Annotated in this window: 102 protein-coding genes, 4 pseudogenes and 1 other annotated feature (2 of these 107 only partly in view); of the genes and pseudogenes, 45 read left to right on the plus strand and 61 right to left on the minus strand. The window is 64.4% G+C overall.

Annotation, left to right across the window (positions count from 1 at the left end; translation table 11 throughout):
• Both IG171_RS15300 and IG171_RS15305 read left to right on the plus strand, forming a co-directional pair.
• Positions 1-203 carry the 3' portion of a phosphotriesterase gene (locus IG171_RS15300; RefSeq protein WP_212128217.1) on the plus strand. Its footprint begins 850 nt before the window's first position, so 203 of the gene's 1,053 nt are visible here — the last part of the coding sequence; the start codon falls outside the window, past its left edge; the stop codon is at positions 201-203.
• Positions 203-1,165 carry a ribokinase gene (locus IG171_RS15305; protein WP_212128218.1) on the plus strand — a complete coding sequence of 321 codons (963 nt, stop codon included), beginning with the start codon at positions 203-205 and terminating at the stop codon, positions 1,163-1,165. The genes IG171_RS15300 and IG171_RS15305 overlap by 1 nt, the downstream gene beginning before the upstream one ends.
• Positions 1,166-1,421: 256 nt before the next feature.
• On the opposite strand, the gene IG171_RS15310 is transcribed toward IG171_RS15305, so the two are convergent.
• From IG171_RS15310 to IG171_RS15320, 3 genes are all read right to left on the minus strand, one after another.
• Positions 1,422-2,288 (minus strand): MaoC family dehydratase N-terminal domain-containing protein, encoded by an 867-nt coding sequence (locus tag IG171_RS15310; protein ID WP_212128219.1) that lies wholly within the window; start codon positions 2,286-2,288, stop codon positions 1,422-1,424.
• Between the two features lie 48 nt (positions 2,289-2,336).
• On the minus strand, positions 2,337-3,530 hold the full coding sequence (locus IG171_RS15315) for an acyl-CoA dehydrogenase family protein (RefSeq protein ID WP_249203738.1): 1,194 nt from the start codon (positions 3,528-3,530) through the stop codon (positions 2,337-2,339).
• 142 nt (positions 3,531-3,672) lie between these two features.
• Positions 3,673-4,122 carry a hypothetical protein gene (locus tag IG171_RS15320; RefSeq protein WP_212128220.1) on the minus strand — a complete coding sequence of 150 codons (450 nt, stop codon included), beginning with the start codon at positions 4,120-4,122 and terminating at the stop codon, positions 3,673-3,675.
• 243 nt (positions 4,123-4,365) lie between these two features.
• Between IG171_RS15320 and IG171_RS15325 the strand changes: the two are divergent.
• The 6 genes and pseudogenes from IG171_RS15325 to IG171_RS15350 all read left to right on the plus strand — a co-directional run bounded on the left by IG171_RS15325 (position 4,366) and on the right by IG171_RS15350 (position 9,204).
• Positions 4,366-5,551 (plus strand): annotated as a pseudogene (locus IG171_RS15325) (IS3 family transposase).
• 49 nt (positions 5,552-5,600) lie between these two features.
• Positions 5,601-5,819: pseudogene (locus IG171_RS15330) on the plus strand (transposase); the annotation flags it as partial.
• Between the two features lie 189 nt (positions 5,820-6,008).
• Positions 6,009-6,848, plus strand: coding sequence for an SAM-dependent methyltransferase (locus IG171_RS15335; protein WP_212128221.1), 840 nt, complete (start codon positions 6,009-6,011; stop codon positions 6,846-6,848).
• Positions 6,849-7,334: 486 nt separating this feature from the next.
• A pseudogene (locus tag IG171_RS15340) lies at positions 7,335-7,901 on the plus strand (transposase family protein); the annotation flags it as partial.
• A gap of 92 nt (positions 7,902-7,993) precedes the next feature.
• On the plus strand, positions 7,994-8,263 hold the full coding sequence (locus IG171_RS15345; RefSeq protein WP_212128223.1) for a transposase: 270 nt from the start codon (positions 7,994-7,996) through the stop codon (positions 8,261-8,263).
• Positions 8,224-8,352, plus strand: a sequence feature (AL1L pseudoknot). It overlaps the preceding gene by 40 nt.
• Positions 8,311-9,204 carry an IS3 family transposase gene (locus tag IG171_RS15350; protein WP_249204359.1) on the plus strand — a complete coding sequence of 298 codons (894 nt, stop codon included), beginning with the start codon at positions 8,311-8,313 and terminating at the stop codon, positions 9,202-9,204. (Overlaps the previous feature by 42 nt.)
• Here IG171_RS15350 and IG171_RS15355 read toward each other — a convergent pair.
• From IG171_RS15355 to IG171_RS15370, 4 genes are all read right to left on the minus strand, one after another.
• Positions 9,201-10,187 (minus strand): IS481 family transposase, encoded by a 987-nt coding sequence (locus tag IG171_RS15355; RefSeq protein WP_212128224.1) that lies wholly within the window; start codon positions 10,185-10,187, stop codon positions 9,201-9,203. The genes IG171_RS15350 and IG171_RS15355 overlap by 4 nt on opposite strands.
• Positions 10,188-10,365: 178 nt before the next feature.
• The gene (locus tag IG171_RS15360) at positions 10,366-11,103 is read right to left on the minus strand and encodes an ABC transporter permease (RefSeq protein WP_212128225.1); all 738 of its coding nucleotides are present in this window, start codon (positions 11,101-11,103) and stop codon (positions 10,366-10,368) included.
• A complete protein-coding gene (locus IG171_RS15365) occupies positions 11,103-11,783 on the minus strand; it encodes an ABC transporter ATP-binding protein (RefSeq protein ID WP_212128226.1) in 681 nt (226 codons plus the stop codon). The genes IG171_RS15360 and IG171_RS15365 overlap by 1 nt, the downstream gene beginning before the upstream one ends.
• Positions 11,780-11,953, minus strand: a complete 174-nt coding sequence (locus IG171_RS15370) for a hypothetical protein (protein ID WP_212128227.1) — start codon at positions 11,951-11,953, stop codon at positions 11,780-11,782. Before IG171_RS15370 ends, IG171_RS15365 begins: the two co-directional genes overlap by 4 nt.
• A 211-nt stretch (positions 11,954-12,164) precedes the next feature.
• Here IG171_RS15370 and IG171_RS15375 point away from each other — a divergent pair, with 211 nt between their 5' ends.
• From IG171_RS15375 to IG171_RS15385, 3 genes and pseudogenes are all read left to right on the plus strand, one after another.
• The gene (locus IG171_RS15375) at positions 12,165-13,247 is read left to right on the plus strand and encodes a histidine kinase (protein WP_212128228.1); all 1,083 of its coding nucleotides are present in this window, start codon (positions 12,165-12,167) and stop codon (positions 13,245-13,247) included.
• Positions 13,248-13,258: 11 nt separating this feature from the next.
• Positions 13,259-13,903, plus strand: a complete 645-nt coding sequence (locus tag IG171_RS15380) for a response regulator transcription factor (RefSeq protein ID WP_249203739.1) — start codon at positions 13,259-13,261, stop codon at positions 13,901-13,903.
• A gap of 199 nt (positions 13,904-14,102) precedes the next feature.
• Positions 14,103-15,125, plus strand: a pseudogene (locus tag IG171_RS15385) (IS1634 family transposase); the annotation flags it as partial.
• A 126-nt stretch (positions 15,126-15,251) separates the two neighbouring features.
• On the opposite strand, the gene IG171_RS15390 reads toward IG171_RS15385, so the two are convergent.
• The 6 genes from IG171_RS15390 to IG171_RS15415 all read right to left on the minus strand — a co-directional run bounded on the left by IG171_RS15390 (position 15,252) and on the right by IG171_RS15415 (position 22,515).
• The gene (locus IG171_RS15390; protein WP_212128230.1) at positions 15,252-16,511 is read right to left on the minus strand and encodes a serine/threonine-protein kinase; all 1,260 of its coding nucleotides are present in this window, start codon (positions 16,509-16,511) and stop codon (positions 15,252-15,254) included.
• Complete coding sequence (locus IG171_RS15395; protein WP_212128231.1) at positions 16,508-17,176, minus strand: RNA polymerase sigma factor; 669 nt, start codon at positions 17,174-17,176, stop codon at positions 16,508-16,510. The genes IG171_RS15390 and IG171_RS15395 overlap by 4 nt, the downstream gene beginning before the upstream one ends.
• Positions 17,177-17,572: 396 nt before the next feature.
• Positions 17,573-18,883, minus strand: a complete 1,311-nt coding sequence (locus tag IG171_RS15400; RefSeq protein ID WP_212128232.1) for an Nramp family divalent metal transporter — start codon at positions 18,881-18,883, stop codon at positions 17,573-17,575.
• A gap of 156 nt (positions 18,884-19,039) precedes the next feature.
• Complete coding sequence (locus IG171_RS15405; protein WP_212128233.1) at positions 19,040-21,046, minus strand: TRAP transporter permease; 2,007 nt, start codon at positions 21,044-21,046, stop codon at positions 19,040-19,042.
• On the minus strand, positions 21,043-21,498 hold the full coding sequence (locus IG171_RS15410) for a DUF1850 domain-containing protein (RefSeq protein WP_212128234.1): 456 nt from the start codon (positions 21,496-21,498) through the stop codon (positions 21,043-21,045). Before IG171_RS15410 ends, IG171_RS15405 begins: the two co-directional genes overlap by 4 nt.
• A gap of 30 nt (positions 21,499-21,528) precedes the next feature.
• Positions 21,529-22,515: a TAXI family TRAP transporter solute-binding subunit gene (locus IG171_RS15415; RefSeq protein WP_212128235.1), complete on the minus strand. Its 987-nt coding sequence runs from the start codon at positions 22,513-22,515 to the stop codon at positions 21,529-21,531.
• A gap of 227 nt (positions 22,516-22,742) precedes the next feature.
• Between IG171_RS15415 and arr the strand changes: the two genes are divergently transcribed.
• Positions 22,743-23,174, plus strand: coding sequence for an NAD(+)--rifampin ADP-ribosyltransferase (gene arr / locus IG171_RS15420; protein WP_212128236.1), 432 nt, complete (start codon positions 22,743-22,745; stop codon positions 23,172-23,174).
• 68 nt (positions 23,175-23,242) lie between these two features.
• Here the strand turns inward: arr and IG171_RS15425 are convergent, their stop codons facing one another.
• The 6 genes from IG171_RS15425 to IG171_RS15450 all read right to left on the minus strand — a co-directional run bounded on the left by IG171_RS15425 (position 23,243) and on the right by IG171_RS15450 (position 28,917).
• A complete protein-coding gene (locus IG171_RS15425; RefSeq protein WP_212128237.1) occupies positions 23,243-23,617 on the minus strand; it encodes a GNAT family N-acetyltransferase in 375 nt (124 codons plus the stop codon).
• 43 nt (positions 23,618-23,660) lie between these two features.
• A complete protein-coding gene (locus tag IG171_RS15430) occupies positions 23,661-24,722 on the minus strand; it encodes a pirin family protein (protein ID WP_212128238.1) in 1,062 nt (353 codons plus the stop codon).
• A 1-nt stretch (position 24,723) separates the two neighbouring features.
• Positions 24,724-25,164: a MarR family transcriptional regulator gene (locus tag IG171_RS15435; protein WP_212128239.1), complete on the minus strand. Its 441-nt coding sequence runs from the start codon at positions 25,162-25,164 to the stop codon at positions 24,724-24,726.
• Positions 25,161-25,802, minus strand: a complete 642-nt coding sequence (locus IG171_RS15440) for an isochorismatase family protein (protein ID WP_212128240.1) — start codon at positions 25,800-25,802, stop codon at positions 25,161-25,163. The genes IG171_RS15435 and IG171_RS15440 overlap by 4 nt, the downstream gene beginning before the upstream one ends.
• 122 nt (positions 25,803-25,924) lie before the next feature.
• A complete protein-coding gene (locus tag IG171_RS15445) occupies positions 25,925-26,410 on the minus strand; it encodes a MarR family winged helix-turn-helix transcriptional regulator (RefSeq protein ID WP_212128241.1) in 486 nt (161 codons plus the stop codon).
• 233 nt (positions 26,411-26,643) lie between these two features.
• Positions 26,644-28,917 (minus strand): MMPL family transporter, encoded by a 2,274-nt coding sequence (locus tag IG171_RS15450; RefSeq protein ID WP_212128242.1) that lies wholly within the window; start codon positions 28,915-28,917, stop codon positions 26,644-26,646.
• 115 nt (positions 28,918-29,032) lie between these two features.
• Between IG171_RS15450 and IG171_RS15455 the strand changes: the two genes are divergently transcribed.
• Entirely contained in the window at positions 29,033-29,953 is a 921-nt protein-coding gene (locus IG171_RS15455; protein ID WP_212128243.1) for a carbon-nitrogen hydrolase family protein, read from the plus strand.
• Between the two features lie 74 nt (positions 29,954-30,027).
• Here the strand turns inward: IG171_RS15455 and IG171_RS15460 are convergent, their stop codons facing one another.
• A complete protein-coding gene (locus IG171_RS15460; protein ID WP_212128244.1) occupies positions 30,028-31,260 on the minus strand; it encodes a PucR family transcriptional regulator in 1,233 nt (410 codons plus the stop codon).
• 213 nt (positions 31,261-31,473) lie between these two features.
• Here IG171_RS15460 and IG171_RS15465 point away from each other — a divergent pair, with 213 nt between their 5' ends.
• Complete coding sequence (locus tag IG171_RS15465) at positions 31,474-33,561, plus strand: hydantoinase/oxoprolinase family protein (RefSeq protein ID WP_212128245.1); 2,088 nt, start codon at positions 31,474-31,476, stop codon at positions 33,559-33,561.
• A 10-nt stretch (positions 33,562-33,571) separates the two neighbouring features.
• Positions 33,572-35,548, plus strand: coding sequence for a hydantoinase B/oxoprolinase family protein (locus tag IG171_RS15470; protein ID WP_212128246.1), 1,977 nt, complete (start codon positions 33,572-33,574; stop codon positions 35,546-35,548).
• A 52-nt stretch (positions 35,549-35,600) separates the two neighbouring features.
• On the opposite strand, the gene IG171_RS15475 is transcribed toward IG171_RS15470, so the two are convergent.
• Positions 35,601-36,068, minus strand: coding sequence for an Lrp/AsnC family transcriptional regulator (locus tag IG171_RS15475; RefSeq protein ID WP_212128247.1), 468 nt, complete (start codon positions 36,066-36,068; stop codon positions 35,601-35,603).
• A 119-nt stretch (positions 36,069-36,187) separates the two neighbouring features.
• Between IG171_RS15475 and IG171_RS15480 the strand changes: the two genes are divergently transcribed.
• The gene (locus IG171_RS15480; protein ID WP_212128248.1) at positions 36,188-37,357 is read left to right on the plus strand and encodes an amidohydrolase; all 1,170 of its coding nucleotides are present in this window, start codon (positions 36,188-36,190) and stop codon (positions 37,355-37,357) included.
• Positions 37,354-38,466 (plus strand): pyridoxal-phosphate dependent enzyme, encoded by a 1,113-nt coding sequence (locus IG171_RS15485; protein ID WP_212128249.1) that lies wholly within the window; start codon positions 37,354-37,356, stop codon positions 38,464-38,466. The genes IG171_RS15480 and IG171_RS15485 overlap by 4 nt, the downstream gene beginning before the upstream one ends.
• Before the next feature lie 40 nt (positions 38,467-38,506).
• Here the strand turns inward: IG171_RS15485 and IG171_RS15490 are convergent, their stop codons facing one another.
• Positions 38,507-39,406, minus strand: coding sequence for a helix-turn-helix transcriptional regulator (locus IG171_RS15490; RefSeq protein ID WP_212128250.1), 900 nt, complete (start codon positions 39,404-39,406; stop codon positions 38,507-38,509).
• A 132-nt stretch (positions 39,407-39,538) separates the two neighbouring features.
• Here IG171_RS15490 and IG171_RS15495 point away from each other — a divergent pair, with 132 nt between their 5' ends.
• The 8 genes from IG171_RS15495 to IG171_RS15530 all read left to right on the plus strand — a co-directional run bounded on the left by IG171_RS15495 (position 39,539) and on the right by IG171_RS15530 (position 47,667).
• Positions 39,539-40,564, plus strand: coding sequence for a zinc-dependent alcohol dehydrogenase family protein (locus IG171_RS15495; RefSeq protein ID WP_212128251.1), 1,026 nt, complete (start codon positions 39,539-39,541; stop codon positions 40,562-40,564).
• A 757-nt stretch (positions 40,565-41,321) separates the two neighbouring features.
• Positions 41,322-42,242, plus strand: coding sequence for a reverse transcriptase domain-containing protein (locus IG171_RS15500; RefSeq protein ID WP_212128252.1), 921 nt, complete (start codon positions 41,322-41,324; stop codon positions 42,240-42,242).
• Positions 42,243-42,292: 50 nt separating this feature from the next.
• A protein-coding gene (locus IG171_RS15505; protein WP_212131495.1) for an IS3 family transposase occupies positions 42,293-43,704 on the plus strand; the annotation gives its coding sequence in 2 pieces (ribosomal slippage) (positions 42,293-42,641 and positions 42,641-43,704; 1,413 coding nt in all).
• Positions 43,705-43,754: 50 nt separating this feature from the next.
• Positions 43,755-44,702, plus strand: coding sequence for a group II intron maturase-specific domain-containing protein (locus IG171_RS15510; RefSeq protein WP_212128253.1), 948 nt, complete (start codon positions 43,755-43,757; stop codon positions 44,700-44,702).
• A gap of 184 nt (positions 44,703-44,886) precedes the next feature.
• Entirely contained in the window at positions 44,887-45,657 is a 771-nt protein-coding gene (locus IG171_RS15515) for a glucose 1-dehydrogenase (protein WP_212128254.1), read from the plus strand.
• A 68-nt stretch (positions 45,658-45,725) separates the two neighbouring features.
• On the plus strand, positions 45,726-46,802 hold the full coding sequence (locus IG171_RS15520; RefSeq protein ID WP_212128255.1) for a VanZ family protein: 1,077 nt from the start codon (positions 45,726-45,728) through the stop codon (positions 46,800-46,802).
• Between the two features lie 54 nt (positions 46,803-46,856).
• On the plus strand, positions 46,857-47,306 hold the full coding sequence (locus IG171_RS15525; RefSeq protein WP_212128256.1) for a hypothetical protein: 450 nt from the start codon (positions 46,857-46,859) through the stop codon (positions 47,304-47,306).
• 1 nt (position 47,307) lies between these two features.
• Positions 47,308-47,667, plus strand: a complete 360-nt coding sequence (locus tag IG171_RS15530) for a helix-turn-helix transcriptional regulator (RefSeq protein WP_249203740.1) — start codon at positions 47,308-47,310, stop codon at positions 47,665-47,667.
• Between the two features lie 77 nt (positions 47,668-47,744).
• On the opposite strand, the gene IG171_RS15535 is transcribed toward IG171_RS15530, so the two are convergent.
• The 4 genes from IG171_RS15535 to IG171_RS15550 form a co-directional block, all read right to left on the minus strand.
• Positions 47,745-49,172 carry a PepSY-associated TM helix domain-containing protein gene (locus IG171_RS15535; protein WP_212128257.1) on the minus strand — a complete coding sequence of 476 codons (1,428 nt, stop codon included), beginning with the start codon at positions 49,170-49,172 and terminating at the stop codon, positions 47,745-47,747.
• A gap of 76 nt (positions 49,173-49,248) precedes the next feature.
• A complete protein-coding gene (locus IG171_RS15540) occupies positions 49,249-49,905 on the minus strand; it encodes a hypothetical protein (protein WP_249203741.1) in 657 nt (218 codons plus the stop codon).
• A gap of 84 nt (positions 49,906-49,989) precedes the next feature.
• Entirely contained in the window at positions 49,990-53,490 is a 3,501-nt protein-coding gene (locus IG171_RS15545) for a DEAD/DEAH box helicase (protein WP_212128259.1), read from the minus strand.
• Between the two features lie 170 nt (positions 53,491-53,660).
• Entirely contained in the window at positions 53,661-54,608 is a 948-nt protein-coding gene (locus tag IG171_RS15550) for a ketopantoate reductase (protein WP_212128260.1), read from the minus strand.
• Between the two features lie 135 nt (positions 54,609-54,743).
• Here IG171_RS15550 and IG171_RS15555 point away from each other — a divergent pair, with 135 nt between their 5' ends.
• Positions 54,744-55,406 (plus strand): TetR/AcrR family transcriptional regulator, encoded by a 663-nt coding sequence (locus IG171_RS15555; protein WP_212128261.1) that lies wholly within the window; start codon positions 54,744-54,746, stop codon positions 55,404-55,406.
• Positions 55,407-55,445: 39 nt separating this feature from the next.
• Here IG171_RS15555 and IG171_RS15560 read toward each other — a convergent pair whose 3' ends face one another.
• Positions 55,446-56,300, minus strand: coding sequence for an aldo/keto reductase (locus IG171_RS15560; RefSeq protein WP_212128262.1), 855 nt, complete (start codon positions 56,298-56,300; stop codon positions 55,446-55,448).
• A gap of 159 nt (positions 56,301-56,459) precedes the next feature.
• Between IG171_RS15560 and IG171_RS15565 the strand changes: the two genes are divergently transcribed.
• Both IG171_RS15565 and IG171_RS15570 read left to right on the plus strand, forming a co-directional pair.
• A complete protein-coding gene (locus IG171_RS15565; RefSeq protein ID WP_212128263.1) occupies positions 56,460-56,855 on the plus strand; it encodes a hypothetical protein in 396 nt (131 codons plus the stop codon).
• A gap of 67 nt (positions 56,856-56,922) precedes the next feature.
• On the plus strand, positions 56,923-58,104 hold the full coding sequence (locus IG171_RS15570; RefSeq protein WP_249203742.1) for an SLC13 family permease: 1,182 nt from the start codon (positions 56,923-56,925) through the stop codon (positions 58,102-58,104).
• A 273-nt stretch (positions 58,105-58,377) separates the two neighbouring features.
• Here IG171_RS15570 and IG171_RS15575 read toward each other — a convergent pair whose 3' ends face one another.
• The 6 genes from IG171_RS15575 to IG171_RS15600 form a co-directional block, all read right to left on the minus strand.
• Entirely contained in the window at positions 58,378-59,388 is a 1,011-nt protein-coding gene (locus tag IG171_RS15575; protein ID WP_212128264.1) for a TRC40/GET3/ArsA family transport-energizing ATPase, read from the minus strand.
• Positions 59,379-59,681: a cory-CC-star protein gene (locus IG171_RS15580; RefSeq protein ID WP_212128265.1), complete on the minus strand. Its 303-nt coding sequence runs from the start codon at positions 59,679-59,681 to the stop codon at positions 59,379-59,381. The genes IG171_RS15575 and IG171_RS15580 overlap by 10 nt, the downstream gene beginning before the upstream one ends.
• Positions 59,682-59,688: 7 nt before the next feature.
• Positions 59,689-61,416 (minus strand): carbon starvation protein A, encoded by a 1,728-nt coding sequence (locus IG171_RS15585; RefSeq protein WP_212128266.1) that lies wholly within the window; start codon positions 61,414-61,416, stop codon positions 59,689-59,691.
• 222 nt (positions 61,417-61,638) lie between these two features.
• A complete protein-coding gene (locus IG171_RS15590; RefSeq protein ID WP_212131730.1) occupies positions 61,639-62,904 on the minus strand; it encodes an enolase C-terminal domain-like protein in 1,266 nt (421 codons plus the stop codon).
• A 53-nt stretch (positions 62,905-62,957) separates the two neighbouring features.
• Entirely contained in the window at positions 62,958-64,541 is a 1,584-nt protein-coding gene (locus IG171_RS15595) for an aldehyde dehydrogenase (NADP(+)) (protein ID WP_212128267.1), read from the minus strand.
• Positions 64,542-64,554: 13 nt separating this feature from the next.
• Positions 64,555-65,487, minus strand: coding sequence for a 5-dehydro-4-deoxyglucarate dehydratase (locus tag IG171_RS15600; RefSeq protein ID WP_212128268.1), 933 nt, complete (start codon positions 65,485-65,487; stop codon positions 64,555-64,557).
• A gap of 315 nt (positions 65,488-65,802) precedes the next feature.
• Here IG171_RS15600 and IG171_RS15605 point away from each other — a divergent pair, with 315 nt between their 5' ends.
• From IG171_RS15605 to IG171_RS15620, 4 genes are all read left to right on the plus strand, one after another.
• Positions 65,803-67,164, plus strand: coding sequence for a gluconate:H+ symporter (locus IG171_RS15605; protein WP_212128269.1), 1,362 nt, complete (start codon positions 65,803-65,805; stop codon positions 67,162-67,164).
• Between the two features lie 105 nt (positions 67,165-67,269).
• The gene (locus IG171_RS15610; RefSeq protein WP_212131731.1) at positions 67,270-68,394 is read left to right on the plus strand and encodes a mandelate racemase/muconate lactonizing enzyme family protein; all 1,125 of its coding nucleotides are present in this window, start codon (positions 67,270-67,272) and stop codon (positions 68,392-68,394) included.
• A gap of 3 nt (positions 68,395-68,397) precedes the next feature.
• The gene (locus IG171_RS15615; RefSeq protein WP_212128270.1) at positions 68,398-69,672 is read left to right on the plus strand and encodes a glucarate dehydratase family protein; all 1,275 of its coding nucleotides are present in this window, start codon (positions 68,398-68,400) and stop codon (positions 69,670-69,672) included.
• 100 nt (positions 69,673-69,772) lie between these two features.
• Positions 69,773-70,657 carry a LysR family transcriptional regulator gene (locus tag IG171_RS15620; protein WP_212128271.1) on the plus strand — a complete coding sequence of 295 codons (885 nt, stop codon included), beginning with the start codon at positions 69,773-69,775 and terminating at the stop codon, positions 70,655-70,657.
• Between the two features lie 305 nt (positions 70,658-70,962).
• On the opposite strand, the gene IG171_RS15625 is transcribed toward IG171_RS15620, so the two are convergent.
• From IG171_RS15625 to IG171_RS15650, 6 genes are all read right to left on the minus strand, one after another.
• On the minus strand, positions 70,963-71,319 hold the full coding sequence (locus IG171_RS15625; protein ID WP_212128272.1) for a hypothetical protein: 357 nt from the start codon (positions 71,317-71,319) through the stop codon (positions 70,963-70,965).
• Between the two features lie 37 nt (positions 71,320-71,356).
• Positions 71,357-73,828 (minus strand): hypothetical protein, encoded by a 2,472-nt coding sequence (locus tag IG171_RS15630; RefSeq protein WP_212128273.1) that lies wholly within the window; start codon positions 73,826-73,828, stop codon positions 71,357-71,359.
• 91 nt (positions 73,829-73,919) lie between these two features.
• A complete protein-coding gene (locus IG171_RS15635; protein WP_212128275.1) occupies positions 73,920-74,678 on the minus strand; it encodes an aldolase/citrate lyase family protein in 759 nt (252 codons plus the stop codon).
• A gap of 139 nt (positions 74,679-74,817) precedes the next feature.
• A complete protein-coding gene (locus tag IG171_RS15640) occupies positions 74,818-75,369 on the minus strand; it encodes a dihydrofolate reductase family protein (protein WP_212128277.1) in 552 nt (183 codons plus the stop codon).
• Positions 75,370-75,765: 396 nt separating this feature from the next.
• Positions 75,766-77,397 (minus strand): GMC family oxidoreductase, encoded by a 1,632-nt coding sequence (locus IG171_RS15645; RefSeq protein WP_249203743.1) that lies wholly within the window; start codon positions 77,395-77,397, stop codon positions 75,766-75,768.
• Positions 77,394-77,966 (minus strand): hypothetical protein, encoded by a 573-nt coding sequence (locus tag IG171_RS15650; protein ID WP_212128279.1) that lies wholly within the window; start codon positions 77,964-77,966, stop codon positions 77,394-77,396. Before IG171_RS15650 ends, IG171_RS15645 begins: the two co-directional genes overlap by 4 nt.
• A 164-nt stretch (positions 77,967-78,130) precedes the next feature.
• On the opposite strand from IG171_RS15650, the gene IG171_RS15655 reads away from it, so the two are divergent.
• The 3 genes from IG171_RS15655 to IG171_RS15665 all read left to right on the plus strand — a co-directional run bounded on the left by IG171_RS15655 (position 78,131) and on the right by IG171_RS15665 (position 80,384).
• Positions 78,131-78,913 (plus strand): IclR family transcriptional regulator, encoded by a 783-nt coding sequence (locus IG171_RS15655; RefSeq protein ID WP_212128280.1) that lies wholly within the window; start codon positions 78,131-78,133, stop codon positions 78,911-78,913.
• Positions 78,914-79,005: 92 nt separating this feature from the next.
• Positions 79,006-79,791, plus strand: coding sequence for an SDR family NAD(P)-dependent oxidoreductase (locus tag IG171_RS15660; protein WP_212128282.1), 786 nt, complete (start codon positions 79,006-79,008; stop codon positions 79,789-79,791).
• 263 nt (positions 79,792-80,054) lie between these two features.
• Positions 80,055-80,384 (plus strand): putative quinol monooxygenase, encoded by a 330-nt coding sequence (locus IG171_RS15665; protein ID WP_212128284.1) that lies wholly within the window; start codon positions 80,055-80,057, stop codon positions 80,382-80,384.
• A gap of 247 nt (positions 80,385-80,631) precedes the next feature.
• Here IG171_RS15665 and IG171_RS15670 read toward each other — a convergent pair whose 3' ends face one another.
• The 10 genes from IG171_RS15670 to IG171_RS15715 form a co-directional block, all read right to left on the minus strand.
• Complete coding sequence (locus IG171_RS15670) at positions 80,632-81,393, minus strand: hypothetical protein (RefSeq protein WP_212128286.1); 762 nt, start codon at positions 81,391-81,393, stop codon at positions 80,632-80,634.
• A 756-nt stretch (positions 81,394-82,149) separates the two neighbouring features.
• Positions 82,150-82,851, minus strand: coding sequence for a helix-turn-helix domain-containing protein (locus tag IG171_RS15675; protein WP_249203744.1), 702 nt, complete (start codon positions 82,849-82,851; stop codon positions 82,150-82,152).
• A gap of 20 nt (positions 82,852-82,871) precedes the next feature.
• Complete coding sequence (locus IG171_RS15680; RefSeq protein WP_212128289.1) at positions 82,872-84,386, minus strand: tripartite tricarboxylate transporter permease; 1,515 nt, start codon at positions 84,384-84,386, stop codon at positions 82,872-82,874.
• Between the two features lie 9 nt (positions 84,387-84,395).
• Positions 84,396-84,980: a tripartite tricarboxylate transporter TctB family protein gene (locus IG171_RS15685; RefSeq protein WP_212128291.1), complete on the minus strand. Its 585-nt coding sequence runs from the start codon at positions 84,978-84,980 to the stop codon at positions 84,396-84,398.
• Positions 84,977-86,023: a tripartite tricarboxylate transporter substrate-binding protein gene (locus tag IG171_RS15690; protein ID WP_249203745.1), complete on the minus strand. Its 1,047-nt coding sequence runs from the start codon at positions 86,021-86,023 to the stop codon at positions 84,977-84,979. Before IG171_RS15690 ends, IG171_RS15685 begins: the two co-directional genes overlap by 4 nt.
• A gap of 47 nt (positions 86,024-86,070) precedes the next feature.
• Positions 86,071-87,318, minus strand: coding sequence for a CaiB/BaiF CoA-transferase family protein (locus IG171_RS15695; protein WP_212128295.1), 1,248 nt, complete (start codon positions 87,316-87,318; stop codon positions 86,071-86,073).
• Positions 87,315-88,262, minus strand: a complete 948-nt coding sequence (locus IG171_RS15700; protein ID WP_212128296.1) for a hydroxymethylglutaryl-CoA lyase — start codon at positions 88,260-88,262, stop codon at positions 87,315-87,317. The genes IG171_RS15695 and IG171_RS15700 overlap by 4 nt, the downstream gene beginning before the upstream one ends.
• Before the next feature lie 156 nt (positions 88,263-88,418).
• The gene (locus IG171_RS15705) at positions 88,419-88,979 is read right to left on the minus strand and encodes a dihydrofolate reductase family protein (protein WP_212128297.1); all 561 of its coding nucleotides are present in this window, start codon (positions 88,977-88,979) and stop codon (positions 88,419-88,421) included.
• Between the two features lie 77 nt (positions 88,980-89,056).
• Positions 89,057-90,337, minus strand: a complete 1,281-nt coding sequence (locus IG171_RS15710) for a CaiB/BaiF CoA-transferase family protein (protein WP_212128298.1) — start codon at positions 90,335-90,337, stop codon at positions 89,057-89,059.
• A gap of 320 nt (positions 90,338-90,657) precedes the next feature.
• Complete coding sequence (locus IG171_RS15715) at positions 90,658-91,113, minus strand: hypothetical protein (RefSeq protein WP_212128299.1); 456 nt, start codon at positions 91,111-91,113, stop codon at positions 90,658-90,660.
• Between the two features lie 268 nt (positions 91,114-91,381).
• Here IG171_RS15715 and IG171_RS15720 point away from each other — a divergent pair, with 268 nt between their 5' ends.
• Positions 91,382-93,097 (plus strand): hypothetical protein, encoded by a 1,716-nt coding sequence (locus IG171_RS15720; RefSeq protein WP_212128300.1) that lies wholly within the window; start codon positions 91,382-91,384, stop codon positions 93,095-93,097.
• Positions 93,098-93,107: 10 nt separating this feature from the next.
• Here the strand turns inward: IG171_RS15720 and IG171_RS15725 are convergent, their stop codons facing one another.
• The 3 genes from IG171_RS15725 to IG171_RS15735 form a co-directional block, all read right to left on the minus strand.
• Positions 93,108-93,959: a fumarylacetoacetate hydrolase family protein gene (locus IG171_RS15725; protein ID WP_212128301.1), complete on the minus strand. Its 852-nt coding sequence runs from the start codon at positions 93,957-93,959 to the stop codon at positions 93,108-93,110.
• 129 nt (positions 93,960-94,088) lie between these two features.
• The gene (locus IG171_RS15730) at positions 94,089-95,000 is read right to left on the minus strand and encodes a universal stress protein (RefSeq protein WP_212128302.1); all 912 of its coding nucleotides are present in this window, start codon (positions 94,998-95,000) and stop codon (positions 94,089-94,091) included.
• Complete coding sequence (locus IG171_RS15735) at positions 94,997-96,445, minus strand: amino acid permease (protein ID WP_212128303.1); 1,449 nt, start codon at positions 96,443-96,445, stop codon at positions 94,997-94,999. Before IG171_RS15735 ends, IG171_RS15730 begins: the two co-directional genes overlap by 4 nt.
• A gap of 265 nt (positions 96,446-96,710) precedes the next feature.
• On the opposite strand from IG171_RS15735, the gene IG171_RS15740 reads away from it, so the two are divergent.
• From IG171_RS15740 to IG171_RS15765, 6 genes are all read left to right on the plus strand, one after another.
• Positions 96,711-97,064, plus strand: coding sequence for a metalloregulator ArsR/SmtB family transcription factor (locus IG171_RS15740; protein ID WP_212128304.1), 354 nt, complete (start codon positions 96,711-96,713; stop codon positions 97,062-97,064).
• A gap of 1 nt (position 97,065) precedes the next feature.
• Positions 97,066-97,563, plus strand: coding sequence for an SRPBCC family protein (locus IG171_RS15745; protein ID WP_212128305.1), 498 nt, complete (start codon positions 97,066-97,068; stop codon positions 97,561-97,563).
• A 239-nt stretch (positions 97,564-97,802) separates the two neighbouring features.
• Positions 97,803-98,552 carry a PAS domain-containing protein gene (locus IG171_RS15750; RefSeq protein ID WP_212128306.1) on the plus strand — a complete coding sequence of 250 codons (750 nt, stop codon included), beginning with the start codon at positions 97,803-97,805 and terminating at the stop codon, positions 98,550-98,552.
• The gene (locus IG171_RS15755; RefSeq protein WP_212128307.1) at positions 98,549-99,691 is read left to right on the plus strand and encodes a PLP-dependent cysteine synthase family protein; all 1,143 of its coding nucleotides are present in this window, start codon (positions 98,549-98,551) and stop codon (positions 99,689-99,691) included. Before IG171_RS15750 ends, IG171_RS15755 begins: the two co-directional genes overlap by 4 nt.
• A 27-nt stretch (positions 99,692-99,718) precedes the next feature.
• Positions 99,719-100,159: a transposase gene (locus IG171_RS15760; RefSeq protein ID WP_212127466.1), complete on the plus strand. Its 441-nt coding sequence runs from the start codon at positions 99,719-99,721 to the stop codon at positions 100,157-100,159.
• Between the two features lie 20 nt (positions 100,160-100,179).
• Positions 100,180-101,181 (plus strand): IS3 family transposase, encoded by a 1,002-nt coding sequence (locus IG171_RS15765; RefSeq protein WP_283091856.1) that lies wholly within the window; start codon positions 100,180-100,182, stop codon positions 101,179-101,181.
• A 493-nt stretch (positions 101,182-101,674) separates the two neighbouring features.
• Here the strand turns inward: IG171_RS15765 and IG171_RS15770 are convergent, their stop codons facing one another.
• From IG171_RS15770 to IG171_RS15790, 5 genes are all read right to left on the minus strand, one after another.
• Positions 101,675-102,394, minus strand: a complete 720-nt coding sequence (locus IG171_RS15770) for a GntR family transcriptional regulator (protein WP_249203746.1) — start codon at positions 102,392-102,394, stop codon at positions 101,675-101,677.
• A 12-nt stretch (positions 102,395-102,406) separates the two neighbouring features.
• Entirely contained in the window at positions 102,407-104,227 is a 1,821-nt protein-coding gene (locus IG171_RS15775) for a gamma-glutamyltransferase (RefSeq protein ID WP_212128308.1), read from the minus strand.
• 73 nt (positions 104,228-104,300) lie between these two features.
• Positions 104,301-105,815: a tripartite tricarboxylate transporter permease gene (locus IG171_RS15780; RefSeq protein ID WP_212128309.1), complete on the minus strand. Its 1,515-nt coding sequence runs from the start codon at positions 105,813-105,815 to the stop codon at positions 104,301-104,303.
• Positions 105,816-105,820: 5 nt separating this feature from the next.
• Positions 105,821-106,303 carry a tripartite tricarboxylate transporter TctB family protein gene (locus IG171_RS15785; RefSeq protein WP_212128310.1) on the minus strand — a complete coding sequence of 161 codons (483 nt, stop codon included), beginning with the start codon at positions 106,301-106,303 and terminating at the stop codon, positions 105,821-105,823.
• A gap of 14 nt (positions 106,304-106,317) precedes the next feature.
• The gene (locus tag IG171_RS15790) at positions 106,318-107,310 is read right to left on the minus strand and encodes a tripartite tricarboxylate transporter substrate binding protein (protein ID WP_212128311.1); all 993 of its coding nucleotides are present in this window, start codon (positions 107,308-107,310) and stop codon (positions 106,318-106,320) included.
• 186 nt (positions 107,311-107,496) lie between these two features.
• On the opposite strand from IG171_RS15790, the gene IG171_RS15795 reads away from it, so the two are divergent.
• Positions 107,497-108,195 (plus strand): YoaK family protein, encoded by a 699-nt coding sequence (locus tag IG171_RS15795; protein ID WP_212128312.1) that lies wholly within the window; start codon positions 107,497-107,499, stop codon positions 108,193-108,195.
• A 133-nt stretch (positions 108,196-108,328) separates the two neighbouring features.
• Here the strand turns inward: IG171_RS15795 and IG171_RS15800 are convergent, their stop codons facing one another.
• Together IG171_RS15800 and IG171_RS15805 are read right to left on the minus strand one after the other, a co-directional pair.
• Complete coding sequence (locus IG171_RS15800; protein WP_212128313.1) at positions 108,329-109,621, minus strand: MFS transporter; 1,293 nt, start codon at positions 109,619-109,621, stop codon at positions 108,329-108,331.
• A gap of 94 nt (positions 109,622-109,715) precedes the next feature.
• Entirely contained in the window at positions 109,716-111,179 is a 1,464-nt protein-coding gene (locus tag IG171_RS15805) for a M20 family metallopeptidase (protein ID WP_212128314.1), read from the minus strand.
• Positions 111,180-111,329: 150 nt separating this feature from the next.
• Here IG171_RS15805 and IG171_RS15810 point away from each other — a divergent pair, with 150 nt between their 5' ends.
• Together IG171_RS15810 and IG171_RS15815 are read left to right on the plus strand one after the other, a co-directional pair.
• Complete coding sequence (locus IG171_RS15810) at positions 111,330-112,235, plus strand: LysR family transcriptional regulator (protein WP_212128315.1); 906 nt, start codon at positions 111,330-111,332, stop codon at positions 112,233-112,235.
• Positions 112,236-112,701: 466 nt separating this feature from the next.
• Positions 112,702-113,514, plus strand: a complete 813-nt coding sequence (locus IG171_RS15815; protein WP_212128316.1) for a DUF296 domain-containing protein — start codon at positions 112,702-112,704, stop codon at positions 113,512-113,514.
• Positions 113,515-113,546: 32 nt separating this feature from the next.
• Here the strand turns inward: IG171_RS15815 and IG171_RS15820 are convergent, their stop codons facing one another.
• Together IG171_RS15820 and IG171_RS15825 are read right to left on the minus strand one after the other, a co-directional pair.
• Complete coding sequence (locus IG171_RS15820) at positions 113,547-114,314, minus strand: SDR family NAD(P)-dependent oxidoreductase (protein WP_212128317.1); 768 nt, start codon at positions 114,312-114,314, stop codon at positions 113,547-113,549.
• A gap of 50 nt (positions 114,315-114,364) precedes the next feature.
• Positions 114,365-114,533: the final stretch of a TRAP transporter large permease gene (locus tag IG171_RS15825; RefSeq protein ID WP_212128318.1), read on the minus strand. It continues 1,394 nt past the right edge of the window; only the last 169 of its 1,563 coding nucleotides appear in the window; the start codon falls outside the window, past its right edge — the gene reads right to left on this strand; it ends in the stop codon at positions 114,365-114,367.

The raw sequence follows: 114,533 nt of genomic DNA on the forward strand, positions 1-114,533 counted from the left end.
GCTACTCGGATCAAATAATGCTTTCCCATGATCTGTTCCTCAAACAGATGTGGACGAAGCATGGCGGCAACGGCCTCGTGTTCGTGCCGACCATCTTCGCTGACCTTCTTGCAGCCGAGGGTGTCGAGCGTTCCGAGATCGAACGCATGATGCGGCAGGTTCCAGCGAACTGGCTTGCCCACGACCCGAGGAGCGCTAAGTGATGTCAGAAACGACCGTCCTCGTCGTCGCCTCTCTAAATGCTGACCACATCGTTCAAGCTCCTCGCATTCCCTCTCCGGGAGAGACGATCATGGGCCATGCCCTTTTACGAGAACTGGGTGGAAAGGGCGGCAACCAGGCCATTGCGGCCGCCCGACTCGGTGCACCAACGGCCGTGGTCGCCTCGGTTGGCACGGACGACGACGGAGATGACTACCTCGCGGCCCTGAGAGCAGACGGGATCGACACTAGTCACGTTTCACAATTAGCAAACTTCGCCACTGGGAGAGCGTCGATCACTGTCGACGATGATGGGACCAATTCCATCGTCGTCATCGGCGGAGCCAACGAGGCTGTCCCCGAGGAATCTGTCTCACAGGCATTTACGGACTATAGAGGAATGCGCGTAGTCGTCGGGCAGATGGAAGCCTCCGTATCGGCGACGGCAACGGCATTCCGTCTGGCCCGTAAACTCGGGATTCTCACCCTGCTGAACACGGCCCCAGCCACTGATCGAGTGCCTGAGCTCTTGCCATGGACGGATATCGTGGTGGCAAACGAAATCGAGTTCAAGCAGATCACCGGACACGACTCAGACTGCGAGGATTGTCTACGCCAAGGGGCACAAACACTCATCAATGCTGGTGTTAGATGGGTGGTGGTCACGGCCGGCGAAGAGGGATCGACTGTGCTCGACGGGTGCTCGCTCATCCGGGTTCCGGCAGAGCAGGTGACTGCTGTCGACACTACTGCGGCCGGCGATGCATTCGTCGGGGCGGTGGCAGCACACTTGGCCGGAACCGAGTCTGCTGATCAAAACGGCGCAGGGCTGGCCGACTTCGCATCGACAGGGTCGCTAGTGCAGGCATGCCGCACTGCCAGCCGCGTCGCCGCTCTCGTAGTGACGCGTCGCGGAGCACATCCCTCATTGCCGGCCCTTAACGAGATCCGCGCCCTTTACTGATCGGCTCGTAGTACACGCTTCCCGATCTTGTGTCTGGGACGTTACCACCTTCGACGCTGGCCGACGGCAATCTCAGTGGTGCGGACTCAGTTTGACTCAATGAAACCCACAACTCCGTGAAGGTCCTTGAGTTGTTTAGAGCAACGGTATCCGGTTCTGCTCCCGACACAGCGCTCTCGTGGCTGCAGTCAGCACGGGCTTCACAGAAAAATCTCGGCTAAATGACAAAAGACACTCGCCCGAGGCTGGGCGTTCCTCACCCCTCCGTCGTCACGGTCGCCGCGATCGCGACCTTCCCATCAGGGGCAATAGCCTGCAGCTCATGGACGCCGCCCTCGGTCTGCCGCCCGACGAGGTGGATCTGCTCGTTGGCGAACAGCGGGGACTTCGCGGTGAACCGATACCCGGTCACGGTCGCCTCAGCGTGGGAGGACATGAACGCGTCCAACAGCAGGGTCGCCGTCAACGGCCCGTGGGTGACCAGGCCAGGGTACCCTTCGACCTCGGTGACGTAGGGGTAGTCGTAGTGGATGCGGTGCGAGTTGAACGTCAGCGCCGAATACCGAAACAGCATGACCTCATCTGGCCGCACACTCTTCGACCAGTCCCATCCGGCCGGCACCGCCGAGTCCGCGCGGGGCGCTTGCGCCCCCGATCCCTCAGGCACCGAGGCCGCCTCCCTGTAGACGATCGTGTGCCGATCCGTCGTCGCCAGGACTCCGTCCGCGGAGATCTCGTGCCGCAGCACCACGAAGCACAGAGGACCGGTGCTGCCGGACTTCTCCGTGACCGATTCGATCGTCGTCGTCCGCGACATCGTCTGCCCGGGCATGATCGGCGCGTGGAAGGCGAGTTCGCTGCCGGCCCACATCCGCCGAGGCAGGTCCACCGGCGGCATGAACCCGCCGAGCCTCACATGCCCGTCGGTCCCGAGCTCACTCATCGGCACATCGTCTTCGGAGAAGTGCAGCCAGTGTCCCAGGGGAAAGAGCGGGTCCGTCTCGTCGCCCTGACGGCCGAGCAGAGAGGCCAAGCGTGACGCGCGCTCCCCCGAGGCGACCTCCTCGACCGTCGAGGTCCGCCCCACCCAGTCCTGCAGGTTCACGGTGTCATCGTTGCTCATGTGCTCTTCTCCATCGCTCTTCCCGCTCCCACACCGTCACGAAGGGGTTCATATCCTGTTGCGGCCGATGAGCTGTTTGGCGATGACATCCATCTGGATCTCATTCGTTCCCTCGCCGACGATCATCAGCGGCGCATCGCGGTAGTAGCGTTCGACGTCGTATTCGGTGGAGTATCCGTACCCGCCATGGACGCGGATGGCGTCGAGGGCCACCTCGGCGGCCATCTCCGAAGCGTAGAGCTTCGCCATTCCGGCCTCCATATCCACCCGCGCTCCGGAATCATAGGTACGGGCCGCGTGGAGGACGAGCTGGCGGGCCGCTTCGAGCTTTGTCGCCATCATCGCGAGCTTGTTGCCCACCGACTGGTGCTTCCAGATCGGCTTGCCCATCGATTCGCGTTCCTGCGAGTACTTCACCGCATCATCGAGCGCCGCCTGCGCGACGCCGAGGGACCGGGAGGCGACCTGGATGCGGCCGATCTCGAGGCCCTTCATCATCTGCTTGAACCCGACGCCCTCGGTCTCGCCGAGCAGCTGCGACTGCGGCTGGCGAAGGTTCTCGAAGTTGAGTTCGCAGGTCTCGACGCCCTTGTAGCCGAGCTTCGAGAGGTCCTGGGAGATGGTGAAGCCCTCACCCTTCTCGACGAGGATGATCGAAATGCCCTTGTGCCTCGGCTCAGCGCTGAGGTCGGTCTTGCACAGCAAGGCGATGAGGTCGGAGCGACGGGCGTTCGTGATCCACGTCTTCGACCCGTTGATGACGTAGTCGTCGCCGTCCTTGGTCGCTGTCGTGCGCATCGCCTGCAGATCGGAGCCGCCGCCGGGTTCGGTCAGGGCCATCGTCGCCCGCAACTCACCGGTGGCCATCCGCGGCAGGTACGCATCCTTCTGCTGCTGCGTGCCGTATTCCTGGATGAGCTTCGCGACGACGGTGTGTCCACCCATCGCCCCGGCCAGCGACATCCAGCCGCGAGCGAGTTCTTGGGTGATGAGGGCATAGGCTTCGGTCGAGACCTTGCCCATCCCCCACGGTTCGTCGATGGCGAGCCCGTATATGCCCATATCCTTCATCGTCTGGATCCACGCCTCGGGGTACCCGTTGGCGTGCTCGACCCGGTTGACATCGGGTTTGACCTGTTCGTCGACGAACTCGGCCACCGTATCGATCATCATCTGCTCTTCGGCGCTGACTCCCATATCGGCTTCCCTCTCCTCTTCGGGCTGTGCGGTATCTGCCGTCACCGGGTGTCTGCAGCCGTCTGACCTGGTCCCGGTCGCGTCTGTGCCAATCTTCGCAAAGAGGTTCGTGGGATGGAACAAGGTCGGGCGGTGCAAGCAAGGGCTCGCCTGCACCGCCCGATCACTCATGAGTCAAGACCGCCGCTCAGCCTCTGGGCGCGAATGCTCCACGGTCCTTCTCGGCCAGTTCGGAACCGTACTCGACGAAGACCGCTGCCCCATCGACCCGGACCAGATCGTCGACGAATTCGATGGAGGCACTGTCGCCCTCTTCCAAGATCACCATGTCCTTCGATTCGTTGAGAGCGCCCCTCTCGACATCATAGGCATCCGAGTCGGGGTTGATCTCCTCCTCTTCGATATCGGCGATCGCCTGCTGGACTCCGTCGGAATCGGGATCGATCAGGGTGACGGAATCACCGTCGATGATGATCCACCCACCGTCGGCGACCTCGCTGCCGACGGACTGATAGACATTCTTGTTTCCGCCGAAGCACCCGGTCAGTGCTACGGCCAGCCCGGCGAGCAGACCCATCACGGCCACCAGGCGAGTGATGGTGCGCTGCCTTCCGATCGAACTCGTTGCTGTACTCATCTCTGCTCCTCTGCTGTAAGTCATCCGGATATCGTCAGTCGTTCTGCGAGACCTCAGGCTTCGACGTGCCACGCAGCGTCAGCAGTGTCAGCACCGCGGCAGCCAGCATTCGGGCGTGAACCCCTGGAAGTGGACACATCAATGTGTACTATCAGGCGGCAATGTCCATCATAAATGTGTAATGGGACTGCTGAAGGTTTGGTTGACTTCACGACTGGATAAATTCCAGGAAGGATAGAAGTCATGCCAAAGATCTACACCGATGAGTTCAAGCAATCAGCGCTCGAGCTCTTGGACGATGGAATGACCCAGAAGCAGGTGTGTGCCGACCTCGGTATCTCGAAGTCAGCTCTCCAGGCCTGGGTGCGTGACTCGCGGCTACGCGAGCACGGACTCGAGCCCTCCCGTGATGTCGAGGAGTCACGCGCCCAGGCGGCAGCGCTGAAACGCATTCGCAAGCTCGAGCGGGAGAACAAGATCCTCCGCGAGGCCGCAGCGTACCTCTCGCAAGCGAACTTGAAGCTCGGTGGCCATCACCCACAATGATGTACCCGCCGGTACCGTGACCTTGCTGCCACCGGGGTGCCGGTGGCAGTGACCTGTCGGGTGCTCGGCTTTACCAAGCAGGGGTTCTACAAGTGGTGCGCTCATCCGGTCTCAGCTCGGGACTGGGACGAGGCACATCTGATCAATGCCGCCTACGACGTTCATACGGACGATCGGCGAGTTCGGGCACCGGTTCATCGCCGATGAACTCCACGCCGCGGGTCTGCAGACGTCAGAGCGTCGTGTGTGGCGATTGTGCTCGCAGCAGCAGTTGTTCTCGCACACGATCAAACGAGCCCGGAAACACGGCAAGAAGCCCGGCCCGCCAGTGTGTGACGACCTCGTCGAACGCGGCTTCACTGCCAAGGCAATCAACGAGTTGTGGCTGACCGACGTTACCGAACACCACACCAGTGAGGGCAAGCTGTACATGTGCGCGGTCAAGGACGTGTTCAGCAACAGAATCATCGGCTATGCCATCGATTCGAGAATGAAATCTCGCCTGGCTGTGGCGGCGATTGATGATGCTGTGGCCCGTCGTGGCGGGTCTGGAATGATTGCCGGGTGTGTCGTTCACTCGGATCGCGGCTTGCAATTTCGTTCTCGGAAGATCCAGCAGGCTCTACGGCATTACGGGCTCGTCGGATCGATGGGTCGGGTCGGTGCTGCTGGTGATAATGCGGCGATGGAATCGTTCTTCGCCGTGTTGCAGAAGAACGTCCTCGATCGGGGCCGTTGGGACACGCGAGCGAGGTTGCGCACAGCGATCGTCCACTGGGTCGAGCGGACCTATCACCGGAAGCGTCGACAGCGACGATTGGGTAAACTGACTCCGGTTGAATACGAGCTTGTTCACCAAAAGGCCGTCGCCCTGGCGGCATAAACCCAGGAGTCAACCAAACCTTCAGCAGTCCCTGCCCACGCAGCTCACCGAGCTGATCACCCTCGGTCGAACCCTGAAACGACGGGCCCTGGACGTGCTGGCCTACTTCGCCCACCCCGGCACCAGCAACGGCCCCACCGAAGCGATCAACGGCCGACTCGAGCACCTCCGTGGCACCGCGCTCGGCTTCCGCAATCTCGCCCACTACGTCATCCGCGCCCTACTCGACACCGGAGGATTCAGAACCGAGCTACACCGTCATCTGTGAAGAGCCGCTTTAACGCCACCACGCCAGTGTTGACCGTGCGACGACTGACTATCGGTTGTGACGGACATGACACGCAGACCTTTTGACATGAGGGCGCCAACCTGCTCCATGAGCCTGTTTTAGCGCTCTTGCTGAGCGTGACCGGCGTGCCTCCTGGAAGCCTAGTTGAATACCTGGTAATTAGTTGAGATGACAGAAGAAATTACTCCAAGCCAAACCGCCCTCTTCTCCGCCGCCGCTCGCGCAGCGCACCCCATCGTGGACCAGCAACCGCATCTGCTGCGCGATGAACCTGCCGCCCAACTGTGCAAGTTGGTGACCCCGTCGCCGCTCGACTTCCAGCTGGGACAACCCGAGGTGGGCGTCCTCGCTGCAGCGCGTCTGTCGGCCTGCGCACGCTCTCGCTACGCTGACGCCTCATTGTCTGAAACTCGCGTCGACCAGGTGGTTGTCATCGGTGCAGGTTTGGATACTACTGCTTTCCGCCTACCATCGGCGCTTGACGCCAAGGTGTGGCTCATCGACCGCCCTGGAGTGCTCGCCTGGCGTACCCAGCTCTTCGATCGTGCTGGACTGCCAGACACAACACGCCACATCGCAGCTGACCTCGCCGAAGGCTTCGACGTAAGACTCCTAGGAAGGGCCGGCGTGGATCTTCATCGTCCGGTTTTCGTCGTTTGGCTTGGCGTGAGTATGTACCTCCATCCTGCCGACTGCCGCACCTTCCTCGGGTACCTGTCAGAGCTCGCGGCAGGCTCCAGGCTCATCTTCGACTACCACCTCGCCCCGGAATTCCGCGACCAACCAGGAGCCGAGTACGCGAAGGCCGTAGCGGCGATGGCAGGCCATCAGGGTGAGCCTTGGCAGTGCTCATCGACACCGGAGGAGATGGGCAAATGGTTGGCAGAACACGATTGGCAGCTTCAAGAGGATGTCGATGAATCCTCGAGCGTGCCTGAAGGGTTCTTTGCCAACCAAGAGCATCTGCAGCCGATGAAGCTCGTCCGACTGGTTCAGGTCATGCGCTAAGCGCTTCCTGTGCGGCCTCGACAGCAGCGGAGTTCTCAATCTGGCCCGCGAGACACCCTGCTGTCGAGGTCCGCTACGCCTGGCACTCATGAGTGAAAGCACTCCGGCCTAACAGTCGACCCTCTTGGTCGATATGACAAGAAACGGAGCAGACACACCTTTGCACGATCTCTCGGCGAGGGCACTAGTCGACGATGCCCGATGAGTCTGTTGGCGCCGCGTGAGCATCGAGTGATACGTGCACGCACACGCACGATACAAAATGCCGTAGGCCCTCTCTCGTACGACTGCGTGAAAGTGATTGTCGTCCGAGACGGCTCCGCAATCCTGTATAGCGAGTTCGGACAACAACCAGTACGAACTGGCGACGTAATCCGGCTCTTCACAGATGAGGGTGTAGGAGCTGGCGGCGCGGCGGTGTCGGGATAGACGTCGAGGTCTCCCGATGATGGAAGTTCCTACGCTCGCCATCTGGAAGACCTCGACGTGCTCAACGCTACCTTCACCGCGCCCGATCTCGATACCTTCAGCCAGCTTGACCGGCTGGGCCTAACCGTGACGGGCCAGCTGATCGAGCCGCACCGATCGGTGTTGGAGTGTCGCGTGCTCGAACCGGACAACTGGTGCCACGGTTGCGGCCAGCAAGGCGTCTCCCGGGGCACGGTGATCCGGCGTCTCGCCCACGTCCCGCTGGGCTGGCGTCCCACGACGCTGCAGGTCAGAGTGCGTCGTTACCGATGCCCGGACTGCCGCAGCGTGTGGCGCCAGGACACCTCGACCGCGGCCGAGCCCCGCGCTGTCCTCTCCCGGCACGCCGCGCTGTGGGCGCTCAAGGGCGTGGTCATCGATCGCTTGTCCGTCGCCCGGATCGCCACCGGGCTCGCAGTCGCCTGGAACACCGCCAACGATGCGATTCTGGCCACCGGCCAGCAGCTGCTGATCAACGATCCCACCCGCCTCGACGGGGTCCGCGTCATCGGCGTGGACGAGTACGTGTGGTCCCACACCCGCCGGGGCAGCAAGTACGTCACCGTCATCATCGTGATTCGCCCCGGGAATAATGGAGACAGTGAAGCCACGGAAAGGACTTCCCTGTCATGCCCCAAAAGAAGTATCCCCTCGAGCTTCGTGAACGAGCAGTGCGCATGGTCCGCGACGCTCTCGAAGCCGACCCTGGTGCCCGCCGCGGCATCTTCCGCCGCATCGGTGACCAGCTCGGCGTGAACCCAGAAACACTGCGGTCCTGGGTCAACCAGGACCAGGTCGATGCCGGCGACCGGCCCGGCACCACCACCGCTGAAGCCCATCGAATCAAAGACCTCGAGAAAGAGAACCGGGAACTGCGCCGAGCCAATCAAATCCTGAAGTCGGCCTCGGCTTTCTTCGCGGCGGAGCTCGACCGCCCCTCGAAGTAGTCTGCTCCTACATCGACGAGCACAAGGACGAATTCGGAGTCGAGCCGATCTGTGCCACGCTGCGTGCTGCCGGCGTGAAGATCGCTCCGAGTACCTACTATGCCCGCAAACAGCGCCCAGCTTCGGACAGGCAGAAACGTGACCAGATCCTGAAAGAGGAGATCAGTACTATCCACGCGAACAACTACGATGCGTTCGGAGCCAGGAAGATGCATATCGTGCTCAACCGCGAACCCGACTCGCATGGTCGCGGGCATGCGGCCCGATGCACGATCGAACGCCTGATGAAAGACCTCGATCTACACGGGATAAGACGGGCGAAGGCACCGAACACTACGAGGTCAGCACCGCGGGAGAACTGCCCGGCCGATCTCGTCGATCGGCACTTCGCCGCCTTCGCTCCTGACCGGCTGTGGGTGGCCGATATTCCCCCGCAAGCGGGAGGTGCCCCCTCTTATGTGCACACGTTCACAGGGTGGGTCTACGTCGCGTTCGTCACCGACGTGTTCAACCGCGAGATCGTCGGCTGGCAGGTCTCGAGATCGTTGCATACCAAGCTGGCTCTTGACGCTTTGCAGATGGGCATCTATCAGCGAAAACGTGCCGGTGGCGACCTGTCCGGGCTGGTGCACCACTCGGACCGCGGGGTCCAATATCGAGCGATTCGCTATGGCGAGGCCCTGGCCGAACAAGACGCCGTCGCGTCTGTCGGGTCGAAGGGCGATTCGTACGATAACGCCCTGGCCGAAGCGTTAAATTCACTCTATAAGGCCGAGCTGATCCGGAACAAGGGTCCGTGGAGGAGCATTGATGATGTCGAGATCGCCACGGCCGAGTGGGTGCACTGGTTCAACACGTACCGGCCTCACGGAGCGCTCGGTGGGGCGACTCCCGCCGCGTTCCGAGCAGACAATTTCAGTGCGCTGCCACGGGTTGCCTAGCTGTACTGACCGGGGACGTTGATCAATCGTGAGAACGGTGGTTGGCCCCCGCAGGCTGTGTGGGGTCGGTGATGGTTGTAGTAGTGCAACCAGCCCTCAAGTTCTGCTCGGCGTTCGGCTTCCGAGTTGTAGCAGCGGGCGTAGGCCCAACCGTCAGTCAGGGTGCGGTGGAATCGCTCAATCTTGCCGTTGGTTTGCGGCCGATAGGGTCGGGTGCGCTTGTGTTTGATGTCTAGATCGGCGCAGGCGTCTCGCCATATGTGCGACCGGTAGGCTCCGCCGTTGTCCGAGAGGACACGCGCGACGGTGATGTTGCGCTGGTTGAACCACTCGACGGCCCGGCCGAGGACAGCGGCGGCGGTGAGGGCAGTCTCGTCGTCATGGACTTCGGCGTAGGCGACACGGGAGTGATCGTCGATGACGGTGTGGACGTATGCCTTGCCCATCAACGGGTCGCTATATTTGTTGCGGGGCTTGCCGGGTGTGGCGGATCGATTCTTCTCGCCTTGCCGTCGGCCGACGTAGCGCCAGCCTCCACCTTGAGGGATGTTGCCGAGCTTCTTCACGTCGACGTGGATCATGGAGCCGGGGTGGGCGTGCTCGTAACGACGAACGGGTTCGCCGGTGGCGCGATCGACGTGCGAGAGCCTGTTTAGGTGCACACGGGCCAGGATCTGTTGAACTGTCGACGGCGCGATGCCGAGTCGGCGGGCCAACTGCACGGGTCCCTCGCGAAGTCGGAGGCGCAGGGCGATGCAACGGCGCATGGTCTTGTGGTTGGTCTTGTTCGGCGAGTGATGTGGGCGTGAAGAACGATCCTGCATCGACTCACCGTTTCGATAGCGGTCGGCCCATCGTTTGGCGGTGGGCCAGGAGACTTGGAAGCGTGCAGCGACCTCGCTGATTGGCCAATCGCCTTCGACAACCAGCTGGGCCACGATCAGTCGGTGGCGGGGCGTGAGGGCGGCATTGATGTGAGACATAAAGGAACCTTCCTGGTGACGGGACCGCCACAGGAAGGCGAGCGACCTGAGGGGCGGTCGATGGAGTTGCGATGCAGAAGCAGCACAAGTGTTTCGTTGACGATCGGTGATCGTGTGACTTCGTGGTTCTGATTGGGCCAAATGCCGGTGATAGGGTCCGGCCCCTCACAAGAGGTGATTACCGCATAGGAGCGTTTATCACGTTGGGGCGTCTGGCGAACGAGGCGGCGATGAGGAGCGCTAGGACAGTGCACGCGGCATAGATGGCAGCACCACTGGGAAGAGAACCGTTCCAGGGGAAGTCGTAGCCGTCGTCCAGCAATGTCAGCCCGAGCCGGTAGGGCCAAGCTGTGGGCAAAGCCCACGAGAAGTCAGCACCCATCACGACCATCGTGGCCATACCGACACCCACGCCCATGATGTTGACTATCACGACGTTGCGCGTCAGGACGCACAGGACTGCACTGAGGGCGACCATAACTGCGAAGGTGCCGCATTGGAGAGTGAGGTAGGCGATGGTCATCCGCCAGATCTCTGTACGTGCGCCGCTGCTGAGCATCAGGACGATCATCAGCACTGTCGACAGCGCCACGAACGACGCGAGGATCGTGGCAATGGAGAGGAGTTTTGCTGTGACGAGCCGTGTTGCGCCCTGTGGCTGGGTGAGCCAGTCGAACCATGTGCGGTTACCCAGTTCGACGTGGAAGGCGATGCTGGTTACTACGCAGGCCACGAGGCCGGTGACGAGCATGGACTGGTTGTGCAGAATGAAGTAGCGCGATGGACCAGTGGCGGTGGCCCCTATGAGAGCCGCAATTGTCACCATCGCCCAAGGTGCGAGGTGCAGAGCGAGTGCGAACCACAATCCCTTTTCTCTGCGGAGCTTGCGCCATTCATTGAGAACGAGATGGGTCATCAGTTGTCCTTCCGCATAAGGCAGACGTAGAGGTCTTCCAGATCCTGCTGGGATTCCTCATTTCTGCAGACTGAGTGGATGACGCGTCCAGCTTTGAGGAAGGTCAACCGGTCTGCCAGCGCTGCTACTTCGGTCAAGTTGTGACTGGAGACGACTATGGACACGTTGCATTCGTCACGTACTCGTTTGAGTAGTTCACGACATGCACGAATGCCCATGGGGTCAAGCCCGTTGGTGGGCTCGTCTAACAAAAGCAGTTGGGGATCACCGATCAGACTTCGTGCGACGCCAAGACGCTGACGCATTCCCAACGAGGTCTGGCTGCAGCGAAGTCCCATGTGGGGTTCGAGTCCAACTAGCGCTAGAAGTGCCGGTATCTGATCGTGCGAGACACCTAGGTAGTCGGCGTGCAGGCGCATGTTCTCGAGCACGGTCAGCCGCGCGTAGAAGGCGGGGTATTCGATGAGGTGCCCCATCCGCAACGGCTGAGGGTCCGTACGGATCACCCCTTCGTGATCCAGCGCTCCCAGGATTGCTTTGAAGAGGGTGGTCTTGCCCGCTCCGTTCGGCCCGAGCAACGCATGGATATGGCCCCGGTCGCAGGTGAGATCGATGCCGGACAGAGCCCATGTGTCACCGAACTTGACTTCGAGGCTCTCGACCTCCACCACGGGGTTCACAGGAAGAGCCAAAAGGCGAAGGTGATGGCATACATGGCAAAGAAGGCTCCTGATGGCATGAACTTCACGCCCTTGAGCCCGTCCTTAATGACCTGTGCGAATGCTGTGACGACAGATGCTGCCAGGCACAGCAAGCTGGCCACCAGCAAGATGTTGGATGCGATTTCCACCGATTCCTCCCAAGTATGAAAATGGCGACGTTCGCCGAAGTCAACGCTAGGAGGCGGGCGTTCGGAATGGATCGGGCAGTCGACCAGACTGCCGGCGCACATGACCAGGAAGCTTGGTCCACTGTCGTCAGGTTTGGCCGAAAGATACCCAGTGTAGAAGATGGCCGCCTCCTAAGATGAGGGGGTGAAGAATCCTCCAAGAGTCGCTGGCATGCTCTTGGGCGCAGCCAGCGTCCTGTTCGTGCTCCTGTGCGCTCTTGACAGTGCTGCCGGTAACCGAGTAGCCGTGCCAGCGTGGTGGCTGTTGGGTGACGCCGCGGTCGGCGTCCTGGCGCTGTGGCTGGCTCGTCAGGGTCGTGCGGGCGCGGGGTTGGCCTTGTCGGCTGTGTCGACTGCGGCCTGCGGAACAGCTCTTCTCCACGTCTCGAGATCGGCTGGCATTCACGGCTTCTGGCGCGGCCAGGCCACAGGTGCGGCCTACCTGGCGTTGGCTCTGTTGCGATGGCAACTGCCATGGACCCCAGAAGGGGCCTACCAAAGCTCCTGGTGGGGGCTCGCCCTCGTCGGGTTGAGCGTTGAGTGTTTCGTCGCATGGGGCAGTACCATCGCTGCTCATCGGGGTCTCGTCCGGTCCTTACGTGAGCAGAACGAGGCCCTCGCCCGCGAAAAGCAGAGCGCCGTTATGGCCGCTCAGATCCAAGAACGACTGGACATCGCCCGCGAGATGCATGACGTTCTGGCTCATCGCCTCAGCCTGATCAGTATGCACTCCGCAGCGTTGGAACACCGCACCACGATGGCTGACGACGAACGTATCCAAGCAGGAGCACTAATCAGATCCAACGCCCGTGCATCGCTGTCCGAGCTCCGTGACATCCTCAGTGACCTGCGTGAGGACCAGCCACATGCCCCGCAACCGGGCATCACCGATCTGCCCCGGCTCGCCGACGAAGCCAGCACTCCGGCGAACCCTGTCCAAGTCAACATGGACTCAGACGGCAGCGGCCTGGCACCCGGTGCCGGGCGGCACGTCTTCCGCATAGTTCAGGAAGCCATTACAAACGCGCACAAACACGGTAGCCCTGGTTGTATTCACGTCCGACTGCGGAGCGAGGCCGATCACTACCTCCTCAAAGTGATCAACCCTGTGAACGAATCCAGCTCGACTCTGCCAGGGTTCGGCCTTCAGGGGATCACCGAACGGGTCCACCTTTGCGGAGGTAGCCTCGCGCACGCCATCCACGACAGCACCCACGTCATCGAGATCACCATCCCCATGCGGGAGAGCCAATGATTCGACTTATCGTGGTCGACGACGACGCCTTCGTCCTCGCCGGCATCAGACTCATGCTCTCCGAGCAGGGCGACCTCGAGATCGTAGGCACCGCCAGTGACGGCCGGGAAGCTATCAACCAGATCAGGCATGTCGCCCCCGACATCGTCCTAATGGACCTGCGCATGCCTGGCATGAACGGTATCGAGGCGACACGCGCGATCAAGCAGGACCCACGCCCGCCTCGTGTGCTGGCGCTCACCACCTGGGACACAGACAACATGATCCGCGACGCGCTGGCAGCCGGCGCTGACGGATTCTTGCTGAAAGATGCCAGTCCCCAAGAGCTATCCTCAGCTATCCGCCGGGCGTACAGCGGTGAACCCGCTCTAGCCCCTGCGGTCACCCGAAAACTCGTGGCCGCCTTCACTCAAGGCATCGAAGCCCGTCAGGAGTCCCTCGATGCGCTCTCCTTGCTGAGCGAGATGGAGACCGAAGTGGCACTGGCTATCGCCCAAGGACTCAGTAACGCAGCGATCGCCAACCAGCAATACATGAGTGTGGGCAACGTAAAAGCGTGTGTGTCACGCATTCTGACCAAACTGGGGCTCACCAATCGGGTGCAGATTGCGACCCTCATCCAGCGAGGCCAACCGGGCCGCAGCCCCGAGGCCTGACGAAAGACAAGCTTCACAGCAGTGTTTCGCAGAACCACGTCGCTTCGATTCGTTTTGGAGCGACGCCACACCGGGAAGTTGGATGAATGCCCCGCGCCAAGTTCAATCAACGTGTCCGGTCAGTACACCTAGCTCGTGCACCAGCTGATGAATTCCAAGTAGAAAACTCTCCATCAAACCCGGGGCTTGACATTTAGAGGCTGAGAAGGAAGATTCTCTGCGTCAGGTCGGGTACTCCAAAGAACGCCGCGTGGACCCGCAGATCGTTGTTGGACTCCTCGTCGACCGGACAGGATTGCCGTTAGAGATCGGCTGCTTCGAAGGATCGAAAGCAGAGACCCACACGCTCATTCCCGTGATCAAAGCCTTCCAAGAACGCCACCACGTCACAGACATGGTCGTCGCCGCCGACGCCGGAATGCTGTCGGCAAAGAACCTCAAAGAACTCGATGACGCTGGGCTGCGATTCATCGTCGGGTCGAGGCAGACGAAAGCTCCACACGATCTGGCGACGCATTTTCGGTGGAATGGTGAGTACACCGAGGATGGGCAGATCATCGACACGATCACCCCGAAAGGAACCAAGCGGCTTGATCCTGAGCGGATGAAGAAAAGACGCGAACCCGTCTGGTCAGCGAAAGAGCATCCTCATGCGTGGCGAGTGGTGTGGCAGTGCCGGCGCAAACGGGCGATGCGGGATGAGCAGACGCTGAACCTGCAGCGCAACCGGGCGTTGGCGATCATCGACGGTGACAAGCCGGCGAAGAAGGCTCGGTTCGTCAAAGTCACTGATGAGGAGAAAGCCTTCGATGAGAAGGCTTATGAGCGGGCGATGAAGCTGACAGGGTTCAAAGGCTACGTGACGAACATTCCCGTCGGAACCATGCCTGCGGCCGAGGTCATCGGCAGCTATCACGACCTGTGGCATGTCGAGCAGTCTTTCCGGATGTCGAAGACCGACCTACGAGCCAGGCCGATCTTCCACCGCACCAGAGATGCGATCGAAGCTCACTTGACAGTCGTGTTCACCGCGTTGGCCATATCGAGGTTCATACAGGACACGACTGGGGCGTCGCTGAAGAAGATCATCACATCGTTGCGGCCGCTGCGGGAGTTCACCGGCCACGTGGGTGGGCAGGACATCACCTTCGACCCAGAGGTCACCGGGGAAGCGAGAAAAATCGCGGGTGAGCTACTGCCGGACCGTTTTGCGGGGCACTAAAGTTGTGGAACTCAGGTTCTGCGCTGAGCTTTGATCGGTGTCATGAGTTCCTCTCGCCTTGAGTTGGTGTTTCATCTGTGAGTCGCAGCGCAACGGCATTTGGTTGCATGAGCGGCGAAGAAATCTTCACTCGACCACTTGGACGCTGTGTCGAACCTCGAGATCCTCGCCTTCGGGCGTCTGTGAACGGAGGACGACGACCGCCGTACCCGGGCTGGTGGGAGTGATCGTCACTGTTCCCTGATCGGAGACGTATCGGTGGCTGGGCAGAGTCCACACCCAGGAGTTCACGCCGTCCGTCTCCGCGGTGAAGACGGCAGGTTCTCCGACTTCGATCTCGTCCGGTCCCGTGATGTCGATCGAGCTGGAGGCAATCTGCGCAGGCGGAGTGCCGCTGCCTTCGAAGGCCCACCGCCCCAGCAGAACCCCGCCCACCAAAGCGATCACCAGACCGGCGACGACGAGGGCTCGCTGGAGCCGGCGAACGAGCCTGCCCCGTGTGGCCGACGCGACAGATCGGGCCTCTGCATCCGTATCGGCGTCCACAGCTGAGGCCTGCTTGTCCGGTTCAGAGGGAACTTCGGGCGCAGGCGGGGCCAAAGCCTCCTCGACCTCCTTCAGCCACTCCTGAGCATTCGCCTGCCGTCGCTTCGGCCGGTCCGCCATACCCCGCTTGAGAACCTTTGTGAGCGCAGATGGGAGGTCGCTGCCTCGCACTAGCCAGGCGAGCAGCGCGGACATGGCCCAGATATCGGCTCGAATATCGACGATACCCGGGCCGCTCTGTTCGGGTGGGCGGAATCCCTCGGTGCCGCCTGAGACGGTCACCCCCGAATTCAGGGCGAGATCCTTGCACATCCCGAGGTCCGCCAGGACCAGACGTTCGTCGGCTCGAATCAGAGCCGAATCGGCTGCGCCGCTCGAATCCTCCGCCGAGGCGGGGCTCCTGTGCGTGAGCAGCAGGTTCCCCGGACTCAGATCCCTGTGCACCAGACCTGCCTGGTGCACAGCCGCCACCGCGACAGCCAACTGTCGAGCGAAGGCAAGCGCATCATCGGCAGTGGCTCGCCAGCCGTTGCCCCAGAGATGATCGAGACGGTCCCGCACCGACCCTCGGTCGGCGAGTTCGAGCACGAGGTAGGGCTGGAACCTCTCTGATTCTCCGACATCGTAGACGGTGATGACGTGTTCCCCGCCCACCCGTCGAAGACTCCGTCCTTCGGCGATGAAGCGTTCGCGGATCTCCGGATTCAGACTGTGGTTCTCCGCCAGGATCTTGATCGCCACCGTGTCGTTGAGACGCTCATCAACGGCGCGGTGAACAGTCGCGAAAGAGCCTGCACCGATCGCCTCTCCCACCTGGTAATGCGCCAGTCGTGTGGTCATCCTTCGGTTTCCGTTCCCGGTCGATCATCTCCCAGCATCCCTGCGATCATGGCTCGGCCCCGGCTGATCTGAGATTTGACGGTCCCCTGGCTGCGATTGAGCCGCCTGGCCACCTCGGCGTAGGGCAGTCCTTCGATGTCTCGGAGCACAACCGGGACCCGATAGATCTCCGGGAGCCTTTCCAGGGCCTCGCGCACCGTGGCCTGCGTGGCAATCATGGAACTCATGCGCACCGTCGGCGAGTGCTCATCGTCGAGCGGCGTCGACTCTCGCTGCCGACGCAGGTAGTCAACCACTCGCCGCTGCACGATGGTGTCGGCCCAGCTGCTGAACCTGCTGCCGCCTCGGTAGGAGTCGATGGATTCGACGATCGAGATGAGCGATTCCTGGGCCACATCGTCGACCGAGGCCCTGTCCAAGAGCATTGCGCCGGCGAAGCGATGCACAATGCCGCAGGCATCAAGCGTCTCCACCAGCACATTCATCGCGAGACGGTTCGTCGATGCGTGGTCGGCCGCCGCATCGAGAACGGACTCACCACACCCGTGGGCCACCAGTTCCCTGGCACGATCAGTCGCGTTCAGCTCATCGTGTTCGTCGAATGCGCGGATCAGTTCATCGACGGTCTCAGCGGACTGCCTGCGGCCGGGTTCTCCGGCCGTCATCGGCGATTACGCCGTGGGACTTGGGGCACTGCGGTGTTTACGACAACCTGCGTCGTATTTCTCGTGGTGACACGATTGCGGCATTCTACGGTGATTTCGCGTCGAACCGAACGAGGTCGCAGTCGTAACCCCTGACGGCTCACACGAGACCCTGCATCACCATGAATTCGCGGCAACTGTGACTGCACACGACACCTCAAGTCAAATCAATTCGAAAATATCTCCTGTCAACGTCTCTTACATATTAGAGCAACCGCAAAATCATCGCTATGGCTTTGCAATATGACAGGTCTGCTTCATCTGCGTGCCCGCAGAGCTCTGCACAGTTGTGGGCCGCAGCGGCTCAAAGAGCAGAATCACATTGATTCGTTCTGCGGCAGACAGCGCGATCTCAGCTCAGCCGAGCAGCCCCATCACGGATTCCCTCACCTGCAGCGCCGCGAGGAACCCGAAGAGCGCCAGGCAGATGCCCAGCAGCACGTTCGACCACTTCGTGTTCCGCAGCTCGGTCGGCACCGATGAGCGGTTGAGGATGACGAGCAGCGCCAGCGCGAGCACCGGCAGGATGAAGGCGCTGATCGCGGCATAGATGAGGACGAGCGTGACCGGTTGGCCCAGACTCATGATGGCCAGGGTCGCGATGGACAGGTAGACCAGCGCTGCGCGGAATTCGACGGACTTCGCCGACATCTCGTGCTTTGCTTCGTCCTGGTGCGGGTAGCGGCGCAGCACGCGCAGGCAGTCGGCGGTGACGTAGGCGATGCCGGAAAACCCGCCGAGCACACTCGTGTAGACCACGGCGAGGAAGCTGATGAGGAAGATCAGGCGGCCCACCTCGCCGATGCGGGCGATGAGGCTGTCGGCGATCGCGAACAGCGCATCGTTGTCGGAGATCGTGAAGCCCTGACCGTAGAGGATGAAGGCTCCCACGGCGCTCATGGCCACGGCGAAGACGAGGACGAGGCCGTAGCTGATGACCAGATCGAGACGGACGACGGGCTTCCAGTCCTCGCTGCGCCAGGACTTCTCGCGGATCCAGAACGAGTAGGCGAGGATGCCGGTCGCTCCCCCGACTCCTCCGATGAGCGACATCACCGTGATGATCGAGGTGTTCGGGAACGTCGGAACGATGGTCCCCACCGCCACCTGCTGGGCCTCCTGACCTTGGAACACGGAGATGGCCAGGGCGATGATGCCGAAGAACATGATGACGCCGAAGCCCATCATCGCCTTTTCCACAATGCCGTAGCGGCCGATGCCCACGAGGACCGCCGCGGAGGCCAGCACGACGATCGCCGTCGGCCAGAACGGCAGGACGGGGAAGATCGCCTGCAGGATATTCGTCGTCACCGCGATGACTCCGGCACCGAAGAACAGGCCGACGAGGAGTTCGGCGATGAGGAAGAGGGCCGGGAAGGTCCGTCCGCCGAAGCGCGTCAGATGGGACAGCAGTGACCGGTCCCCGCTCATCTGCAGTCGTGCGACCGCTTCGGAGAGCACGAATTTGAGGACGATGCCGACGGTGAAGACCCAGATGAGCGCGAGACCGTACTCGGCCCCCGAATTCATCGTCGTGATCATGTCGGAGGCGCCGACGCTGGCCAATGCCAGCACGATCCCCGGACCGATGAGCCGCAGTCGTCCGGCGAAGGTCGACGGCGCCGAGTCGGCCCCGACGGTGGTCTGGGGTGTGGGTGCGGACGGCATGGCTGAGCTCCGGTTCCTTGCTGAGTGCGTCATCTGACGAGATGGTCGGCATCAAGTGTGCCCAATGTGTCCGTTGCGCGGACACTCAGTCTCAATACTCGAACTCGAAGCTTCACACCCTGATCGAGCAGATTGCGCCCGGCCGCCGCACGCTGCTCAGATCTCCTTCCACGCCAACCTGTCCTGTCGTTTGGCCATCACGAGGATGACGGCCAATGCCACCACGGCGATGGCTGCGCCGATCACATCGTAGGACACGTTCGGCGTCACCAGCCCCAGCGCGGCCACGGCGATGACGAACCGCAGCCAGACCGGCAGCGGGACCAGGAAGTGTCCCTCTGCCGCGACGGACATCATCATCACTCCGATGAGCAGGATCACGGCCGCGCGTGCAGTGTCGAAGCCGGTTCCGTCGAGCATCAGCAGTTCGGGCTGGTAGACGAAGACGAACGGGACGATGAGGCCACCGAGGGCAAGCCGCATGGCGATGAACCCGGTCCGCATCGGGCTGCCTCCCGAGAGACCGGCAGCGGCGAAGGCCGCGAGCGCCACCGGCGGGGTGATGTTGGCGAACAGGCCGAAGTAGAAGACGAAGAGGTGCGCGGCCAACGCCGGCACTTCGAGCTGCACGAGTGCCGGAGCGGCCATCGTCGCCACGATGATGTAGGCCGGAATGCTCGGCAGCCCCATGCCGAGGATGATGCACGCGACGGCCGTCATCAGCAGGGTGGGCAGGAGGTATCCGCCGCCGATCGTGACGATCGTGCCCGCCAGCTTCACACCGAATCCGGTCTGAGTGGCCACTCCGACGATGATGCCGACACAGGCACACGCCACGGCGACCGAGATCGCCGTGACCGCTCCATCCCGCAGGGCATAGATGATGTCGATCAGGGACATGCGCGTGGACTTGCGCAGCATCGAGGCGATCACAGTGACGAAGATGGTCGTCACCGCCGCGAAGAGGATGGTGGTTCCGGAGAAGAAGAGCATGTAGAGGAGGAACAGCAGGGGCAGGAGCAGGTGCCCCCGTTCCTTCATCACTTCTCTCACTGCCGGAAGGTTCTCCCGGCTGATGCCCCGCAGTCCCTGGCTCGTGGCCCGCATATGGACCTGGACGAGGATCGCCAGATAGTAGAGCACAGCCGGGATGATCGCGATGAGAACGATCTCGGTGTAGGGAACGCCGAGCGTCTCGGCCATGATGAACGCGGCTGCGCCCATGATCGGCGGCATGATCTGTCCACCGACCGAGGCGGCCGATTCGACGGCTCCGGCGAAGTTCCGCTGGTAACCGACTCGTTTCATCATGGGGATCGTGAACGCACCGGTGGTGACGACGTTGGCGATCGCTGAGCCGTTGATCGAGCCGAGGAACCCCGAGGCGAGCACGGCGACCTTGGCCGGTCCTCCCCTGGCCTGACCGGCCAGAGCCAGAGCGATGTCGTTGAAGAACTGCCCCATCCCGGACTTCTGCAGAAATGCGCCGAAGAGGATGAAGAGGAAGATGTAGGTCGAGGACACTCCGATCGCTGTGGAGAAGATGCCCTCCGTCGACTGGTACATGAACGTCACGATCCGGTCGAGGTCGTACCCTCGGTGCCGGAACAGACCGGGCATCGACCGCCCGTAGTAGTCGTAGACGACGAACAGGATCGCAAGGATCGGCAGAACCGGCCCCGTCACGCGCCGAGAGGCCTCGAGGACGAGGACCAGCGCCATCACCGAGAAGACGACGTCGATCGTGTCGAAGCGTCCGCCGCTGACGGCGAGCTTCTGGAAGACGAGTCCGAGGTAGACGGCGATCGCAACCGATCCGGCCATGAACAGCCAGTCGTACCACGGCGGAGTCCTGCGCTTCTCGCTGAGGCGGAAGCGCTGGATGGCGAAGCAGAGCACGAGGATCGCCCCGACATGGATGCCGCGATGCACCAGAGTCGGCGGCCCGCCGAAGAGCGCATAGTAGATCTGGTAGAGCGAGAGTCCCACGGCGAATGCCGTCAGCGGCAGAGACCATTTCGTCGACCAGACGTCGCGAGTCCGAGACTCCCGATCGTACTTTTCGACCGTGTCCGGGGACACGGACTCGGCCGACACGGAGACGACCTCTGCGGTTCCTTCTTTCGTCTCTGCCCGAGAGCTGTTGTCGTTCGTCATATTCATCGGTCTCCGATCACGATCATTTCGGCACGGACGTGGTGGTCGATCGCTCGAGTCGGCAGGATGAGCTCGCCGTCGAGGTAGATGCGGTGGTGGACTCGATGGGAGTGGATCCACCGCACCGCGGGGAAGTGCTCGTCGAGTCCGCAGAGTCTCACCTTGTCTCCGTCGATCTCGGTCTGCGGAGCGTCGAACGGAGTGCCCGCCCCCATCAGCGCCAGTTCGGTGCAGTCGAGGACGAGCTCACCGTCGACGGGTGAGTAGTACTCCCACCACGGGGTCTTGTCGACCGAATGCATCCAGGTCATCGCCACCACATCGTCGTCGGAGATGGGGACGGATCTGAAGATCCGGCGGCTCGGAGCCTGCTCCCGGATGACCAGCCGTTGGCGGACCGGCCCGGACACGGAGAGCGGCACCACGAGGCCGAGGCCGGCCAGCACAGCCGACGTCATTGCCGCCCTCCGAGTCAGGGAGCGGATGGCTCAGCCCTGTTCGTCGAAGTACTTCTTCGCGCCGGGAGCGACTTCACCGACCGGGACGTCCTGGGCGCTGTCGACGGTGATGTCCTTCGCGGCGTTGTGCGAGCCCTGAATCTGGTCGAGATTGTCGAACAGCGATTTCGTCACATCGTAGACGGCGTCGTCGCTCAGCGATGGACTGACCACGAGGAGGTTCGGGATCGTCAGCGTCTCGGCTGCCTCGTTGTCGCCATAGGTTCCTGCCGGGACCTCTCCCTCCCCGAAGTAGTCGTGCTCGGAGAGCAGCTTGTCGCGGCCCTCACCGGTGAAGGGCACGACCGCGACGTCGTCGCTGGTGGCCAGGTCGGTCACGGCCGAGTTCGGCAGACCGCTGGTGACGAAGGCGGCGTCGAGCTGTCCGTTGCGCATCTGATCGATGGCTTCGGCATACGGCAGGTAGTCGGCATCGAAGTCGTCGTAGCTGAGTCCATAGGCGTCGACGACCGTCTTCGCATTCAGTTCGACACCGGAGTTCTGGTCGCCGACCGACACCGCTTTGCCCTTGATGTCCTCGATCGACTCGATCCCCGATCCTTCGACGGTGACGAGCTGGACGTACTGGTCGTAGAGGTTGGCCACGACCGGCAGCGAATCGATCCCCTTGCCTTCGAACGGCCCCTCGGCATTGAGCGCCTGGTCGACGGCGTCGCCCTGAGTGAAGGCGAGTTCGGCTCCTCCGTCTTCGATCAGGGTGAGATTCTCGACCGATGCCCCGGTCGACTGGACCGAGGTGTCGGCGCCGAGATCATCGGCGAGGATCTCGGACATCGTGGCGCCGACCTGATAGTAGACACCGGAAGACCCTCCGGTTGCGATCGTGATGAAGTCAGCGCTTTCCTCACCGTCCTCGCCGCCTCCGCCACCACCGCCGCCGCATGCGGTGGCGAGCAGTGCGACAGCAGCGATGCCGGCGGTTGCGGTGAAGAGACTGAATCGTCGAGAGGTGCGCATACTGCTGTTCTCCTTTGAACTCTGAACGCCGCTTGGCAATTCGTTGTGTGACCACTTCGAAGATTACTGGAAAACACTATTCGAGACCACACCGTCTCGCCTGTCGGCTGAGCCTGCGAACCACATTGCGAAGTCCTGGACCTTCATCGCGCGAATGCCCTCGCTGGGTTCCAGTCTAGCGTCAGCGGCTGACCGCCGTGCGCAGACTGCATCGCTATATTCGAGTCATGTCTGAGCCACTCGACCAGGGCCCGTTCTTCCACGGAACGAAAGCCGCGCTGCAGCCCGGCGACCTCCTCACCGCCGGATACGCCTCGAACTACCGCCCCGAGGTGGTCATGAACCACATCTACTTCACGTCCCTGCTCGACGGTGCCGGCCTGGCCGCCGAGGTGGCCGTGCTGAGGTCCGAGACGGACGACCCCAGCGCACAGCCGCACGTCTACGAGGTCGAGCCCACCGCCGAATTCGAGGACGACCCGAACGTCACCGACAAGAAGTTCCCGGGCAATCCGACCCGCTCCTACCGCAGCACCGCGCCGCTGCGCGTCATCGGCGAGATCACCGACTGGAAGCGTCTGAGCCCCGCGGACCTGCAGCTGTGGCGGCAGCGACTGTCTGCGATCGCCGCCGACGACAGCAAGCAGATCATCAACTGACGGCCCGGCGCGCAGCTGAGCTCAGTCCTGCTCGGCCCCGAAGACGCGACGTGCCATGCTCGGTGCGATCACGCCTGCTTCTTGACGATGTCGAAGTCCGCGCCGGTGGCATTGCGGAAGCGTCCGCCCTCGGCCTGATAGTCATCCCCGGTCTGCTGGAGCTTCTTGACGAACAGCGGGCAGATCGGCACGACGGTGATGCCGCGCTCCCGGGAGTCGGCGAGCGCCTCGGCGACGAGGACCTTCGACAGGCCACGACCGCCGAACTGCTCATCGACGACGGTGTGGTGGAAGATCCGCTCGGTCTCGGCCTCGGGGCCGGGGAGGAAGTAGGCGTGGCCGGCGATGGCGCCGCCCTCGACCGCGATGGCATAGGACCGGCTGTCCCCGTCGAGGGCGACGGTGACCTCGGCGCCCGTCGAGTCCGTGAGTGTCTGGCTCATTGCTCTCTCCTTCAATGCTGGTGAGTCTGGGTGGTCGGTCTCGTCACTGTGTCTCGTCGGGCCCGCCCTGGACCTGGGGCGGCGGGTTCCGCCGCGCTCTGATCGTCACGTCGGGCAGCCTCGGCGCGGGGAGACGGCCGAGGCCGTCGGCGTTGCGGCCGGGGCCTCCGCGTCCGATGTAGCCGTCGACGGCGCCGAAGCGTTCGCCTTCGGCCTGCCACTGCTCACGGAAGGCCACGATCTCCTCATGCGTGCGGCCGACGAAGTTCCACCACATGACGATCTCCTCGGCGAAGGGCTCACCGCCGAGCAGAATCAGTCGGGCCGTCTCGTTCCCGCGGTTGGAGATGCGCAGCTCGCTCGACCCCACTCCGGTGTAGCCGAGCGCGCCCGTCGGCAGGGCGACGTTCTCGAGTTCGATCTCACCGGAGTCGACGAGGAGGCCGTGTTCGAAGGACGCGGTGACCGGAAGGTCCACGGTCGCTCCGGCATCGAGGCGGATCTCCGCCCCGAGCAGCGGCGTGTGGGTCGTCACCGGTGACGAGGTGCCCCAGAGGTCGCCGAGGAAGACGAGCATCTGCCCGCCGTCGAAGGACGTGAGTTCGGGTGCGTAGTGTTCGAACTCGCGCTCCTCCTGATGGCGGGTGGCCTCGGGCAGGGCCAGCCAGAGCTGGACTCCGTGGAGGGTCGTCGTGTCCTCGGTCGAGACCTCCGAGTGGCAGATGCCCCGGCCGGCGGTCATGAGGTTGACCTCGCCGGGCAGGACCAGTCCAGCGTTGCCGCCCGAGTCGATGTGCTCGATGGCGCCGGAGAAGAGCCAACTGACCGTCTGCAGTCCGGTGTGCGGATGCGGGGCGACGTCCATGCCGCCGGCGGTCGACACGTCCTCGGGGCCGTAGTGGTCGACGAAGCACCAGGGGCCGATGAGGGAGCGCTGACGCTGCGGCAGGGTGCGGCGCACCTTCATCGCCCGGGGCCCGCCGAGGGGGACGTCGCGGGAGGCGATGATCTCCACCGGGGCGCGTCCCTGCTGGTCGCAGGCCGGTCCGGGCAGTCCGCCGGGTCGGCACACCACCTGGGGCGGATCGGTTTCGACGTTGCTCATCTCAGTCTCCTGTCTTCGCTGGGCGGATCCGGCCGACGGCCTCGCTGAGGCAGGCGAGGTCGGCCGAGTCGAGTGCCGCGAAGGCGTCGTCGACCACCTCGGCGTTCGTCTTCGCTGCGGTCGCCCGCAGGCTGCGGCCGCGTTCGGTCAGCCCGACGCAGATCCCCCGCTGGTCTTCGTCGTCGGGGCGCTGTTCGACGAGGCCGCGCTGCTCCAGCCTCCGCAGCAGGCGTGAGAGCGCGCTGCGGCTGAGCACGATCTCGTCGACGAGGTCGCGGTGGCGGATCGTCGAGTGCGGCGGGATGTTGATGAGGACGTCGAACTCGGTGGCTGTGAGTCCGTGCTCGGCCCGCAGCCGGACTCCGATCGCATCGACGAGGTCAGCGTGGATGAGCAGCATGCTCCTCCACACGGTGACCGCTTCGGATTCGAGCTGTCTCATCCCTCGCTCGCGTCGAGTTCGGCCTTGCGCGGGAAGTACCACCCCATGATCGAGCGCAGACGGTCGGCCTCGGGGCGGGCCCAATTGCGCATGAGCTCTCCGGCGAACGAGATCGCGGTCACCGGTGATGCACCCGCGGCGACGATCCGCTGCAGTGCGGACTCGTGGGCGACCCGGCTGATGCCGCCGACGGCGTCGACGACGGGGTAGACCTCGTAGCCTTCGGCCAGCATGTCGAGCGTCGGGAAGGTCAGGCAGACCTCGGTCCAGAGCCCGGCGATGACGACCTTCTTGCGACCTGTGGCTTCGATGGCGCTGCGGAAGTCCTCGTCCTCCCAGGCGTTGACGCCTGTCCGATCGATCTCCCCGACGCCAGGCAGTTCATCGACGATCGCCGGCTCGGTTCCCTGGTTCACTCCGAGATCGACGCCGACGGTCGAGAGCACGACGGGCACGTCGTAGGCGGCCGCGGCCTTGGCCACGGCGACGACGTTGAGATCGATCCGCTCCTTCGTCGCCGAGGTCACGGTCTGATACTGCTCCGGCTGGAAATCGATGAGGGCGACGACGCAGTTGTCCGGGGTCAGCAGCCGATCGGCTCGCGGATCTCGGATCGGCTCGGGCTGGGTCTTCGGCATGCCGACGGCTCCTTTGCAATCTCGGCCGGGAGAGTCATCCGGCCTCGCGCTCGCATGCTTTTTGTTGCAAGCACAACAATCCCACAAGTCCGCATCGGTGTCCAGGGGTGCAGCCGAGCCCGCTATCCCTGGGTCGGCGGGATCGGCCGGATCGCGCTCACGAGCTCGAAGACCTCCTCGGCGTCGGCGTCGGTCATCCCGGAGAAGCCGGCGAGGATGATCTCGACGTTCGTCCTCGCCGCCGCCTCGCGCAGCTCCTCCCCCGCCGCGGTGAGGCCGACAAGGACGCCGCGCTGGTCTTCCGGATCCGGGGCTTGGGTGACGAGACCACGGTCCTCGAGCTTGCCCAGCAGACGACTGAGCCCGCTGCGGCTGAGGACCATGCTGCGCAGCAGATCCCGGTGCCGGACCACTTCTCCGGGCAGACAGCTGATGAGCGTGTCGAATTCGTTGAGCGTCAGGCCGTGCCGCTCACGGAAGCCGAGCTCGAACTGGCGCATGAAGTCCTGATGCTTCTCCATCATCAGCCGCCAGGCCGCGACCTTGATCGGCCCGTGCTCTCTGATCTGACTGCTGACCGGAGCCGTCTCACCTGTCCGCTCGTCCATGCGCGCTCAGTATGTCCTCTCTCACTCTTTGTTGCGACGTCAACAAGACTGTAGTTCAATAGTAGATCAGGCTCCGCATGGCGGGGCCTGGTCGACTACCCCTCGACAGCAGTACCCGGCACATCCCCGTTGCACCCCCGGCACAGTCGAATGACATGAGTCTCCCCACGGCTCACATCTCACGCCGGGGGTCCGTACTGCCCCACGGCCTCGATTCGCTGCGCGGGAAGCGCTCAATCCCGTGGGATCCTCCTCCGCCACGGCCACCACACGCTGCGCCCCAGATCATGGACCAAGGCCGGAACCACGAGCGAACGCACGAGGATCGCGTCGAGCAGCACGCCGAAGGTGACGATGAAGGCGAGCTGGAAGAGGAACATGATCGGGATCACCGCCAGGGCCGCGAAGGTCGCGGCGAGCACGATTCCCGCCGAGGTGATCACCCCACCCGTGGCCACCAGCCCCGCGAGCACTCCCCGCCGGGTGCCCAGGCGCAGCGACTCCTCCCGCACCCGCGACATGAGGAAGATGTTGTAGTCGATGCCCAGTGCCACGAGGAAGACGAAGGCGTAGAGCGGCACCGAGGGGTCGGCCCCGTCGAAGCCGATGAGGTGGTTGAACACGAGCGCCGAGACCCCCAGCGCGGTGCCGAAGGACAGCACGGTCAGCGCCACGAGCAGCAGCGGGGCCAGCAGCGACCGCAGCAGCAGGATGAGGATGGCCGTGATGACGAGGAGGATGAGCGGGATCGCCAGGCTCCGGTCCGCCTCGGCGGTGGTGTTCGTGTCGAGGTCGACCGCGGTCTCGCCGCCGACGAGGGCCTCGGCGTCGAGCGGATGGACGGCATCGCGGATGTCGGTGACGGTCTCCTCGGCGGCCAGGGAATCGGCGGCATCGGACAGGGTGACCTCGAGCAGCACCTGACCCTCGACCGTCGTGGGTTCGGGCGAGGCCGCGGAGTCCCCGGTCGGCGGCCCCTGGGACGGTGCGGCTTCGATCTCGCCGTCGGCGGTCACGGTCGCCGTTCCGCTCGGCGAGTCCTCCGTCGTCACCGACATCGATTCGACCCCGTCGAGTTCCCCGATCGCCTGGGCCGCGCTGTCGAGCTCATCGGCGGAGACGACGACCTGCGTGGGCGAGCCCGAGCCGCCGGGGAAGTGCGCGGACAGGACGTCCTGGCCGTCGCGGGCCTCGGAGTCGCCGAGGACGAATTCGGACTGGGCGACGCCCGAGGCCTTGAACTGCGGGGCCGCGAGCAGCGGCAGGGCAAGGACGATGACGAGCCCGATCCAGATCGCCCGCGGTCGTTTCGCGACCAGAGAGGCGATCCGACCCCATACGCTCGTGCGGCCGATGCTCGCCGAGGCGGGGCGCGCCTTCGGCTGGAAGGGCCAGAACACGGCCCGACCGATGGTCATGAGCGCGGCGGGCAGGAACGTCAGTGCGGCCAGGATCGCCATGGCGATGCCGATCGCCGCGACCGGTCCGAGGGCGCGGGTGGAGGCGAGGTCGGTGAGCAGGAGGACCAAGAGGCTGGCGATGACGGTGCCGCCGGAGGCGAGGATCGGCTCGAGCACGCCTCTGAGTGCCTTCAGCCCCGCACGGACGCGATCGCGTTCGGTCAGCAGGGCATCGCGGAAGCGGGCGACGACGAGGAGCGAATAGTCGGTCGTCGCACCGACGACGAGGATGAACAGGATGCCCTGGACCTGCCCGTTGACGAGCAGGACCTCGGCATCGGCCAGATGCCAGACGACGAAGATCGATGCCGCCAGTGCCGCCACCGAGGTGAAGAGGACGATGACCGGCAGCAGCGGGGACCGGTAGACGATGACGAGGATGACGAAGACCGCGATGAGGGCGACGAGCAGCAGGATCCCGTCGATGCCGGCGAAGGCCTCGCTGCGGTCGGCGGCGAATCCGGCCGGGCCGGTGACGTGGACGGATACGGTGCTCCCGTCGTCGGTTCCGCTGCCGTGCGTGCTGTCGGGGAAGGCGTCGGCGATGGCGGCGCGGATGCTCTCGACGTCATCGGCGGTGTTCTCCGATGACACGGGCAGGACGAGCTCCAGGGCCTCACCGTCGTCGGAGGGAATGGCCGGCGAGGCGTCTGCGGCGAGGACGCCGTCATCGTCGAGGGAGTCCGCGAGATCGTTCAGTGCTGTGGAGTCGTCGTCGCTGACGCCATCGGAGTCGGCGAGGACGACGATCGCGGGCACGGCGTCGTCGTCGCTGAACTGGTCGATGACCTCCTGGGCCCGGGTGGACTCCGAGGATTCCGGCAGGAAGGTCGAACGGTCGTTCGTGGCCACATCGGAGATCTTGCCGAAGTAGGGGCCGCCGACTCCGGCGATGCCGACCCAGGCGACGAGGAGGATGGCGAAGAGGGCGAGGAGCGACTTCCGCCCGCGGACGGGGCTGCCGACGCCGCTGGCAGAGCGATCCTCCGCTCGATCGTCTTCGGGGCGAGGAGGCTGCGGGGTGTTGGTCAGCAGGTAGCGCGGCATAGGTCCACCCTACGCGGAGGTACGGACCGTGGGCATGACGTGCATTGACTGCCGCGGCGGGTCGGGCGAGAGTGAGAGCGCAGGAGTGTTCCGGACAGCGAGGAAGGTCAGTCACATGCCCACAGCAGCAGTCATCCAAGCAGGATCGATCCCGTTCGATGCCACGGCCTCCGTGGACAAGGCGATCGCGCTGATGACCGAGGCCCGCGACAACGGTGCCGAGATCGCCGTCTTCCCCGAAGCCTTCATCGGCGGCTATCCGAAGGGCAGCACGTTCGGCGCCCCGGTGGGACTGCGCACGGACGATGGACGCAGGCAGTATCAGCGCTACAGCTCCGGCGCGGTCGCGCTCGACGGGCCGGAAGTCGAGCGATTGGCCGAGGCCGCCCGAGAGCTCGAAATCTTCGTCGTCATCGGCATCATCGAACGGCTCGGCAACACCCTCTGCTGCACCGCACTCATGCTCGATCCCGAGGCCGGGATCGCCGGGGCTCACCGGAAGCTCATGCCCACCGGTTCGGAGCGGCTCATCTGGGGATTCGGGGACGGGTCGACGCTCGACACCATGGACACGCCCCTCGGCCGCGTCGGTTCGGTCATCTGCTGGGAGAACTACATGCCGCTGCTGCGACAGGCGATGTACGCCAAGGGAGTCGAGCTCTACTGCGCCCCCACGGTCGACGACCGGCCGACCTGGACCGCGACGATGACGCACATCGCGCTCGAAGGGCGCACCCACGTGCTCTCGGCCTGCCAGTACATCACCAAGGACGCCTACCCGGACGACCATCCGTTCGAAGTCGATCTGCCCTACGGCAGCACGGCCATCCGCGGCGGCAGCGTGATCGTCGCCCCGACCGGAGAAGTCCTCGCCGGCCCGGTCTACGACGAGGAGACGATCCTCTACGCCGATATCGATCCGGACGCGAAGACGCGCTCCCACCTCGACTTCGACGTCGTCGGTCACTACTCCCGCCCCGATGTCTTCGAACTCACGGTCCACTCCGAACCCCGCAGCTCGGTGAGCTTCGACTGAGTGGCAGGCACGGGTCCCTCAGCCCCGCCCGCGGAGCGGAACGTCCGGTGTCGCCGTCCAGACGCTCACGGCGTTCAAGCGCCGTTGCCCATCCGGCGGCACTCGAGGGCGACCACGACATCGGCCACGGCACGGGGGTCGGCCAAGCGTGCACCGAGCGCGTTCTCGATCTGACCGAGCCGGTAGCGCACGGTGTTCTCATGCACGTTCAGGGCACGGGCCGCCTCGGCGATGTTCCCGGCGCAGTCGAGGTAGGTCGTCAGCGTCAGCCACGAATCCGATCCCTGCGAAAGGCGTTCGAGGAACCGTCGCGCGATCCGCTGGTCGAAGCGCGAACTCATCCTGGCCGCGGCCCACTCGACCGGACGCATCTGCTCGACATCGACGATGGCGCCGGGATCCGCCGCGGCGAGCGCGACGTCGGCTGATCTCAACATCTCAGGGACCTGACTGAGCACGGTGAATGATTCCGAGATCCCGGCTCCGATCGTGCCGTCGGTGAGGAACTCCTCAATCGGGAAGTCCTCCGCACACAGCGCCGTCATCTCATCCAGCGAGGAGTGCACTCCCGAATCGCTGAGGACGATGCCCTTCATCGCCGTCAGCGGCTGCTCGCCGGCCGCGAAGCTCGTGGGCCGGCTCGAGGCAGTGCCGGAGCCCGTCACGGCCGCGGACGGTCTCCCCGCTGAGGCCGCGGCCGAACGTGCTCGCACCACCCGGACCGGGGCATAGGCTTCGAAGCCGAAGTTCTCCAGCGTCCGCCATTTGGCCGGTTCGCGCGCCGGCGCGACTCCTGCCTCGAGTTCACGCATCAGCCGTGCCGATTCCTCCCTGCGCGTGCTCATCGAGAACGATTCGAAGCCCTCGAACGCCCGGAGGATCTTCACCGCGGTGTCGAGCACGAGCGACACGTCCTCACCGGACGAAGGCGCCTCGAGTCCGGCATGGCCATCGGCACCGGTGTCCTCGTGCACGGCGATGACGATCGTATGGACGCGCTGCCGGATGCGCACGACTCGCGCCGAGAGACTCCACCTGCCGATCTGCCCCCGCCGCACCTCGGACTCCCGATCGGAACGACGCTGGGATTCGTCTGGAGAGGGGCCGGCGAAGACATGCGCGAGAACCCATTCGGAGACGAGATGCCCCGGCGCAGCCCCCACCGCACGAAGCGTCTCCCCCAACTCATTGACGACCAGCGCCGAACCGCGACAGATCCGTCCCGCCTGCGCGACCACGGACCCGAGCGGGTCGTCGGCTCCGAGGGACGCCAGCAGAACCTCGAAGACCTGCTCCCGGCTGTTCATCCACGACCTCCTCGTCTCGGAGGCGCCGCCAGAACGTTCACAGGAAGCTCCCCGGTTCGCGGAGGCATGACGAGCGACAGCGCCCACCAGCAGTTTCTCCCAGTCTTTGGGGATTCCACAAGAGACCGGTCGGTGATCCTTCGAATCCTCCATTGACCGCGCTCGGCGGACGGGCCACGATGAGGGCCAGTTCACAGAATCGAAGGAGATACCGTGGCCAATCTGCGCGTCGCCGTCGACGTCGGCGGCACATTCACCGACATCTGCATATTCGACGAATCCACCCAGTCCATGCGTGTGACGAAGGTTCCGTCCACCCCTGACAATCCGATGACCGCCGTCATCAACGGTGTCAGACGAGCGAACATCGATCTCACCGATGTCGAGCTCTTCTCGCACGGAACCACTGTCGCCACGAACGCACTCATCACTCGTAAATTCCCCAAAGCCGCGCTGGTGACCACCAAGGGGTTCCGCGACGTCATCGAGATCCGCGATGGCACGAAGGACGATCTCTGGGACGCCTACTCGGACGTCTCCGGCCCTTACATCCGCCGTCGCGACCGCTTCGAGGTCCCCGAACGCATCGACTTCGCCGGCAATGTCGTCACCGCCCTCGATGAGGATGCCGCCCGCGACCTCGGCCGGCTGCTGCGCAGACGCGGAGTCAACACCGTCGCCGTGTGCTTCATCAACTCCTACGCGAACCCGGAACACGAGATCCGCATGCGGGAGATCCTCGCCGAGGAGCTGCCGGGTGCGAACATCTCGACCTCGGCGGAGGTCCTGCCGGAGATCTTCGAACTGGGCCGCTTCAACACCACCGTCGCCAACGCCGTCCTCGGCCCGCTGGTCTCCGGCTACGTCGAGAGACTCGACCGGAACCTGCGCGACGACGGCTATGCGGGAGAGCTCCTCCTGCTGCATTCGGGCGGCGGATCGATGACCTCCGAAGTGGTCAAACGCTTCCCCGTCCGCCTCGCGGCCTCAGGCATCGCGGCGGGAGCGATCGCGGCCCAGCACGTGGCCGAGCAGTGCGGATTCTCCAACGCCGTGGGACTCGATATGGGCGGCACCTCGACCGATATCTCGCTCATCGCCGACGGCGAGCTGCGCGAGACCAACGAATGGCAGGTCGAATACGGCCACCCCATCGTCTTCCCCAGCATCGAGGTGCTCACCATCGGTGCCGGCGGCGGATCACTGGCGCACATCGACATCGCGGGATCCCTGCGCAACGGTCCCCAATCGGCCGGTGCCGACCCGGGCCCGGCCTGCTACCGACGCGGCGGCACGGAACCGACGAACACCGATGCCAACCTCTGGCTCGGACGGCTCGGCACCGATCTCGCCGACGGCGAGATGACCCTCGACCGGGCGAGTTCGCAAGCGGCGATCGAGTCCACGATCGCGACTCCGCTGGGACTCGGCACCGATGCGGCGGCCGACTCCATCATCAAGGTCGCCAACGCCAACATGGCCGACGCCGTTCGCCTCGTCTCGATCCGCCGGGGCCTCGACCCTCGCGACTTCGCCCTCATCGCCTTCGGCGGTGCGGGAGCGCTGCACGGTGCGGACGTGGCGAAGGAACTCGACATCCCCACCGTCATCGTGCCCCCGAGCCCCGGAGTCACCTCGGCGCTGGGGTGCCTCCTCGTCGACATCCAGCACGACCTGTCCCAGATGTACACGGGGGCGGCGGACGCCGCCGACGCCGATGTCGTCGAAGAGCACTTCCGCGAGCTCGAGCTCGAAGGCCGCACCCGGCTCCGCCACGAGAAGGTCGCCGAGGAGGACGCGGTGTTCCAGCGCGGCATCGCAATGCGCTACCAGGGGCAGTGGCGCTCACTGCAGGTGAAGATGGGAAGCGGACCGAACGCTCTGGAAGACGCCGTGCAGCTCTTCCACGAGGAGCACGAGAAGCATTACGCATTCCGGCAGGATGAGACGCCGGTCGAGATCTACCAGCTCCATCTCAAGGCACTGGGCAAGACCCCGAAGCCCAGCTTCAAACCCTCGCCGGTCAGCACCGACGATCCCGGCGAGCCGATCGAGATCCGCGATGTCCACTTCGACGGAACTTGGCATCGGACGCCCGTCTACCAGCGGGAGAACCTGCCCTCGGGAGCGGCGTTCATCGGACCGGCGATCCTCAATCAGATCGATTCGACCACCGTGATCCCACCCGAAGCATCCGCCGTCATCGACGAATGGTTCAACATCAGGATCAGCCTGCCGACGGCCACCGGCGGCGCAACCGCCGAAACCACCACCCGCGGCTCGACGCAGAGCGCACTGTGAGGAGAGACCCATGACCACGACAGCACCCACCGACAACACCTCGACGCTCGACCCGGTGACTTTCGAAGTGCTCAAGAACGCCTTCGCCACCAGCGTCGACCTCATGAGCGAGCAGATCCTGCGCACCTGCTACTCGTTCGTCATCTACTCCCGCGACTTCTCGTCGGCACTGTGCGACAAGTACGGCAACACGGTGATGCAGGGCAGCGCGGACATTGCCGTGCATGTCGGCACCCTGCACTTCCAGTGCAAAGCGGTGATGGAGGAGTTCGGCGACGACATCAGCCCCGGCGATGTCTTCCTCATCAACGACCCCTACCGAGGCGGCACTCACTTCAACGATGTCAGCTTCGTCCGGCCGATCTTCTCCGAGGGCGAGATCATCGGCTTCGCACAGAACAAGGGCCACTGGGCCGACATCGGCGGTTCCGTCCCGGGATCGTTCGACGTCTCCGCTTCCGAACACTTCGGCGAGGGCCTGCGCATCACCCCGCTGCGGGTCTGGCACAAGGGACGCTTCCTCCACGATGTCGCGCAGCTGCTGGTGTCGAACACCCGCGCTCCCGATCAGGCGCTCGGTGATCTCAACGCCCAGGCCGAGGCGACGGCCGTGTGCGAACGCGAAGTCCTGCGCCTGGTCGACAGGTATTCGAAGGACACCGTTGTCGAGGCGATGCAGGAGACTCAGGACTATGTGTGCCGCACGGTGCTCGCCAGCCTCGGCGACCTGCCCCGCGGGGAATGGGAGACCGTCGACTACCTCGACGGCGACCCGGCCAAGGGCGAGGGATTGGCTCCCATCCGCGTCAAGCTCAGTCTCGACGGCTCGGGCATCCACTACGATCTCACGGGATCTGCCGAAGCGGTCTCGACCTTCCTCAACTCCGGCTACGGCACGACGTTCTCGGCCATCTACGCGGGAACGAAGACCTTCTTCCCCGATGTGCCTCTCAACTCCGGGTTCTACGAGGCGGTGACCGCCGAGATCGGCGAGGAGGGCACCGTCGTCAACGCCGGCTGGCCGCACGCGGTGACCGGCTTCTGCTCGGGACCGTACGAGAAGGTGATGAACGCGATCTTCGAGCTGTGGTCCCACATCATGCCCGAACGGGCGATGGCCTGTGCGTTCAACCTCGAATACCTGCTGGTGGGAGGCCACGACTCGCGAGTGAAACCGAGCCCCTACTTCATGTGGTACGACTGGATGGCCGGCGGCTGGGGCGGCCGGTCGACGAAGGACGGATCCTCAGCGACCTCGCCGGTGTTCGGCACCGGACTCGCCGTGCAGCCGGTCGAGGGGCAGGAACGGCTGACCCCGGTGCTGACCACTCAGCACTCGATCAACACGGACTCCGGCGGCCCGGGCCGATTCCGCGGCGGCTGCGGGGTCAACAAGGGCGGAATCCTCACCGATGCCTCGGGCGCGGTGATGAGCTACTGCTGCGATCGAGGCCGGTCGACGACCTGGGGCATCAACGGCGGACTGCCGTCGATCCCGCATGGAGTCTGGCTCAATCCCTCGGCCGCGGACCGCACCTACCTCGGCGCGACCTTCTCGAACGTCTCGATCGCTCCCGGCGACAGCTTCGAACGCCCCAGCGCCGGCGGCGGCGGTTTCGGCGATCCGCTCGATCGGACGACCGCCGAGGTCCTCGAAGACGTCATCGACGGCTACGTTTCCATCGACCGCGCAGCCAAGGACTACGGGGTCGTCATCACCGAGATCGACGCCGAACTCGACGAGTACGAAGTCGATGAGGCGGCGACGACGCGCGAACGGGCTCGGATCCGGTCCGAACGCGCCTCCTGGCTCGACGCCGATCCCGCCGAGGTGGCCCGCCGCTACCGAGAGGATGAGATCACCGTCCACGATGTGATCCGCCGCTACGGTGTCGTCCTCGACTGGGGCACCGGCGAGCTGCTCGAGAAGTCCACGGGGCAGTTCCGTGAGAGCATGCGCGCCCGCTCGGCCGCGCACTGGAGCTGATGGCTGCCGACCGTGAGCGATGACCGGCCCGGGGCGGACGGCCCCGGGCCGGTCATCGCAGGGGCACCGTCAGGCCGACCTTCGCGGCGTCCATGACGACCTGCGTGCTGAATCGGCGAACATTGTCGTTGCCGAAGAAGAGTTTCCTGGTCAGCTCCGTGTACTCGGCCATGTCCTTGACCAGGAGGATGACGACGAAGTCCCATTCGCCGGCCACGTAGTAGCACTGCTGGACCTCCGGACGATCCACGAGCGAGTCGCGGACCTCGTCGAGCCTGTCGACCTGTTCGCTCTCGACGGCCAGCTGGGCGATGACCCTGACCGGGCGGCCGAGGAGCTCCGGGGCGAGAGTCAGGGTGCTGCCGAGGATGATGCCGGCCTCGGTCAGCCGTTTGAGGCGCCGGTTGACCGCCGCCGTCGACAGCCCGACGCGTGCGCCCAAGGCAGATTGCGGCAGCCGCGCGTCGGCCTGCAGAGCCTCGAGCAGTCCGAGGTCGATCTCGTCAAGAGCGGTGTCCATCACTCCAGTGTCAGCGAACCGGACCACACACGCAAATTCTTTGCGTCAGAGGCGGCAGCGACCGACCTCTTTGTCAGTTCGCGTTGAATGTCCTCTCTCAGCTCGACGAGTCTGGGGACATGACAGCAGAACGCATCGCCCAGGCCACCCGGTGGCGCAGGCACCTCCACCAGATCCCCGGCACCGAATTCGACGTCGGCGAGACCGCCGATTTCGTCGCCCGCACCTGCACCGACCTCGGCTGGGAGGTCACGACCGGGATCGGCGGCAGCGGTGTCGTCGCCTCCCTGACCCGCGGCACGAGTCCGCGGTCGATCGCCCTGCGGGCGGACATGGACGGGCTGCCGATCGAAGAGCGCACCGGGGCCGCCCACGCTTCGAAGAACATCGGAGCAATGCACGCCTGCGGGCACGACGGACACATGGCGATGGTCCTCGGAGCCGCCTCGGCGCTGGCCGCCGACATCGCCTTCGACGGCACCGTCCGCCTGGTCTTCCAGCCGGCGGAGGAGCCGGGAACCGGCGCCGAGGCGATGATCGCCGATGGACTGTTCGACCGGTTCGCCATCGATGAGATCTACGGACTGCACAACATTCCCGGCCTGCCCGCCGGTGAGATCCACACGCGCTGCGGACCGATCATGGCCGCGGAGGACAACTTCGAGATCAGCATCACCGGCAGGGGCGGGCACGCTTCGGCCCCGCACTTCGTCATCGACCCCATGGTCATCGGCGCCGAGGTCGTCCTGTCCTTGCAGACCATCGTCGCGCGCAATGTCGACCCCCTCGACTCGGTCGTCGTCTCGTGCACGGAGCTGGTCACCGACGGCGCCCGCAACGCCATCCCCGGCCGAGTGGTCATCCGCGGAGACGCGCGGACCCTCACCGATGCCGACAGCGAACTCGTCGAAGCGCGCATCCGAGAGATCACCGAAGGAGCCGCACTCGCCCATCGAGCCTCCTGCGAGGTCTCGTACACACGCGTGTTCCGGCCCACGATCAATGACGCCGGCTGCCTCGCCCATGCCACGGCCGCGGCCCGGACCGCGCTCGGGCCCGACAAGGTCGACTCCGACTGCCGGGCCATCACCGCCAGCGAGGACTTCGCCGCCTATGCGCGGCAGGTCCCGGCCTGCTTTGCGTTCCTCGGTGCAGGCGACATCGCCGAAGGCGGCACTGCACCGCTGCACAGCCGGGGCTTCGACTTCAACGACGCCGTCCTCGGCGCCGGAATCGACTTCTACACCGCGCTCGTCGCGGCCCGCCTGAGCGAAGGGAATCGATCATGACCGACACCACCGTCACCCGCTGGGTCGCCAACGACCGCAGCACCACCTGGTCGAGCCCCGACTCCGATGATGCCGCCCTGAGCTTCCATCGGGGGCTCGAGGGATACGAGCCCACCGCTCTCATCGCCTTGCCCGAACTGGCCCGCGAGCTCGGCGTCGCGGCCGTCTTTGCCAAGGACGAGTCGACGCGACTGGGTCTGCCGGCGTTCAAGGCCCTCGGCGCCTCTTGGGCGGTCCACCGCGCACTCGAAGCACATCAGGCGGGTACCGACGCCGAGGTGGTCACCGCCACCGACGGCAACCACGGCCGGGCGGTGGCGCGCTTCGCCCGAAAGGCCGGGCACCCGGCCCGCATCTTCGTGCCCGCCGGAGGCATCCACCCCAGCGCCGTCGCCGCGATCCGCGGTGAGGATGCCGAAGTGGTCGAGGTCGACGCCGGCTACGATCAGACCGTCGCTGCCGCCGCCGACTACGCGGCCGGCAGCGCCGGTGTGCTCGTCCAGGACACCGCGTGGGACGGCTACGAAGAGGTTCCGGGCTGGATCGTCGACGGGTATTCGACACTCTTCCGTGAGATCGATTCCCAGCTGCGCGAGGCCGGCCACGCCAGTCCGGACCTCATCTGCGTCCCGACCGGGGTCGGCTCCCTCCTGCAGGCCGCGCTGGCCCACTACCGCCGCGCCGAGGCGAACTCCGGTCAGGGCGGTGAGGGCTCGGGCACGGCGGTCGTCTCCGTCGAACCCGACTCGGCCGCATGCATGGGGCCGAGCCTCGCGGAGGGCCGTCCCGTCTCCGTGGAGACCGGGCAGACGATCATGTCGGGCCTCAACTGCGGAACCCCCTCCTCGCTGGCCTGGCCGTTGATCAGCAACGGACTCGATGCCGCGGTGACGGTGAGCGAAACGGCCGCCATCGAGGCCGCACACCGCCTCGCCGATCTCGGGATCGCGGCCGGCCCCTGCGGAGCCGCCTCGTTGGCGGGCGTCCGGGAGTCCCTGACCGGTGATGACCGGGTCTCGCGTCGCCGGCACCTGGGTGTGGACTCGGACAGCGTCATCGTCCTGACCATCACCGAGGGCGCTGAGGCCAACCCCGTCCCCGAGGCCTGACCCGACACACTCAGCGACCGCTGCAGCCGGTCGTCTCGGTTCAGGCCCTGTCAGCCTCGTGGGGCGAATCGAGCGACTCCTGCGCCCCGAGGTGCTCACTGGCGGCCCAGGAGGCGAGCAGACGCATGGCCTCCTCGGACTTCGAACCCGGTTCGGCCGTGTAGACCGTGAAGGTCAGCCCGTGTTCGGCTTCCATGTCCATGCCCTCGTAGGCCAGAGTCATCTCCCCGACCACCGGATGGCGAAAGGACTTGAACCCGGAACCGTGGTGGCGGACATCGTGTCTGCCCCAACGGCGACGGAACTCGTCGCTGCGGGTCGACAGCTCACCGATGAGGTCGTGGAGTTCCTTGTTGTGCGGGTCCCGGGCGGCCTCGGTGCGCAGGATCGCGACGGTGATGTCGGCGAAGCCGTCCCAGTCGGGGTAGAACGCATGGGCGCGCTCGTCGAGGAACGCGTGACGAGCGATGTTCGGCACTTGGCCGGGCATGTCATAGAGCTCGGCGTAGAAGGCTCGGGCCAGCGGATTGACCGCAAGCAGGTCCATGCGACCGTTGCGCACGAACGCAGGCCCGGCGGTGAAGCCGTCGAGCGCCCACTGCAGGCCCTGGCTCGGCGACCATGATTTCGCCGCACGCCGTTTGGGTGGCCGTCCCACGGGGCTGGCGGCCTGGGCGAGGTCGAACAGATGGGCGCGCTCGGCGTCGTCGAGTCGCAGAGCCTTGGCCAGGGCGTCGAGGACCTCCGGTGAGGCGCCGCTGATCTGGCCGCGTTCGAGCTTCGTGTAGTACTCGACGCTGACCCCGGCCAGCACGGCGACCTCGGTGCGTCTCAGACCCTTGACCCGCCGGTTGGAACCCGCGGGCAGACCGACCTGCTCAGGGGTGATCCTGTCGCGCCGCGAGGTCAGGAACTCGCGGACCTCCGCTCGATTGTCCATGACTCACACGGTAACCGGTCACGTCCGGTGCAGGGAGTCCCTCGCAGTACCACCATCGACAGGGGCTCCCCCTGCTCTGCGGTGAGTGGTCGAATCGATAAGACAGCGAACCAGTCGAGCGAAGGAGACATCATGCGTGCCGTGATCATGGACGCCCCGGGCCAGATCGACGTGACCGAACGAGAGGACCCGCGGATCTTCGAACCCACCGACGCGGTGGTGCGGCTGACGGCGACCTGCATCTGCGGGTCCGATCTGTGGCCCTATCGCGGAGTCGAACCCGTCGACCACCTGCTGATGGGCCACGAGTACGTCGGCCTCGTCGAAGAGGTCGGTTCGGCCGTGACCACGGTCGAGCCCGGAGACTTCGTCGTCGGGTCCTTCGTCATCTCCGACGGCACCTGCGAACTCTGCCGAGCCGGTTACCCCTCCAAGTGCGTCAACGCCGAGTTCGTCCACGGCGGCATCGGCACCCAGGCCGAGAAGGCTCGCATCCCCTATGCCGACGGCACCCTCGTGGCCACACCCGGTCGGCCTGACGACGACCTGATCCCGTCACTGCTGGCGGCCTCCGATGTGCTGGGCACCGGCTGGTTCGCCGCCGACGCCGCTGAAGTCGGTCCCGGCAAGACCGTCGCCGTCGTCGGTGACGGAGCCGTCGGGCTCATGGGTGTGCTCGCGGCCAAGCAGCTCGGCGCGGAGCGGATCATCGCCATGTCCCGCCATGCCGACCGTCAGGTCCTGGCCCGCGAGTTCGGCGCCACCGATGTCATCACCGAACGCGGCGAGGAGGGCGCCGCTCGGGTCAGAGAGCTCACCGACGGCCTCGGCGCGCACAGCGTGATCGAGGCCGTGGGCACCGAGGAGTCGCTCATGCAGGCCATCGGCTCGACTCGCGGCGGCGGCCACATCGGCTTCGTCGGCGTCGCCCATGACGATGTGAAGCTGCCCATGGACCAGGTGTTCTTCTCCGAGGTCCACCTCCACGGCGGGCCCGCGCCGGTCCGCCGCTACCTGCCCGAGCTCATCGAACTCATCTGGGCTCGCCGGATCGATCCGGGCAAGGTCTTCGACCTCACCCTCCCCTTGGAGGAGGCCGCCGAAGGCTATGCCGCGATGGCCGAACGCCGCGCCACGAAGGTCATGCTCACCCTCTGACCCGAACCCGCCGACGAAAGGACACTGGTGCGACGTGAGGTCGCACACCATGAGCGCAGCGCTCCCTGGGACGGGAGCGCTGCCAGTACTGTGAAGTACGTACTGACCACCGGTCGACATGCGTTGGGAGCAATCCCGGGGTGTGAAGCTCGACGACAACAACCCCAAGGCCTCCGGCTCGCCAGGAGGTACAGGGATGGTGGTAGATCGGACGGGTGAGCGCAAGCGAACCAATCGATGAGATCTCGTGACTTTCGAGGTAAGCCGGCGATAACCAACGCGGCACCTTTAGCAGCCAGAGGCGGAAGGGCCTCAAGCGGATGCGTGACTCCAGTTGAATCGCATTACTTCACCGCTGCTGCCGGGACAGAGATGGCACCCACCCCGATCGCACCTCAGGTGTGCGGAACACGGAAACCCCGTACAGGTCCGCACATCTGCCCAGATGTGCGGTAGTGCGCTGCGCAAGCGGCGTGCAACCCCTGTGCGGGAACAGGATGACAGAAGAAGCAAACGCCGATGGGTCGAAAGGCCACGGGAAAGCGTGCACATATGGAGGTCCCACTCCGCGCACGTATAACCGATCGGATAGCCAGGGTCTCCTGGCCAGCGAAAGCTAAGCCAACGTCTGTCAGGTGAGCCTGCAAAGAGGGCTCTGAATCAATCAACGACAACATCATCTGGGAGTTAGACGATGCTACCTACGGAGAACAAGGGCCCCGGTCCTGAAGCTCCTGCGGGAGCTTCGAATGAACAGATGAGCGACTCGCAGCAATGGGCCTCAGTCAACTGGGGCAAGGAGCAGCGAACCGTTCAGCGATTGAGGCAGCGCATCTTTGCGGCGTCTCAGGCAGGCGACCTCAAGCGACTGAGGCGCCTGCAGAAGCTGGCCCTGCGAAGCAGGTCGGTCGTCCTCGTGGCGACTCGACGTGTGACACAGGACAGCACGGGCCGCATGACAGCTGGTCTCGACGGTGAAACCGCGCTGACACCCACCGCCAGGTGGAGGTTGGCAATGGAGGTCCTCAACGACATCCAAGGTAACACTGTCGGTGGAAAGGCCAAGCCAGTCAGGCGTGTGTACATTCCGAAGAGCAACGGGAAGCAGCGCCCACTCGGGATCCCGGTCATCCGTGATCGGGTACTCCAGGCCGTCGCCAAGACTGCACTGGAACCAGAATGGGAAGCGAAGTTCGAGCCGAATTCGTATGGGTTCAGGCCCGGACGGAGCGCGCATGATGCGATCGGGCAGCTTTGGCTGTCAACCAGCAAGGGCGCCAAGCGTCGCTGGGTACTGGACGCGGACCTTAAGGCCGCGTTTGATCACGTCAACCATGACTTCCTGCTGGACGCCCTCGGTACCTTCCCAGGCAAGACCTGGGTTGCTGAGTGGCTGAAGGCCGGTGTCGTGGAACGTGGGATGAGAGCTCGCACTGAGGAGGGAACTCCCCAGGGCGGTGTCATCAGCCCACTGCTGCTGAACATCGTGTTGCATGGTCTGGAATCTGCTGCCGGAGTGCGTACCTTCGCGGAAAAGGTGAAGGGTAAGACCCACATCAAGACCGCAAGAGACGCACCGGTGCTGGTCCGCTACGCCCCTGCGTGTCAGGGTGAGTTGAGTCCACCGGTTCATAGCAAGTCCGCCTTAGCAGGGCGAGATCAGGAACAACCACGATGAGTATCTCGACTCTCTCCCCATCATCAACTCCGATCGGCGATGATGGAACGATGAACCCTCGCCACCCACGCGCTGATGGTCCACGCCGACGTACCTTCACCCCCGACCAAAAACTCGCCCACCTGACCGCGTACGAAGAAGCCTGCAGGCAGCAGCAGGGAGGAGCCTACCTGCGCCGTGAGGGGCTGTATTCCTCGCTGATCACCGAATGGCGCAGACTGCGCGATGCGGGTGTCTTGGATGGAAAGAAGCCCGGTCAGGCGGTCGGGAAGCCGAGCAAGGATCAGGCTGAGATTGCCCGGTTGCGCCGCGAGCTCGAGCAGACCCAGCAGCGTTTGGACCGCACGGAGACGGCATTGGAGATTATGGGAAAAGCACGCGCGCTCTTGGAAGAGACCTCCAAGAGCGCGGATACCGAGACCAGGCGGAAGAAGCGCTGATGAACGCCTACACCGAGCTGACCGTCCACGGCTTGAGTACCCGGGGCGCGGCTGGGCTGACCGGTATCGCGCGGTCGACCGCGGCACGCCGCCGCAGACGTTCAGGCCCGCCTGTACCGCGGGAGGTGGTCCCGGCCAACCGGCTCGACTGCACTGAACGAGCGCATGTGCTGGCCGTGCTCAACAGTGCTGAGTTCGTCGATTCCACCCCGATGCAGGTCTTCGCCACTCTCCTCGACCGGGGCGTCTACCTCTGCTCGATCTCGACGATGTATCGGATCCTGGCCGAGCATGCCCAGGTCAGAGAACGTCGACGGCAGGCCAGGCATCCTGCCCGAGCGGTGCCGGAACTGGTCGCTGACGGGCCGGGACAGGTGTATACGTGGGACATCACCAAGTTGGCCGGACCGACCCGGGGTGTGTACTACGACGCCTATGTGATGATCGATATCTACTCCCGCTACATCGTTGGTGCTCATGTCCATGCTCGTGAGTCCGGACCGTTGGCTCAGGAGATGATGGCCGAGGTGTTCGGCATCCACGGCATCCCACAGGTGGTCCATGCCGACCGGGGCACGTCGATGACGTCGAAGTCCGTGGCTACACTGTTGGCCGATCTGGAAGTGACCAGATCGCATTCGCGGCCGAAGGTCTCCAACGACAATCCCTATTCCGAAGCGTGGTTTAAAACGTTGAAGTATGCGCCGGTCTTTCCCGAACGATTCGGGTCTTTGGCTGGGGCGCGAGGGTTCATCGACGAGTTCGTGTCCTGGTATAACCATGAACATCACCACCAGGGACTCGGTCTGCATACGCCGGCCGATGTCCACTACGGACTCGCAGCGGCCAAGGCGAATGAACGCGCTGACGTCCTCGCCGCGGCCCGGGCGGCTCATCCTGAACGGTTCGCCACGAACGCACCCCCGAAGGTCCTCGACCTCCCTGCGGCTGCCTGGATCAACAAGCCCGTCGAGAGCACGACTGACGACGACCGCCAGCAGGTTGAGCTACCAGCTGCCTAACTCCCGCTGGTCTCACTCACCTTGACAAATTCCGCGCCGACGACTTCGTTGTGCTCGCGCACACGAAGGAAGACGCGGAACGGATCAGAGACGACATCCGGAAATGGCTGAAACCTCGGGGTCTGATCATCAACGAGGAAAAGACTTCGATCAGGCGGCTTGAGGACGGGTTCGACTTCTTGGGCTTCACAGTCCGGTCGTTCCCTAATGGGAGCTGCTACATCAAGCCATCTAGGGACGCTGTCAAGCGGATCAAACGTAGGATCACGGAGATCGTACGAGCCCACCGGGGCTCGAACGCACTTCGGCTGATCAAGGCCTTGAACCCGGTTCTCCGGGGATGGGCCAACTACTACCGGACCATCGTGGCCCAGAAAACCTTCGCGGAAATCGACGACCACGTGTGGAAACGCGTGTGGTGGTGGGCCAAACGGCAACACCCGAAGAAGACCCGGAAGTGGGTCGCAAGACACTACTTCGGAAAGTTCGACCCGACCAGGAACGATCGATGGATCTTCGGGGACAAGCCCTCGGGCGGATTCCTCACGAAGATGGCATGGATCAAGATCCAGAGGCACGTCAAGGTCTACTACCGGAACTCTCCGGACGACCCCGCGCTGACGGACTACTGGACGGACCGCCGGAAGAAGGGCGACTCGGGACTGTCCAAGTGGCAGAACCGATTGGCATGGAAACAGCAGGGACTCTGCACCCTGTGCAACCAGCCCCTACTCGACCCCGCTGACGCCCCGGACCTGAAGGCTGAACGAACACGATGGTTGAACGCGGCCCGTAAGGGTCTCCACGTTCACCACTACATGGTGTTCAGGAAGCACGGAGGGAACGACTCCGACGCGAACTGCCGCCTTGTGCACAACACGTGCCACAAGGAGTACCACGCCACGCATCCCCACGGGGAAGCTGGTCCACCCGAATACGCAGCGAAGAGATTCCTGCGGAAAGACTTCCGAGCCACCCCGCGGGGTGACGAGGCCTGAGAACGCCCGGGGTACCTGGCTGACTCTGATCGAGCGGGAACGGTGCACAGCACCTACTACCAAACGAAAGGAGGAAAGCCGGGATGAACACCCCAATGGGCCTGCTTGAGCCGGATGCCGCGAAAGTGGCACGTCCGGTTCTGAGGGGGCCGGGGTGTGGCAACACACCCCGGCTACCCGACCCATGACCACCACGGACTTCACCGACAAGGTCGCCTTCATCACGGGAGCCGGCGTCGGCATCGGCCGCGCCACCGCTCTCGCCTTCGCCGAGGCCGGGGCCGACGTCGCCTTGGTCTCGATCGGCGAAGACGACCTGAACGAGACCGCCCGACTGGTCCGGGACACCGGTCGGCGCGCCCACCCCATCGTCGCCGACGTCTCCGACGCCAGCGCCGTCCAGGCGGCCGTCTCCTCGACCGTCGACGAATTCGGCCGGATCGACTTCGCGGTCAACAACGCCGGCATCGAACAGCCGCCGACACCGCTCGATGAGACCGGCCAGGACGACTGGAACCGCCTCCTCGCGGTCAACCTCACCGGTGTCTTCCTCGCAATGAAGCACGAGATCCCCGCCATGTGCGAAAGCGGCGGCGGGGCCATCGTCAATCTGTCCTCGGGAGCCGGTGTCGTGGGCATCAGCGGTCAGGCCGCCTATGCCGCCACCAAGCACGGGGTCATCGGCATGACGAAGTCCGCGGCGCTGGAGGTCGCGGCCGAGGGGATCCGCATCAATGCGATCTGCCCGGGCATCATCGAGACCCCGATGATGGGCCGCTTCTCCGGAGGAACCCCCGAGGGCCGCGCCCGCGTCATCGCCCAGGAACCGGTCGGTCGCATGGGCCGACCCGAGGAGATCGCCTCGGCGGCCCTGTGGCTGTGCTCAGACCTCGGCGGGTTCGCCGTCGGCCACGCCCTCGTCGTCGACGGCGGCCAGACCGTCGGCATCAGCTGAGCGCCTGCCTCGGATGAGGAGCATCGACACGTTCGGGCTGACCTGGGCGGAAACGTAGAATTGCGGGAATGAGCTCTTTCGTCATTCCCGCATTCGTCGCTGTCCTCGTCGGCTGCGGCCTCGCCGTCCTCGCCTTCGTGCCGTTCGTCGCGATCAGCTACCGTCGCCGAGGCGGACTGACCCTCTGGCACGCCTTCGTCTGGCTGGCCGCCGCCGTCTACGCGATGGCCCTGTGGACGTACACTCTGCTGCCAGTTCCTCCGGCCGATGAGGTCACCTGCGCAGCCGTACAGCTGCGGCCGTTCCAGTTCGTCTCCGACATCCTCAGCTTCGACACCGGCAGCGTGCGCGCTCTGATGACCAACCCCGCGGTTCTGCAGGTGGCTCTCAACGTCGTCCTCTTCGTTCCGCTCGGCTGGTTCGTCCGACAGCTCGCAGGCCGGGGCATCATCGTCGCGACGATCACGGGTCTGACCGCCTCGGCGCTCATCGAACTCACGCAGCTGACCGGAATCTGGGGGGTCTACCCCTGCGCCTACCGGGTCTTCGACGTCGACGACCTCATCATCAACACCCTCGGCGCCGTCCTCGGCTCGCTGGCCAGCCTGCTCCTGCTGCGTCGGCGGAAGGACCTGGCCGACGCCGCTGCGCCACAGCCGATCACGGTCACACGTCGGCTGACCGGAATCGTCTGCGACCTGCTCGTCTGGGGTCTGTTCGGCTGGACGGTCTCCATCGTGTTCATGGCCTTCACAGCCCTCCTCGGCGACGGAACGATCACCGAACCGGATCCGATCGTGGTCTTCATCGGCTTCGCTCTGCCCTTCGTCGCTCAGCTGTACTCGGTCCTCAGCCGGGGTGTGACCCTCGGCGAACGGCTCGTCCTCATCGCCGCCGTTCAGGTGCGCAGGCCGGTGCTGCTCGGCCGGAGCCTGCGCTTCCTCTTCGGCATCGGCGGGTACATGCTGCTGTCCCAGTGGACGTTCCCGCTGTCCGGGCTGCTCCTCTTCGCCCTCGTCGCCGCCTCGGCCGTCATGGTCTTCACCACCCGACGCCACCGCGGACTGGCGTGCGTGGTGTCGGGAACCGAGATCGATGATGTCAGAACGCGCGACACCGTGGCACCAGGTGAGGTCGGCCGGTGAGCGGTCCCGAACAGACCTCTGCCATTGGTAGTGAACCATTGGTACAATACCTGTATGAACACCGTTGGACAGTCTCCTCAGTCAACCGATGTGCGGTCCCTTTTCCTGCCGTACACGCTCAGTCTCGTCGGCGGTATGGCAGCGGTGCAGATCTGCATCGCCGTCACCGGCGGTGAGATCACTGTGCTGGCCGCGACGCTCACTGCGGTCGTCGCGTTCGGCCTGCTCATCTGGGCATGGCGTCACCGACGCCGCCTCACGCGGGTGCGCTTCGGTGGGGTCATTGCGCACACCATCGCCTATGTCGTCGTGACGACCTCGTTCACCGCCCACGCCGCCGGCCGCGGCATCGCCCTCGGAGCCGAAGGCGGGATCGAGGCGGCCGCAGACAGTCTTCTGGCCTCGCCGTGGTTCGGTGCGACCCTTGTCATGAGTTCCCTATGGGGCCTCGGCCTGCTCCTCCACCTGCTCGGCACCGTGCTCGGGCACGGCTGGGAGGACTGAGGTGGCGTCATCGCATCCGAGCGCCGAGGAGGAATGGCTCGACCACCGCGTGGACTCGTGGGTCGAAACTTATAAGAAGTCGATGCTCACGCCCATCATCCTGGCGCTCGTCGCCGACCATCAGCCGATCGGCATCGCCGCCGTTGCCGAGGCACTGAGGTCGACGACGGGCTGGAACGTCACCGAAAGGGGCCTGTACCGCACGCTCAAGCGTCTCGAGGACTCTCAGCTGCTGGCAACGAGTCAGGTGGACGCGCCGCGCACCGGTGCGAAACGCAAGGAGCTCTCGCTCACCGACCTCGGCGTCGCCTTCTTGGCTGGGATCCGAGCCAACCTCGTCGAGGTCCCAGAGAACGGCTGAGCAAGTGATGTGTGCCCGCCGCCGACCTCGAAACGGATCGGGCGGCGGGCACAGTTGTCAGCGGAGACGCCTCACGGTCATCGTGCCCTCAACCCCAGCATCGCATCGACGATGAGGAAGACGACGAGGCTGGCCCCCACGAGGGGCAGGACGATCCCGATGCCGATCGCGACGAGCGCCACACCTGCGACTGCCCACCACGGCGCACCGGCAAGGGCACCGCGGCCGGGAGCGACGCCGAATCGCCTCGTCGGATCGTGCTTGGGCCGCCGCTGCCACCACATGAGGTACCCCCACACGACCATCGAGGCGATGCCGATCGCCAGGACGAACAGAACGATCTGGTTCGCCAGCCCGAACATCGACCCCATATGCAGGTCGATTCCCCACCGTGCGAGTTTGGCCGCCGGCCCGTAGTCGGCGAAGTCGACGCGGTCGGTGACCTCCATCGTGTCCGGGTCGAAGGCGACGGCGTCGACCTCGGTGGGGAAGCTGCGTTGGATCTCCTGGACGACCCAGGCCGAGTGCTCATCGGCGGGCGGGAGGATCTCGACGAGGCCGGTGTTGACATTGACCTCGCGGGCCATCGACAGCATCATGTCGAAGTCGGCAGGATCGATGGCGGGCGCGGTCGCCTCGGCGGAGGAACTGCCATCATGGTGGTGGGTGTGCTCGTCGCCGGCCGAGGTGTCGCCCAGCTCGGTGGAGATCGCGGGGGTCTCCCAGCTCAGGGCCGCACGCAGCTTCGTCACATTCTCCCCGCCCAGCTGGGACCACGTGATGCCGGTCGCGGAGAGGAACAGCATGCCGATTGCCGCCCACACCCCGACTGAGGCGTGCCAGGAGAACGTGCGCCGCAGTCCCCTGTGCTTCCGGTCCGGGCGCAGCATCGCGGCGAGGCGGCGTGTCTTCCGAGCACGGATGATCCACAGGACCAGACCGGCGACGGCGACGATTCCCAGCCACGAGGCGGCGAGTTCGCTGTAGAGGCGCCCGACGTCGCCGAGGTGGAGGCTGCGGTGCAGCTGGTCGATCCAGGTTCGCAGGGGCAGGGCCCCGGAGGTGCCGTAGACGGTGAGGTCGCCGGTCACCTCGGCGGTGGTGGGATCGATGAAGATCGCCCGGGATTCGCTTTCGCCCAGCTGGGGGTCGGCATACATCACTCGGGTGGTCGTTCCCGGTTCGGGAGCGGGGCGGACCGCGCTGAGCGTGTCCTCGTCTCCGACGACGGCGTTCGCGGCTTCGATCTGTTCGGTCAGGGGCAGGGACGGTCCCGAGGTCGAGGTCGTGAGCTGGTCGGCGTAGACGATCTTCTCAAGCTGTGGGCTGAGCGCGTAGAGCGCACCGCTGAGCGCGGCGATGAGGATGAACGGGCCGATGAGGATTCCCGCATAGAAGTGGAGTCTGCGCAGGAGCGGGCCGAACCATGGGCCGGCGGGTCTGTGTCGGTGGCGTTCGGTCCGGGGGTCGGAGTTTTCGGGCAGGGATGACGTGCGAAGTGTCATGATGGCGCTTTCTGTGAAGAAGGGTCAGCAGGACCCGCACCGGCGCCGAGTGCCGATGTGCGGGTTCGGTGAGTGTTCAGAAAGCGTGTGCGGGAGGTCCTCGTCGCAGCACCGGAGACCGGACGATGCCGGGACGGCGCGGCTGCTCAAGGCGGATGATGACCGTCGGCCGCGGACCTTCGGGCACGGTGCGCGGACGGGAGAAGACGGGCAGGAGGGCACGGATGATCCGGCGGCCGAATTCGCAGAGCTTGGCCGGCAGCGCCTCCGCCCAGTAGATGAGGACGATGGTGAGCACGGCCGCTGCCAGGTGGGCCAGGAGCATCGGCAGCGAGCCGTGCGCGTGCGCCCCGGAGCTCATTGCAGGATCCGTCGGGTCACCGGAACCGATTCCCACACCGGCCATGGAGCTCGTCGCCCTTGCGTGATGGTGTGCATGCTTTTCGACGGCGCTGGTCGGCCCGGGTGCAGAGGCGAGCGGTGTGAAGACGGTGAACAGCTGGTGGAACAGGGCCTGGCTGGCGACGACGGAGGCCGACAGCCGCCACAGTGACAGCTTCCGACCGGCCAGCAGCACACAGACGAGTGTCGACAGCGCCAAGGGGACGATGATCCCCCACAGGCTGGGCATCGAGCCGCCGCCGATGATGTGGGAGGCCAGAGCGACGAAGGTCGCCGCAGTCGCTGCGGCACTGCCGCGCAGAGCGCGCCGGCGCCTGCCCCCCGCATTCACCCGACCATTCTCACACAGCCGGCAGGGGCATCGGCGACACATCGTGTGCCCTTCAGCCGTCGGCGGCGCATCCGCGGCTGCGGCTCACCCGTCCAGCAGCCCCTGGATATCGGCGGCGGAGATGACCTCGCTGAAGGCCTCCCCGTCGTCCATGAGCGCTGTGAACAGTTCGGCCTTCTTCTGCTGCAGCGCCAGGACCTTCTCCTCGATCGTGTTCTCGGCCACGAGGCGGTAGACCATGACGCTGCGTGTCTGTCCGATGCGATGCGTGCGGTCGATCGCCTGGGATTCGGCCGCCGGGTTCCACCACGGGTCGAGCAGGAACACATAGTCGGCCTCGGTGAGCGTGAGGCCGAAGCCGCCGGCCTTGAGACTGATGAGGAACACGGCAGCGCTGCCGGTGCGGAAGGACTCGATGACCTTCGTCCGGTCCCTCGTCGACCCGTCGAGGTACTCATAGGCGATGCCCTGCGAGTCGAGTTCGGCGGCGACGGCGCGCAGATAGCTGGTGAATTGGCTGAAGACGAGCGCACGATGGCCCTCGGTCCCGATTTCGCTCAGGTGCTCGAGCAGCACGGTCAGTTTGCTCGAACCGATTCCCGAATCGGCGTATTCGTCGACGATGCCCGGGTCGAGGGCGAGCATCCGCAGCAGGGTGAGCGAACGGAAGATCGCGAACCGGTTCTTCTCGAAGTCGCCGAGGAGGCCGAGCACCTGCTTGCGTTCGCGCTGGAGGACCGTGTCATAGAGCCGGCGGTGCTGGGCTTCGAGTTCGACGCCGAGCACCTGTTCCTGCTTCTCCGGCAGGTCCGCGGCGACGAGGTCCTTCGTGCGTCGCAGCATGAACGGACGCAGCCGCTTGCGCAGCTTCGCCATCCGTTCGGGATCGTCGCCCGATTCGATCGGTCGGACGTAGTCGTCCCTGAAGCGCTTCGCGTTCGGGAACAGGCCCGGTGCGGTGACGGCCGCCAGCGACCACACGTCGTTGAGCGAGTTCTCCATCGGGGTGCCCGTGATCGCCAACCGGAAGGGAGCGGCGATCCGTCGTGCCGCCCGATGGGTCTTCGCCTGGCTGTTCTTCATGAACTGGGCCTCGTCGAAGACGACTCCGGCCCAGTCGAGCCCGGCGAACTCCTCGACGTCGAGCCTCATCACCGCATAGGAGGTGACGACGATATCGGATCCGGCACTCGCCTCGGCGACGGTGCTCCCCCGCTTCTTCGCCGTCGCCGACAGCGCGGTGACCTGCAGGTGCGGTGTGAATTTCCGGGCCTCGAGCACCCAGTTCGCCACCACCGAGGTGGGTACGACGACGAGGAACGGCGACGAGTCCCGCTTGGCGTCGTTCCGCAGCCGGCGGTCGTGGTCGATCAGAGCCAGCGTCTGCAGGGTCTTGCCCAGTCCCATGTCGTCGGCGAGGATCCCGCCGAGGCAGTGTTCGAGCAGGAACGTCAGCCACCGGAAGCCCTCGACCTGGTAGGGACGCAGGTCCGCGTTCAGAGTGGGCGGGACGTCGACCTCGGAGATCGTGTCGATCTCGCGCAGACCCGCCATGAGATCCGCCCAGGCGGGGTCCTCCGCGGTCTCATCGGCGAGTTCCTCGAGGTCTTCGTACAGCGCGGCCTGGTAGCGGCTGATCTGCGGGTTCTCCGGAGTGAAGCCGTCGAGTGCGGCCGCCTCGGCGAGGAGTTCGCGCAGGGTGTCGAAGGCGTGGTGGTCGAGGGAGAAGTACGAACCGTCGTTGAGCAGCAGGTGCGTCTGTTCGGTCGCGAGCGCGGTGAACAGCTCGGCGAACGGGATCTCGTGGCCGTCGATCGTCACATCGATGCCCAGGTCGAACCAGTCGGAGTCGTCTCTGGCCTCGGTGCGCATCGTGATCGAGGGGTCGGCGTCGAGCTCCTGGAACTCCGGGGCCTCGTCGCTGCCGGCGATCGTGACGGCGATGGAGCCGAGTTCGTCGATCCTCGGCAGTGTCCTGGTCACGAAGGTGGCGACGTCGATGCCGGTCAGCGTCTCCGACGGGGTGCGGGCCAGATCGCCGTCGATTGCGCGCAGCTCGGTCAGCGTCGCCCGCTCGAATTTCGGGTCGCGTGCGTCCGGGCGGCCGGTGTATTCGGAGTCGTGTGCGATCAGCGGGCAGGTGCGCTGCGGTGAGTAGTAGGTCCACGACCAGTCGAGGCGCGCAGTCGTCGGCGGGCTCGATTTCTGTCGGCTCCTGCTCGGGGCGGTCTCGAAGGTGATGTGGAGGTTGAGGTGGGGTTCGCAAGTTTCGGGCAGCTCGACCGAGCCATCGCTGCTGATGATCGTCTCGGTCCGGCCGGGGTTGCTCTGGCCCGAACCGGTTCGGTCGGCGGTTTCGCTTCGGCCGGAGCTCCGCGTTCCGTGGCCGGTCGGGGTGCGCAGGAGCGGAAGGATGCGGTCGAAGAATTCGTCCTGACCTTCGACGGGGATCTCCGTCGCCGAGGCAGGGCCCAGCATCGTCTTCTGCGCCGGGGTCAGGTGCGCAGACAGGGGTGCCAGAGTGATCGCCGCCTTCGACTTCCCGGTCATCGTCAGCGAGTACACGCCGGTGCGGCCGATCGGTCTGACCGTCGTGGATGGGACCGACCGGTCATCGATCATGACCTTCGGTGCCACGAGCAGCGGGGATTGGGGCCCGGCGGGTTCGCTGCGGGTGACGTCGATGTGGAACGACGCCGCGTCAGCGAGGTGGACCGCGATCTGCTTGTCGGTGCTGACCAGGGGAATTCCGAGGTCAGAGGCTTGGGCGAGAAGGTCCCACAGATGCGGGGAGGCGAAGCTGTCGAGTCGGATCGTCGCGGCGGAGCTCGCATAGCCGGAGAGTCCGAGCAGGTCGTCGAGGCTGGCCAGGCGGTAGAACCATTCGAACTGCTCGGCATCGAAGCGGGCGGCCTGGGACCGTGAGCTGAACCAGTGCCAACCGGCCTGCCCCTTGATCCAGTTCGACTTCGCCCCGGGCACGAGCGGGCGGATGTGCAGCTCGGGTTCCGCTTCGTCGGTGATCTCGGAGGCTTTGAGGCGGGCGGGGGCCTTCGGCTGGAAGTAGTGATGTGCCGGGGGCCGGTGGAGTTCGAAGCCGAGGGCCAGAGCCTGTTCCGTTCCGGCAGATCGTGCCGCCCGGTGTGAGGCCTCGACGATGCGATCGAACTGCTGCTGCCATGCCGGCGTCGGCTCGGGTGGGCGTGCGGTGGCCGGGCGCAGTGCGTCCGGGACGGTCGCCGGTCCGGCCGGGTACCGAATGCCGGGAATGCTGCCTTCGACGATGCGTTCGTTGTTGACCAGCAGCGTCGCCACGCAGTGCTTGCAGTCGGTGCCGACCGGGCAGGTGCACTCGGCGAAGACGACCTCGCCGGGCTCCCCGTCCTCGAAGTCCTCGAAGCCGACGGTGGTGCGATAGAGGCCGGTCGAACCGGCGACGTCGCCGACGAGCTCCTGGTCGCTGTCGTGCCAGACGACCCGCAGAACATGTCCCTGCTCGGCGTATCTGCTGCCGCGCGAGTATGCGCCGGGCCCGGCGAGGTTCATGATCTCCTCGCCGGACACCAAGGTCAGTGTTCGGTCCATGGCCTCAGCGTCTCACGACCCACTGACACAGCGGCACAGCAGCGCAGGGCCGTCGGGTCGCTTCGGTCCAGCATCGCTTAAGCTCCTGAGCTCGCGCCGTCCGAGATCCACGGGCCGCATACGATGTCGTTGAAGTCGATGGCTCCGGCCACCGACTGCCCAGCCCTGGTTCAACGGAACACGGGCGCGAGCGCAGCCAGCTGCGGGATGGGCACTTGGAGGCGACGCGCCTCGGCGAGGACATCGCGGGGATAGATGTTCATCATCTCCGCGCTGCCTTGGGCTCCGACCTGGGCGTCCCTCGTCACCGCGCCGTAGATCGAGCCGCCGCCCAGCAGCTTGCGCAGGCCGAAGGCGACCGGCCCCGTCGGGAGCAGGCGGATGGCCTTCGCACCGCGCGTCGGGACCCCGCCTTTCGCCTCGAGGACCGGCAGCATCTCGCGGATGAGTCGAAGGGTGAGCTTCGCTGACGCCGGCGAGCGCACGAACGCTTCGACACCTCCCGCCTGGCGGATGCCGACCATGAGCCCGGCGTCGAGGATGAAGTGGAACCACAGCCAGCTGCGGAAGTCCTCGACCGTGGTGACCGAGAATCCCGCACCGGTGAGCAGCTCGTGCACCCTCGTGTGCGCCGCAGTCGGTGGACCTCCATCGAGGAGCCCGAGCGTGAGCGACCGCAGCATTCCGCCGCGCAGGGTGCTTCCTGCGAAGCCGCCGCCTCCGCCGGGGAAGCCCCACACCACCTGCCCCGCGGGAAGCGGTGCCGCACTATCGCTCGGGTCGTCCCAGATGTTGTTGAAGATGAGAAGAGCGGCGTCGCCGAGGCGGCTGCTGAGGAACTCCACCGCCGTGGGCAGCTGGTCGTGGTTGACGCTCAGGATGATGAGCTCGTAGTCATGGTTCGAGTCGAGGTCTTCGCGCATGGTCAGCGGCCACCGATGGCTGATCCGACGCTTCCTCCCACGCGCTCGCCCGTCGAGGATGTCGAGATCGACGAAGGGGCCGTAGGTGGCCGTTCGTCCCGGTCGGACGTAGAAGTCGACGTCGTGTCCTGCCTGCTCCAGTGCCCACCCGTACTGTGTCGCGATGACGCCGCGACCGAACATGAGAATTCTCAACTGCTTCCCCTTCCCCCGGCCGTCCGCCGAAAGTCTGTCTGCTCGCCGCCCAGCCTGTTCTGGAGCGGGCTTTCCACTTAGACTAAGCGGATAAGTGGAATACCCATTCCTTTTTCGGGGGAAGTGAGAGAAGAGATGTCCGAGCCGACTCAGATCGACGCCGCCGGCTCTCCCCGTCTGCGTTCGGATGCCGCTGCGAATCGTCGGCGGATCCTCGCCGCGGCGAAGGAGCTGTTCTCCGAGCGCGGACTCGACGTACCGATGAACGCGATCGCCCGGCGGGCCGGAGTCGGCGCCGCGACGCTGTTCCGACGGTTTCCCGATCGTGAGAGCCTCGTCGCCGAGGTGTTCGCCAGGCAGATCGACCATTGCGAATCCGTGCTGGCGCAGGCGGTGGCCGACCCTGATCCGTGGCGGGGGTTCTGCCGTTTCATCGCCGAGATCGCTCGCATGCAGATCGCCGATCGCGGCTTCACCGAAGCGTTCCTCTCCACGCAGCGGACGGATGCCGCCGTCGGAGATCGGCGAGGTGGGGCCGAAGCCGAGTTCGCCGACCTCGTCGACCGTGCGAAGCAGACCGGAATGCTCCGGGACGACTTCGTCGTCGGTGATCTGGCGATGGTGATGCTGGCCAATTCCGGACTCGGCGCCGCCGCGAAGGAGCACAGGATGGGCCTGTCGCAGCGCTTGGTCGCCTATCTCCTCTTCGCTTTCGGCACCGAGGCCGCCCGGTCACAGATCACCCTTCCGCCTCCGAACCCGATGGGCATCGTCGACCTCTACACAGCCGAGAGCTGACCGTGGCCGCCCGAGCTCACTGTCGGGAGAGTGCCACCTTCACATCTCTTCGTGCGTCAGCGGATCGCGGTCCTTCATCCGTCCGCGCTCGAGTGCGGAGATCGCGTCCACCTCGGCGGGGGTGAGGCTGAAGTCGAAGACATCGGCGTTGGTGGCCTGCCGATCCGGGTTGGCCGATTTCGGGATCGGGAGGCTGCCGATCTGCAGATGCCAGCGCAGGACCACCTGGGCCGGGGTCACACCATGGGCGGCGGCCGCCTCGGCGATGGGGGCCTCGTCGAACAGTCCCTGGTCGCGGTAGAGCGGGGACCAGGCCTCGGTCTGGACGCCGATCGTCCGGTGGAAGGCGATGAGATCGGCCTGCGGGAAGTACGGGTGGAGTTCGACCTGGTTGACGGCCGGGGTGACTCCGGTGGCGTCGATGAGCTCGGTGAGCATCGCCTCGGTGAAGTTCGAGACGCCGATGGACTTGACCAGCCCGCGCTCGCGCAGCTCGATGAGTCCGCGCCAGGTCTCGACGTACTTGCCGACGCTGGGGTTGGGCCAGTGGATGAGGTGGAGGTCGAGGTAGTCGAGGCCGAGCCGGGCCAGGGACTCCTCGGTGCTGGCGATGGATTCGTCGAATCCGTGGTGGCGGCCGGGGATCTTCGAGGTGACAAAGAGCTTCTCACGGTCGACGGCGGAGTTCGCGACCGCCTCGCCGACTTCGCGCTCGTTCTCGTAGTTGACCGCCGTATCGAGCAGGCGGTAGCCGACGGTGTCGACGGCGTTCACGATCGCGTCGACGCCCTCGGGCCCGTTCATCGCATAGATGCCGAGACCGAGCTGCGGGATCGCGCGCCCGTCGTTGAGGTCGAGGGTGGGGATGGGAGAACTGTCCGTTGGAGTAGCCATGGCTCCAGCCTATGACCGCCGAGGTGATCCCGCCAGGCTGCGGCCGACCAGGAACGGTTGGGCGCGGTCCGGCTGGGCACGGCGTTCCCAGCACAGAGTGTTCTGAGAAGATGGAATCGTGAGGACGAGAGTCGACAGGTGCGCTGGGCCGGGTGAGCGATGACGTCTTTCATCGTCGCGCTGATCGTCTGCCTGTTCATCGCCCTGCTCATCCATCGCAGCATCGTCTCGACTCGCACATATGCCCTCGTGCTCGCCTTACCGCCTGAGGATGCCGTCGAGGTGGTCGAGAGCTGCTTCGCACGGGTCGCGTGGGTGAATACGACGGGACCGGGGCTGATCAACAAGGCCCGGGTCAATGACAGTGCTCGCACGGTCATCGTGTCCATCGACGTCATCGACCGGGCCGACGAGTGCGAAATCCGAGCCTGGGTCTCCGAGCGCAAGGCGATAGCCGGCCTCACGTTCTCTCTCGGCGTGCTCAAGCCCGCTCACTTGCGGGTCAGGCTGCGGCGGCATCCGGCGTTCGTGCGCGAGGCCGAACGACCCGGTTGATGCCGATCAAGGGCCCGATGGCCCTCGGCCGGAGCGGACGGTGACAGGAGTGCCGTACTCTGCAGGTGTGCGCGAAAGCCAGTGGAATCCTCGCTCTCTGCGGTGGAACGTCATCGTGCCGTGGGTGCTCATCGCGGTCGCGGTCCTCACGGTCATCACCGGTCGTCTGCCGGGCGAGGACCTGGTCGGGCTCGCGGAGACGACCGGGCCCGTCCTCGTCTTCGTCATCGCAATGACGATCGTCGCCGAACTCGCCAGCGTCGCAGGAGTCTTCTCCGTCGTCGCCGAGCGCCTGGCCGTCTGGGGGCGGGGGCGGCGAGCGCTGCTGTGGCTCTTCGTCCTCGCCATGGTCACGGTGTCCACGGCGTTCATGTCCTTGGATACGACAGCGGTCCTCATCACTCCGGTCATCGTCGTCCTTACCCGGCATGTCGGTCTCTCTCCGCTGCCGTTCGCTCTCGCCACCGTCTGGTTGGCCAACACCGCCTCACTGTTCCTGCCGGTGTCGAACCTGACCAACCTGTTGGCCGCCGATGCGCTCGGCGGGACGCCGCTGGAGTTCTTCGCCGAGTTCTGGGCTCCGGCGCTCGTGGCGGTGCTCATCACGGTCCTCGCGCTCACCCTCATCCACCGCCGGGACCTGAAGGGCCGATACGAGCTCGAGGAGACCACGGTGATTCCCGACCGACGCCTGCTGGGCATTGCGGCAGTCGTCGTCGCCGTGCTGCTGCCGATGCTGGTGACCGGGATCCCGGTGGCCCTCGTCGCCGGTGCCGCGGCCCTCGTGCTGCTCGCGGTCTTCGCCGTCCGCCGACGCAGCGTTCTCACCCTCCGGCTCGTTCCGTGGCGGACGATCGGGATCGCAGCGAGCCTGTTCGTCATCGTCGAAGCGATCCACGTCCAGGGCTATGACGCGGTCCTCGGTGCCGGTCTCGGGCACGGTGAGGGCGTGTTCGACCTGCTGCGGATCGCGGTCATCGGTGCCCTCGGCGCGAACGCGGTCAACAACCTGCCCGCCTATCTCAGCCTCTCGGCGTTCACGGACACGCCTCTGCGGCTCGGCGCCCTGCTCATCGGCGTGAATCTGGCCCCGATCATCACCCCGTGGGGGTCACTGGCCACCCTGCTGTGGCATCAGAGGCTGACGGCGATGGGCGTCGAGATCTCCTGGCGGAGGTTCGCGATGCTCGGTTTCGGACTGGTGCTCGTGCTCGTGCCAATGACAACGCTGGCGAGGTGGCTGGGGTGAGGCGACGCGGCATGCCGTGCTGCCTCGGCGGCACGCCGTGCTTGCGCGTCTCCGTCTCCTGCGGGTGGATCCACTTCGATTTCGCCGCCGGATTCACGCTGGATCCACCCGCAGGAGACAAGTGCCGCGGTCCCGACGACCGGGCGCCTCACGTTTCGTCCCTGGCGCTCGAGAGCCTCGAGAGCCTGGGCAGGCGACTGGCCTCCACTCGACTGGCCTCCACTCCCCTGACCTGAGGCTCAGCCCCCTCGCGTGCCTCAGCTCCTGCCCGCCTCAGCTCCTGCCCGTCTCGGCCGCTCCACTGAGCAGATCGGCCAGCTGCCGCACCGCCTCGGTGCCGGTGAGCTCACCGGCCAACAGCGGCAACTCAGCCACCGGCAGCGGGTCCACGGCGGCGTGCAGATGGGACAGCTGCTCGTCTTCCAAGGCACGGCGGCCGGCGAGGAAGTCTCCCGAATCGGCCGGGGAGAGCCGGTTGACGACGATGCCGGCGAGATCGACGTCGAGCTCACGCAGCTGGCGGACGAGGACGAGGGTCTCGGCGACCGGCAGACGTTCGGCGAGCGTGGTGATGAGAAAACCGGTCTGCTGGGCATCGGCGATGGTCTTGCGCAGCAGGGCGAAGCGGTCACGCCGGGCCAGCAGGGTGCGCCGCATCTGGGCATCGGGACCGGGCGTCTCCTCCTTCGGGCTGACGAGGGAGCGCGCCGCGGCGGCAAAGCGCTCCGAGCGGTCGCGGTTGGCCACCAGCGATTCGGCCCAGCCGGTCAGGCGCTCGGGCAGGGACAGCAGGTGGACGGTGTGCCCGGTCGGTGCGGTGTCGAAGATGACGAGGTCATAGACGCCCATCGCCTCTTCGCAGATCACCGCGATCCGCTCGAGGACGGCCGATTCGTGGCTGCCGGGGGCCGACTTCGCCGTCCGCAGATGGTCGCGGACCGCAGCGTGAGTGCGTTCGGGCAGCATCCGTCGCATCATCGCCTCGACCGTGGCGAAGTGCGCGTCGATCGTGGCCTGCGGATCGACCTCGATGGCGTCGACGACACCGGGCCCCGCCTCGGCGCCGGTGCCGGTCTCGGCGGTGTAGACGCGCCGAGCCTCGTCGGCGAGCTTCGTGCGCCAGATATCGCCGAGGTTGTGCGCCGGATCCGTCGAGACCAGCAGCACGCGCCCACCGTCGAGGGCACGGGCCATCGCCAGCCCGGAGGAGATCGAGGTCTTGCCCGTACCGCCCTTGCCGCCGACGAAGAGGAGCCTGCTCGAGCGTGCGATGTCTAGCAGCATGCGATGTGGTCCAACGGCGATCGTGGCAGACCCATGCGCCGATGCCAGGCGTGGAAGTCGTCCCAGACGGCGGGCATGAGCTCAGCCGTGTAGTAGGCAGCCGGGTCGGGCACGCCGAGGGCCTCGCCGAGGACGACGACGGAGAAGAAGTCGTCCTCGGCCTGCTGCTCTCGTTTGAGCGTCTGCCGGTAGGGGCCGACGTAGAACTCGAGCAGTCCCTCCCGGAATGCCGCCCACTTCTCGGGCAGCGCCCGGAGACGGCGGGTGATCTGCTCTGCGATGCTGCCTGGCATGGTGGAATCAGACGTTCTCTCGCGTCGCCGCCAGCTTCTCGTCCGCGTCGGGGTCTTCGGCTGGTTCCCGATAGGCCCGACGCATCGCGAGGAATGCCTCGATGGCGACCCAGATGCTGGCGATGATGATAACCACATCGATTGCGAACAGCAGCCAGTCGGTCGAGCCGGGAGTGGCGAAGCTGACGAGCTGATCGATGGCCGCCCAGAACGACATGACGAAGACGATGACCAGCGGAATCATTGCCGGCAGCGGACTGCGCCGCTTGCGGATGAGGATGACGGCGATGATCGCCAGGGACAGGGAGGCCATGAGCTGGTTGGTCGTGCCGAACAGCGGCCAGATGCGCAGTCCGCCCTCGCCGCCGAGTCCCTGGGAGAACGTCAGCCCGAGGCCGATGACGACGACGAGCAGAGTCGCGGGGACGTTGGTGATCCGCAGCTTCACGGTCTCACCGATCTCCTGGATGACGAAGCGCAGCAGGCGCATTCCCGTGTCCATGGTCGTGGCGGCGAACAGCACCGCCATGGTGGCCAGGACGGTCGCGGACAGGGAGGCAGGCAGTCCGAGGCCGTTCTCCATCAGGGCTCCTCCGCCCTGGACGAAGGCATCGACGCCACCCTCACCGAAGGCTGAGTAGATCTCCTTCCAGGCGGCCGTGGACTTGATGCCGCCGATGACCGCCAGGATCGTTCCCAGCGACAGCAGGCCCTCACCCACCGCACCGAAGTAGCCGACGAAGCGGGCGTCGGTCTCCTTGTCCAGCTGCTTCGAGCTGGTGCCGGAGGCGACCATGCCGTGGAAGCCGGAGATGGCTCCGCAGGCGATGGTGACGAACAGCAGGGGAATCATGCTGGGCGTGCCCTCGGGCAGGTTCGTGTTGATGGCCGGGGCGACGATCTCGGGCTTGACCGCGGAGAAGAGCGTGGCGGTGAGCACCGAGCCGAAGAGGAGGATGAGGCCGATGAACAGCTGGACGCCGTTGATGTAGTCGCGCGGCTGGAGCAGCACCCACACCGGCAGCAACGAAGCGATGGCGCCGTAGACGAAGAGGGCGACGATCCAGAAGGTCGCGGGGCTCATGCCCAAGAACGACTCGGGCAGGACGACGGGAACGCTGTTGCCGAGGACGATGAGTCCGTAGAGGAGTACGACTCCGATGACGGTGACGGGAATCAGCGGGATGCGCAGACGGTAGACGCAGAGTCCGACGAGCAGCGCGACGACGATCGCGCCCCAGGTCGGGATGACCGCGGTCGGCGTGCTGATCAGGAGGTTCTTGATGACGACCGCGAAGGCCGCGATGACCATGAGCAGCAGCAGGAAGATGACGATGAGGAAGAGGTTCGCCCCGCGTTTGCCGATGTAGCGCGAGGACAGGGCGCCGATCGAGCGGCCCTTGTTGCGCGCCGAGGCCCACAGGGTTCCGAAGTCGTGCATGCCTGCGAAGAAGACCGTTCCGATGGTCACCCACAGCAGCGCCGGCAGCCAACCCCAGATCACCGCGATGGCGGGGCCGACGATCGGTGCGGCACCGGCGACCGAGGTGAAGTGGTGGCCCCAGAGGATGTACTTGTTCGTCGGAACGTAGTCGACGCCGTCATGGAGTTCATGCGCGGGCGTGGTGAATGTGTCTTTGAGCTTGAAGATGCTGCGTCCGAGGAACTTCGAGTACAGGAGGTAACCCGCAACGAATATGGCCAATCCGACAAGCATGATGAATAGGGAACCCATGAGGCTCCTCCCTTCGCAGTGCACCGCTGCTCCGCACAGAACTCACAGTTGTTTGCGACCCGATCTTATCATTTCCTGTGAGTTGCCTCGCAGTTGTCTGCCTGCGGCTGCCTCAGTGCGGTGCCCGTACCCGCTCGGCATCTGATCGGCAATTCCACAGGAGAGGCGGCCCTGAAAATCTGGAGCCGGTTTTCCAGGGCCGCCGGAGAGGCTGCGGGAAACTCACCTCACCAGGCAGGGCCGCTTGGCGTCGAAGGTCCAGTCCGGAACCAGGTACTGCATCGCCACGGAATCGTCACGCGACCCCAGACCGTGTTCGACGTAGAGTTCGTGTGCCGCAGCCAACCGATCCTCGTCGATGCTCACGCCGAGGCCGGGAGCTGTCGGCACCCGAATCTCGCCGTCGACGATCTTCAACGGATCGGTCGTGAGCTCCTGACCGTCCTGCCAGATCCAGTGGGTGTCAAGCGCGGTGATCTCACCTGGGGCTGCGGCCCCGACATGGGTGAACATCGCCAGGGACACATCGAAGTGGTTGTTCGAGTGCGAACCCCAGGTCAGGCCGAAGTCGTGGCACAGCTGGGACACTCGATGTGATCCGGACATCGTCCAGAAGTGCGGATCGGCCAGCGGGATATCCACGGCATTGGTCCGAATGGCGTGTGCCATCTCCCGCCAATCGGTGGCGATCATGTTCGTCGCCGTGCGCAGTCCGGTCTTCCGACGGAATTCGGCCATGGTCTCCCGCCCCGAGAATCGACCCTCGGCGCCGACCGGGTCCTCCGCATAAGCGACGACCCCGTTCAGCGCTCTGCCGTATTCGAGGGCTTCGTCAAGCAGCCATCCGCCGTTCGGGTCGAGGGTGATCCTCGCATCTGGGAACTCCCGAGACAAGGCGGTGACGGTCTCGACCTCGGCTTCTCCAGACAGGACCCCGCCCTTGAGTTTGAAGTCCTTGAACCCGTATTTCGCCGAGGCGGCCTTCGCGAGTTCGACGATGGCCTCCGATGTCAGGGCCTCCTCTCGGCGCAGACGATCCCACCCGCTTGCAGCAGGCTCGCGCAGATAATCGAGATCGGTGGCATCCGGGTTGCCCACATAGAACAGATAGCCGAGCATAGGCACGGCCTCCCGCTGCTGACCAGCGGCCAGGAGATCGGCCACGGGAAGCCCGAGGAACTGACCGTGCAGATCCAGCAGAGCTGATTCGATCACGGCAGTGGCATGGACGCCCACGCGCAGATCGAAGGTCTGGTTGCCGCGCCCACCGGCGTCGACGGAAGCGAATCGTCGATGCAACTCTGAGACGATCCGATTGACCTGGGCCACTCGTCGGCCGGAGAGCTCACGACCGGCCTCTTCAATCGCGACCTTGATGTTCTCGCCTCCGGGCACCTCACCGAGACCCGTTCTGCCGTCGCTGTCGGTGACGAGGACGATGTTGCGGGTGAAATAGGGTCCGTGAGCACCGGAGAGATTGAGCAGCATCGAGTCGCGGCCTGCCACCGGTACGACGCGCACGGATTCGATCGTCGGCGCGGTCACTTCTTCAGCCCTTCAATTGTGCCGTCGACCCGTCGGTTGAGTCCCCACGGGTTGGAGTCCTGCAACGGAGCAGGTAATAGGGCGTCAGAGAAACTCTGATAGGCCACAGGACGTAAGAAGCGCTCGATCGCGAGGCTTCCCACTGATGTGGTTCCACCGTTCGTCGTTGCAGGGAAGGGGCCTCCGTGAACCATGGCATGTCCTACCTCGACACCGGTCGGCCATCCGCCAAGGAGGATACGCCCGACCTTGAGCTCGAGTTCGCGCACCAGAGTGCGGACCGCATCCTCGTCATCGGAACCGGATTGAATCGTCGCGGTGAGTTGCCCTTCCATCGACTTCACTGCATCGACGAGCTCGTCTGTATTCCGATAGCGGACCACAAGAGAGAACGCTCCGAATACCTCTTCCCCAAGCGCTGCATTGGCAGAGAAGTCTTCGACCGTCGTCGTCATCAGAGTCGGTCCCGGGGCATTCTCTGTCTCCCCGGTTGAACCGGATGCCAACTGTTCAACACCGGCCTGTGCTCCTAGTGCGGATCTTCCCTCCTCCCACGATTGCGCAATGCCGGGCGTGAGCATGGTTTGCCCAACAGACGCAGCAAATGCCTCCCTAACTTCTGCAAGGAAGCCATCGCCAGCGCTTCCGATAGGAACGAAAAGCAGACCCGGAGCAGTGCAGAGCTGACCGGATGAACCGGTAACCGAGTTGAGGAAGCCCTGTGCCAGTGCGCTGGTATCGCCTGCAAGCGCACCTGAAAGGACGAACACCGGATTGATCGCACTCATCTCGGCGTAGACAGGGATCGGGGTGCGCCGCTTGGCAGCGGTCTCAGCTAGAGAGAGCCCAGCATTGCGCGAACCGGTGAAGCCGATCGCGGCGATTCGCGGGTCGGCAGCCAGTTGCTGGCCGATGTCGGAACCACGCCCGTAGACGATGGAGAATACGCCAGGGTGCACATCGGAAGCGGCGACTGCCCTTGCGATCGCCCTAGCGACCAGTAACCCCGTCCCCGGGTGAGCATTGTGCGCCTTGAATACGACGGGGCAACCGGCTGCCAACGCCGAGGCGGTGTCGCCACCGGCGGTGGAGAAGGCCAGAGGGAAGTTGCTCGCACCGAACACGGCGACGGGGCCGAGCGGCACCTGTCGCTGACGGATGTCCACGCGGGGAGCAGGGGTGCGATCCGGCAGCGCGGGATCGATCCGTACTCCATTAAAGTCGCCCTGACGAACCACCTCGGCGAACAGTCTCAGCTGGTTTGCAGTCCTGCCGACTTCGCCGGTCAACCGAGCTTGTGGCAAACCGGTCTCCTGCATGGCAGTGGCGATGATCTCTTCGGAATCGCCCTCGATCTCCGCTGCGATCGCTTCCAGGAAGGACGAGCGCTGTTCGGGCGTCGAGTCGCGATACGTGTCGAATGCTTCGGCCGCCGCTGTGGTCGCTTCCTCCACCTGGGCTGAGCTGAGGAACGAGAACTCGGGTCCGAAGGACTCGTTCGTCGCAGGGTTGACCGCACGGGTAGTGCCTTCGGTGCCCACGACACTCCGACCGGCGATGATCGATGTTCCTGTAGTCATTGTTACCTTCCTTTCAGCGTGAGGCCGGAACGATCCCGGCCGAGCGGATAAGGTCTTCAAGAGCCTGCTGTTCCTGCTCGAAGAGGTTACGCAGCGGTGGTCGCACAGTGCCGCAATCGCGGCCGATCGCCTTGAGCCCCGCCTTCACAATCGAAACGCCGTACCCTTCTCCGCGGTCGCGGATCTCAAGGTAGGGCAACACGAATCGACGCAACTTCTCCGAGACAGCGTCGTGATTCTGCGCCCGAACATCTGCATAGAATTCAAGCGCGAAGTCAGGGACAAAATTATAAATGGCAGACGAATAGGTGCTGAGACCGAGCTGCAACAGGGGAAGAGCATATGTTTCAGCAGTCGGTAGGCCACCCAGGTAGAACAAGCGGTCCCCGTTACGTCCATAAACTTTCGCAAGATGCTCGATATTGCCGATCGCATCTTTGAAACCGATGAAGTTCTCATGAGCGTCGGCAAGACGCTCGATCGTCTCTGCCGAATAGATGGCGTTCGCTCGGTTGTACACGATGACGCCGATGGAAGTCGCCTCACAAATCGCAGAAACGTGAGCGAACAGACCTTCCTGGGTGCATTCGGTCAAGTACGGAGGGAGCGCGAGCACTCCTTCTGCCCCAGCCGCCTCGGCATCCTTGACATTGGAGACCGCCTGCCACGTCGCGCCACTCGCTGAACCGAGCACCGGAACCTCTGGGTCTGACTCGGCCACTGCGATATCGAGCACCCGACGGTGTTCCTCGGGGCTGAGGCTGAATCCTTCACCTGTACCGCCTGCAGCAAAAAGCCCCGCTACCCCCTTCGAAGACTGCCAGGCGATGTGCTCGCCATAAGTTTTCTCATCAAGACTGAAGTCGTCGCTGAATGCTGTCACTGGGAAAGAGAGCAGTCCGTCTTTGAGGGCTGTTGCAAGTTCCTGCGGAGTGCGTTTGGCCATTGTCCATTCCTCGTCGTTGGGGTCGTTTACCGACAGTCTAGGAATAATAAATAATGCCCGTCCAAGACATTTTTTGCACTATTCGATACCTAACAGGCATTGCAGCTTCACCAGCCCGCCATCTAGGCATTCGATTCAAATAATGTTTTCACGGCATCGTTCCATTCCCAATGAGTCTTGGACGTGCGACTTGCCTCACCTCTAAAGTCAAACGACATGGGCTCGGTTCGACGACCAGATCCGGGTGAAGATTCTCTATTTCCGCTGCCAGACAACGCTGTCGGCCCACTCTGGGTCGCATGATCGGAGCCATAGATGCCTTTGCTGATCGTTGCATTATCCGTCGCACTTCTTCTTTTCATGATGATGCGGCTCAAACTCAATGGATTCATTGCGCTCACCGTCGTGTCGGTGCTCGTGGCACTGTGGGCCGTTGCGACAGGTGTTCTCACCTATGAGGGTTCCCCTGCCGGCCTTGCTGAGATCCCCGAAATCATCGGCGACGGCATAGGAGATCAGCTTTCCGAGACTCTGACCGTCATCGGCTTCGGTGCAATGATCGGTCGCGTCATGGGTGACGCTGGTGCAGCTCAGCAGATCGCAACGTCGATTACAAAGGTCTTCGGCACACGCGGCGTCCAATGGGCAATGGTGGCGGCATCCATGCTCCTGGGCATCACGATGTTCTATGAATCTGCCTTCGTCATCATTGTCCCAGTTGCCTTCACTCTGGTGCGCGCTACCAAAACGAATCTGCTGTGGGTGGGACTCCCTATGTCGATCTCGCTGTCGACGATGCATTCCTTCCTCCCTCCCCACCCAGGCCCGACAGCTGTCGCCGGCCTCTACGACGCCTCGGTCGGCCAGACCCTTGCCTATGGACTCATCATTGCCATTCCGATCGGCGCCGCCATCGCAATGGTGTGGCCACGCTTACCTTTCGTACGCAGGCTCGATCCACAGATCCCCAAAGGGCTGGTCAATGAAGAGACCGTTCCCGACGAACTCCTTCCATCGCGCGCACTGTCGTTCTCCGTCACCGTGCTCCCTATTGTGCTCATCGCCGGTGCCGAGGCTGTCCTCATGACGAATCCATCGAATGGGGTTCTTGTCTCGACGCTCAAGTTTGTTGGCGCCACGCCAATTGCCTTGCTTATCACCCTGTTGGTGGCGATATTCGCCTTTGGCCCGGGCCTTGGCCGGCCACTGTCGGAAGTCGCCGATTCCATGAGCGGAGCCGCCAAAGCCATGGCGATGATTCTCATGGTCATCGCAGCAGGCGGAGCCTTCAAAGAGGTCCTCACCTCGGCGGGTGTCGCCGACTACATTGCCAGCATCACGCAGTCGTGGCACATGAATCCGATAGTGCTAGCCTGGGTGATCGCAGCTATCCTGCGTATCGCCCTGGGTTCAGCCACCGTTGCAGTCGCCACCGCCGGCGGAATTGCTGCACCGCTCATCGCCGCGACAGGTGCTTCGCCCGAGCTCATGGTCCTCGCGACAGCATGCGGTTCGATCGCCTTCAGCCATGTCAATGACCCAGGGTTCTGGATGTTCAAAGAGTACTTCAACCTCAAGGTCGGCGAAGCCCTCAAAGTCCGCACCACCTATACGACGACCCTCGCGGTTCTCGGCCTGATCGGAGTGCTCATCCTCAGCCTCTTCTTCACTGCCTGACACACAAGAGTCGAGAGTCGACCGACAGCCAAAGCATCCTGATTCGCCCACTTTCAAGTACCACCGGTAATCAGCACAAGCCGAGTAAAGGATATGAGAACAGCTATGTACGCCCCGGATACGATCACCGAAGTCACTCTTTCGACGGCAGCGCTCCCACTGGCCACGCCGATCTCCGATGCCAAGGTATTCACCGGCAGGCAGAAGCCGATGACCGAAGTGATCTTCCTCTTCGCTGAGATCAAGAGTGCTCAAGGTTACGAAGGACTGGGCTTCAGCTACTCGAAACGTGCCGGTGGTCCTGCCCAGTACGCCCATGCCAAAGAAGTTGCCGAAGTGCTCATCGGCAAGGACCCCAACGACATCGCGAAGAACTACGTCTCCCTGCTGTGGGCAGGCGCGTCGGTCGGTCGGTCCGGTGTCGCTACCCAAGCGCTGGCAGCACTCGATATCGCCCTCTATGACATGAAGGCCAAGCGAGCCCAGCTTCCGCTCGCCAAGTTCCTCGGCGCGCATCGCGATTCGGTTCGCACGTACAACACCTCCGGTGGCTTCCTCAACGCCTCTCTCGAGGAGGTCAAGGCTGCGGCTTCCCGTTCCATCGCCGATGGAATCGGCGGCATCAAGATCAAAGTCGGTCTGCCGGATACAGCCGAAGACATTCGCCGTGTGACCGCTGTCCGTGAGCACATCGGCGATGTTCCGCTCATGGTCGATGCCAACCAGCAGTGGGATCGTGCGACTGCATTGCGGATGGGCCGAGCATTCGATGATCTCAATCTTATGTGGATCGAAGAGCCGCTCGATGCCTACGATGCCGACGGGCATGCCCGCCTGACCACTGCGCTCGACACCCCGATTGCCACAGGGGAGATGCTGAGTTCGGTGGCCGAGCACAAGAATCTCATCACAAAGCGCGCGTGCGACATCATTCAGCCGGACGCTCCGAGGGTCGGCGGAATCACGAACTTCATGCAGCTGCTTACTCTTGCCCACGAGGCGGAATTGGACTTGGCACCGCACTTCGCCATGGAGATCCATGTCCATCTGGCGGCGTGCTACCCGCGCGAGCCCTGGGTCGAGCACTTCGATTGGCTCGATCCCCTATTCAATGAGCGCCTTGAGACCGAAGACGGCCGTATGCTCGTTCCGGAACGTCCTGGGCTGGGGTTCAGCCTCTCTGAGCAGGCACGCGCCTGGACCACGGATTCCGTGACAATCAGGCGGTGACTCATGTCCCTGGACACGGCAATCACAGACATCCGAATCACACCGGTTGCCTTTGCTGACCCTCCGCTGCTCAATTCCGTGGGCGTCCATGAGCCCTACGCGCTACGTTCGGTCATCGAGGTCGAAACTGTGGGAGGATTTGTTGGGCTCGGCGAATCCTACGGCGATGCGAAGCACCTTCACCGCCTACGCTTGGCTGCTGATGGTCTCAAAGGCCTCGACGCTGAGAACCTCGAACGGCTTCGAGCATCTGCTCGCGAAGTACTACGCCACGACAGAACCGAAGGCGGACATGGAATGGCCGGAATGGTCACGACCTCGTCAACACTCGACCGCGTATTCTCTCCTTTCGAAGTTGCCTCTCTCGACATTCAAGGACAGAAATTCGGCGTGCCGATATCCACGTTGCTCGGTGGCCAAGTACGCTCACACGTTCCATTCAGCGGGTATCTATTCTACAAATGGGCAGGCCACCCGAACCAGCCCGAGGATCGGTGGGGAGAGGCGCTGGAGCCTGACGGCATCGTCAAGCAGGCTGAGAAGATGGTCTCGGAATACGGCTTCACCTCCCTGAAGTTGAAAGGAGGAGTTTACCCGCCAGAACAGGAAGTCGAGACCATTGAGGCTCTGTCCATGCGTTTCCCCGATATGCCGCTGCGAATCGATCCCAACGGTGTGTGGACGGTCAAGACTTCCATCGCCGTTGCCAAGCGCCTCGGTGATCGGATCGAATACCTCGAAGATCCCACACCCACCCAAAAGGGATTGGCACAAGTGCGAGCGCAAGTCGCTCAACCATTGGCAACGAACATGTATGTGGTCGCCTTCGATCAGTTGCCCGAAGCAGTCAGTCGCGGCTCGGTTGATGTTGTGCTGTCCGATCACCATTTCTGGGGCGGTCTCACGCGCTCAAAACTTCTGGCAGGAATCGCGGAGACGTTTTCCATGAAGCTTTCGATGCATTCGAATTCACACTTGGGTATCAGTCTTGCCGCGATGCTCCATCTCGCTGGCTCAACCCCGAACATCGACTATGCGTGCGATACGCACTGGCCGTGGAAAGATCCGGATGACGATGTTGTTGAAGGCAGACCGTTCGCTTTCGAACGCGGGACAGTCACGGTACCTGCAGGTCCTGGGCTGGGAGTTGCCCTCGACCGCACCAAACTCACTCGTCTCCACCAACAGTATCTCGAAAGTGGCATGAGTGAACGCAATGACACCGCATATATGCGGCAGTTCCACCCCGACTTCGACGCTACGCTCGCACGTTGGTGATGCGTCCGGGCTGGATCGTACTCACCGATTCACCAGGTGCTACAGCCGATACACTGCAGATAACGAACAGAACCGTCTCCCGGTAGGAATCGAGTGTTCAATGAAGTTCACACTGGCGCAGATCACCAGCTTCATTGCGGTGGCAGAGAATCTCCACTTCGGACAAGCTGCGGAGGAGCTGAATATGACTCAGCCGCCCCTCAGCCGGCAGATTCAGAAATTGGAGAAATCGATCGGTGTACAGCTGTTCGAACGAAACAATCGAAACGTCACTCTCACACCAGCCGGGGAAACGTTTCTGGCTGAGGCCTACGGGCTGGTCGCCTCTGTTAACAGAGCCCCGCGCAGGGCGCAGAAGGTCGCAGAAGGATCGTGGGGTCAAATCACGATCGGCTGCACTGCGGTCTCCAGTTTCGGAGTCCTGGGCGATCTGCTCTCCCGAATAGCAGACCGCCTGCCAGGCGTGAGCGTCGAGATCAGTGAGATGGTTACAGCCGAAGAAGTCAAAGCCCTTGGTGACGGACTGATCGATATCGGCCTCGGACGACCGGACCGGGTACCAGCGACGGTTGAAACGGCTCTGGTGCAGTCTGAGCGACTCGTCGCAGCAGTGCCGATTGATCACGCATTCGCACACCGAGACTCCCTTCGGTCATCCGAGATCTCTGGGCAGAATCTCATCATGCATTCGCCGACGAAGGCCCGCTACTTCTACGACCTCACTGTGCGCTATATCGATGTCGGCTCCAATGAGATCACCCATTCTCTCAGCCAGATCCTCACGATCGTTAACCTTGTTGCAGCTGGCAGAGGAATTGCGGTCGTCTCTGAGTCAGCCGCGCATCTTCGTTTGGACGGAGTCGTATACGTTCCCCTGGTTGACGTTCCTGATGGAGCCGTCGAGCTGCATGCGATTTGGAATCCCGACTCCCGCAATCCGGCGTTGAGGAAGGTCATCGAACTTGTGCGCGAGTTCTCCGATTGAGTCGCCAGCCACAAATAGATGCACCACTGCCATCGGACCAGCCCGACGGTTCCTTGCATTCGCAACATCACAAGCTAGGTAAGCATCTTGAGTTGGGCCCTATTTCCCGTCGTGTTGCGAACGCGTGGCCTTCGTCCTGACCCGAAGAGATCTGACGGACCTCAGTTGTCGACCTCGGCATTCCCAGCCGCTGAGAATGCGGATAGCGGCCACCGTCTAAATCTAGACAAACTTGACTCAAGCCGTAGCCACCGATATTCCGCCTTCTTCGAAGAATTTCGGCGCAAGTCTCGAAGGAAGGCAGACTAGTGACGGCACTCCTGAACGGTAGCGTTGCTATCAGCGAATTCGACGGTGCCAGCCTCGATATGCTCATCCACCAGGGCTTCCACCCTGTCCCCGTCAGTGGAGTCCAAAGCCTCACTCCCGAAGTACTCGGTATCGAGCTCACACTCGCCGAAGCTACGCCCGGCGTTACACCCGGTTCCCATATCGAAGTGGCCCTCCCGTTGTCCGATTGCCCCGAAATCCTGACGAAATGCGGCTCCTTCTGTTCCCTCGGTTGCGCGATATCCCTGGCTGACCTGCCGCGCGGGTTCACTATGCTCAACGAGGATTACCAAAACGGAGACAATCAGCAGCCGATGAACGCCCTCATCCAAGCTTCGAGCACAGGGCCACGGGTCGATGATCCTCGCCTTAGTCGACGCGCCGGATGTCCCAGCTGGAATCCGTCGTGCAGGTGCGCGGGTGGCAGGTCATGAAGAGTGCATATCCGTCGTCGCTGACGTGATGGAACCGGCCGGTCAGATCCGAATCGATCACCGCGCCGAGGCTGTCCATCGACGCCGCACCCCCTTCGAGATCGACGAAGAACCGACCGTCATACGCCCCGGATATCCCGTTGATGAAACGGTCCCGCACCTCGGCGACGTCGACGCCGGACTTCGTCCGTTCGAGCACAACGGGCGAGCCGAGCCTCTGGCTGTCAGGGTCGGGAGTGCTGTCGCACATCACCCTGGACTCTTCCGCTGTGCACTGGCTGAGCCTCTTGCCGATCGACCCCAGGCTCTCGCCGCTGGCAGCGTCGACGACCTCGGTGCCGTCGGGCCAGTTGACGATGAGCATGCCCGCTTCGAGCATGACGGTTCCGGGGTGTTCGCCGTCCCTGACCTTCGCAGAATCCCAGATGACGTCCTTGCCCTCGGCCAGGTCGAGCAGCTGGACATCTTCGAGTTCTCTTTCGGCTCCGCTTCCACTGGACTTCCGCACCACCACCGAATCCTCGCCGAGGCTGACCGGGCCGAGCCCCTCCTGTGTCCACACGCTCTGCGGCTTCGTCGGTGAGGAATAGTCGACGAGAACGGTTCTCCGAGATTCCTTGTCGCTGACTTCGATGGCCGCGTGCGTGCTGGTCGGAACGTGCAGGTCGACATCACCGTCTTCGCCGCCGAGGCGGTGGAAGGATTCGAGGTCACCGGTCTTTCCGTCCAGGGACGCCACGCCGCTCCTGCCTCCTGACTTCGCGGCCATGAGAAGCGAGAACCCGTCGGCGGTGTCGATGATCGACGGGTTGCCGTAGAGCCGGAAGATCGGATCGACCTGCTCTCCTGCTCTGGTCTCCAGCTCCGTGGACTGATCGAGGGTCCAGATCGGATCCGCAGTGTCGGCCTCGACCACCGCGACGACGGGGTCCTCATACGCCTTTCTGGCCCCTGCGATGATGACCGATTCGTCAGCCAACGCGACTCCGTTGACGTGCCGGATATCGAGGAAATCGATTCCATTCGAATCCGCGATGCTCGACGGAAGGGGGTCGCTCAAGGTCAGCGGCAGGGCGCCCGCTGCGGTGCGGCGATCCAGACCCGAGTCCGATTCAGCCGCATGGAACCCGCATTTCGCCCGCTCCTCGGCGCAGGAGACGAGATAGTCCTCATTCATCGCCTGCGGAGCTCCCGCGATGTCCTCCGCACGAACTCTGCCCGTGCGATCCAGAGCCTGGATGCGATCGTCATCGTCGGTCTGATCCTTGACGACGACCGTGTCGCCGAAGACATCGACGATCTCCCAATCGCTGCTGTCCGCACCCGAGCCATAGGGCGAGGACCGTTCGATGGCCCCGTCAGAGGCATCTGCTGCGGTCAGCTGCCCGTCGTCGGCACAGGCGATCAGGGTTGAGCTCGCGGTGCAGTCGGCGAAATCGTCGAGGCCTTCTGCCGTCGAGCCCTCATCGATCCCGATCAGCTCAGTCGTGGGACCGGCCGGGGTGTCATCGGAGGCAGCCTCACCCTCGTCATGACCCGCATCGGCGTGGACGACGGCAAAGTCCCCCGCTGCGGCTCGGATCCTGGCATTGTCGAACCTGTCGCTGAGGTCCCAAACCAGATCCCCCTTCTCGGCATCAACGCCTCTGGGTGCTGTGTTCTCCTTCCGCTCCGGACCTTCGTCCGTGTACAGCAGATCGACATCGGTCGTCGGTTCCACAACGACCGTATCCGCGCTCACAGCGGTGGGCCAGACATCGTCCGTCGTCCAGCGGGTGCTTCCCGACTTTCCATCGATCGCCCACGTCGTCAGCGAACCCGCCCTGTTCCGCTGCGCGCTGGCCGCCACAACTGTGTCGTCGGAGGCCAGGACCGGGCGAGCCATGAGCTTGTCCGCATGCTCGTCATCGGTGATGAGCGGCTCACTCAGCCACTGGGCCCGGCCGTCGGCCCCGGACAGGGACGCCACACCGAGGCTCACAGGTTCGTCCGTCCCACCTGCATCGATGTGGGCGGTCGTCCGATAGGGAACGAGAACGTCGAACTCGCCCCTGCCGTGGTCGCGGACGACGGGTTCCGCAGCGTCGTGGGGACTGCTGAGGTCGACGACAGCAGAACCACCGCCGAGGATGGGGTCCCCGTCATCGGCGCTCCAGATCGCGCGGCCGGTCGTCAGATCGATGGCGGCGAGCCTGCCCCCGGAATGATCGGTGGTGGCCACCAGTGCGATGCCGCCGATCAGCTTCACACCGGCCAGGTCATCGGCACCGATATCGGCGCCGGTCAGCATCGTCGCCTCAGCGTAGTCGAGCGGGTCGTCGGATCTGTTCGTACAAGCGGCCACCGCCACAAGAACCGAGCACAGTGCCAGAGCACCCACTGTCCGCAGAGGCCGCTTCGTCGTCATGGAGGAACAACCTAGTGGGCCCCGAGTGCTTCCTCCACCCGTCGACGATCCTCACCGGCATGCCCGCGACGCAGCACCGGGCTCCGCTGACTCATTCCCTCGCCGCGGCCAGCTCCTCCCGGAAGGCCCGTCCCGCAGCACCGATGTCTCCCGCTGAGGTGATGAACCGGAAACCCTGATCCTTGCGCAGCTTGGCCTCGGTCCCATCGCCGCAGTGGATGCCGGGGACCACCCCGGCGGCGTCGGCGGCGGTGCGGATCCGCACGAGCGCCTCGGCGTGGGCGTCGTTCGGCTGCCCCGGCAGGGCACCGACGGCGAAGGCGAGGTCGGAGGGCCCGACATAGATCCCGTCGACGCCCGGAACAGCACAGATGTCCTCGACCGCGGCGAGCCCCTCGGCGTTCTCAATCATGACGAACAGCAGCGGGCGCTCATCCCGAGTGTCCTGCACGGCGTTGTGCATGATCTCGGCGGTCGGACCCCAGGAGCGGTCGCCTCCGCGGGAGGGATAGTCGAGGGCGGCCACGGCGGCCTCCGCCTCGGCGACGGAGGACACGAGGGGCACGATGATCGCTTCGACGCCGGCGTCGGCGAGCGCACCGATCTCGGTGAAGCGGTTCGCAGCGACCCGCGCGGTCACGAGCGCATCCCCGCTGGCACGCACGGCATCGGTCAGCCGCAGCACATCGGTGGGACGGACCAGCCCGTGCTGCAGGTCGAGACAGACATAGTCGAATCCGGCCGCCGATCCGATCTTCGCAAGCTCCGGACTCGTCGACATCATCCACAGTCCGTTGAAGGTCTCCCCCGCGCGCAGGCGGGCCCGATGGTTCTCGATCGCTGCAGTCATGTCTGCATCGAATCACGGAAGCGCTCAGCCGCGCCAGAGCTGCCCGGCATACGGATGGACGACCTCGCCGAGGCGGCCCGACGCCGCGTACGGACGGCGGGGGCCGCCTCGGCGCGGGGACGGCCCTGGTCAGACTCTCTCAGCCGTCCTCGAGGAGAGGGCCGATGACACGGTGGCGGGCGATGACGAAGGGGCCGCTGTATCCGGCTTCGATGAGTTCGAGGTCGAGGCGTCGCGGCAGCAGCGGGCGCCCCTTGCCGAGGACGACTGGGGCGGTGTAGGTGATGATCTCGTCGAGGAATCCTTCGTCGGCGAACTGGCCGGCGAGGTCTCCCCCGCCCATCACCCACAGATCGTGGTCGCCGGTGGCCGTGCACATCTCGACGTAGTGGTCGGCGACCGGTCCCTGTGCGAAGCGGATATCAGGTTTCTTCCCGTCTTCGCCGTTCTCCGGCAGCGCTGAGTTCCGGTGGGTCATCACCCAGGTGGGCACCGTGTACGGCCACGGCCCGTCGAGGTTGCGCAGCAGCCATTCGTACGTCGTCGACCCCATGACGATCGCACCGACGCCCTCGAAGAAGCCGTCGTCGGGCTGTTCCTCGGTCTGCCGCAGCAGCCATTCGAGCGAATCGTTCGGGTCGGCGATGAAGCCGTCGAGCGTGACGGCGGTGTAGTAGACGGTGCGTGGCACGATGCGGTGTCCTCCTGTGACTGCCGCGCTCGTCGGTGCGCCGGCGGTGGCGCCGGCAGTGGCGCCGGCAGTGGCGCCGGCGGTGGCAGTGGCGCTGGCACTTGACGAGCTCGGCAGGATCGGTGTCGGTCTCCCTGCATCCTACTTTCGCTGGGCTGACACGGTGCCGTTCTGCCGTTCCCGGTTTTCGCGGCAAGGAATCGTAGGGTTCCAGTCTCAAAACATACACTTCGCTCCCGCGAAACGAGCCCGCTCGCTCGTCACCGGTGCAGCACCGGCTGCTCGGCACCGTCACCGGTGCAGCACCGGCTGCTGGGCACCGCCACCGGCGCGGCTCCTGACCGGCACAGCACCACCGCGGGTCCAGTCAGGAGCTCAGATCCGATCGTGGCGTGCTCACAGTTCCTGCGTCCGGAGCGCCTCGGCGATGTACTCGGCCTGCCGGATGGCCAGAGCAACGATGGTCAGCGTCGGGTTCGCTGCTGCACCGGAGGTGAAGACCGATCCGTCGGAGACGAAGAGGTTCTTCACATCATGGGTCCTACCCCACTTGTCGACGACTCCGTCCTCGGGACGTTCGCTCATGCGGGCGGTGCCGAGGTTGTGCGTCGACGGATACGGCGGAGTGTGATGCCATGTCTTCGCGCCGACGGCTTCGTAGACGCGCTGACCAGCGGCGTAGGCGTGCTCACGCATCGCGAGGTCGTTGGCATGATCATCGTAGTGGACGTTCGGAACAGGCAGTCCGTGCTGGTCCTTGACCGTCGTGTTGAGGCTGACCCGGTTCGTCTCCTGCGGCATGTCCTCTCCGACGATCCACATGCCTGCCGTGTTGAGGTAGCGGTCGATGAGCGCCGCGAAGTCCGGACCCCATCCGCCTGGTTCGACGAAGGAGGCCATGAACGCCGGCCCCAGTGAGATCGTCTCCATGTAGTAGCCGCCGGAGAAACCTCGGTCGGGGTCATGGATCGACTCATCGGCGATGACGCCGGCCATCGTCTCGCCTCGGTACATCCGCACCGGCTTGTCGAAGTGTCCCCACACCGTTCCGGTCAGGTGACGCATATAGTTCCTGCCCACGTGCCCCGAGGAGTTCGCCAGCCCGTCGGGGAACGACGGTGTGCCGGACAGGAGGAGCAGCCTCGGCGTCTCGATCGAGTTGCCGGCTACACACACGATCTTCGCGGCCTGCCGGTGGAGGTTGCCGTCCTTATCGAGGTAGAGCACGGCATCGGCCCGACCCTGAGCGTCATGGGTGATCTGGACGGCTTGGGATTCCGGTCGCAGGTCGAGCAGTCCGGTGTCCGCGGCGCGCGGGATCTCCCTGACCAGGGTCGACCACTTGGACTTGTTCTTATCACCCTGGAAATTGAAACCGTCCTGGATGGAGGCGGGGCGACCGTCGTATTCTTCGGCGTTCGTGGCGTACGGGCCGGTGGCGTAGAACCGGTAGCCGACCTCCTTCGCGCCGTTGGCGAAGACCTTGTAGTTGTTGTTCGCCGGCAGTGGGGGTCGACCGTGAACGTGGGTCGACCCCATCGCCTTCTCCGCTCGGTTGTAGTACGGTGCCATCTCCTCGAGCGTGATCGGCCAGTCGAGGAGGTTCGCTCCGTCGATGCGTCCGTAGACACTGCGGGGTCTGAACTCGTGGTCCTTGAACCTCGGTGTCGCCCCCGACCAGTGAGTCGTCGTGCCGCCGACGGCCTTGACGATCCAGGCGGGCAGGTTCGGGAAGTCGCGGGCGATCCGCCAGGATCCGGTCGTGGTCCGGGGATCGAGCCAAGCCATCTGGTTGAAGGCCTCCCACTCGTTGTTGACGTAGTCCTCGTTCTGCAGATACGGCCCCGCTTCGAGAACGACGACGGGGATCCCCTTCGCCGTGAGCTCGTAGGCCAGCGTTCCCCCACCGGCCCCGGAGCCGATGATGACGACGGATTCCTCATCAGGATCGATGCTGTAACCGGTGACGCTGCGCCCGGCCTCGGCGGCGGTCGAGTTCTGGCTTGTTCGCGGATTCGCGGTCATCATTTCTTCACCTCACCCATATCGGCACTCTGCGGTGCCGGTTGATTCGTCGAGTCGTCAGCGGCGGCGCTGCGTGCCTTGGCTCGGGCACCCTCGCCGAGCTCGGGCAGAGGCTCGTCCTCCGGGTAGACGATCTGCGGTTCGGGCAGCCAGTCGAGATCGTCGAAACCGCGGTTGATGTAGCCGCCCTTGTCAAACGACGGACCCTCGTACCCGAGCCTGTCCCAGACTTCGATGTCGTCGTAGAGGTTGAGCACCGCGGTGCGGCGGACGAATCCGAAGAACTCTGTGCCTTCGATCCTCCGCAGCACTTTGAGCGCGGCCTCGTCATCGAGTCCGCAGAAGTCACCGTCGGAGAGCTGGTCGAGGGAGAGCAGCCCCTGGATGAGGGCTACCCTGAACCAGGTCTCCTCATCTGCGGCGACGATGAGGGTGTCAGCGGTGCGCTCGTAGGGGCCGTCGGGAAAATCAGCGTGCGGAAAGGCCACACGCAAGACGCGGATGAGGGTCTGTCGGGCCTCATCGGTCATCTCCATCGCATTCAGCGATGGGTACTTTGCGGGGAATGCCATCGGATGCTCCTTTGCTCCTGTTCGGTCTCTGCTCCTGAGCGATCTCTGCTCCTGATCGGGCGCGGCCCCACCGCGACCGCATCCGACCGTCACCAGCAACCTATGTGAACCACAACACAATGGACTATCCTCATTCTCACCACATGAAAAACCGAGGAGGCCACGTGTCGAACAGCGCCGTCATCCAGCGAGTCTTCTCCGTCCTCGAAGCGGTGGCCGCTACCGGCAGCGCCGCCGCGAAGACGGTCGCCAATCGTCTTGAGATCCCCCTTCCCACCGTCTACCGACTCCTCAACGAGCTCGCCGACTCCGGGTACCTCGTCTATCTCAAGGAGTCCAAGCGCTTCGAACTCGGGCCCAAATGCTTCGAACTCGGCCTGTCCTTCCAGCAGCGCCTCGTCGCGCCATTCCCCCTGCGCCAGATCACGGACCAACTCCACCGGGCGCTGGGCACGGCCGCCTACTTCGCCATCTATCGCGGCTCGGACATCATCCTCACCTACTGCTCGGACTGCGAGAAGCATCCGCGTCTGCGGCCCCTTCGCTTCGGGTTCCACGAAGCTGCCCATGCCACCGCATTCGGCAAGATCCTGCTCTCGGCCATGCCGGCCGCTCAGCGCACCGAGTACCTCGATGCGCGGGGGATGGCGGTGCTCACCCCGCAGACGATCATCAACCGGGAGATCCTCAACGATCACCTCGCCGAGGTGGCCACCCGCGGCATCGCCTGGGAACACGACGAGTTCCTGCCTCGCCAGACCTGTGCGGCCGTACCGGTGCGCAATGGTGCGGGAATGCAGGTCGGGGCGATGGCGATGAGCACCCCCTCGTCGAAGGCGAAGGGGCGGATGAAGGAGATCGAATCGACGCTGCGTGAACATGCGGGCCTGGCCTCGAGCTACCTGCGCGGCGGCACCGTGACGGTACCGGTGGTCGAACACGCCTGATTATCGCCTCATGAGAAGAGGCATACACTCCTGCGCGGTGCTGTGCCGAGAATGATCGTGCTCACTCAAAGACGAGACACCAAGGAGAAGACATGAGCACGACCAACAGCGTCGCCGTGGTCACCGGTTCGGGACGGGGCATCGGTCAGGGGATCGCCCAGCGGCTCGGAGCCGATGGCCATCACGTCATCGTCGCCGATCTGCCGAGCATGAAGGGTGAGGTGGCAGAGACCGTCTCCACGATTCAGAACGCAGGAGGCAAGGCCACCGGCGCCGAGGTCGACGTCACGGACGAGGAATCGCTCGGCCGCCTCGTCGATACCGCAGTGGAAGCCGGAGGCAAACTCGACGTCTTCGTCGCCAATGCCGGAATCGCTCAGGTGGAGCCGCTGATCGAGTATTCGAAGGCGGACTTCGAGAAGATCGTCGACGTCAACCTCACCGGAGTCTTCCTGTCCTATCAAGCCGCGGCGAAGCAGATGATCGAACAGGGCAACGGCGGCAAGATCATCGGGGCGGCCTCGATCGTCGCCTTCCGCCCCTTCGCACTGCTCTCGCCGTATTCGGCGACGAAGTGGGCAGTCCGCGGCCTCACGCAGGGCGCGGCGATGGAGTGGGCCAAACATGGCATCACCGTCAACGCCTACGGTCCCGGCATAGTCGGCACCGCGATGTGGGACCTCATCGATGAGAAGCTCGCCGCCGAGGAGGGGCTGGCCAAGGGCGAGGCGATCAAGAAGTACGCCGGTGACATCCTCATGGGCAGGGTGTCCGTGCCCGAGGACGTGGCCAATCTGGTTTCCTTCCTCGCCGGCGAAGACTCCGATTACATCACCGGCCAGACCATGCTCGTCGACGGAGGAATGCAGTTCTCCTGAGCGGGTTGCCTGGGCCGGTCGGCTGGGCCGGTCGGCCGAGCAGGCCGCCCTGGGGCGGTCGCCCGGGGCCGGTCGCCTGGGGCGGTCGGCCGAGCAGGCCGCCCTGGGGCGGTCGCCCGGGGCCGGTCGCCTGGGGCGGTCGCCCGGGGCCGGTCGCCTGGGGCGGTCGCCTGGGGCGGTCGCCCGGGCCGGGTCCACCATATTTCCGCACTCACACCACAGGACAGAAAGCTCACTCAACAAACAGAAAGAGGAGAACAACCGTGATCTTCATCGTCGTGAAGTTCCCAGTCAAACCCGAGTTGGCCGACCAGTGGCCCGACATCACTCGCGAGTTCACCGAGGCGACCCGCGCCGAACCGGGCAACAAATGGTTCGACTGGTCGCGCAGCCTCGATGATCCGAACGAATACGTCCTCGTCGAGGCCTTCGACGAGGACGCGGCCGAAGCGCACGTGAAATCCGAGCACTTCCAGGCCGCCATCGCAGAAGGCGGTCCCATGCACAGCGCGCTGGCCGCGACCCCGAAGATCATTTCGCGCCAGATCGACGGCGAGGGCTGGGACGCCATGGGCGAGTTGCAGATCGACTGACAGCACTCGATGCCCCAGGGGCGCGGGCCCGCGCGTTCGGCGGGCCGGCGCGTTCGGCAGGCCCGCGCCCCTGGGGCTGGGCTGCCTGGCGCGGCGCACCCTACTTTCGCAAAGCGCACGCGGCGTTCGTCATTTCAGCGGGAAGGTATCGTAGGTTTCCAGGCTCGAAATATACATTTCTCTGCCGTGAAATCGGCTCTGATCGTCTCCAGTGCAGCGTCTGTTGCTCGGCATCGCTATCGGCGTATCACCTGACTGGCACAGCACCGCCGGCTCTCTGCTCCAAGTGATGTCGAATCTTGCGTTCGAGCACAAACCGATTCATCCGGCTGGTCGCCCTCAGCACCTCCCAACCCTCATACCGCAGCGCCTCGTCCCTGGCGATGTCACTGGCCCACTGCTTCTTGGACAGCAGATGGTGTTCGCCGTCGTACTCAAGCGCCAGCTTCGCGTGGGGATATCCCAGGTCCGGCTCGACGATGCGATCGACCAACCGACAGTAGACCTGGGGATGGACGACCGGCTCCGGCAAGCCGCGGCTCATGACCCACAGGCGAAGGTCCGTCTCCGGCGGTGAATCGACTCCCTCACGGACCAGGGACAATGCGGCCTCGACACGGTCTCGGCGCCGCAGGTATTTCCGCTGTGAGATCTTCGCTTGCAGGAACTCGAGACTGCACAGAGGCGGGCCATGCCACCCGCCGACGATCGCATCGCCGAGCGCGACGAGCTCATCACGCGCCAGCACAGCGCTGAGGTCGACGAAGACGGCCACGGGTGATTGCATCGGCAGCTCAAGCCAGTATCCGGCTTCCTCGACATCGTGGCGTCGAACGCTCATTCCCTTCCGCGCCACTTTCCGATTCGGGTCGAAAGTGACCAGGTGCAGGTGCTCATTGATCAGCCTCTTCGGCAGGGGCAACCCGAACAGACGAGCCGCCGAGGCGCCTCCCGCGACTATTCCGGGAACGATCATCTCCATCGCCCGCACCCGGAGGCTCTCCTCCATCCATGCATCGTCGGCCCAGCTCGGAGTCGGATGCCGGATGCGCCTGACCTCATCGCGGTGGATGCCTGCAGTGACCGCCCGAAAGCGCGAGTCGAATCTCAGACGATATTGCCCGATTCCCCGTTCTCCGGCCTCCGCGGTCCTGAAGAGCGACGGGTAACTGCGATGTTCGATGCGAAAGTCCATGGCCACCAAGAGTGTCGGATCGGCGCATGACCGCAAAGGCCCCGAAGCCACCTTGTGGAAGGAACGGCTGGGCCCACAGGCCGTCCGCGCACGAGTCGGGGTTGATCCACAACTCGTCGACGTAAGAGTGACCCCGAGTCGCCGCCCCCTCCGGAACCGCGTCTGCGCCCATGTCAACGGAAGTTTCGCGGCAGACAAGTGTAGAAATATCAGGCGTTCACCTACGTTCCTCTCCCGCACAATCCCATACGCTGGCCGAAATCCAGCGCGGTGACTCAAGCGGGGTCCACAAGCGCCAGAGCGTGAGTGGGCAGAGCGTGAGTGGGCAGATTCACCCTCAGTCCCTTCGGGTTCATCCGCAGCGCGCCTTCGGGCTCGTCCTCAGCCCCTTCGGGTTCGGCCTCGTCCTTTCAGGTGAGCGCCACCGATGTGGCCCTCGACGTCGCCACCAACCTGGCCTTCGACGCAACCCTCGACGTCGCCACCAACCTAGTCTTCGACGCAACCCTCGACGTCGCCACCGAGGCGGCCGCCGACGTGGTCGCCGACGAGTCCTACTCCCCCAGCCTCCTACTCCCCCGCCTGCTTCCTCGCGCCGAGGGCCAGGCGGGCGATGTCGCGCAGCACTTCCAGTTCCTCGTCACCGTCGAGCAGAGCTCGCAGCTCGTTCGCGGCCTGCGCGAGCAGACTGCGATAGGCGCCGGCGACGTTCTCCGGCTCCCTGCTCAGCGGGTAGGACACGCAGAGGGCGAAGACATTCGCCCCGACCGTGAACGCGACACTCGCCGAGGCGGTCCCGGCCACCCTCGCCTGCTTCGTCGAGTAGAACTCCACCGGATTGCCCGGCCCGCACAGCGCCAGCGCCGCGGACCCTCCGTCGACGAGCGGCAGCACCGTGCCGACGCTGCGGGAGACCCGCAGCTCGTGATCGGCCTCGACATTGCGCACGCACACCCGGTCCTCGCCGACTCGGACCCACAGCTGCACGGACTCTCCGGTCATCGTCCGCAGGCATTCGAGCACGGAGTTCGTCGTGGCGATGCTGCGCCGGCCGGGGAAGGGGCCCAGGCGCAGCAGCCCCGAGGAGTCACGGACGATGAACCGATGGGTCCGCAGATCGGCCAGCAGCCGGTAAGTCGTCGATTTCGAATATCCGAGCCGCCGGCAGATCTCCGCAGCCGTCACCGGCCGGTCCTGCAGGATCGCGAGGATCGCCGCGCTGCGGTCGAGGACGCCGATCTCCGGCGCGGGCTTCTCAGCGGTGTCCCTCATGTCCGCTCCTTCCCACACCATCACGACACCGTGACATCGGCGAGCAGCCTGCGACGACTCACCCACCAGCGGAAGACGATCGGTCCCACGATGCCGACCACCATGAGGATGATGATCGACAGGGACACCGGCCGGGTGATCAGAGGCGCGAACGAGCCGCCGGAGATCTGGAGCATCCGCCGGAAGTTGTCCTCGAGCAGCGGCACGAGCACGAGCGCGAGGATCGCCGGAGCCAATGGGATGCCGCCCCTGTCCATGAGGTAGCCGATGACGCCGAAGATGCCGAGCATCATCAGCCCGAAGAGGCTGAACTCAATGGCGTAGGCACCGATGACGACGAGGACGAGGATCGCGGAGAAGAGGATCTCCTTGGGCATCTTGAGCAGTTTGACGAAGACTCCGACCATCGGCAGGTTGAGGATGATGAGCGCGATGTTGCCGATGTACATGCTCGCGATGATCGTCCAGATCAGGCCCGACTCGTCGCGGAAGATCAGCGGTCCCGGCTGCAGCCCGTACATCGTGAACACGAACAGCAGCAGCGCCGTCGTCGCCGAACCCGGGATGCCGAGGCTGAACAGCGGGATCATCGCGCCGCCCACACCGGCATTGTTCGCCGCCTCGGGACCGGCGACGCCCTCGATGGCTCCGTGACCGAATTCCTCTTTCCGCTTCGAGATCCGCTTCTCCATGATGTAGGACATGAAGGATGCCAGCGACGGCCCGACGCCGGGCAGGATGCCGATGATGAAGCCGAGCACCGAACCGCGTGCCCAGGGCCCGGCCGAGCGCTGCCAGTCCTGTCGCGTCATCCACTTGTCGTCGCCGAAGCTCTGGATCCTCTCCTTCGCCCCGCGCCCGAGCGCGAGGTTGCGGATCGCCTCGGGGATGGCGAACAGAGCCATCGCGAAGATCGTGAAGTCCACTCCGTCGGAGAGCAGGTCGATGCCGAAGGTCTGCCGCGGCAGCCCCGTCTGAAAGTCCAGGCCGATCAGCCCGACGGCCAGCCCGATGAAGATCGAGATGAGCGCCTTGGTCCGCGATCCCGCCGACATCGTCGACGCCAACAGCAGGGCGGTGGCCATGAGCAGGAAGTACTCGGTGGCGCCGAAGACGCTCGCGAGCTTGACGAGCACCGGCGACAGGAACGTCAGCCCGATGATCGCCAGCGTCCCGGCCAGGAACGACCCGATCGCCGCGGTCGCCAGCGCTGCCTTGCCCCGACCGCGGCGGGCCATCTCGTAGCCTTCGATGGCGGTCACCGCGCTGGCGACCTCACCGGGGGTCTTGATGAGTGTGGCGGTGATCGATCCGCCGTACATCGACCCGTAGTAGATGCCGCAGAGCAGGATGAGCCCGTGCACGGGCTCCATGCCGAAGGAGACCGGGATGAGGATCGCGATCGCCGAGATCGGTCCGATGCCCGGGAGCACGCCGACGACCGTGCCCAGCAGCACGCCGAGGAGGGCGAAGGCGAGGCTGGCCGGCTCCAGCGCCGAGGCGAAGCCGCCTCCCAGATCGATGAGAGTGTCCATATCCGCCCCCTAACCCAGGATCCCGACCGGCAGATACACGGCGAGTCCGTAGACGAAGGCGAGGTAGACCACGAGTGCGAAGCCGATGGAGAAGATGAGGTTGCGGATCCACTTCTGCGGAGAGTAGATGCTGGTCAGCCCCATGAGGAAGGCCGCGGTCGAGAGCAGGAAGCCGACCGGGATGAGGATGGCCAGGTAGACGAAGAAGAGCGCGAACTGGAACACGACCTTCCGCGCGGCAGGTTCCGGCGGGGCCTCCAGGGAGGGTTCGCCGGCCGTCTCATCCGAGGCCGCCGACTCCCCCGCCGAGGCCGCCGACTCCCCCGCCGAGGCGGCCGCACCGTTCCCGGACCCCGTCCCATTGATGCGGTTCCCGGGCCCCGTCTCGGCGAGGGCGGCCTTCCGGGCCCTGTACACGGCCTGACCGGCGAGGAAGAGGCCGAGCACGATGAGCGCGATGCCGACGATCGCGGGGAAGGTGCGCGGGGTGACGATGTTCGCGGTCTCCTGGATGGAGAACGTCGCGATGTAGTAGACCGCGCCGATGACGGCGATGGCCCCGCCGGTGATGAGATCGGTGCGCTGCGCGGTCATTCGCCGTTGCCCAGATCGGTTTCCTTGACGCCTTCCTCGACCGTCTTCGCCGCCTCGTCGACGTAGGCCTGGGCGTCGTCGCCGGTGAGGAACTCCTCGGTCCACTGGTTGTTCTCCAGGGTCTCCTGCCAGGCGTCGGTCCCGCTCATCTCCTCGAGCGCCTGGGCCCAGAAGTCCACGGCCTCATCGGGCATCTCGGCGGGGCCGAACACGCCGCGCCAATTGCCGAGGGTGACGTCGTAGCCGGAGTCCTTGGCGGTGGGCACCGAGTCGAAGGGGGCGGCCAGGGGCTTCTCGGCGAAGGTCACGAGCGGTTTGAGGTCACCGGATTCGAGCACCGAACGGAACTCGCTCATCCCGGCGATCGCGACCTTCGCATCCCCGTTGAGCATGGCCGTGGTCTGTTCGCCTCCGCCGTCGTAGTTGACGAAGTTGATGTCGGCCGGGTCGATTCCGGCTTCCTTCGCGAACAGTGCGAACGGCAACGTGTCGTCACCGGCGGCGGCGACGGTGACCTTCTGCGGGTCGTCCTTCAGCGCATCGATCAGCGCGTCGAGGTCGTCGAAGTCCCCGTCCTCGGGCGTCACGACCATGAAGTCCTCGACGTAGAGGGTGGCGATGAGCGTGGTGTCCTCGGGACCGTATTCGCACAGGTCGCGGGCCTTCATCGTCTGACTGGCCAGGGAGGTGACGGCGATCTGGTCGTCCTTGCCCTTCTCCTGCTGCATCATCGAGGTGATCCACGAGCAGCCGGTGCCGCCGGGTTTGTTCTGCACCGGCAGCGGGGTGGACACGATGTCCTCGGTCTGGAGGGCCTCGACCATCGCCCGGGCGGTGGTGTCCCACCCGGATCCGGGTTCGGCCGGCGCGGTGACCGTGACCGGCCCCTTCGGGTAGTCCCCGCCCTCGCCCGGGGGCTGTGCCTTGTTGCCGCAGGCGGTGGCCACGAGGGCCAGGCCCGCGAGCACGGCACCGACCTTGGCCGCCCGTGCGCGTGCACTCACCTTCGCCGAGGCGGCCCGCCGGGTGCGTGTGATCCTCATCGATCGCATGTCTCTTCCCCTTGTGTGTTCAGTTATCTCGCACTTATTCAGTTGTCGCTGGATGGTCGGTTGTCGTCGGGCCGCTGCGGGGCTGCCGAGGGCGGCGTCTCCGGCACGGCGGGACCGTCTAGGTAGTGCGCGTTGTCACGGCCGGGTTCGGGCACATCGCTGCGCAGACCGAGCCTGCGGCCGTCGAAGGTCAGCGGCAGCAGCGGCACATCGACGCTGGCCCCGGTCGGCAGCCCGGTCGCCGCCAGTGCTCCGGAGGCCACGAGGTGGGGGTCGGAGGTGAGATCGGCCGGGGAGTTGACCGGGGCGACCGGCAGACCGCGGCGGGTGCACTTGTCTTCGATCTCGGCCAGCGTCAGGGTCGACAGCACCGTCTGGAGTTCGCGGTGGATGCGTTCGCGCTGGTCGACCCGCCCCTGGTTGGTCAGGAAGTCCGGGTCGGCAGCCAGCCCGGTCAGTCCGAACTCCTCGCAGAGGTCGCGCCACTGCCCGTCGGAGACGGCGGCGACGAAGACCTGGTTGTCATCGATATCGCGGAAGATGTCGTAGACGGCCCAGGTAGCCTGCCGGGTCGGCATCGGTCGGGGCGGTTCACCGCTGATCTGGGCCTGGGCCATGTGGGTGCCGACGAGGAAGGCGTTGTTCTCGAACAGGGCGGAGTTGATGAGCTTGCCGCGGCCGGTGGTCTCGCGGACCCGCAGCGCCGATTGGATGCCGATGACGCCGAACATGCCGCCCATGATGTCGTTGACGCTGGCTCCGGCACGCAGCGGCTGGCCGGGAGGGCCGGTCATATAGGCGAGCCCGCCGAGCATCTGCACGACCTCGTCCAGGGCCGCCCGGTCCCCGTAGGGTCCGGACAGGAACCCCTTGAGGGAGCAGTAGATGAGTCGCGGATTGCGGGCCGAGAGCTCCTCGTATCCGTAGCCCATCGACTCCATCTTCCCGACCCGGAAGTTCTCCAGCAGGACGTCGGCGGAGTCGATGAGGTCGAGGACGCGGTCCCGATCGGCCGCCTCGGCGATGTCGAGCTGGACGCTGTGCTTGTTGCGGTTGAACGCGGGGAACAGGCCGGATCCCGAACCGGGCAGGTAGCGGGTCTTGTCGCCGGGCCCACGCGGTTCGACCTTGATCACCTCGGCGCCGAGGTCGGCCAGGATCATCCCGCAGCTGGGCCCCATGACCATGTGGGAGAACTCGATGACGCGGATGCCGTCGAGCGGCAGCGGCTCGTGGGCCGGTGGCGATGCGTCCTCTGACGGGGGCTGAGCGGGCTGCGGTGTCATGCTGTTTCACCCGTGGGGGCGAAGCGATCGTCGAGGACCGCGGGGGTGGCCGGGATGTCGGACAGGCTCGAGGTCAGTCCGTGGCCGACGGCGGAGATGAGCGGTTCACGGACCGCGGTCAGCGCCTCGACGTCGACGCCGGTGGCGACGCCTTCGCGGTGGAGGAGGTGGACGAGGTCGTCGGTGCCGATGTTGCCGGCCGCGCCCGGGGCGAAGGGGCATCCGCCGAGCCCGCCCATGGCCGCGTCGAAGGAATCGATCCCGAGGTCGAGGGCGGCGATGACATTGGCCATGCCGAAGTTGTAGGTGTCGTGGAGGTGGAGGTTGACGGGCCTGTCCGGGAAGGCCTCGAGCACCGCCGAGGTGTTGCGTCGCACCAGGGAGGGGTTGGCGTTGCCGATGGTGTCGGCCACCCCGATGCCGTGGGCTCCGGCGGCGACGAAGGGGCGGAGGACCTCGACGAGGTGGTCGGGCTCGGTGATGCCGTCGAAGGGGCAGATGAAGCTGACGGCGGTCGTGATGTCGAAGCGCAGACCCTGGTCACGGGCGAAGTTCGCGGCGTCCATGAGGCGTTCGCTCGCCTCGGCGATGGAGGCGTCGGAGTTCGCCTGCGAGTGTCCTTCGGAGGCCGAGAGGACGAGCTTGATGCTCTTGGCCCCGGCGTCGACGGCCCGCTGGGCGCCCTTGAGGTTGAACACGAGGGTGAAGAACTCGACGCCGTCGGCTTCGTGCGGGGCGAGGCGGCGCAGCAGTTCGTCGGTGTCGGCCATCTGCGGGACCTTCTTCGGGTTGACGAAGGAACCGACCTCGATGTGCTTGAGTCCCGCGGCGATGAGCTGTTCGGCCAGCGCGACCTTGGTCTCGGTGGGCACGATCGCCTTCTCGATCTGGAGACCGTCGCGCAGAGTGGTGTCGAGGATGTCGACGGTGTCAGGCCGGACCATGGCACTCCTTCTCACATGTTCCCGAAGAATGGGACGCTGCTCGCCTCCTCGCGACTGTGCGAGGGCTCACTCTCGTTATACAGCGCGCTCATCTCAGACAACAGGCTGTGTTCGTCATGTGAGAGCGCTGGGAGAATTGACTGCCGTCAGTCCCGTTTATCGGGAAGCTCGGTTCTTCGGCCGGTACGTCTGGATCGCGTGACCTGCTTCGAGTTCACTGCGGTCGACGAGTTCCAGGTCGACGACGTCACTCAGTCCGGCGAAGAGGTAGGGTCCGTGGCCGGCGATGCAGGGGTGGATGACGAATTCGAACTCGTCGATGAGGCCGAGTTCGGCCAGCGCGAGCGGCAGCGTCACTCCCCCGACCGCAAGCCCGGTCACGGATTGTTCCTTGAGCTCGCGGACTGCAGTTCCGAGATCGTCTCGGATGAGTTCGGAGTTCCAATCGACGCGGTCCAAGGTGCTCGAGACGACGTATTTGCGGGCCGGATCGATGGCCGCGACGAACGGGTCGAGGTCTGCCTCCGGGGTCGTGTCACCGTCGGGTCGACGCCAGGCGTCTTCCATCATCTGGTAGGTGATGCGGCCGAAGATCAGCCCGTCGGCACGTTTGAGGTTGTTCGCATGGTGAAGGTGGAAGTCATCGCTGATGACTCCGACGCGATGGTCGCAGCAGCCGTCGACGGTGACGTTGATCGAGTACCTCAGCTCGCCCATGGCATAAGAATAGACCTGGGCGATCGCCGCCGGAAGAGATATTCGCTGGCAATCGCTGCCGGAGGAGGCTGCTGTTCTCAGTCCTCGTGGCTGTCCTGGTCCGGATCCGGAGACGCTCCCTGATCCGAGGTCAGCCCCAACCAGTCGAGCACTTCCTCGGTGTGTTCGCCGAGGTCGGGCCCGAGGTGGTCGATGGCTACCGATTCGCCGCCGATGACCGGGGTGATGCCGGGGAAGGCGACGTCCTCGAGGACCTCCTCGCCGGTGGACACGTCGTGGTTCTGGATCATCCCGCGGGCGGCCAGCTGTTCATCGGCGACGAGGTCTTCGGCGGTGTAGATCGGCCCCGCGGGGACGCCGACGTCCTCGAGGACCTCGACGACCTCGTCGACTTCGCGTTCGGCACACCAGGCACCGATCGCTTCGTCGAGTTCCTCACGACGTTCCCACCGTCCGGCGTTCGTCTGCAGCTCGGCATCCTCGGCGAGGTCGGGGCGGTCGATGGCGTTCATCAGCCGACCGAAGATCCCGTCCCCGTTTCCGGCGATGACCACGGACTTCCCACCGGCGCAGAGGTAGCCGTTCGACGGAGCGATGCCCTCCATCCGCCCGCCGGTGCGGGTGCGGATCTCGCCGAAGGCCGAATAGTCGGGAACAAGGGATTCCATGACGGAGAACATCGCTTCGTTCAGTGCGACGTCGACGGTTCTCTCGGACAGCGGGCCCTCTCCTTCGAAGCTGTGCGCGGAGCCGACGACCGCCTCGGCGGCTCCGGTGATCTTCTGACGCTGACGGTCGAAGAGCATCATCACGGCTCCGAAGGCGGCCTGCATCCCGGCGATCGAGTCGCCGATGGAGATGCCCACGCGCACGGGTGGGCGGTCGGGGTCACCGACGAGTTCGCGGAAGCCCGAGTAGCCTTCGGCCACGGCCGCGAAACCGGGCCTGGAGGACATGGGACCGGTCTGGCCGAATGCGGAGATGCGGACGAAGACGAGTTCCGGGTTGGCCTCCTCGAGGACGTCCGGGCCCAACCCCCACTTCTCCAGGGTGCCGGGACGGAAGTTCTCGAGCAGGATGTCCGAACGGCGGACGAGTTCGATCACGGCCTCGCGCCCCTCTTCGGAGCGCAGGTCGAGTTCGACGGACTTCTTATTGCGATTGATCGTGCGGTAGAGCATCGAGGTGGTGCCGGCCTTGAGCCGCCAATTGCGGATCTCGTCGCCTGTCTCCGGGCGTTCGACCTTGATCACCTCGGCGCCGAAGTCGGCGAGCATGCGGCCAGCGGTGGGCGCGGCGATGTAGTTGCCGAGTTCGAGGACTCGCACACCGGTGAGGGGAAGTCGGTGCCTGCTCATGTCGATGCTCCTAGTCATGCGTGGTTCGGTCCTCCCATAGTGCCAGGTGTCGGCGGCTTCGGCGTGGATATCCGCCGTCGGGGCTTCGGCGAAGAGCTGATCCTACCGGTCGGTAGGGAGTCTGTGCGCGGTTGGCTCCGTAGAGAATCATGTGAACTCGACGCGGTATTTGAACAACAGCTGTGACTTGAGCGAATTCCACGCAATATTCCTTGCCCCCTGTTGTCAGTTCCGTCTCGAGTGTCCAACACTGGCAGGCAAGCCGCAGACAGCGGCGAATCGTCACCGAACAAGGAGTTGACATGGAATCGAACGATTTCTCAGGCAACAACCAGAACGGTCAGAACGACTTCGGCGGACAGCAGGGCGGGCCCGGCCAGGGCGGACCCGGCCAGGGTGGCCCGGGCGGCCAGCAGCAGGGCGGACCCGGTCAGCAGGGCGGGCCCGGCGGTGGCCAAGGCGGCCCAGGCGGCCAACAGGGCGGCGTCGGCGGCGATGACCGTAGCCAAGGCGGCCAGCAGGGCGGACCCGGCGGCGGCCTGAGCGGTCCGGGCGGCCAGCAGAGCGGATCCGGCCAGGGTGGGCCCGGCCAGGGAGGACCCGGCGGCGGTCAAGGCGGACCCGGCCAGGGCGGACCTGGCGGTTCCGGCGGCTCGGGCGGTCCCGGCCAGCAGGGCGGCGGCCCCGGTGGCGGAGCCGATCGCGATCAGCAGAGCGGCTTCGGCGACGACCGCGGCCAAGGCGGTCCCGGTCAGGGAGGACCCGGCGGCGGTCAAGGTGGACCCGGCCAGCAAGGCGGACCCGGCGGTCAGCAGGGCGGACCCGGCGGTGGCCAGGGCGGATTCGACCAGCAGCGCTGATCGTCTGACTCACCACCGCTGAACCGCCAATGGACTGCCGAGGGGCGGCGCATCTGCATGGATGCGCCGCCCCTTGTCGTCGTCGCCCGTCGCAGCCCAGGGCCCCTCGGAATCTACCTCCCGTCGCAGCCCAGGTTCCCGCGGGCTCTATCGAGCACGGTCGAAACCCTCTAGCCTTGGACCTATGCCCCAACCTCCCGATGGTTCCGGTCCCCTGAGCCCCGAGCGCCCCGAACTGCTGGAGATGATCGCGCAGGCGACCTCGATGGACTCACCGACGATGCTCCTCGACCTCGCCAGCAGCCTCCTGGCCGCCAACGAGATCGCCCAGCAGCAGTCACCCGACGTCGCATCGATCCAAGAACTCGGGATCGAGATGCTCGACAACGTCGCCGCAGAGACCGAACCGCTGCTGCGGATCTGGGCGGAGATGCTCGGCGACGAGATCTTCCGTCGCCGCGTCCACCGGGATCTGTCCGCCACGGGGTCGAACAGTCTGCCCGAATGGATCCACCGCGCCGATCAGATCAGACCCCGGCGGGCGAGCGCGGTCATCTCCGAGGTGAGGATCGAAGAGACGATCTTCCTCGAGATCTCCACGGCGGGCGGGCCGACGACTCTGGCAACAGCCGTCGAACGCAGCGGCTCGCCCTTCCTCGAGGACGCCTACCTCATCGATGACTCCATCGACAGCGTCCTGGCCGATGTCGCCTCGAACCCCGAGTTCACCGGCGACCGCGTCGATCTCAGCCTCGCCGATGCCGCAGCTCGGCTGAGCGAGGCCTTCGACATGGGCGAGCACATGTATCCGCCGTCCGAGACCGAGACCTGGCCCGGGATGCGCGGTCTGCTCGAATGGATGCTCCGACTCCTGCCCGCCGGCGGAACGGGCTTCGACTTCCGGATGTGGGAGCCGGAGGACATCAGCGAGATCGTCGAGGACTTCCTCCGCTCACCGCATGCTGCGAAGCTCAGCGAACAGGAAGCCGAACACGCCCACCAGCTGTTCGAACTCCAGGCCAACTACGGCAACAACGATCCGCTGCGGTGGTCAGGCAGCTTCGTCACCCGTCTGATGTGCGAGCTCTACCCACGCAAGAACATCGCCCCCGACGACTACATGCTCCTGATGCCGACGACGCTGTCCGCCCTGGTCGTCTACGCCAACGAACGCAGCGGAATCGACGACGTCTTCACCGACAACTGCCTGGCGGCCATCGAAGCGAACCGGAGCCGCTACGAGGAATTGGTCACAGGCGAGCGCCGCGACGACTCGCCCTTCCCCGGCGCCGGACCGGACGAGTACCTCTCAGAGCTGCTGACCGATCTCGAAGACCCCGAATCGATGATCGGCAGGCTCCTTCTCGACGCCTGCGCCGAGGCGGCCGGCAGCTACGACGCCCTCCGCTCCCTCGACACCGAGCCCCTGCCCTCCGAGGGGCTCGAGACCACCGGTGTCGCCGACGACATCATCGGCCGGCTGCGGTCACTCGAAACCGCGATCCTCCAAGCATCAGACGAGCTCTTCGGCGAACCCGAACTGGCAACCGTGACCCTGCGTCTGCTCACGGAGATCGCCCGTGCCGATCCCGAGATCTTCCGCCGCCGCTTCGCCGACAGGACCGTCATCGCTGCGCTGTTCTGGATCACGGCCAAGAACAACGACCTCTTCCCCCGCTCGGGAGGAAACCCGACGGCGATGACGATCGGAAGGCTGCAGAAGCGCCTCGGCGTGTCCACCAGCCCCAAGGCCAAGGCGGCGACTCTGCTCAAGGCCATCGGCTATGACCTCAACGACTTCAGCGAAGTGGTCCTCGGCGACCCCCGGTATCTGATCTCGTCCTATCGGCGCAAGATCATCACCACTCGCGACGAGTTCAGCGAGCACATGCCCGACTGAACGGCCCGGCTCACCCGGTGACGGTCACGACCTGCCGGTGCCGGCCGAGGCCGTCGAGTTCGAGTTCGACGACGTCGCCGTCGCCCAGGTACGGGTATTTCCCGGACATCGCGACCCCCTCCGGAGTGCCGGTGAGGATGACGTCACCGGGCTCGAAGGCCATCACCTGGCTGAGCCGGTGGATGACCTCGGCGACGGAGAAGATGAGATCGCTCGTCGACGAATCCTGCCGGACTTCGCCGTTGACCCAGGTCCGCAGGCGCAGGTCACCGGGGTCCACCTCGGCGGCGGGTCGGATCCACGGCCCCAACGGGGTGAATCCGGGCAGGTTCTTGCCCTTCGACCACTGTCCGCCGGATTCCTCGATCTGCAGGCGGCGCTCGGACAGATCGTTGGCCAGAACGTAGCCCGCGACATGGTCGAGCGCATCCCCCGCCGAGGCGACTCTGTAGGTCCTGGTGCCGATGACCACTCCCAGCTCGACCTCCCAGTCGACCTTCGTCGCCTCGGGCGGCAGTTCGATCGGGTCGGTCGGCCCGGCGATGGTCGAGGGCATCTTGAAGAACACGACGGGCTGCTCCGGGGGTTCGGCCCCGGCCTCGGCCGCATGCGCGGCGTAGTTCATTCCCACGCACACGATCGATGAGGGCCGAGTCAGCGGCGCGCCGATGCGCATCTCGTCTGCCCCGGCCAGAGGCGTGAGCTCCCCGGCGTCGAGGGCCGCTGCGACTCGTTCGATCCCGCCCGCGGCGAAGAAGTCCGAATCGATGTCGGCAGTCAGCGGCCGCAGATCGAAGCAGACACCGTCGATGCAGGCCGCGGGGATCTCCTGGCCGATCGGTCCCAAGCGCTGCAGTTCCATAGGGTTCCTCTCGTTTGATTCAGCCACTTCGTTGTGACCGTTGACCACGGTAGAGGCCTCTGCCCACAAAGATTGGAACTGTTCAAGTATTGGACATCTCAAGGGCGGCTCGCATCGCGAGTGACCCCCTCACACCCCGCGCATATAGCTCTCCTTCGCACGTCTGGGCACGACGACGACCGGCACCGGTGAGTTCTGGAGGATCCGCATCGCGTGGCTGCCCAGCGACACCCGCTTCAGCGCCCCGAGCCCGGAGGAGCCGAGCATCATCACCTCGGGGTGCTCCCACTCCACGGCGGCCAGCGCTTTCGCCCAATCGGGTCCGGTTCCCACAGCCATGTCCGTCTGACCGGGGGCGATGTCGAGCTGGTCGATCGAGCACAGGATCTTGTCCGTGTGCTCCCGGACCACGGCGGCCCATTCGTCGACGACCTCCGATTCCGCCCTCAGACCGATTCCCGCCGCGGAGATCACGCGCGGGCGGGGAGCGAAGGACACGATCCGGAAGGGCACGTCCGCAGCCGCCGAGACCATCGCGGCCCCGATGATGAGCCCCGCCGAGGTGGACGAACCGCTGTAGGCGGCACTGATGCGCTCAAGCCTCGCCCCCGCCTCGGCGCGGTAGCCGGCCGGTGCCAGCGCCACCGGCAGCGACGCGCTGTGGAGCAGCCCGTTCGACACCGAACCGAGAGCGATCCGGCCGTCCTTGCCGTCGACGGCGGGACCGACGACGAGGCGGTCGGCGTCGAGGCTGTCGCTGACTTCGAGCAGGCCGCGCCGCGAGGACCCGGCTCCCCGGACGAGGTAGTCGGCCTCGATGTCGGCGGGCACGAGTTCGCGAGCCCGGTCGAGGGTCGCCTCGGCGATCCTGCGGATGTGCTCCTGGTATTCGGCGTCGATCCTGTCCCGGCTCGGCGGCCAGGCCGTCGAGCTGATCGCGGCCACGGTCAGGGTCTTGCCATAGGTGCGGGCCAGAACGACGCCGAGGTCCACGGCAGCGCGATTGTCCTGGCCGGGAGCGGCTCCGACGACGATGGTCATGGTCGACCTCCTGTCTGCTCATCGGGATGGCGGGGACCCGCCTCGGCGATCTGCCTGCCGAGGACGGACGATTTGCGGCCGAAGACGAAGTAGAGGCCGAGGATGACGGCCGTCCAGATGACGAAGACGACGATGGTGATCACCTGCAGGCTCGAGATGATCCAGAAGCAGCCGATGATCGACAGCACCGGCAGCACCGGGTAGAAGGGGACCTTGAAGCCGCGTTCGAGGTCGGGCTCGCGCACGCGGAGGATGATCACGGCCAGGGACACGACGACGAAGGCGACGAGGGTGCCGATCGAGGTCATCTCGGCGAGGAAGTTCAGTGGGATGAACCCGGCGAGGACGGCGATGACGACGGTGACGACGATCGTGCCCTTGACCGGGGTCAGCGTGCGGGGATTGACGTCGCGGAAGAGCTTGGGCATCATCCCGTCGCCGGCCATGGTGAATAGGATGCGCGATTGGCCGTAGATCGAGACCAGCGTGACGGAGAAGATCGAGATCACCGCACCGGCGGCGACGACGGTGCCCGGCCACTGGGAGCCGACGATGCTCTCGAGGATCGCCGACAGACCGGCAGTCTGGCCTTCGAATTCCTCCCACGGCTGGGCGGACAGGGCGGCGACGGCGACGAGGACGTAGACGGAGGTGACGATGAGGAGGGCGGCGATGAGGGCCCGGGGCATCGTCTTCTTCGGGTCCTTCGTCTCGTCTCCGGCCGTGGCGACGGCGTCCATGCCGACGTAGCTGAAGAAGATCAGCCCGGATCCGGCGACGACTCCGGAGAGCCCGAAGGGGGCGAAGTCGGCGAAGTTGTCGGTGTTCCAGCCGGTCACGCCCACGAGTACGAAGAAGATGAGGACGCCGACCTTGAGGCAGACCATGATGGCGTTGACGACGATCGATTCGCCGGTGCCGCGCACCAGGAGGAAGCAGCACATCGCGAGCAGGGCGATCGCAGGCAGGTTGACGATGCCGCCCTCTTCGGGCGCATAGGCCAGGGCGTGCGGGATCTGGAAGCCGAAGAGGTTGAACAGCAGCTGGTTGACGTACTGCGACCAGCCGACGGCCACGGCGGCTCCGGCGACTCCGTATTCGAGGAGGAGGCAGGCGGCGACACCCATGGCCGGCAGCTCGCCGAGGGTGGCATAGGCATAGGAGTAGGACGATCCGGAGACCGGGACGGAACCGGCGAGTTCGGCATAGCAGATGACGGCGAGGCCGGCGACGATGCCGGCGATGATGAACGACCAGATCACGGCCGGGCCGGCCACGGGCACGGATTCGGAGAGGATGAAGAAGATGCCCGTGCCGATGGTCGAGCCGACGCCGACCATCGTCAGTGAGAACAGGCCGATCGTGCGTTTGAGGTCGGTCTCGACGTCTTCCTTCTGCCGCGGAACCGGTTTGACTCGGAACAGCTGCTGGCGCAGGGTGGGCATCTTCTACTCCTGACTTCGTTGTCGGTGCGGCGAACCGGGTCGCGGCAGCGAACCTGTCGTTGCGACGAACCTGTCGTTGTGACGGCGTGGTCGTTGTGACGGCGTGGTCGTTGCGACTCTACGTCAGGTCAGCTTGGTCGGCGACAGCGAACGGCGAGTCGATCCGAAATTCCATTCAACCAAACGGTTGACAACGACGCAGATGAGGGCCAGACTATAATTCAACCAATTGGTTGAATAATGGTTTCGACGTCCGGGAGGCTCCATGGCCGATCAGCTCTCCAAGGTCTTCGCGGCCCTGTCGGATCCGATCCGGCGGGACATGGTCGCCCGTCTCAGCGCGGCCGATGCGACGGTCAGCGAGCTCGCCGAACCCTATGAGGTGAGCGTGCAGGCCGTGTCGAAACATCTCAAGGTGCTCGAGGACTCCGGACTGGTCTCCCGCACCCGTGAAGCCCAGCGCAGACCGGTCCACCTCGAAGGCGATGTGTTCGATCTGATGACGAAATGGATCGAGCGGTACCAGCAGCAGGCAGAACAGCGCTACCAGCGCCTCGACGCAGTCCTCGAACAGATGGACGCGGACGAGGACGAACCCAGAGCTCGCAGAGGAGCATGACATGACCACCACAGACACCGCAGCCGACTATTCGACGCTCTGGCTCGACGTCCCAGAGGGCGTCCAGACCATATCGATGACGCGCGACTTCGCCTCCGCCCCGGACAGGGTCTTCCGCGCCCACGTCGACCCGGAGCTCTTCGTCAGATGGTGCGGCCCGGACACGATCACGAACACGATCCGCGAATGGAATCCGACGACCGGCGGCAACTGGAGCTACCTGGCCCATGACGACAACGGCGAATACGGATTCTTCGGGTCCTTCCACGAGGTGCGCGAGAACGAACGGATCGTGCAGACCTTCACCTTCGAGGGCTTCCCCGATGCCGTCAACCTCGAGACGATGACGCTGACCGACCTCGGCGACGGTCGGACCCGACTGCACTCGACCGCGGTCTTCGACTCCGTCGAATCGCGTGACGGCATGGTCGCCTCGGGGATGGAGCACGGAGTCGTCGAAGGCTACAACAAGCTCGATCGGCTGCTGACCGAGGGATAGACGGCGGACGACACGCTGCGATCGGCGGGGGGCGGGCAGAGGGCCCGCCCCCCGCCGACGATTCACCTGTCGAACGAACGCGCTGGGGGGCCGCATTCGTCGACAATGAAATAATGTGCAAGACTTCCACTGGAAGTTGAAACTCTCGGATCGGCAGTCATCGGACCGGCGTCGGGTGACTGCCCGACAGCCATCCGGCACCCATCGAGACGCACAGCCGCCGACAGGAGGAACCCGCGATGACGGAGGCAGGTCACGTACCGGATCATGCGGCAGATCATGCGCCGGATCCCGAGAAGGTGCGAGGAGCCCTCGATCTTCTGGCCGGCATCAGCCAGCCCCTCGCCCTCGCTCTCGGCGAGGGCTGCGAGGTCGTCGTCCACGACCTCACGAACCTCGACAATTCGGTGTACGCCATCGCCGGAGGCGTCACCGGCCGCACCGTGGGCGCCCCGCCGACGAACCTTCTGCTCCAGCACGTCCTCGACGGCGCCGAGGACGACATCATCGGCTATCCCACTGTCCTGCCCGGCGATCGCACCGGACGGTCGAGCACGATCATCGTCCGTGAGCCGGGCACGGGCGTGCCGATGGCGGCCCTGTGCCTGAACATCGACGTCACCAACGTCAGGATCGCCCATGAGCTGCTCGGCTCGCTGCTCGAACCCACCACCTCGGCGACCGAGCAGAACGCTGCGACCGAGGGTTCTGAGGGATCTGAGGGATCGGACACCCATGAGGTGTTCCCGCGAACGGTCGGCGATCTCACCGATCAGATCGTCGCCGAGGTGATCCAGGGCGCCGGGGTCCCCGTCGGCCTGATGAAGAAGTCCCACAAGCTCGAGGTCGTCGCCGAGCTCGACCGCCGCGGAGTCTTCCAGGTCAGGGAGGCCGTGGCGGAGGTCGCCTCGGCGCTCGACGTCACCCGGTTCACCATCTACAACTACCTCAACGAACTCCAAGCCCGAGCATCGGAAGGACAGTCATGACCGACACGAACGTCCCGCGGTCGAGCCTCGCCGGAGAGGACATCAACCGCTATGACAGCGCTGCCCGCCGGTGGCTGATCGACGCCGTCAACGCCGTGCAGTCCGAGGCCAGGAGGACCTCGGACACCCATCTGCTGCAGGTCCCGCTGCCCAGCGAGTGGGGAGTCGACCTCTACCTCAAGGACGAGTCGAGCCACCCCACCGGATCGCTCAAGCACCGCCTGGCCCGTTCGCTGTTCCTCCACGCCCTTTGCAATGGGTGGATCCGGCCCGGACGGCCGGTCGTCGAGGCCTCGAGCGGTTCCACGGCCGTGTCGGAGGCGTACTTCGCTCAGCTCATCGGCGTCCCGTTCATCGCCGTTGTGGCCGGGACGACGAGCGCCAAGAAGATCTCGCTCATCGAGTCCTACGGCGGTCAGTGCCACCTCGTCGACGATGCCAACGAGGTCTACGAGGTGGCCGCCCGGCTCGCCGCGGAGTCCGGCGGGCACTACATGGACCAGTTCACGTATGCCGAACGGGCCACGGACTGGCGGGGCAACAACAACATCGCCGAGTCGATCTTCTTCCAGATGTCGCTCGAACCGCACCCGGAACCGGCCTGGATCGTCGCCACCGCGGGCACGGGAGGCACCTCGGCGACTCTGGCCAGGTACGTCCGCTACACCGGTCGGTCGACCGGAATCTGCGTGGCCGATCCGGACAATTCGGCCTTCTTCGCCGGATGGCGGAACGAGGACCCGGAGGCCACGACCGAACACGGGTCGAGGATCGAAGGCATCGGCCGGCAGCGGGTCGAGGCGAGCTTCATCCCCTCGAGCATCGACAGGATGATGCACGTTCCCGATGCGGCGTCGATCGCCTCGATCCAGCTGCTCGAAGAGCTCATCGGCCGTCGGGCGGGGGCGTCGACGGGCACCAGCCTGTGGGCGGCGCTGCGCATCGTCTCGCAGATGCGTGCCGCCGGGCAGAAGGGCAGCATCGTCTCCCTCATCTGCGATCCCGGCGAGCGCTACCTCGACAAGTACTACTCCCCCGAATGGCTCGCCGAGGCCGGCATCGACCCCTCGGACCACCGGGCCCGCCTGAAGGAGTTCATGGCCCCCTCTGTGTCAGGCTGTCTTGTGACAGTTATCTGACAATATTGGCGGGGAGAGAAGTCTGTTATGTCTTTTGAAGTTCCGTCCCGTTCCTCGAGCCGCGGGCATTTCACCACGGCCCAGAAACTCGAGATCCTGGACGAATATGACAAATGTATCGAGATGGGTTCTAAAGCCCAGTTGGCTCGGACTGTCGGGGTCAATCCCAGAACGATCTATCAGTGGTTCGTGGACAGAGAAAATGGTTGCCTGACCTCGCGATCGGATCGGTTGAATGGCAATCCCAGTGACAACAAGCTCAAAGCCGCTGAGAAGAAGCAACTCACACAGCTGCAGGCCGAGAACGAAGCGTTGAAGGCCAAACTGGCCAAGTCTGAAGCTGCGGTCGATATCTTGGGAAAAGCGTCCGCGCTCTTGGAAGCGATGTCCAAGAGCGCGACCGCGACAGACCCGACGCTGCCCGAGGTCGAGGCGACCAGGCCGGACTGGATGAGCCCGCCACAGTAAAGGCAATCGGGTTCAGGTTCATCGGCGATCTGATCAGGGTCGGCTGGTCGATCACGGCGGCCTGCGAGTTGATGGGTGTGCATCGTACGAGTTGGTACCGTCACCAGAATCCGGCGGTCCCGGCCGGGGTGCAGGTGCCGCAGAAGGAACGCGACTACCCGAGTCGGATCACCACCGCCGAGGCCGATGCGTTCATGGCGCTGTTGAACTCTGAAGACTATGAGAGCCTGTCTGTCACCCAGGCGTATTGGCGGATGCTCGATGCCGGGCAGGTGCCATTCTCCGCGTCGACGGCTCACCGAGTGGTGGCCGCACACGGGCAGAACGGAGACCGTCGCGCCCAGCGCCGTGGTAACCAGCCCAAACGGCCTAAGCCGGTCCACGCTGCCTGCGCACCGAACCAACTGTGGAGTTGGGACATCACGATGCTGCGCGGTCCCGGCAAGGTCATCTATCGCCTCTATGCCATCATGGACGTTTTCTCCCGCAAGATCGTTGGCCACCGGGTCGAGACTTCCGAGAAATCCGTCCATGCTCAGACCATGATCGATCAGGCTGTGGCAACTAACCAGCAGTACCCGACCGTGCTACACGCCGATAACGGGGCTCCCATGCGCGCGGCAACGACTGTCCAGTTCGCTCAGTCGCTGGGGATCAAGCTGTCCTTTTCCCGGCCCAGAGTGTCGAATGACAACGCGTTTAGTGAATCGACGTTCAAGACCATCAAGTACCACTTGGACTTTCCCACCCGGTTCGAATCCATCGATCATGCTCGTGACTACATGGCCGCGTTCATTGCTGACTACAACGCGAACCACCGCCACAGCGGCCTGAATTATTACACTCCCAACGATGTCCATCACGGACGTACCGAGCTTGTCCGGGCCCGTCGCCAAGCCACTCTGGAGGCCCGTCACTGCGCGCATCCGGAACGATTCCACACCAGCCCCATAGCCGCTGGCCCACCGACCCACGCCGGCATCAATAGCCCAGAAAACACCGAGCTGTCACAAACAGCTTGAAATATACCGGGCCACCGGGCGCCTCGACTAGGGTCGGGTGCTTCGGCTGGGGACACGCGCCTTGGCCGGGTCGGGCATAGAGCGATATCAACCGAGCGGTCAACGCCCCGGAAGCCACCACGACGAACTCGAGCTCGCAGCCTACGGGGTCATTGCACCGCTGGCCGGCTAAGTGCCGGCTTTTCACAACGGAGGGCTCGTTATTGCTTCTGGCCGGCTACCGACATGCAGCGGCCGACCGCTACACATGTGCAAGGTCGGAACCTAAGTCAGCCGCGAGCCGGCGCCGCTGGCGTACTATCTTCGCCCTGGCTTCGATTCGCTCACTCACCGGTGGTGTGTTGGGCGACAGCGACATCCGCTTCCGAGGCGCGGTGGGTGTGGCCCCCTCCCCTTTTCCACGAGCTGGTCCCATGCCTGCCGGTCAACGCGGCCCACAACCGTGTTCGGTTCCTCAAAGGACTCGCTGGGTAAGACCTCGACCTCGCAGTTTTCATTGTCTGAACATGTCAAAGTAAGAGTCCCGACTACGAGTCACATGCCTCTGCATGATCATGGCAGCGTCGTCACCACGCCCAGCGTCTACCGCCGCCATGATTTCATGGTGTTCGGGCCAAGCACGTGATCCGCGGATATTCACGTTCAATGAGTAGAGCCATTCGATTTTGCCGGAAATTTGTTGCAATAAGTTCCACAATGACTGGCTACCGGAGAGTTCAGTCACTAGGACGTGGAAGCGCATATTCAATCGAGCAAGGTCCTCCAGGCGATCTTCCGACAACGCTTCATCGCCTGAGCGCAACACCGCCGTTATCTCTTTCCGAGCCGCCCACCAGTTTTCGTCTGGCAGCGACTGTTGCGCCTGAACCAGCGATCTTTCGGCGGCACGTCGGGCAGCGGCCCCCTCAATGACGATGCGCACATCGAACAGATCACGTGCGTCGTCTGTCGGCAACTGCGAAACCGAAGACCCGCTATAGGGCTTCGACTCAACCAAGCCTTCGCTTTCGAGCAGTTTGAGCGCTTCTCGGACGGGGACCCGGGAGACCTCAAACCGCCGTCCCAAAGTGATTTCCGGAAGACGCGTCCCAGGCGCCAGTTGTCCGGTGATGATTTCCTGCTTGATTCTGCGGGCAATCACCATCGACGCCGACGGATGCGTCGTGGGACCGCTTACAGCACCAGGGGCGTCTTTCCCAGGCATCTCCGACATGGCTCTCCTCGCTCAACGTCCTGCGGCATATCCCTGAGCGCCGCGCGGATTAGCACCTGCTTCGAGTCTGCCGCTTTCGGGGTCTCGAATAACGCAGGAAAGTCGTCCCACTGCCCAATCACCGGCACGAGTGATCACGTGACCCCGGGCTTCCAAACTAGATATTACGTCCTCACCAAGCCGGTCCTCGACGACGGCACCGCCCGGAACAAAGGTTCGGGGCCAGAACGATCCGGCCAGTGACGTTGTGTGCATGGCTGGAGCGTCGATGGCTTCCTGGGCACGATACCCGCCGACCAGAAGCCTGAGCACGAGCAGAAGCTGCCATTGGTCCTGCTGATCGCCGCCGGGAGAACCCAGCGCCGCATATGGATGCCCATCTTTGAAGATCAGTGTCGGTGAGAGAGTTGTTCTGGGGCGCTTCCCCGGTTCTAGGCGTGACGGAGCGTCGTCGTGAAGCCAATTCATTTGCAGTCTCGTCCCCAAGCTGAACCCCAACCCGGGAATAGCCGGTGACGATTGCAGCCATCCGCCTGACGGCATGGCCGAGATCATGTTCCCCCACCGGTCCACAACGTCGATGTGACAGGTGTCGCCTTTGGATTCTCCGTTCTTCTGGACCGTGGGTTCACCTATCCCCTGAGCCACCTGTTTGTCATAGTCAGCCTCTGGCTGACGCAATGGCGCGCGGAAAGCCGCCTGGCTACCGCCGGGATTGCCCGGACGGTGCTCATGCGATGCCTCATCACCGATCAGCGCACGTCGCTCGGCTGCGTAGTCGGCACTTAAGAAGGCGTCTAGGTCGACATCGAAGTCGCCGTAGTGCGTATCCCTGTCCGCCATTGCCAGTTTGAGCGCTTCGAGAATAGTGTGTGCCCCGATCTCGGTAGAGGGATCGAGACGGTCGTCGTCGAATCCGTCGAGGATTGACAACGCCTGCAACAGAACGGGACCCTGACCCCAGGCCTTGGTCTTGGCGATGGTGTATCCGCGGAAATCGATCGTCGCCGCGTCTTCGAACGTCGCGGAAAACCCCGCCAAGTCGTCGGCGGTGATGACACCGGCATGGTCGGTGCCAGTCGAGTGCCGATGTGCGGTTTGCACGAAGTCCGCAATGGTCAGTGCGACGCGCCCGGTCTTCCATTCTTGGCGTGCAGCCCGAACTCTTCCAGCTCGGGTGACGTTGGTACTGCTGGCAGTAAGGTCATCACCAGCAGCGATAAGTCCCCGCAATACTTCGGCGTACTCCTCGTTGATGATCACATCACCGGCAGCGGGGGGCTTTCCATCGCGCATCCATAGCCTCGCGGAACTCGGCCAGTGTTCGGTAAACAGCTCAGCGACCGTCTCGATCGCCCCTGCTACCCGTGATAATGCTGTATGCCCGTTGCTCGCATAATCGATCGCGTACTCCAGGATGTCAGCTAGTTCCCAGGATCCGTGGTGCTCAAGCAGGTTCAGCCATGAGTCGACCGCACCCGGTACCGCTGCCGCCAGGGCTCCTGCTCCGGGGATCAGATCGAGGCCTTCTGAACGATAGTGGTCGATGGTCGCCGCGGCCGGAGCTGGCCCCTGCCCCATCATCACCACCGGCGTTCCTGGGTCCTCCGCGGTGGCGAATAGCCCTGTCATATCACCGGCGGGCCCGTTGAGGTGCGGTTCGACGACGTGCAGCACAAATGCGCAGGCGACAGCTGCGTCGAAGGCATTTCCACCCCGCTCGAGAACGGATTGTGCTGTTGCCGTACCCAACCAGTGAGTCGAAGCCGTCATGCCGAAATGGCCCTCAAGCGTCGGTCGCGTGGTGAACTCCGGTGGTGTCACGAAAGTCATGTCAGGGTCCCTTCTTTGGTGGTCATCGGGGAGCGTTTGTGTACCATCCGTGTTCCCCTTTTGCGTTCGCTGCTCATTCTTGCGCATCCGCCGGTACCGTCGTGTGTGACGGCGTCTTCGCCGACCGCACAGCCATAAAAATCCCATACGCCAGCGAGATGATCGACAAGACGATGAGTACTCCTGAGATCGGTCGAGTGATGAACAGAGAGAGATCGCTACTGATAGTTACAGCTTGGCGCAGGTTGGTTTCGATCATCGGGCCCAAAATGATCCCTAGAATGAACGCAGCCAATGAAAAATCGTTCTTCTTCATCCAGTAACCGATGATGCCGAAGAGGAGGAGCACTCCCACGTCGAAGATTCGGTTGCTGACCGCAAAGCTGCCGACAGCGCACAGAACGAGGATTCCCGGAACGAGGTGATGCTGCGGAATCCTGTTGACCAAGAGAAACAGGCGGATTCCGTAGCTCTGGACGAGCAACATGAATATCGCTGCGATGAAGAAGGCGATGAAGATGCCGTAGGCCAGCACAGGTTCCGAGGTTAGGAACAAGGGGCCCGGCTGGATCCCATGAATGAGCAGAGCCCCCAGGACCATAGCTGTCGTGGCATCCCCAGGGATGCCGAACGCCATCGCGGGAACCAGGGCACCTCCGACCGAGGAGTTATTCGCCGCCTCTGAGGCGACCACGCCTTCAGGGACGCCCGTGCCGAATTTCTCCGGGTTACGGGAAGTCTTCTTCGCAATGTCATAGCTCATGACATTGGCGATGCTGCCGCCTGCGCCCGGAAGGATGCCGACGAACGTTCCGACCAAGCTTGCCCGGATAATAGCGATCGGCTTCCTGACCACTGTCATAATCCCTTTGATAAGAGGGTAGGCGACGTTCTTGTTGCCTGCCTCCTCGGCGCTCAGAGGGTTCTTAACATCGCTGAGTAACTGAGAAAAGGCGAAGAGACCGATCAACACGGGAAGGAAGTTGAATCCGCCTTGAAGCTCGACGAAGCCAAAGGTGAATCTCTGAGTTCCTGTGAGTAGATCGATTCCAACCATCGAAAACGCGACTCCGAGCACACCACCGATCAGTCCCTTGACCAGCGATCCACCACCTACGCTAGCGATAGCTGTCAGACCGAAGAACATCAATGAAAACAGCTCCCAAGGACCGAAATCCGTGGCGAACTCCGCCAGTACCGGCGCAACAAAGATGAGAATCACTCCAGATATGAGCGAGCCGATCGTCGACGCCACAAGTCCCACGGAGAGTGCCTTGCCTGCCATACCCTTGCGGGTCATCGGATAACCGTCGAAGGTTGTGGCCATGGCCGAAGGTGTGCCCGGAATCCCGAGCAGAATTGCCGGCAGAAGTCCGCCTGAGCTGCCTCCGACCATCACGCCAATCATCAGCGCGATACCGTTGAGCGGCTCCATCCCAAAGCTGAACGGCAGTGTCAGAGCTACGCCCATGGTGATAGTGAATCCGGGAATGCTGCCGATGACGATGCCGGCGACCACCCCCGCGAGCAGAATCAGCAGTGTCTGAACATTAGCTATCGACTCGAAACTCTGCAGTATGAGATCCATCTGTGCTACCCCAGTCCACTCGGCAGGAACACGGCCAGGCCGAAACGGAAGACCGCATAGATGAAAACGCTGAATATTACATAGCCCATGACCGTCAGCCAGATCCGTCTGCTCGGTCTGCTCCATCGAATGACAAAATATGTAGCGACAAGGAAGAATGGCGTCGATACTAGGTATCCGAAGTAGTACAGCCCTGGAATGTACAACAGGGTCACCGCAAAGATGAGGATGACCTTGAGGTTGTCTTTCAAGATGTTCTTCACATCAAGGTGCAACGGCTCATTGTCCTTGCGGACAATCCGAATAACGCTCTGGACAAACAGCACTGCACCCAAGATCAGCAAGGTCGGAACGACTACCTTGGGGAAGAACTCCGGGCCTGTATGTCTGGTTCCGCCGCCATCGATTTGACCGACCTGGGTGTAGAGCAGAACGGCAAATCCGATTACGATCAAGGCGTTGATGAGGTCGCGTTTGGCTTTGATCATTGAGAAGACTCCCCTCAATCAACCATTCCGGCTTTTTCCATGGCGTCCTGCATCTCCTCCTGATTGTCCTTCAGCCATGTCTCGTACTCATCGGTGTTCTTGTAGTTGACGTCGGTGCCCAGGTCTGTCAGCGTGTCGACGAATTCCTGGTCCTCAGCAACCTCCGCCAAGGCGTCGTCCACTTTGTCGACGATCTCCTCCGGCGTGCCCTCGGGAGCGAATAGGCCGCGATTCGTTGCAGATGCAGCGTCGATGCCCTGTTCTTTGAGAGTTGGCACGTCGGGAAGCGCGTCATCGCGTTCTGGAGCCATGTATCCCAAGAGCTTCATCTTGTCCGCGTCAAGATACTCCTTGGCCGCAACCACACTGACTCCACCGAGATCCACGTGGCCGCCTACAACAGCCTGCATGCGTTCGGCGGTGTCCTTCTGCCCGACAATGTTGAATTCGACGTCGGCGACGGCCTGAATGAGGGCGGGTTCGAGCTGCGAGGTTGATCCAATGGATGCTCCATACGAGATCTCCCCGGGGTTAGCCTTCGCGTCCTTGATCATGTCGTCCATGTCATCCCAGGAACTATCGGCAGCGGTAGCGACATAGTCGTAGGACGAGGTCATTAGGGAGATCGGCTCGAAGTCAAAGTATCCGAAGTCGGTCTCGCCGGAAATGTGTGAGATGGCAATAGAATCGTGCCCGGCTAAGAGCGTGTAGCCGTCGTTGTTGGCGGCCATCGCCTGTTGTGCACCAACAGATCCACCGCCACCCGGCACATTCTTGATCACCACATCTGCACCGAGTTCCTCTTTGAGCCCGTCTCCGATCATGCGGAAGATCGCATCGGTGTCTCCTCCTGCTGACCACGGGACGATCATTTCGATTGACTTGTTGGGATAACTGTCTGCGCTACCTGTTTGCCCGCCACCACAAGCAGCAAATAGCAGACTGAGCCCAGCCACTCCTGCGGCCAATGAGCAAAGACGTCGACTTCTTGAACTGTTCGGGTACATCCTCGTACCTTCCTCGAATCACGGAGTTCTATTTTTGCCATGCAACCGAATGACAATTCGATTGTTGTAGACACTCTAGTGATGTCATCATTGAATGTATACAGTCTCTCGTTAATATTTTAGGCTTATCCATACGATCGTCCAGCAACAGTTGTTTAGTATGCGTTTGCCCAACCAGGAGCCTTAATGAACCGCCATCTCGACCTCGCCATGCTTCTCGTCCTCACTTTCTCGACGGGAATGGTCGACGCGATCGGCTATCTTGGCTTCGACAAGGTCTTCACAGGAAATATGACCGGCAACGTCGTCATACTCGGTATGGGCCTAGCCGGCGCCGAGGACGTTCCTGTGCTACGACCCACTTTGGCGCTGGTCTTCTTCCTCTTTGGGGCGGCACTAGCCGGTCGGATCCTCGGCGACATAGGCGAAACCTGGCAGCGGCGAACAACGCTGATCTTCGCCAGTGTGGCCGTCGGCTGTGCCGGGCTGTCCATTTATGTGGGGCTGATGCCTGATCCCGAGGTCGGCCTCGCCGGAACGATCTTCACCTCGGCGCTCTCGACGCTCATGGGCGCCCAGGCAGCTGCGGCGAGAAAGATGAAAATTGCCGATGTCACCACAGTGGTCGTGACCTCGACGATCGTCGGTCTGGGATCAGACTCTCGACTGGCCGGAGGGAACAGCGTCCGGTGGGTCCGTCGCTTCCTTGCGGTCGTTCTAATTCTCGTCGGAGCGCTGGCCGGTGCAGCGACGCTCATGCTTAACCAGTGGATCGGCATCGCCGTCGTCGCCGTCATCATCGCGATCACAACCATCATCGGTCACCTTGGAGCGAGGAAACGGGCCCTCGCCGAGACCGCCGAAACCACCCCGTCACACGCCTGAGGGGCCTGATCGCCCCGACCTGCTTCCTCGAGACAACGACGGAGCGCCGAGGCCACTACGCGTGACAGTGGCCTCGGCGCGCTGCCGTGGTTTCGGCTCGGCTGAGGGTGTCCCAGCAGCCGCCGGCCCAGCGTCACCGCACTCCGAGCTTCTTCCACACCACGAAGATCGACGCCACACTCAGCGCTCCGGCCAGCAGTACCCAGTACGCCGGGGCCTTGGCATCGCCGGTGACACCGATGAGCCAAGCGGCCACCAGTGGGGTGAGCCCGCCGAAGATCGCAACACCGACGTTGTAGCTCAGTGAGAGTCCGGTTCCGCGCACCTCGGTGGGGAAGATATCGCCCATCACGCTGGCCAGAGGACCGTAGTAGGCGGCCTTGAACACGGAGAAGATCGCAACGACGACGATGAGCACGGTCAGCGCATTGGCCGCGACGACCCAGGTGAAGAGCGCCCAGGTCAGCACCATGACGGCGACAGCGGCCGGGATCATGATGGTCAGTCGTCCGACTTTGTCACAGAAGTATCCCGCGATCGGCGTGAACAGGAAGAGCACGGCTCCGGACACGAGGGTCGCCCAGAACCCGGCGGAGCTGGGCATGCCGAGATTGTCGACGGCATAGGTGGGGACGTAGGTGATGAAGTAGTTGAGGCAGGTCGAGACCGCGATCGCGCCGATCGCGAGCACCACCGCCAGCTTGTGATGACGCAGCACTCCGCCGATGGCCGCGGTCTCCTTCGGCTTCTCAGCCCGGGCGGCGGTGAATTCGGGTGATTCGGGCACATGTCGGCGTATGTAGAGACCGACGGGCCCGACGAGGAGTCCCACAATGAACGGCAGTCGGAATCCCCAGGTCTCGAGCTGCTCTTGGCTGAGACTCGTAGTCACGGCCACACCGATGACAGAGGCAAGGATCGTCGACATCGCCTGTGAGGTGAACTGCCAGCTGGCGGCGAAACCACGGCGGTTCGGCAGGTGCTCGACCATGAGTGAGGTCGCCGAGCCGAACTCCCCACCTGCGGCGAAGCCCTGGATGAGTCGGGCGAGGAGGATGAGCAGCGGAGCGGCCAGTCCGATCACGTGCGCCGGGGGCATGAGAACGATCATGAGTGTGCCGAGGAACATCAGCCAGATCGTCAGCGTCAGCGCCGGCTTACGCCCCCGCCGATCAGCGAAGCTGCCGAGCACGATCGCGCCCACCGGGCGAATGAAGAACGAGAGCGCAAAGGTGCCCAAGGCGAGCATCACGGAGACCGCATGGCTGTCCGAGGGGAAGAATGCCACAGAGATGTAGACGGAGAAATAGGCATAGACAGAGATGTCATACCACTCCAGGGCGTTGCCCACCGAGGCGGCCGTGATGACCTTCCAAGACTTCACCGGGGTCTGAGGTGTTCGCGTCTTCAATGACTGTTCGTTCATGGCTGGGCTCCTTCGCCTGCAGAGATGATGTCTCAGATGCTGTCGCTCGGGCTCGGCATTGCCCGTGTGCGGCGGGCCCGCCCCGTAAGGGCGGTCATTTCGAGGTGAACCAGTCGCTAGGGTTGGCACGCATGTCCCAGAACATCCCCGTCATGATCTCGGCGCCCTGCTCGAGGATCGAGAGCAGAGCATGCTCGTCCGGGGCGTGCTGATGGCAGCCCGGGTAGGAGTGGGGCACCCACACGGTGGGCAGGCCGAGCACCTCGGCGAAGACATCGTTCGGGATCGTTCCACCGAGGTTGGGCTCGACGGCGGCCTCAAGTCCGGTCGTTTTCCGAATCGATTCCGCGGCCGCCCCGACGACTCGTGAGTCGGGATCGAGCCTCGTCGCTGGCATGCAATGGTCGAGTTCGACAACGACTCCCGTGATTCCCTGCTCCTCGAGATGGGCCCGAACCCGGTTCTCGAAGTCGCTGATGTCGGTGCCGACGACGAAGCGCAGCTGCATCATCGCCGAGGCGGTCCCCGGGATCGCGTTGACCACCTGAGCGGGCTCGCCGGCATCGAGGGCGAGCACCTCGAGGACGTTGAAGGCGAAGACCCTCTCAGCTGGGGTCAGCCCGGGCTCACCCCAGGTCGGGTCGATCTCGGGGGCTCCGTCGTCGACGACATCAGGCAGCTTCGCCACGGCGGCCCGCACCGAGGCAGGCGGGTCCGCCGGCCGCAGGGCGGGGATCCGGATGACGCCGTTGCCGTCAACGAGAGAGTTAATCGCGGCGGCGATGACCGTCGCCGGATTGCGCAGCTTCCCGCCCCAGTTGCCCGAGTGGTGGTTGTCGTCGCGCTCGTGTGCAATGAGCCGGAAGTTGAGCGCACCTCTGGAACCGAGGAAGAGCGTGGGCACCTCGGCGGAGATCCGCGGACCGTCGGAGGCGAGGAAGAGGTCGGCGGCCAGTTCATCTGTGTGATCTGCCGCGAAAGCTCGCAGGCCCTTCGACCCTGCCTCCTCGGCGGTCTCCATGAGGATACTCACGTTGTAGCCCAGGGCCGCCTCAGCGGGGTTCCCGTCCTCACCGAACGCGTCCAGGACGGTCCGCAGCGCAACGGTGTTCACGGTGTGCTGGCCCTTGTTGTCGGCGGTGCCGCGACCGTAGAGCCGGTCGCCATCGCGGGTGAGCACCCAGGGATCGAGCCCCTCGGCCCACTGATCAGCGTGGGCGAACTGCACGTCCCCGTGTCCGTAGAGGAGCACCGTCGGCAGGTCTGGATCCTCGACGCGGGTGGCGATGAGCAGCGGATGCTCGTCGGATTCGGGGTTCTCATAAATGGTCGAGTCGAATCCGAGTGCCGCGAGCTCGGGGACGATATCCTCGCTGAGGTAGTCCCTGGCGGCCTGCCCGTTACCGGACTCTTGACTCTCAGTGCGCCGGGCGACACGGCTGGTGAGCACCTCGAAGAACCCGTCGCTGCGCACGAACTCTCCCGCTTCCCGGGTCAGTGCACGTCGGATCTCACGAACGTCTGCCGCATCCTCGCGGCCGCTGATTTCACTTCGCATGCCTTCCAGCATCTCGGAGTCGGCACGGCGTCGACAGCCGTTCTCGTCCATACCCGGGTGCGGATCCTGCACCGAAGTGGTGCATTTCCTGCACCACCGGGTTAGCCTGTTGACGCCACCCCTGAGCGACTTTTGAGGAGGAGTCCCGCCATGACCGATCTCCGCAGTCTTTCGACACTTCTCGCCGTCGTCGAATACGGATCGATCCATCTGGCCGCTCGCGCCCTCTTCGTCTCGCATTCGACGGCGAGCCGTCAGATCAGGGCACTCGAGGAGCACTACGGCACACCGCTGTTCGAACGGTCGAGCTCGGGTGTCGCCCCGACCGCGCATTGCTTGGCCCTCGCTGACTTCGCCCGCCGGACTATCGCCGAATCCGAGCTGCTCGCCGACTCCTTCGGGGCCTATTCCGGTGCGGTGGAGACGGTCTCGATCGTCACGAGCACGGGTCTCGGCCAGACTGTGGTCGCCGACGCGATCAACGACGTCATGCGAACGACCGATCGTGTGCAGGTGCGGATCATCGACCGCGGGTCAATCGAGGCTATGCAGGTGCTGCGGAATCGGCAGGCCGATCTGTGCGTGAATTTCTCCGCCGCCGGGCACGATTTCACGTCGATGCGCGGAGTGAGAGCCGTCGACCACGTCGAAGCACGAAACTTCGCGATCCTCGATGCCGATCATCCGTTGGCCCGTCGGTCGAGTCTGCGGATCCGCGATATGGTCGACTACCCAGTCGGCACTCTGCCCGCGGGCAACACCGCCCGGATGCATATCGAACAGGCGGTGCGCGCCCAAGGGCAGGTGTTCTCCCCCACTCTCGAAGCCACCTGCCCCGTACTCATGCTTCGGGCGCTGGCCGGCTCGTCCATGATCGCGATGATGGCCGGACGGTCGATCCCGTCCACCCTCGCCGAGGAGGGGTGCACCGCCGTCCCCGTCGACGATCCTCAGATCGAAGCCCGCTACATCCAGATCCTCGAGGCTGACCCACAGAGGGACTCTGAAGGTCTTGAGCTCATGATCACTGCCCTACGCAACCACCTCCACGGCTGATCAACCCATCACATGCTGGGTCTCCGGCAATCTCTTGCTATCGTCGTCCCGCACAGACAGTCTTCGGGGATCCGCCGACTTCAACGTCGAACTTCCGGCTCATACCACCGAGACCACGACGGAGCGCCAAGACAACGGTGTGTGCACAGTGGCCTCGGCGCTCCGTCGTCGTTTCGGCGAAAGCGCTCCCGCAGCAGAGAGCTCCGCGGAGGGGGCCGCCGCCGAGGCAACAGCCCCTCACCACATCGTGGCCCTCTCCACGGTCTCAGCGCATGTTCCACGCCATGGAACTGCGGCTGCAGCAGCCCACAGAACTCGCGATAATCGAAGCATGAGCAATGGAGCCTACGTCTCAGATCCGCCGAGCCCGAACTTCCCCCTCAAACAGCCAGGAACCGCGGTCATCCACGCGGGTCCGCGACAGGAACCAAGAATCGTGTCCGTGGCGAGCCGGTGCGCGGAGCATGTGATTGAACTCACCGAGGACACCGACCTGTTCGCCTTCCTCGAGGCGGCGCTCGGCGACTACGGCGTCTCCGGGATGATGGTCGAGTTCCTGTCCGGCGAATTCGGGCATATCGACTTCGTTCACCCGGCTTATGGGACTGACGCCGATCATCCCATGTCGTTCACCGCTGCATTCGAGGTCGACGGGCCGTCAGCCGTCCGCCACGCTGCCGCCACGATCGGCTTCCGCAACGGCTCTCCCTTCGGCCACATCCACGCTTCGTGGACCGAGCCAGACGGCAGGATCCGCGGCGGGCACCTGCTGCCGGGCACGCATGTCGGACCTGCGGGCCTTCGCCTGCGTCTGTTCGCCCTGCCCGACGCCTGCCTGGTCAGCGAAGTCGACCCCGAGACCGGATTCTCTGCCTTCGCTCCACACCCTCTCCAGTCGGGTTCCGACGCCGAGGCAGCGCCCCGGTCCACCCGCGACACCGCTGGTATCTCCGCCGTCGTCTCCCGCATCCGCCCCGGCGAGCTTCTCGACGAGGCTGTCCTCGCAGTCTGCCGCGGCGCCGGTTTCGACTCCGCCGAGGTGCTCGCGAGTCTTGGCAGCACCACAGGGGCGGTCTTCACCGACGGCACCGCCGGTTGGCCGGCCGTCGAGTTCACCGATCTGGCAGGCACGGTCACCGGTGCCCTGGGTTCGCACCCGAGAGTGCACCTGACCGGCGAGGTCGTCGACGTAGCCGGCGAGGTGTCCCGGGGCGTTCTGGTTCCTGGGGCGAACCCCGTGGCCGTGACCTTCGAGCTCTTCGTCCGTCGCACGGCATAGACGCCGGACCGCCTGGTCCGCGATGACGCACCTCAGGACATCACGGCCCCACCGTCGACGCGCAGGATCTGCCCGGTCGTGAACGCCGCCCCGTCGCTGGCCAGGTAGGCGACCGCCTCTGCGATCTCATCGGCATGCCCCATCCGGTCGAGGGCCTGATTCGAGGTGTCGTAGGTCTGGCCCGCGGTGAGGGCGGATTCGACCGGTCCCGGTGCCACCGAGTTGCAGCGGATGCCCTGCCGTCCGTATTCCTTGGCCACCCATTTCGTCAGTGCGATGATCCCGCCCTTGCTCGCCGCATAGGCCGGTCCCGACCGAGTTCCCGCCTCACCGTCGGAGACCGCACCGCCGTTGATACCCGAGATCGAGGAGATGTTGATGATCGACCCTGCCCCGGCTTCGGCCATATGAGGGTGAACGGCGGCCCTGATGAAGTTGAAGGTCCCGCCGAGGTTGGTCTCGATGTCACGCTGCCACTGCTCGGCCGTGATCTCGTCGATACCGATCCGCGCGGCCGTACCGGCGTTGTTGACGAGGACGTCGAGGCGGCCGAAGGTCTCGACGAACGCGCCGACGGCGGCGGTCACCTCGGCGACATCGCGGACATCGAGAGGGAAGGCGGCGAATCTCTGCTCGGGGAACTGTTCGGCCAGACCCGCTGCGGCCTCCTCTGCGCCGGTGAGGTCGACGATGCCGACCGAGGCACCCCGCCCGGCCAGCGAGGTGGCGATGGCCAGACCGATGCCCTGAGCGGCACCGGTGACCAGAGCCGTCCTGTTCGTGAGCAGATAGGGTTCCATGATTCTCCTTCGAAGGTTGAGCTCGAGCGCTCGACGATCGGCCTCGTGGTTCACCCGACGCCGAGAAGATCGGGCAGCCAGTTCGAAATGGCCGGGATGTAGGTGATGAGCAGCAGGGCGATGATCGCGGAGATGAGGAACGGCATGATTCCGCGCACTACTTCCTCCAACCTGACCTTCCCGATGCCCGCACCCACGTAGAGGTTGAGTCCCACGGGA

Origin of the sequence: Brevibacterium sp. SMBL_HHYL_HB1, from assembly GCF_018208375.1 — a bacterium.
GTDB lineage: Bacteria > Actinomycetota > Actinomycetes > Actinomycetales > Brevibacteriaceae > Brevibacterium > Brevibacterium intestinavium.

Excerpts from the sequence above, each read along its gene's own strand:
- IG171_RS15305 (WP_212128218.1), top strand. The coding sequence starts at position 203 with ATGTCAGAAACGACCGTCCTCGTCGTCGCCTCTCTAAATGCTGACCAC.
- IG171_RS15310 (WP_212128219.1), bottom strand. The coding sequence starts at position 2,288 with ATGAGCAACGATGACACCGTGAACCTGCAGGACTGGGTGGGGCGGACC.
- IG171_RS15320 (WP_212128220.1), bottom strand. The coding sequence starts at position 4,122 with ATGAGTACAGCAACGAGTTCGATCGGAAGGCAGCGCACCATCACTCGC.
- IG171_RS15335 (WP_212128221.1), top strand. The coding sequence starts at position 6,009 with ATGACAGAAGAAATTACTCCAAGCCAAACCGCCCTCTTCTCCGCCGCC.
- IG171_RS15345 (WP_212128223.1), top strand. The coding sequence starts at position 7,994 with ATGGTCCGCGACGCTCTCGAAGCCGACCCTGGTGCCCGCCGCGGCATC.
- IG171_RS15355 (WP_212128224.1), bottom strand. The coding sequence starts at position 10,187 with ATGTCTCACATCAATGCCGCCCTCACGCCCCGCCACCGACTGATCGTG.
- IG171_RS15360 (WP_212128225.1), bottom strand. The coding sequence starts at position 11,103 with ATGACCCATCTCGTTCTCAATGAATGGCGCAAGCTCCGCAGAGAAAAG.
- IG171_RS15375 (WP_212128228.1), top strand. The coding sequence starts at position 12,165 with ATGCTCTTGGGCGCAGCCAGCGTCCTGTTCGTGCTCCTGTGCGCTCTT.
- IG171_RS15390 (WP_212128230.1), bottom strand. The coding sequence starts at position 16,511 with ATGACCACACGACTGGCGCATTACCAGGTGGGAGAGGCGATCGGTGCA.
- IG171_RS15395 (WP_212128231.1), bottom strand. The coding sequence starts at position 17,176 with ATGACGGCCGGAGAACCCGGCCGCAGGCAGTCCGCTGAGACCGTCGAT.
- IG171_RS15400 (WP_212128232.1), bottom strand. The coding sequence starts at position 18,883 with ATGCCGTCCGCACCCACACCCCAGACCACCGTCGGGGCCGACTCGGCG.
- IG171_RS15405 (WP_212128233.1), bottom strand. The coding sequence starts at position 21,046 with ATGAATATGACGAACGACAACAGCTCTCGGGCAGAGACGAAAGAAGGA.
- IG171_RS15410 (WP_212128234.1), bottom strand. The coding sequence starts at position 21,498 with ATGACGTCGGCTGTGCTGGCCGGCCTCGGCCTCGTGGTGCCGCTCTCC.
- IG171_RS15415 (WP_212128235.1), bottom strand. The coding sequence starts at position 22,515 with ATGCGCACCTCTCGACGATTCAGTCTCTTCACCGCAACCGCCGGCATC.
- arr (WP_212128236.1), top strand. The coding sequence starts at position 22,743 with ATGTCTGAGCCACTCGACCAGGGCCCGTTCTTCCACGGAACGAAAGCC.
- IG171_RS15425 (WP_212128237.1), bottom strand. The coding sequence starts at position 23,617 with ATGAGCCAGACACTCACGGACTCGACGGGCGCCGAGGTCACCGTCGCC.
- IG171_RS15430 (WP_212128238.1), bottom strand. The coding sequence starts at position 24,722 with ATGAGCAACGTCGAAACCGATCCGCCCCAGGTGGTGTGCCGACCCGGC.
- IG171_RS15435 (WP_212128239.1), bottom strand. The coding sequence starts at position 25,164 with ATGAGACAGCTCGAATCCGAAGCGGTCACCGTGTGGAGGAGCATGCTG.
- IG171_RS15440 (WP_212128240.1), bottom strand. The coding sequence starts at position 25,802 with ATGCCGAAGACCCAGCCCGAGCCGATCCGAGATCCGCGAGCCGATCGG.
- IG171_RS15445 (WP_212128241.1), bottom strand. The coding sequence starts at position 26,410 with ATGGACGAGCGGACAGGTGAGACGGCTCCGGTCAGCAGTCAGATCAGA.
- IG171_RS15450 (WP_212128242.1), bottom strand. The coding sequence starts at position 28,917 with ATGCCGCGCTACCTGCTGACCAACACCCCGCAGCCTCCTCGCCCCGAA.
- IG171_RS15455 (WP_212128243.1), top strand. The coding sequence starts at position 29,033 with ATGCCCACAGCAGCAGTCATCCAAGCAGGATCGATCCCGTTCGATGCC.
- IG171_RS15460 (WP_212128244.1), bottom strand. The coding sequence starts at position 31,260 with ATGAACAGCCGGGAGCAGGTCTTCGAGGTTCTGCTGGCGTCCCTCGGA.
- IG171_RS15470 (WP_212128246.1), top strand. The coding sequence starts at position 33,572 with ATGACCACGACAGCACCCACCGACAACACCTCGACGCTCGACCCGGTG.
- IG171_RS15475 (WP_212128247.1), bottom strand. The coding sequence starts at position 36,068 with ATGGACACCGCTCTTGACGAGATCGACCTCGGACTGCTCGAGGCTCTG.
- IG171_RS15480 (WP_212128248.1), top strand. The coding sequence starts at position 36,188 with ATGACAGCAGAACGCATCGCCCAGGCCACCCGGTGGCGCAGGCACCTC.
- IG171_RS15485 (WP_212128249.1), top strand. The coding sequence starts at position 37,354 with ATGACCGACACCACCGTCACCCGCTGGGTCGCCAACGACCGCAGCACC.
- IG171_RS15490 (WP_212128250.1), bottom strand. The coding sequence starts at position 39,406 with ATGGACAATCGAGCGGAGGTCCGCGAGTTCCTGACCTCGCGGCGCGAC.
- IG171_RS15495 (WP_212128251.1), top strand. The coding sequence starts at position 39,539 with ATGCGTGCCGTGATCATGGACGCCCCGGGCCAGATCGACGTGACCGAA.
- IG171_RS15500 (WP_212128252.1), top strand. The coding sequence starts at position 41,322 with ATGAGCGACTCGCAGCAATGGGCCTCAGTCAACTGGGGCAAGGAGCAG.
- IG171_RS15515 (WP_212128254.1), top strand. The coding sequence starts at position 44,887 with ATGACCACCACGGACTTCACCGACAAGGTCGCCTTCATCACGGGAGCC.
- IG171_RS15520 (WP_212128255.1), top strand. The coding sequence starts at position 45,726 with ATGAGCTCTTTCGTCATTCCCGCATTCGTCGCTGTCCTCGTCGGCTGC.
- IG171_RS15525 (WP_212128256.1), top strand. The coding sequence starts at position 46,857 with ATGAACACCGTTGGACAGTCTCCTCAGTCAACCGATGTGCGGTCCCTT.
- IG171_RS15535 (WP_212128257.1), bottom strand. The coding sequence starts at position 49,172 with ATGACACTTCGCACGTCATCCCTGCCCGAAAACTCCGACCCCCGGACC.
- IG171_RS15545 (WP_212128259.1), bottom strand. The coding sequence starts at position 53,490 with ATGGACCGAACACTGACCTTGGTGTCCGGCGAGGAGATCATGAACCTC.
- IG171_RS15555 (WP_212128261.1), top strand. The coding sequence starts at position 54,744 with ATGTCCGAGCCGACTCAGATCGACGCCGCCGGCTCTCCCCGTCTGCGT.
- IG171_RS15560 (WP_212128262.1), bottom strand. The coding sequence starts at position 56,300 with ATGGCTACTCCAACGGACAGTTCTCCCATCCCCACCCTCGACCTCAAC.
- IG171_RS15565 (WP_212128263.1), top strand. The coding sequence starts at position 56,460 with ATGACGTCTTTCATCGTCGCGCTGATCGTCTGCCTGTTCATCGCCCTG.
- IG171_RS15575 (WP_212128264.1), bottom strand. The coding sequence starts at position 59,388 with ATGCTGCTAGACATCGCACGCTCGAGCAGGCTCCTCTTCGTCGGCGGC.
- IG171_RS15580 (WP_212128265.1), bottom strand. The coding sequence starts at position 59,681 with ATGCCAGGCAGCATCGCAGAGCAGATCACCCGCCGTCTCCGGGCGCTG.
- IG171_RS15585 (WP_212128266.1), bottom strand. The coding sequence starts at position 61,416 with ATGGGTTCCCTATTCATCATGCTTGTCGGATTGGCCATATTCGTTGCG.
- IG171_RS15590 (WP_212131730.1), bottom strand. The coding sequence starts at position 62,904 with ATGCTGCTCAATCTCTCCGGTGCTCACGGACCCTATTTCACCCGCAAC.
- IG171_RS15595 (WP_212128267.1), bottom strand. The coding sequence starts at position 64,541 with ATGACTACAGGAACATCGATCATCGCCGGTCGGAGTGTCGTGGGCACC.
- IG171_RS15600 (WP_212128268.1), bottom strand. The coding sequence starts at position 65,487 with ATGGCCAAACGCACTCCGCAGGAACTTGCAACAGCCCTCAAAGACGGA.
- IG171_RS15605 (WP_212128269.1), top strand. The coding sequence starts at position 65,803 with ATGCCTTTGCTGATCGTTGCATTATCCGTCGCACTTCTTCTTTTCATG.
- IG171_RS15610 (WP_212131731.1), top strand. The coding sequence starts at position 67,270 with ATGTACGCCCCGGATACGATCACCGAAGTCACTCTTTCGACGGCAGCG.
- IG171_RS15615 (WP_212128270.1), top strand. The coding sequence starts at position 68,398 with ATGTCCCTGGACACGGCAATCACAGACATCCGAATCACACCGGTTGCC.
- IG171_RS15620 (WP_212128271.1), top strand. The coding sequence starts at position 69,773 with ATGAAGTTCACACTGGCGCAGATCACCAGCTTCATTGCGGTGGCAGAG.
- IG171_RS15630 (WP_212128273.1), bottom strand. The coding sequence starts at position 73,828 with ATGACGACGAAGCGGCCTCTGCGGACAGTGGGTGCTCTGGCACTGTGC.
- IG171_RS15635 (WP_212128275.1), bottom strand. The coding sequence starts at position 74,678 with ATGACTGCAGCGATCGAGAACCATCGGGCCCGCCTGCGCGCGGGGGAG.
- IG171_RS15645 (WP_249203743.1), bottom strand. The coding sequence starts at position 77,397 with ATGATGACCGCGAATCCGCGAACAAGCCAGAACTCGACCGCCGCCGAG.
- IG171_RS15650 (WP_212128279.1), bottom strand. The coding sequence starts at position 77,966 with ATGGCATTCCCCGCAAAGTACCCATCGCTGAATGCGATGGAGATGACC.
- IG171_RS15660 (WP_212128282.1), top strand. The coding sequence starts at position 79,006 with ATGAGCACGACCAACAGCGTCGCCGTGGTCACCGGTTCGGGACGGGGC.
- IG171_RS15670 (WP_212128286.1), bottom strand. The coding sequence starts at position 81,393 with ATGGAGGAGAGCCTCCGGGTGCGGGCGATGGAGATGATCGTTCCCGGA.
- IG171_RS15675 (WP_249203744.1), bottom strand. The coding sequence starts at position 82,851 with ATGAGGGACACCGCTGAGAAGCCCGCGCCGGAGATCGGCGTCCTCGAC.
- IG171_RS15680 (WP_212128289.1), bottom strand. The coding sequence starts at position 84,386 with ATGGACACTCTCATCGATCTGGGAGGCGGCTTCGCCTCGGCGCTGGAG.
- IG171_RS15685 (WP_212128291.1), bottom strand. The coding sequence starts at position 84,980 with ATGACCGCGCAGCGCACCGATCTCATCACCGGCGGGGCCATCGCCGTC.
- IG171_RS15690 (WP_249203745.1), bottom strand. The coding sequence starts at position 86,023 with ATGAGGATCACACGCACCCGGCGGGCCGCCTCGGCGAAGGTGAGTGCA.
- IG171_RS15695 (WP_212128295.1), bottom strand. The coding sequence starts at position 87,318 with ATGACACCGCAGCCCGCTCAGCCCCCGTCAGAGGACGCATCGCCACCG.
- IG171_RS15700 (WP_212128296.1), bottom strand. The coding sequence starts at position 88,262 with ATGGTCCGGCCTGACACCGTCGACATCCTCGACACCACTCTGCGCGAC.
- IG171_RS15705 (WP_212128297.1), bottom strand. The coding sequence starts at position 88,979 with ATGGGCGAGCTGAGGTACTCGATCAACGTCACCGTCGACGGCTGCTGC.
- IG171_RS15710 (WP_212128298.1), bottom strand. The coding sequence starts at position 90,337 with ATGAGCAGGCACCGACTTCCCCTCACCGGTGTGCGAGTCCTCGAACTC.
- IG171_RS15720 (WP_212128300.1), top strand. The coding sequence starts at position 91,382 with ATGCCCCAACCTCCCGATGGTTCCGGTCCCCTGAGCCCCGAGCGCCCC.
- IG171_RS15725 (WP_212128301.1), bottom strand. The coding sequence starts at position 93,959 with ATGGAACTGCAGCGCTTGGGACCGATCGGCCAGGAGATCCCCGCGGCC.
- IG171_RS15730 (WP_212128302.1), bottom strand. The coding sequence starts at position 95,000 with ATGACCATCGTCGTCGGAGCCGCTCCCGGCCAGGACAATCGCGCTGCC.
- IG171_RS15735 (WP_212128303.1), bottom strand. The coding sequence starts at position 96,445 with ATGCCCACCCTGCGCCAGCAGCTGTTCCGAGTCAAACCGGTTCCGCGG.
- IG171_RS15740 (WP_212128304.1), top strand. The coding sequence starts at position 96,711 with ATGGCCGATCAGCTCTCCAAGGTCTTCGCGGCCCTGTCGGATCCGATC.
- IG171_RS15745 (WP_212128305.1), top strand. The coding sequence starts at position 97,066 with ATGACCACCACAGACACCGCAGCCGACTATTCGACGCTCTGGCTCGAC.
- IG171_RS15750 (WP_212128306.1), top strand. The coding sequence starts at position 97,803 with ATGACGGAGGCAGGTCACGTACCGGATCATGCGGCAGATCATGCGCCG.
- IG171_RS15755 (WP_212128307.1), top strand. The coding sequence starts at position 98,549 with ATGACCGACACGAACGTCCCGCGGTCGAGCCTCGCCGGAGAGGACATC.
- IG171_RS15760 (WP_212127466.1), top strand. The coding sequence starts at position 99,719 with ATGTCTTTTGAAGTTCCGTCCCGTTCCTCGAGCCGCGGGCATTTCACC.
- IG171_RS15770 (WP_249203746.1), bottom strand. The coding sequence starts at position 102,394 with ATGTCGGAGATGCCTGGGAAAGACGCCCCTGGTGCTGTAAGCGGTCCC.
- IG171_RS15775 (WP_212128308.1), bottom strand. The coding sequence starts at position 104,227 with ATGACTTTCGTGACACCACCGGAGTTCACCACGCGACCGACGCTTGAG.
- IG171_RS15780 (WP_212128309.1), bottom strand. The coding sequence starts at position 105,815 with ATGGATCTCATACTGCAGAGTTTCGAGTCGATAGCTAATGTTCAGACA.
- IG171_RS15785 (WP_212128310.1), bottom strand. The coding sequence starts at position 106,303 with ATGATCAAAGCCAAACGCGACCTCATCAACGCCTTGATCGTAATCGGA.
- IG171_RS15790 (WP_212128311.1), bottom strand. The coding sequence starts at position 107,310 with ATGTACCCGAACAGTTCAAGAAGTCGACGTCTTTGCTCATTGGCCGCA.
- IG171_RS15795 (WP_212128312.1), top strand. The coding sequence starts at position 107,497 with ATGAACCGCCATCTCGACCTCGCCATGCTTCTCGTCCTCACTTTCTCG.
- IG171_RS15800 (WP_212128313.1), bottom strand. The coding sequence starts at position 109,621 with ATGAACGAACAGTCATTGAAGACGCGAACACCTCAGACCCCGGTGAAG.
- IG171_RS15805 (WP_212128314.1), bottom strand. The coding sequence starts at position 111,179 with ATGCGAAGTGAAATCAGCGGCCGCGAGGATGCGGCAGACGTTCGTGAG.
- IG171_RS15810 (WP_212128315.1), top strand. The coding sequence starts at position 111,330 with ATGACCGATCTCCGCAGTCTTTCGACACTTCTCGCCGTCGTCGAATAC.
- IG171_RS15820 (WP_212128317.1), bottom strand. The coding sequence starts at position 114,314 with ATGGAACCCTATCTGCTCACGAACAGGACGGCTCTGGTCACCGGTGCC.